The organism is Sporosarcina sp. FSL W7-1283, assembly GCF_038003105.1.
GTDB classification, from domain to species: domain Bacteria; phylum Bacillota; class Bacilli; order Bacillales_A; family Planococcaceae; genus Sporosarcina; species Sporosarcina newyorkensis.
The window spans coordinates 2,733,678-2,847,366 of the sequence record NZ_JBBOOL010000001.1; the positions used below are offsets into that span (position 1 = coordinate 2,733,678).

A 113,689-nucleotide genomic window follows, 5' to 3' on the forward strand; every position below is an offset into this window, starting at 1 on the left:
ATTTTTCCTTTTGAGGTAATGAAGTATTTCCTAGTCGATAATTGACCAACAAGGTCTTCATCATCCGGAATTTGAATCTCATCGTCATGGAGAAGATCCCGAATGGTCGCCCAGGATTCCGACCCCCAGCTGTCGTAACGCTCTGGATTCAAAGCGCGACCGCCATTATGACAATCAATCACGTCAATATAGAGATTTTCTTCTGCGACAACCTCTCGTAATCTATCAGTCACACCACCGCCGACTCCGTCGTCATCGACTTTCACAATACACGAAGGCTTTCCGTACTCGAGCATCAGGTCCATTGCAATGTTAATTACCCAGCCCGCCGTGGTCATCGTGTCTTGTTTAGAATAAGTGCGCAAAAATGGTACTAATTTTCCGATTCGAGGGACGATGGTCGTTTCATCATTACCGTAACGCGCTACATCGACTCCTATTTCAAGCGGTGCACCTTCTGGAAGAACTTCAAATAGTTCCTTGCCTTCTTCCATTGGATAAACTTCTCGCATGACCGCTCCTTCGACTTTTTCCAAATGAATGAATGTATCCGGTTCAGACTTTGGAAAGTCCCCGTAGACACGAACTCGGACAACATCACTGTCCTCTCCATACTTTCGGATTAAGCGTTCAATATTGTCTTTGCTTGCCCTAGAACTGTCCCAACTGCTGACCTTGTGTGTTTTGTAATCCCCTCTATCCCGATGGTGGGAATCATAAAAAACCCCACTGGTCCGAGTGGGGTTACCGCACATCAACAATTTGTTTTCAGCACCGGACAACGTACCAAGAATGGCTTCCATGATGTTGTCTGCTACACCTGACGCTTCATCAACCACAAATAACATGTAGTCCTCGTGAAACCCCTGCATGTTCTCTGGTTTGGTGGCAGTGCGCGCAGTGGCGAACCATCGCTCTTCACTACCGACCATATAAACCTTTGTTTTTGTCCATTTAAGAAAGTTCTTGACCAACGATGATTCCAACCACTTGGAGATCTCTGCCCATAAGACATCGTTCAATTGTTGTCTCGTAGGCGCTGTACAAATGACTTTTGGGTTTGGTCTGCAGCACAAGTACCAAATGACCGTTATCGCTTCAAGTCCCGTCTTTCCAACACCTTGTCCAGAACGCACTGAAACGAATGGGTGGGATGCCAAATCATTCAACACATTTCTCTGCCACGAATCGGGGTAGAAATTTAATATGTCTTCAGCGAAAGCCACCGGATCATCCCAGTACACATCGATGAGGTCGATCAGGACGTTATAGGGCTGTTCATGTTTCTTCATTTTGCTTCATCCTTTTCCTGCGTTCCGCAACTTCGAGCAACGAATCTTTCCAATCCTCTTGGTTCTTTTCATTGTCTTGGTCGTTGGCAAGACGAGCTTTATCGATTGCAAGACGCTCCTCTTCAATACGTCGTTTAAAGCGGTCAGGAACCATATCAAAATGTTTTGCAAGAAAGTCCATAGCTTTCATCTTGTCAGCTAGTTTGACAGATACACCCTCACGCCCCATCTTTACTTCCGTTATGATAGTGCCGTCCACTACATCGTGATTCTTCAAATCGACATAGCTTTCACGGTAGGTAATTGGCTTGAAGTTGTCATCCAGTTTAGGTCTGCCCTGCTCATCTACTGCCTGTCGTTCCGCGCTGCCAAACATGACATAATCTGTTATGTCTGCGAATGCTATCTGGATATACTTGTTGAGTACGTCCATAGCGTCAATAAACACACCTTGTTGCATTTCACCTTTTAGTCTGCGTATCTCATCAGCCACCTTAGCATTTCTTAGCAGTCGACTACCTTCCACATGAGCACTATTCGTTGCATACCCCGCCTTAATAGCGGACATCGTCGCATTGAAACTCTTAATGTAGTAAATACAAAAAAGCCGTTGCTTATCGGTCAAATCATCCGACTCTACAACAGGCTCAAATTGCTCTTTTTTTGGTTGCATCCTTTTTTCGGGGGTTGCAACCTTTTGCGTTTTGGTTGCATCCTTTTTAGGAGCACCCCTCGACCATCCATCACGGCTCTTTCTGCTTTTCAAAGTGCCCAGCTTCACGCCATGCTTTTCAGCCAATGCAGCAAGGGTTATCTTTGTTGTTTCCCACTCTCTCTGAATCTCTTCCCAATTCGGCATCTACATCACTTCCGCCTCCAATATTTTCTGACGTCGAAATCCTGTTTATTCCTCAGCTATAAGCTCTACCAGTTCCGCTTTTACGAATTCGCACAAGCCGGCCAACTCGACATTGTTATCACCTGAATAGCCAGTAGCAATATTGTTATTATCATACTTCGCAACTATCACGATGCTGTCCAATTGATCCACATCATTCAAAGCGCTTTCGATAACTTGCCTGACAGATAAACCACGCTTCTTTTTCTGTTTATATGACTTGATATCCATGTGACTACTCCTTTATTTTTAGGCATAGAAAAAGCCACTCATATAGAGCGGCTTGTTTTTAAGTTTCTTATTTAATTAGCGAACGCAACTTCTCCAACTGCCCATCTAAAACTGTAGACGGATTTCCAGGTATAAACTTTATTCCATCTTTCAGAGATTGTTGAATCTCCTTGTTGATTTCTGCGTTTTCACAAAAATAAACAACGTCATCAATGAAATTCATTACTTCTTCATTGTTTCTTTTCGTGATATCGGTATTCAACATATCTAGTTTTTCGGTGTGAGATTCCTTTATTCTTAATCCCTCAATCAATAATTCAGCTGCATTTTTCATTGCTTACACCTCCCGCTTACATACTACTTCATGGAAGGTGAAAATTCACTCGTTATGTATGGGGCTTGCAGGAGGCATTCTGTCGTACGAACGCACCCCCTCCTTTAATGGTTCCCCTCGTATATGCAAGTTCTGCATGACATCTGCATGACATAGATAGTCAAACGACTTCCGGAGATTTTTGTTTAACCTTATTTTTAGCCCGTGTTATATGGGTTTGTACAGTACTTCGGCTTATGCCAAGCTCATTAGCGATTTCAGCAAAACTCTTTTTATGACCTACATGCAACAAGTAACAAATTCTTTCCCGTTCTGAAAATGATGCTAGTATTTCTGACATGATTATTTTTTCTTCACTTGTCATGAATAGGTGCTTTTTATTGATATCGTTCTCTTCCCTCAATTCCCTCTCTATATCCGGAATTAGGTCCACATTTTCATATGATCGAACATGATAAACAGAGTCGACGTGAATACCTTTCATAACTTTAGGATCCTTCCCAGTACGCAACCAATCAATACTCTCACTCATATCACGAATCATACTGTTAATCATTGCCTCGTCCTCCGCATCTTTTGGATTCTCTGGATTCAATCCACGTTTCAATTCAGCTAAAGCCCGCCTGTTCTCTGTGTAAGAAACTATCATTTCACCCACCCAGCTTGTCATAGCCATCCCTCCTATCGTTGTCTAAAAGCGCCGCCTTTTTTCCGTTCGTACGTAGGTCTGTTAGTTCCCATCAATTCCGCTAAATCCCGCTCGCTCAACCGCTCGTTTCGCTTCTTGCTTGTAATAGTATCTTTTTCCGCATTCACCTGTTTGACGGACCGCACTAGCCCCGCTTCAACGAGTTGTTCTTTTAAGCTTTTATTCATTCACTATCCCTCCGAGCATGGATAAACGCGTACATAGTTGCGATTGTTGCTACCGCAATATGCACTGAGATTATCATGTATTTAGTTCCAAATTCCGTGTAAACTTTAATCGCCAAGTTGAAATGAATAACCACTTTTGCGATCCAGTAGCCAGGAACGTTGTAAAGCATCGCCAGCGCTACCGTTCGAAAAATATTTATGAATAGACTCATAACGGACCCACCTCATCCCAAGTGCCTGAAATTAATTTTCCCGTATACCTGCAGATTGTGATAATGCCCTCATAACGTTTCGTCTTGCCCTGGTTGCTCAAACGGTAACCGGCGTAAATCCTTCCATGGTTCATCTCTTTCTTTGGAATCACTTCAAAATCAACCATTGTCAAGGCAAGTCGTTCTGTAAGCAGCTCGCCGGTTTCCACGTCATACACCGGTTCCATGTTTTGCAGTTTCAAAGCTGCGTTTTTTATCGCTATCATCAATTCGTTCCCACTTGTAGTAAATTGTTTTTCCACGTTTCCCATCTCCCTTTTTCAAAATAAAAAGGACACCAAACAACAGCAAATAAGCTGTTATTCAGCGCCCAGTCGGTTCTTCCGTAAGGACTAATCTATTCAGTTATTACTTCCGCGAACGCGTATTCTTTCACTCTTCACGATATCCAGTAGGCGCCCATGCTTCCACACTAAACAATCCTCTCCGTGATCTTTTGCATAAAGCGGAATGCGCTCTCCGTTCACCTCTAAAAACACGATATCCTTTTCTTGCTCCGCTGTTTTCCCCACAGGACCCCTCCTTGTGTGTTACAATAATGTCAGCTACGACGGGAGAGATCCTGTCTTTTTTTTACTTCTCTTCGGATACCTCCTCAATATTGATCACCAGGTAATAATTCGGTTCATACTTGTGCGCTTTCATCCAATCGCTCAGCACAGCATTCATCTTTTCTTCCAATTCGGAATGGTCTTTCTCCCGAACGTCATCCAAGTAGTCTCCTGCCGCCTCACCAACTTCGTCATATACGTTTTCTGAAATGTCTTCCAGAATGCGACCGACATCCACACTAGGGGTGTAACTTATTTTTTCTTGTCGCCCCACGAAGAAATGTGTTCGCTCACCTTTGTACTCTTCTCTTCCTGCTTCTATCGCCTCCTGCTTTGTGTTGAAAGTTTCGCAGTTCATCCATAAATCTTCTATTTCGTTATGCATCCACTGTTCTTTTCGCATATAAATCACTCCTCATTTTCATTTCCCAAACAACCCAAGCCGCCGCGGTCGAATATTACTTTCTTCCGCCTGATCCATAACCAACAACGCAATACTGATTGAATTGCTACCCAATTCCTCTGCTATCTCCTCAACCGAAGCACCCTCACGCCATAACTCACGAAACCTGATGATCTGATTGCCATCCCAATACCACTGCACATCTGCGCTTTCCAGTAGGATGTGAGTGTCTTCATGCTTTAAAGCGTTAACCATTCTTCTCCATCCTCCTAACCACATTTTCCGCATACCTCAACTGCTCGAACATATACGGATCATCATAATTGCCCCCACTCGCCAGCCAATCGGCCATCCGAGCATGCATATCTTGCAATACTTCCAGCGGCAGCTCGTCCGCTAGCCTGCTTATTTCATAAATCGGATTTGTTTTCATGTGTTACTCCTGTTGTCCAAAATTTACAAGGTTTATTTACAGCTCCACTCGCTGAGACTGTTATCACACCGAATGGTGAGTGTAGACCGCGCTTTGCGGTCTGTTTTAATGGGTTTCATCTTCGAACTATGCAGGGATAAGCCACTTCTTATAAAATCTTAATTTCCTTCCTTTTTGGTTAATCGTAATTGCGTACGCTTCATCTTCTTCGATTATTTGGACGCGCATACCATTCCACTTGCACGAACGGTAACGTTTGGGTACTCGCACGATATATTCACTCGGCATTCGATCACTCCTTCTCATCATCTTCGAAGTGTGCATCAATCTCCTTCGGCAGTGATGGCACAATCAGTCCACTCAGCACCGCAACCACCGCAAACGACATCGCCTTCATAATTTGTCGGGAAACCCATATCACAATATTTACATTCCATTATTTCACCTTCTTTTTTTAGAAATGTGCATCAACTTCCCCAAATCCGTTCACGATAACAAGTCCCACAAACTTCAAGCCCAGGATTTCTCTTCTCTTTTCTGCAATCCAAACAAAGAGTTTTTAAATCAATCCATGCCAGCATATCTCTCAGTGTTTTTTCCGGGATTTTCATTTCACAATCACCAATGCCTTTAACCTTGAAGGCGACCACTATCTCATTGTCTTCTGTCGGCGTAGTGTCGTATTCGAAAAAATCGACTTTTTCAATCATCTGGTTCACTCCTTTTGTTGCACTTAATCCGTCTACCGCGCCATACCTTCTAAATATCCCAACGCGTAGGCAACCAAGAAAACCAAGGCTGCCGATAAATAAAACATCATTCCCTCACCCACTCTTTATGCTTTAACCTAACGACGACCAACTCTTGACCGGTCGCTTGCTCAAATAACTTTCTTCTTAACGGAAAATCCCTAGTAACGGGTCCTCCCTTTACATCGATGTACTCTACAAATCCATCAATATACGTAACTTTGAAATCAGCTGTATACACCGCGCCTGACTTCTGTCGCTCGCCCTTGCCGCGACATAACGAACAATTGATAGGATTGCCTGTCTTTATGCTTGCCTGCCTTCCAGAGCCTGCACAACGCTTGCAAGTAACCGTGTAATTCTCGATGATTTTGAATTGCGGTTGCGTCACAATATCTTTGACTAATGGATCACGCTTTAGATGCTCGTAATAGGTGGCTTCCGTCAATGAGTCGAATGAAATACCATCAATCTCGGTTTTCTTTTTGTGGAATTGCCTCTGGGGCCGGGGTGCCCGCGGTCGGCTGTATGGTTTTCGCAATACGCTGCTCCTTTCGACTAGTGTACTTCGAGTTTCAATTTCTTTTTTCGATCATGTATGAACTTGGCTTTTGCCTTTTTGCGATTGACTGGATAAACTCTTCTAGCAGTTATCGAAACATAAAGATCAGTGCCCTTAAGACTGATTTCTGTATACTCAATAAACCTATAGACATTTCCGTCTTTTGCTGTTGTGGTTGATCCGGGTTTTATCAAATCCCATTGTTCGTGATTGAATTTCAGTTGCGCTTCTAGCTCGACTTCGTGCGAACCTCCGGTATTCATTTGTCCGTTCACGACATAGTCGCTAATACTTAAATTCTGGCAGGTGTACCATACGAAAAGAGTTTGACTGGTCAACTTAAACCCCTCGATGCCGATTATCAACCAAGGCTCTTTATTCACCTCGATGACGTCACCTATTTGATCCGGTTGTTTGAAGAACTTGTAATGGCATTTGATCGTACTGATCAGCTTGCTCATACGCTCACCTTTTCCTGATATTCAATTTCTTCATCGATCGTAATTTGACGTTTAAGGAACTCCGCCTCGGCTTGTTCGTGCTTCCGTTTGCACACCGGCCCGTACCCGATTTCAATGCTTTTCGATGTTTTCAATGGCTTATTGCACCGTTTGCAGATTGCCATCAGACCACTCCTTTCATACGCCGAATTGGAATGCCGTGTCTGTTGACTTGCGGATTGTTTTCCTCACGCCAGTGAACCCGGTAGCCCTCACTCCGTAGCTGTTTGATTTCCTGATTAGACAAATGCCCGAATGCCACTAACGGCTGTTTATAGTCGTCTTTGATAAGCATGGAGAGCATGGTGATCGCCTCCTATTTAGTAGCCTGAAGCTTGGCGTTCGTGATTTATTTTGTTTTTGTCGTAGTAGGCATCCTCTACCTGTTCCCAGGTGAAGCCGAGCATTTCTCCTAAAGTTACAAATCCTACAACGATTTCGCTATATACCGTTTGACGCTTTTCTTTTTCGTATTTATCACTAACCAACTTAATGGGATTGGATAGCAAACCTATCAGCAATTTTTCTATACCAAGATCCTTTATGATTTCTACAAATGCATCGTTCGGTGTATAGCTCCTGTTGTTAAAACCAAATTCATTCCCAATCGACAAAATGAAATGCAAGCAGTCCACGTATTCTTCGAGAAGAGGATTTTCTGAACCGGAACCCTGACATACCTCGCATACTTCTTCAATATGGCTGTGTTCAGTTCCGATAAACGGATGACACACTGCTGACCCGTCGCAATTCTTACATGGCGCTTCAGTCCTTAGCTCCCGATCCTCACTCCAAAACTTCCAAGAACGTTGCTCGTTCGCAAGCTCGCCCAATTCCACTTGCAAGGCGAGAATCTTTTCAGGTAGTAAATCCTGCCCTTCCAACCTTTTTTCCCTCACAATCCGATCATCTAGTTTTCTTTGCGTTTCAAATAATTTGGTTAAATTCATTCCGTCTCCCCCAATACTTTTCTAGCACGCGCACCTTTATCGGTCTCGATCAACGTCATTTTCCTCACGCCCGAATACTTGCCGCGCTGTCCTTCATATGTTTTCTTGTCTGCGTAAAATGTCATTTCGGATCGCAAGAGTGCGTTTTCTTGTTGTAAGGCCCAAATTAATTCTGCGTCACTTAAAACTGGATTTGAATAAACTCTGACCATTTCAATACAACCTCACTTTCAAAAAATACCTCTTTGCTTGAGTATCTTCACCCGCGTGTAGATAGAGCCTCTAGTCCGGTTTAGCAACTTCGCAATTTGACTTCCGCTCAATTCGGGGTAGTGCTTCAAAATCATCCGATCGTCTTTTTCCGTAAATGGACGCGTTTTAACTTTTTCCAAGCCTCCTAATTTCAATCCAAGTTTTCGCAATTCCAAGGATGCGGGACAGTCGCATTCGTAACGACTGGCCAGATCCGCATTCATGGTCTGCTGACACTCTTCGCATGTTTGTGTCAGCAACTCGTCAATCCTTACAAAAATATTAAGACGTTGCTGCCTCTTCCGCATACGCTCTTTTGTGCTCACGATGTACACCTCGCTTCCGCATGACTACACAAAACCTACTTGTAATCGCTGTCGACTTTACGCGCTGTTGTTTACCGTCTTTGTCCACGTAACGCCCTTCGGTAACGCCGACGTATTCCGTCTGACGCTCGAAAAACTTAATTGGCATGTAGCCCCGACTGAGCAATTCACGCACTCTCATGTTTCGCTCTTGCAAAGATCCAGCCGATATTGTAATTGTGTGATCTTGCATTTTGGTCATCCCCTTAACTCAAAATGGTAAATCGTCATCCGTGACTTCTATCGGTCCGCTCGGATTGTTAAACGGATCGCCTTGCGCTTGTCCACCGTAGCCGCCTTGGCCTGTCTGGTAGTTTGATTGAGTATTTGTCTGTCCGTAGTTTTGCGTCTGCTGTGGAGCTTGCTGTGCGTTATTCGGCTGTTCCGAACGGTTGGATTTTGGTTCAAGGAACTGAGTGCTATCCGTAACGACTTCCACTGTGAAAACACGCTTGCCGTCCTGCCCCTCAAAACTGCCAGTCTGAATCCGTCCATCCACTCCGGCTAGACTACCTTTGTGCAAATAGTTCGCTACGTTCTCGGCTTGTTTGCGCCATGCAACACAGTTGATGAAATCGGCTTGCTGTTCTCCGCCTTCGTTTTTAAACGGACGGTTGCAGGCAAGAGTGAATCTGCAGACCGCGATACCTGATTGCGTGTATTTTAATTCAGGATCTTTCGTTAGTCGGCCAACTAATACGACGCGATTGATCATGATTTCACCTTCTCTAAATCGTACTGCTTTTTCATTAATTTCCGTCGGCAGGATTTGCATAATTTAGTTGCATTTGTGTTTTCAGGGAACGGAAACATCCGACCCTTCTCGTTAATATCTCTCACGCTTTCGCCGCACAAATCGCAGTCCTTATATTCAATTTTCGAACCTGAATAATCTGGGCTAAATTCAACCTCTACTTCGAATTCTTTTTCACAAATTTCACATTCAGTATCAAATCTATTGTCGCTTGGTAAATCAGTTAAGCCATCCGACATATCGTTTTCATGCTCACAATAAGGACATTCAACTGTATTCCAACTCACACCCTCACCGCCCTAGCCGCAGCCAACATACTCCGCAAATTGTAGTACCCGACATCCCGCAGATCCTCGACTTTCACAGTTTCATAGATTCCGAGACGGTTTAATTGATCGATCATGTATTGCTTTTCGGTCTCTCTACTCATTTCAACGCGTGCTCTGATCATGACTTTTCGCCCTTTCTTCTGCCAACCGTTTACGCAAAGCGTGATCTTGTATCGCATGCAGGCTGTATCCGTTTATTGATTTGATCCCATACCAACTCAAAGCATCCACAAGTGTTTGAGTGCGGCGTTTTCGTTCCGCCTTGTTCACGCCGTCATCCCCTCTCGCGCAGCAATAGCCGCCTCTGCAATTTGCAACTTCGCTTCCAGTGCATCCATCTCCCGCTTAATCTGCTGCTTGTCCACTTTGTTTGGGCGGGGAAGCATGTAGATGCCGCCGTTGTTGATCCAGTTAGGCATTGGATTCACCATCCTCAACCCTGTAACCAATTAGCAACGCTCTTGCCATGTCGCACTGACAAAGACCGTTCAAAGACTCGTAGGTTTTCATTTTCCAGCCGCCGCTGTTTCTTTTGCGAGCATGAAGTTCGAGTATTTCCTCGATGTCGTTGGAAGACGCGGTTATCAATTTTTTTAACGCCTCATTTTGTAACGAATTCAACTTGATAAGCCCGGTTCTTTTTCTGGCTTCGTTAGTTCTGTTGCACATTCAACATTCCCCCTGTTTTAAAAAAATGTATATAAGCATCCCGATTGCCATAAATAAACACCCCGGCAACCTCTTCGTCTCCTAACATTCGTGCAATCCCCTGTATAAATTCCGGATGGCTATCATTCGACAACTTCACTTCCAGTCCGTTATTCAGCAGGAGAACATCGCCGTCATCCAGTTCAAAAAGATCTCGACCGTGCGCATGCCACTCCGCAGCGTAGTGATACACCATTTCGTTTGTTAGTTTCATAGCAAAGCCTCCTAAAATTCAATATTCTTAATCCGTTTATCTGTTGATTCGTCAAATTTTATAAGATACGTGTCTCTTAGCAGCCTTGAAACCGTCTTTGGATCGTACATTCGCTCAAGACCGGCACGCCCTAGGTTTGTCGTGAAAATCGTCGACTTACTTTGCCTAGCATCTGCGATACCTTTGAGAATACGCATTGTGTAGTCTGATGCCGTCTTTTCAGTGTTCGTGGAACCTGTTTCGGCACCAAGATCATCCAGTACCAAATAGTCGACCTCTGACAGCAGACGAATGAAATACTGCTCTGTATATTTGCTTTCACGATTTGAAAAGCTGTCACGCACTCTGGAAAGCATTTCGTCCAAGTCGATGAATAAGCAGCTCCGTTGCTTGTCATCCGTTTCATTCAGGTTACGAATAATGCTCATTGCCAGGTGACTCTTTCCAGATCCTGGATTGCCTACCAACAATGTGTTGAATGTGTTTCCTGATCGGTATTGCTGAACAGCTTTGACTGCTCGCTTCTTGTTGGTTTCCTCTTCGGATCCTTCAGTCACCTGAAAGTTTTTGAGCGTAGCGTCCAGCAGGGTCATATCCTTCAGCAAACTTTGCTTCTGCAAGACGATGTATTTCTCGTTGTGGAAAGCTGCATTTGCTCGGTCGCTTTCCGCACGTTGCAAATCTTCCGTAAGCCGTTCACTTTCACATCGAGGGCATTGCAACACTCCTTCGTAACGGATCTTCTGGAACTGCTGAACGACTTCTCGTCCACTTACATACGTCTTGTGCTCACAGTATTCAGAAGTTAACTCCATCGGCATATTCTTGCTGGCCCTTTGCATGATCACGTCCATGACCTCTGATATTGGTTGCATTGTTAGTCCTCCCTTCGTTCAGGTAAGATTCGAACTTAGTTCCAAAAAGCGTAAGCGGACGGAGGAAGGCGTTCATTTTCTCGTCTGTCAGCCATTGGTTTGACTTGATGTCTATCACCAACTTGAAATCATCAAGCGTGAAGCCTTCCTTCCAGCGTGCTTTGATCATGTCTTTTGTTTTTTGTGTACTCGCTTTAAAATCACGATTACATTTCTCGTTCAGGTAATCGACAATGTCCCGGTACGGGACTATATCTTTTATATCTTTATCTAGTTCTAGTTCTAGTTCTAAATCTAGTTCTTTGTCTGTTACATCACCGTTACACGGTAACGTTACATCCGCGTTACCACTTTCAATCTTCTTTTTCTCGCGGTGACGGGCCACCCTTTCACGATTTTGCTGGCGTATTTTATCAAGTCCTTGGACACTCTGATGCTTGTCCCAGTTTGATATATTTATAAAACTTTCGTCATCAATTTCTATCATGTCGAATTGTTTAAAAACCTCCAAAGCCATCCGAACAGTTCCCAGTGGACGATTAAAAATAGTCGCTAGCATTTCGTCTGTGTAAGGGATGTTCTCGCTTAGATAGATGTAGCCGTTCGCGTTCGTTTTCCCTGCTTGAGATAGCAACTTGACCCAGATAATGAGAATGGTATCCGCCTCCGGCATCTGCTCGATCAGCCTTATTTTTTCATCCTCAAACATCTGCGTGCTCAGCTTGATCCACTTCACATTACTCATGGTTAAATCACCTTTCCCTTTAGGGCACAAATACGAGCTTTCCTGTCGCTGCCTGTACCTCTTTTTTGAATAATTTTTCGTCGCTGTTTGAATCTGATAGATGTAGTAAATGAATCTCCTGAACCTTCGATAGATCGTTAGCTTTCAGAAATGTAATTACATTCTCCAAGCTAAAATGTGACTTCATGACTCGATTTTTTAGAAACTCCGGTATCCGTCCTGAATTAATGTTTTCAGAAAGAATTTTATATGAATAATTACACTCAACCATCAAGTGAGTCAGTCCAGAAAACTTGTATTTGATGTAGTAGGTATCTGTCGCAAATAACAGCTTGTCCCCTGCGTCATTGGCTATCAGAAAGCCAAACGGCTCTGCTGCATCGTGCTGGACATCGAACGGCAATATGGTCCATGTGCCAAGTCTGAAAGTCTTCTTACATTCAATGGGGCGTATGCGGTGGTGCATAATGCTGATTGCGTCTGCTGTGCCTTGTGACATGTAAATATCAAGCCCTCTGTCTGCAACGTCTTTGACGGCCTTACAGTGGTCTTTGTGCTCGTGCGAGACTAATACACCTGCTATATTGCTAGTCTTGAAATCGAGCGCCTTCTGAATGTTTCTGAACGATATGCCGCACTCGATTAAGAGCTGAGTGCGACCATCGTCAATCATGTAACAGTTACCCGTGCTGCCTGTTGCCAATGTTTGGATTTCGATCATTAGAAGCCTGGTCCGCCTGATGAAGCGGGTTCAGGTTGTCTGACTGGCTCCCTTACTAATTCTGGTTCCGGCTCCTGTACTGGTTCCGGCGCTTGTTCAGGTTCAGTGAAATCTAACACTTCTTTGTTAGCGTTCTGATCAATCTCATGCTGCGGATTGATTTCTTTGATTGGGCGGTCATCTTCAAATTCGTTTTCGGTTGTACGATTGACAGCGCCAATAAACAGGTCACTATCATCAGAAGTATTGATGAACGCCTTAGAAGCACGGTTAATCACAGTACGCTTTGCCATTTCTTGTGGGTACTTATCTTGCACAGCCGTCATTGAAGATTGGGACCACGATGTTTGAATCTCTGCCATCGTCATAACTGTCAAGAATTGCACGCCATCTTCACGCTCGATGATGCAATAAGCGCCTTGGATATCTTCTTTCTTTCCGGTAGCCGCTTGCCAATCTACTGTGTGAGACTTGAAAGCCAATTGTCCTCTATCGTTGTACTCCACATCGAACGTCTCACCTTTCCAGATAACGTTAGCCCATACATCTTTCACGCCGTTCAGCCGCTTAAGAACCGCCTGTGTACCATGATACGAACGGACGAACTGCATTTTATCTCCGTAAACGATGAAGTAACCTTGATTCTTGGCGACGCTCAATGCTTGGATTGCCATGTCTTGCAATGAAAACGCAACGCTGTCCGGTGTAGCTGTATCCATCAGTGAAGTTTTCTTTTTGAAATCTACTTCGGTTAGTTTGAAATAGGCGGCTTGGACCGCGTTCACAATAGAATAGTTATTCGGGATGTTGATTTGATTGTTTTCAACCATCGTTTGCACCTTGGTAGCCACTTTAGTAACTAGCTCGTTCTTTTTTTCTGCCGGTGTGTTGTTTTGGGGTTGTAACTGATTATTCATTTAGATTGCCTCCTTCATATCATTCGACTGGCTTTCGATCCGCAACTGCTTGTCCTTTTCTGATACAACCAAACTAATCAGCTGGGAATCCGTGTCTGCTATCCGTGTAACCGCCTCTGCGTTATCGACAAAGATAGGTGCGCGGATGCCGAAGTGTTCTGTCAGCGTGTTGATGATGTCGATGCCTATATTGATTCGAGCAGCGTTATTCAACCCACTGGAATAAGGAACTCCCTCATACGTAGTCTCACAAACTTCTTTCAAGCCACCATTGATCTGCGTTTCGAATAATTTAAAGCGAGCGTACTTGAATTTGCCGTTGATCTTACTTTCCAGAAGCTCTACTTTGGATCGGATAAACGACTCAGTGAGATACAGTTCTCTCTCAATGTTCTCGAATTCCTGAGCGAGTTCTGCCTGTTGCTCTTCTAGTTCAGCAATCCGTTTTTTGCTCGCTTCTGCCTGCGAATGTTGGGCAATGCTGGCATTCAATTCAGAGCGCTTTAATTTCAGTTCAGACACCTCTTTTTCAATAGCTGCTACGGCTTCGTCAGCGCTTGATTTCAAGCTTTCAATTTCATCTATGACCTTCTGTATCTTTTGCTGCTTGTCGGTATATTTCTGATTCTGTCGCGCGTACTGGATTGATGCGCGGAGCTGATTCAATTCGGCGTCCAACTTTTCGATGAGAGGCTTTTTGGCATCGATTTCTGCTTTCAAATTGCTCTTCTGCCCTTTCAGCTTCTCGACCTTTTCAAGTTTTTCGTCTTTATCCGCTTTGATTGATTTACCAAGCGCGCTAATTCGTTCTTTTTCATTAGATTGCTTTAAATTAAAAGTAGCTTCCGCCTTTTCCCTTGCTACTTGAAGTTCAGCACCAGGAAGAGTTTGTCCGCACGTAGGACACTCGCATTCTTCCTGGTGTTCAAAAGAACGTGCATCTTCTTTATCCCACTGATCTCGAAGCTCCGACATTTCTTCATCGTAACGAACAATATCCTTTTCGCTTAATTCAATTTGATGAGTCAGATCATCCGCTTTACGTTGCATAATTGATATATTCGACTGTTCTTCTTGGATACGCGCTTGCACCTTGTAGCCCTGCTCTGTTGCATCAGATTCTAGCTCACGCTTGATTGATTCAAGATCCATTTCTAATTGGCGCAAATCGTTTTGCTTCGCCGTGATAGCTGATCCATTTCTGATGTTGTTGATTTGCGCAGAGGACGCGTCAATCTCTTTTTCTACCTTTGCGATTTCTACTTCTATAGAAGATGCATCGATAGTAACTTTTGGCATGGAGTTGTTCAGTTCATCAATTCGGACCGGAATCCGTTCTAGTTCTTTGTTGATCTCTGTTTTCCTAGCTGCAATCATTTTTCGATGATCCTCGATAGCTCGTCCTTTCAGGATGGCTGGTAGGTCCGTCAGCTCGCTGTTGAATGCCAGAACGTCTTCTAGTTCTACATCGCCGCACACTTCGAGCAATGTCGCTCTGCGGTCCTGCCATTTAACCTGTTCGTTAAAGTAGAGCGGATTGGTTAGTAACTTGAACACCTCTTCTTTTACGATGGAGCCAACCTTTTCTTCGTACTCTTTTTTCTTAACCGGAACCGCATCGATGTAGTAATCCGTTTTATGTCCCGTGAATTCAGCCATCGGAGCACCGCGCTTTTTCTTCCATTCTTCTTGGTAGACTTTCCGAAGTGACAGCGGTACACCGTCTACAGTGAATGAAGCGGACACCTCGTGTTCTAGGTTGTTAATTTCTTTGCCGCCGTCCAACGTCTTAATGGAGAAGTCCGATCGATTGTTGCTATCCTTGTTAAAAAGCAACCATAGGAAACCGTCGAAGATTGAAGTCTTTCCAGTAGCATTGTCGCCGTATACTTTCAGGTCATCGCCTGCTGCGTCCAACTCCAAGGACTTGATACCCTTGAAGTTTTTGAGTGTGAGATTGATCAATTTAATGTTTTTCAAAATGATTCCTCCTTGTCATTTGAGGGGCTCTGTATTAAAATGTGAGTAATAGAATTAATCAGAACCCCGAACTCGCTGTTGTCGCAGCGGGTTTATTTTTGCTTACTAAGCTGATCCATCATCTTTTCGTATTCACTTTTCCCTAACAGAACGTAATCATCTAATTGGATTATCAGTTGCTCAAAGGGAATGTCTTTCCACACTTTCTCTTGCAGTTTCAATCCAAATGTATCGCCATCCGCTTCTGACTCAATGGGTATTTCAATTTCGGAGTCCATGTCAAGATCCAGAAGATGAACAATCAGCTCTTTTACCTTCATGTCAGATCGCCTCCTCAAACTCAATGATTTCAGCAGCCTTACGAATGGCGTAAATACTGATGTGGTTGCCGTAATTCTCTTCGAAAGTTTGAGCCGCTACCAACACACTGTCTGCAGAAGTCAAAACGAATGTCGACTCACCTTCCATCGGAATGATCTCCCATCGATACGTTTTCATTCCACATCACGCTCCCTCTTTAATTGATGACCAGCCTCATTCCAGAGGATTCCTAAACCAAATGCAACGATTGGCAACAAGATTGTTACCAGCAACCAATTTCCGTAGTCTGTCATCTTGTCATCTCCTTTCTGATGGTGTGAATCCCATCGAGTAATCCGGGAACTAGAGTGGTATTTACCGTTAATTTTGGGGGCAAAATTTTGGCATGATCCCGGACTACTCGACAGGAGCCAAAGCTCCGTCTTTGTGTTATAATGAAATTAATCAAATATCATATTTCCTTAACACAGCTGATTGACGTTCCCGCGTCGATCGGCTTTTTTATTGTCATAATGTCGATGCCTTCTAGCTGCATTTTCGCTACGAATTGAGCTAGTTCTTTTCTGAGTTTGTCCGACTGTTTTTCTTTTCTCATGATTGCCTCCTAGAATAAGAAACTGATAATTCCGCCTACTACTTTCGTTAGCATGTCTACCAATAGATTGATATCCACTCCATTGATTACATATAAACTCGTCTCTAGTGTTGTTGTATTAGCTGCCAGTTTTGCTCGGATCGTCTGCAGCCATCGGATAAAATCCTCCGTTGCCAGTGTCATTTCGTTGCGTTCGACTTTAGATATGGTGCTTCTTGAAATATTGACTAACGGGGACATGTCCTCTTGTGTTAAACCCGCTCTTTTTCGTGTGGAGCGCAAGAGTTGTCCAACGTTCATCTACTCACCCCCTCAACCCTAAATGTTCAAAATCTGAACATGTTCAAACAATGAACAGTAATTATCTATGAATCTGCTAATATTATTAATGAAGGTAAGTACAGATAACCCCTCCTACTCACCTCGAAATTACAACCTCACCTGCCTTTCCAACTAGCCGGGTTATCGCCTGGCCCTCTCGTTACACCGCTTTAAAATAACCGGTGTTATCTTCCACCCAATCCAAGTTACGATCGATCCACTCAAACAACTTGTCCCTCGGAATTAATACTCCCGCTTCTCTCAATACCGGAAAGTCTGATCTGCCCAACAACTCGGAAGCTTTCCACCGTTTAATGTGTAGAAACTTCATTAGTTGATCAATAGTTAACATGTACGGTATTTCTTGATTTTCAAGTTGCCTATCAACTATTTCTTGCAGTCCCCCAAGTAATTTTGGCGCAAGCGCATCTGCCAACTTCTCGTAATCAATCTCCATAGTTAACATGTATTACACTCCTTTCATTCCACAAGCCGTAATTGTTGTTGATTATTCAACTTCTTGATTTCTAACCTTAGCGCCGTATCCGGCGACCATTCTTGAATGAATTGCAAAGCTTCTTCAAAATTAACTTTCGGCAACTCGCCATAACGCGGGACTTCGAAGTAGTTCTTGAATTCATTCCAGAAATGGGAGAACACCTTTCTACTAATCTCTTGGTAGGCTTTAGATTCCTTGCCACCTAAACATTCAACAATTCTTCCGCGAGCATTCTTTCCAATACGTTGTTCTTGTGGTCCGTTGATCCGCATACTGTTCTCTAGATAATTAATTCGCTTGTCGTGCGTTTCGAGCTTCTTTTCGTGCTCAAGCGCAGTTTCTAATAGTAGCGTTCTGTTACTTGGCTGTTTCAGTTGTTCTTCCATTTGGTTGAACGCTTGGATATATTTAAGTTTGAAATCGAGTGCCCTCTTTCCGGTAAAGCCCATTGCTAAAAGCGTGAAACCATCACGGTTCATGTAAAACATTCTGTATTCCTGTTTGTTCTGTTCGTGCATGTAAGTTGTCTCATGAAATAGGTCTGCGAAGTTTTGCGCAACCCCTTCTTTTAGTTCGTCGATTGACTTTAATACATCTCGGTGATTCCTTTCGAAGTCCTCTGCGACCCGAAGTGAAGACGTTACAGCTTTTCGATCTTGCATGATGACTAATTGATTCATTACCATCTCTCCTATCTAATGTTCTTTTTGTTCCTCTCCATCTGGTAAACTTGTAATAGATGGGAGGATAAGTTATGAATATTTGGATGGATCAACTGAAGGTGTTGCAAATTGAAAACATGCTGACGATTGCTTCAGTTGTCATCTCAGCAATCGCTTTAATCGTGTCTATTGCAGTAGCTTGGAGCAACCGCAAAACGCTAAATGTAAATATCTCAAAAGACTTAACTGTCGTTGAAGCTGGTACTGCCTTTTTTGCCGACAACAATAGTGAACCTGCATCTTATGACGATGCTCTTCTGTTGACTATGGAAGTTGTAAATCCTTCACCGAAAGATATTGCGTTTTTCGATCTTAGGGCTTTTAATCCAACTACCAACATTAACGTGAGTTTCTTGACAAGGCGTTCAACGGCCCTTCAGCACAGAACACTTCCTCTATGGATGGCAGTAGACCCAGACAACGAAAAGGATCCTAAACTAACTGAGTTAAATATCCCGGATGCTAACCACGGAATATTCAAAGCTAACTCTTTCACGCGATTCAGCATTTTAATTTTTCCTGGTGAATCTAGCGAAAAATTAGGATTCTCTTTCAAAGTGGCTATGCATGCAAAGTTCAGAAAAGATCCGTTCGCAATAACGAGTCGTAAAAGGTTTAAATTCCACGGGGTAATATACGACATTAGTTCTTGGAAGCAATCGCTACCACAATCGAAGCCATCAGAACAAAAATCGACATAATGAAAACCAACCAATCTGACCAGTGGACATCCATTGGTCTCACCTCCTATCCGACTTCTTCTTCCTTCGATTGTAAACCTTGTATAACAACATTTTCAAAAAAAATCTCCCTCGGATCAGTTTTTAATGCTTCAGCTATAGACAACGCTAAATACACGCCTGGTTCTTGACCATGTAGTTCAATGTTAGTAAGAGTCTGCCGTGAAGTCTTTGCCCTTTTCGCTAGTTCTGACAACGACATTCCGACTTCCTTACGAAACTGTCGAAGTTTGTTAGACATGTATAACACCTCCTTGCATATAATGTAACACATGTATAACAAACATGTCAACAAAGATTTACAATGTTTTTATTTTATTTATGAAGATAATAATGTAAAGTATGTATTACAGGTGATGATATGAAAAACTTAGGTGAATTTATAAAAGAATTAAGAGGGAAAGAGTCTTTAAGAGATGCGGCGAAACGAATAGGTATCAGCCATACCTATTTAGACACTGTAGAAAAAGGTTTCGATAAGAGGTCCGGCAAACCTATTAACCCTACTCCTGAAACTTTGAAAATGATATCGCGAGCTTATAATTGTGATTATGGCGAATTAATGAAGCTGGCTGATTACTGGAACGAAGAGGACATTACTGAAGAAAAAGAGTTCCAAGCATTCGCCAATGACCCAGAGCTAGAACGCTGGTACCGTAAGCTACCCGAGTCCGATGAAGAAGATGTCCGGAAACTTCGAGAGATGTGGGAAATTATTCGGAGGGATAAGAGGTGACTAATATTAAATCGGAGAATACTTCCATAGAAGATTTAGTTGACCGTATGATAGATTGGGTCCATAATCCTGAGTCCGATCCAGAACTAAATTGTTGGTATGCAAATGACTATCCAGACGGAAAATCCCCCATAACTTTTCCCTCAGAAAACGATAATTTCGAAGACTATTATTCTCTTTATCAAAACGGGTTGAAATTGGAGGAGAGTGGCAATCGCATCGGAGCCTTTAAGCAATACATAAAAGTACTGGATAGCTACACGCCACTCGGAAGTGTATATTATACAGCTCCCTTCTACATCGCAGAGGAATACGGCTTTTATTCAATAGCATCGGAAATATGTGATATGGCTATCTCTGTGATGAACGAAAAGTTGTTTAATGGAGATCTAAAAGAATTCACTCGTTTAAAAAAGAGAGTAGGGAATAAGTTGCTTGCATTAGGCCCTGACATATTTGAAGGTCGTATCAATCGGATTAAGTCACTCATTCGTACCAATCCAGATCTTAATAAAACGAAACTATTTTCCGCTCTACAGGAAGAGCAATGGAGCGAATTGGAAGTAAAAAATGTTTTGGATTATTGTGCAGCAACAAAACAGATATCCATAGAGAAAAAAGGCCGTTCATATAAATATACTGTACTCAAACTATGAGAAAGTAGAGGTGCGAATAATGAGTGAGCAGGATCTGGAATATAAAAAAATGGCTAAGGCACAACAGGATTACAAGGATTCCGAAAAAGCTTCAAACCTTTATTGGGGAATGTTGATTGTGATGCCTCTCATATTGATCGGAGCCAACGAAGCAACCTTTCTTGTCATATTGGCTCTTTTCATACTCAGTGTTCCTATGATATTCCGAAAAGTTATGTATTTCGCGCTTTCACTTTCTCCTTTTGTGTTTTTCTCTCTGAATTACGGATGGGTGGGTTTGGCAGTTGCTATCATCCCTGCTTCGATAGGCGCCTTAGCAAGTGCAGCTAATTATAAGTTTGTGTGCGAGAAAAAAGAATTAGAAAGTATGGATTAATTCAGCCCTTCACTGGGCTTTTCTTTCAATCTCAAAAAGAACATACGTTTGTTAGGTGGTTAAATTATGTACCAAAACAGTCACTTGGAAGATTATATTCAACAGAAATATGAAGAGTTATCTATAAACCTCCCTTCACAGTTGAACAAATACGTTATAGGGAGCCGCTTGAATATCGGGGTTTATTTAACAAGCCATGAAAGTGAAGCTTTCTACTGGGATAAACGTTATTACATTTTTATTAACAGACGACTCAATAGTCGGCAGCGTTGGCAAGAGTTCGGGCATGAGCTATGCCACATCTTGCGACACAGCGGTCATCAGAGCCGCATGCCATCTCCCCTTCGCGAACTACAGGAATGGCAGGCCGACAACTTTATGTATCACTTCTGCGTGCCGACATTCATGCTACGCCGCATTCGACTGCCACCCAATCGGCAAGCTGCCGCTTATGTGATTGCAGAAATGTTTAACGTCGAATTGGAGTTTGCTGCAGAACGACTGGAACGCTATGTAAGAAAACAATACACAGGAGGTTTTCAAGTTGCCGAAAAACAAGATAGTATCTATTAACCAAAGTCGGGAAGATGGCTTGCCTTCAAATCTTATACCTCTTGACTCTAAAAAAATGGTGCGAATTCCTGTTGTGGATCGATTTTATGAAATAGACGGCGAAATTTACTATCAAATTTCCGGAGACAATACACCACGCAAATGGGCGGACTATGACCTCAAGGATTTTAATTAATTCACATAACTAAAGGTGGTGATGCGATGAGAACTGTTGATTAAAACACTTAAAGTACAGGGAGGTTTATTTATGAAGTGCGATCAGCTAAAAAACGGAACTTGGGAGTGTGTAGCAGATGGTCCGCGTGATCCAGTAACCAATAAACGGAACCAAGTCAGGAGACGAGGGAAGTCTAAAACCATTGCGAAGAAGAAAGTTGAAGACGAAATTGAACGCCAGAAAAATCATGGAGTGAACAGCAAGAAAAATAAAAACGTGACGTTTGAATCGGTTGCATGGGAATGGCTTGGTGTATATGCACTGACTGGCGTAAAGGATAGTACCATCCGTAACCGTACATCATCCGTCAAAGTCTTACTGCGTTATATTGCGCAGTCTAACATAGCGAAAATTGATACGCGGCAAATGCAAAAGATTTTTGTAGACCTTTTCGAACAAGACCTATCTAGGTCATTGTTGGAAAATGCAAAAGTGACAGCTAATTCGATTTTTAAGTATGCAATGGAACACAAATTGCGTATTGATAATCCAGTAGTTGCTGTTGTGATACCCAAAAAGCGACTCACGGTTGAAGAAATTGAAAATACGACCATCACAGAAAAGTTTTTCGAGCGTCATGAATTGGAAGAGTTTTTAGAGAAGACGTTAACGGATGGATTGCCTCTTGATAAAGAGTGGTTTTACTTGCTGGCATTTACGGGAATGCGTGTAGGAGAATTGTGCGCATTGAAATGGACTGACGTGAATTTCGAGACAAATGAGATTCGTATTACCAAGACAATGGACATGCCCGATCACAATATGCGAAAATTCAAAGTAACTCCACCTAAAACTAAAGCGTCCATACGGACAATAGATGTGGATGAAGATATTATTTCCATGTTGAAATCTTATAAGGTGAATCAATCTAAAATTAAACTGGGAGTTAGAAAAGGTATTGAGGATTATCACGAAGGTAATTTTGTTTTTGCTCGCCAAAATGGTTATCCATATGCCAGCCGCTTCATTTACGATCGGATCATACGTCTGTTAAAGAAGACAAGTATCAAAAAAATAGAGGGACCGCATATTTTACGTCACACTCATATTACGATGCTGACAGAAGCCGGCGTCGATTTAAAAACTATTATGGATCGAGTGGGTCATGATGATTCGAAAACCACGATGGACATCTATACGCACGTCACCGAAAAAATGAAAGAAGATGCCACCGAAAAGATTAAAAATCGATACGGCGACATCTTGAAAATGACGATACCAAAAGGAAAAGTGATAGAAATGTGATATTTGTTGATTTTTAATCAATCAGATAGCGCTTGAACATTGATATGACAGCGTTCTTGCGCTTGATCATCCATTATGCCACTTATACATCCACAGTAAACCTGATTTCATCAGACGAGCAATTCGACCCGTGACTGTACGATCGGCCAAGTATGCAAATCCTTGTTTCTTTCCTAATGAACCCATGAACCCTTTTAATTTCAACTCCGGCATTTCCTCCATGAGCGGCTCATTTTTCCAGAGTAGACGCAACACTTGTACTATCTGCTCTGCTTGAACCTCGGCCAACTGTGCACTTGGTGCATGAGGAAGAGCAGCAACATCACCAACGACATAAACGTTCGTGTGGTTTGGTATCTGGTGATATTGGTTGAGTACAACTCGTCCTGAACGATCCTTTTGAACGTCCATTGCTTCAATTATTTGACTCGGTTTAATACCTGCAGTCCAAACGACCGCATCCACGTCAATCGTCTCTTCATGATTATAAAGGACGGTTTGATCTACCTTCGTGATATTCGAATTGGCGACCACTTCTACTTCGTGCTTGTCAAACCAATCCTTTACATATTTACTCAAACGTTCTGGAAAATCGCGCAGAATCCGAGGGCTGCGGTCAAATAGTTTAATCTTCAGATCAGGACGACTCTCACGCAATTCGCTCGCCAGCTCGATTCCGCTTAAACCTGCCCCTACAATACCTACAGTTGCTCCACCACTTAAACCTAGAAGCGTTTGATACGTTGTTCTTGACTTGCCGATTGTCTGAATGCTCAGCGTATTTTCTTCCGCGCCAGGGACGTTGTGGAAGTTATCTACGCAACCTAAGCCGATCACTAAATCGTCATACGTAAGTGTTTGGCCGTCAACTAGCAACACTTCTTTTTCACCAGGCTTAATTTCTTTAATCTCGCCCTCTACTACTTTCAATTGTTCATGGTTAGGAATAGCTACCCGAATTTCAGAATCAGGCACTGTTCCTGCAGCCAACGCATAAAATTCCGTTTTCAAACTATGAAATGGTGTCCTGTCGACAAGTGTGATTTCTATATCTTTCGGCAAATCCTTATTTAGGAGACGAAGTAGAATTCGCATATTTCCATAACCGGCACCTAGTAACAATAATTTCCTCATAATGTTCTCCTTCTATGTCTATTTTCCGCTCAAAGCTCATTTGTTATTATAGCAGTTTGTGATACTTTTCACAATATGCCATGTTCATTGACGCCTCTCTAAAAAAAGAGTACCATTTCTAGTAGCGAGGTGAGAATGATGAACCCTATCGTAGAGTTTTGCATCAGTAATTTGGCGAGTGGTTCTTATCCGGTATTTGAGACATTAGAAAGAGACCCGAACATTGATGTACTAGAATACGGATGCTTGAGCTACTGTACAAAATGTACAGATACTTTATACGCAATCGTCAACGGCGAACTTGTCGAAGCGGATACTGCTGACGAATTGACAGCACGCATTTATCAATTCATTGAAGAAAATCCGCTTTTTTAATCATATAGCAAATAGCATAGTTCTCTACGGGCACTATGCTTATTTTTTTGGCCAATCCCCTAGTGAAGACAGTACATAGGTCGGCAGCAACTCTTTTATCAGCACCTCATCCAGCGGAGTCACACCTGTCGCTACATACGCCGTGTCTATTCCATACCGTATCCCTGCTAAAATGTCCGTATCGTAATTATCCCCGATCATTACCATTTCTTCCTTTTCATATGCACCTTGCTGCTGAATAAACTGCAGCATATGCGGCTCTGGTTTTCCTACAACGATAGGTTTTTCGCCGCTAGCGACCTCCATCAAATGAAGAAACGAACCATTTCCTGGTACGAGACCTTTTTCAGTCGGAAATTTCACGTCTTGATTGGTCCCTAAAAAGCGAGCGCCATTTCGAATCGCAAGACAAGCTTCCGCTAATTTGCTGTACGTAATTTGACGGTCAAGCCCCATCATTACAACGTCTGGGTTTTTCGTTGTAAGCGTAATTTGTTCCGCCTCTAATGCCTCTTCCAGCCCTTCCTCGCCTATCATCATGACACTTGCCCCTGCATAATATTGTTTACAATATCTAGCAAGTGCTATGGCTGAATTCATAATATGATCAATATCTGTCAGCACACCAAATTCAGCTAATTTCTTTTGCTGTGCGGCCCGTGTCAAAGCCGCATTATTCGTAATGAAATATGTTTCTGCGCCTTCTGCCTGACAGTCAGTTACGAAATCGACCGCCTCAACAATAGGTTCTTTACCACGATACATTGTGCCATCCAAATCGAGACAATATGCCTTATACTCTCCCATACCCATTACTCCGTCGGCAGAAACGCAGAAACTGGTCCTAGTTCATTCGTCAAATAATCCCGTACTTGCTTCGGAAATTGTTTTAGTTCGTTTGACGTTTCTCGGATAGCCGTTTCTACTTCTGCTGTTTCTACTTCAACAAATTGACGTACAATCATAGGTCGTAAGGAAATTAATGCTTTCAAAGGATCCGCTTGTTCCGGCTTAATCACTTTTTCATCCTCTAAAATATCGATGATGTCATCGTAACTTCCCGGATCTCTCATAATGAATCCATCAATCATCGAGTTCCCTACATCGATAATTCCTTCTATTAAACCGTGCGCAATACGCTCAAGTGCAAGTTTATTTATTTCGCTTTGTTGCCAGCTGTTTTCCTTTTCGAAAAGTTGAATTAATTGTTCCATATAAGCAAGTGTCTTTCTGATTTGTTTTTGATCGACAAAATACATGATCTGTATTCCTCCTCATCATTTTTCTCTTTCTATCTTATCATATTTTCATCCAAACAAATAAAAGCTGCGGGCAATTGCTCGCAGCTCTCACTTTATTTTACTCAGTTTCTTGTGGTTCGGTTTTTACTTTACCAATCTTCTTCAAAATGAAATACGCACAGCCAAAATTGCAGTATTCATAAATATAATCCTGAACGGTGCTGATCTTTGTTTCATAAGTCGATTTTGCATTGCGGTCTTCAAAAAAACCTTTCAATCGCAATTGACCGTATCCCCAATCGCCAAGGATGTAATCATACTTCAACAATACTTCACTGAATCGTTCGTTCAGTGCCTCTTCATCAAAGCCGTCCCGAAACTCTTCTGCTAGCTCATATTGTACATTCTCTAAAATAACCATTCGATTCTTCACTTCCATATTAACTGCTCGCTTGCTGTTCTAACTCAAGCTGCTTGTCACCTTGACGTTGCTTTTCTTTAGCAGCAGCATTGACCTGCTCATCCGCATGATAGCTTGAGCGCACAAGTGGTCCTGCCTCACAATGGGAGAACCCTTTTTCCATTGCAATTTTGCGTAATTCACCAAACTCGTCTGGTGAATAGTATTTTACCACTTTCGCATGCTTTTTGGTCGGCTGCAAATATTGACCGATTGTCATGATATCCACATCATGTGCGCGGAGATCATCCATTGTTTCAATAATCTCTTCAACAGTCTCACCGAGTCCCACCATTAATGACGACTTAGTTGGAATTACTGGGTACATCTCTTTAGCACGAGCCAATAGTTCCAATGAGCGATCATACGTGGCACGCGCTCGGATTCTAGGCGTTAACCGGCGCACGGTTTCAATATTGTGATTTAATATATCTGGCTTCGCATCCATCAGACGCTGTAAATTATCACGATCTCCTCCCATATCAGATGGCAGGACTTCGATTGTTGTGAATGGATTTTTACGGCGAATGGCACGGATCGTCTCTGCAAAAATAGCAGAACCGCCATCTTTCAAATCATCACGTGCAACTGCAGTCACGACAACATGTTTCAAATTCATCAACTCAACTGAATCTGCCACGCGCTCTGGCTCGGCAGTGTCCAATTCATTTGGCAAGCCTGTTTTAACTGCACAGAAACGACAAGCCCTTGTACATACAGCGCCCAAAATCATAAATGTAGCAGTTCGACGCTCGCCCCAACACTCATGAATATTCGGACAACGAGCTTCTTCGCAAACTGTATGTAGATTTTTCTCGCGCATTAACTTCTTTAAACCTGTATAGTTCTCATTGGTGTTCAGCTTAATCTTCAGCCAATCGGGCTTCTTAATATGCTCTGATTTTCTTCCGGTTTCAGGTCTACAGGACAACGCTACCGACTCCATTCTGATCATAGATTCTACTCATGCCAATGTAACATAAATTCTGAAAATCTTCAATTGGGATTGCCCTCCTGACAGTTTGGCAAGAAGCGCGCCAGACCAAAAAACGTCTGCAGCAATTTTGGCTGCAGACGTTTCGTATTTTTTATTCAACCTTAAACTTTTTCTTGAATTTAGTCAGAACAGAGGCATAGAAGATGCTTAAAAACAGACCACCCCAGATGATGATCACACCGACTAACATCATAAGAATAGCAGAGCCGCTCATTCCTGTATCCATTTAAAGCCCTCCTTTGTCTTCTTCGTAATCAGTAGCAACACGCGTGTTGTTTTTCCATTTCAGTGAAGTGAAAACAATCGACATCACGAATGCACCGATAGCAACCGGCCAACCCATTGTCCATAAGAATGAAGTAGGATAGCCTTCATAGTTTTCAGCGATATTGTCTTTAATCAGGAAGAACAGCATCGTTCCAAGTACAACCGGTGTAATGAATGTCAATGAAACTTTCCACCACCAGCCCAAACGAATATCAGACACCGCATTGGCATGTTGTTCGAAAACACCGAGTTTTCTGAAAACCCAAGCCAGCAAGATGACTTCTACAAGTCCGATGACTGCAATTCCGAATTGGTTGATAAAGTAGTCTGCTACATCGAGGAAGTATAAACCGCCTTTCGTCGCATATAGCATAGAGATTAATCCCGAAAGTCCGACACCAATGAACACAGAACGTCTTCTCGAAATATTGAATTTATCCGCCATTCCTGCGATATATGTTTCACATATCGAAATGAGAGAGGTCAGACCGGCGAGCACAAGTGACAGGAAGAAGAATGCACCGAATATCCCGTTCATTCCTGGCATTTGATTGATGATTTCCGGGAACACGACGAAGGCGAGACCTACTCCAGCCGTAGCAACGTCTCCCACATCCACACCCTGTGAAGTCGCCATGAATCCCAGCACTGCGAAGACCCCGATTCCTGCAAGCAATTCAACTGAAGAGTTTGCAAACCCCGTGATGAATGCGTTATTTGTAATATCCGATTTCTTCGGCAAATAACTGGAGTACGTTATCATGATGGCGAACGCAATCGATAAACTAAAGAAAATATGTCCATATGCCGCGACCCACACACGCGGACTTAATAACTTATCAATATCCGGTTTGAAGAAAGCATCCAAACCTACCATCGCTCCGTCAAGAGTAATCGCACGAATGACGACGAATAAAAAGAGTATAAATAGGACAGGAATAAATATCCGATTCGCCAACTCGATCCCTTTCTTGACTCCGCCCAGCAAGATGATAAAACAAATCGCCCAGACGAGCAACAGCGGCAATGCTACTCCTCCAACCAAACCTCCAACTTCTCCCGGGTTATCCGCTATTTTTAAGACGTCCCCAAAGAAGAAAGCCTCAGGGTCTTTTCCCCAAGATAAACTAAACGAATAAATCGTATACTTCATGGCCCATGCAATAATCACGGCGTAATAAGTGGATATGACAAAGGATACAAATATCCCCCACCAACCTAGAAATTCTGTCTTTTTTCCATTCAAACGGAAAAAAGATAATGGTGCCGATCCACGATATTTATGACCGATCGTGAATTCCAAGATTAAAATCGGAATACCAGCGGTCAATAGCGCGAACAAATAGGGGATAAAAAATGCCCCGCCGCCATTTTCATATGCGACATAAGGAAAGCGCCAAATATTACCAAGCCCGACTGCCGAACCCACTGCCGCTAATATAAAACCAGCTCTCGTTCCCCACTGCGAACGATTTTCCATACTACTTCCTCCTTTTAGTGTATTGTTGTTCAAAACTTACCACCATTCACTATTTTCCGATAATTTAAGTTTTGTATATTTAGTATAAACAGGACAGTAAAAGATGTCAAAACAATTTTAGACTAAGAGTGTGAATCTTGCTGACACTCTTAGTCTAAAGTTTTTAAGCCACTTGCGCTTGACGCTTTTTACCTTTAGCCGTCCAGTACGTGAATAATACTATCAATGCTATAATAACAGCTACTAAACCAATCCAAACGGAACCAGTCATGCCTAGAACAAAATAACCAAGTGCTGACACGCCAGCAGCCACCAATGCGTACGGCAATTGTGTTGCTACGTGATCCATATGATTACAGCCTGCACCCGTTGAAGAAAGGATTGTCGTATCGGAAATCGGCGAACAGTGATCTCCGAAAACCGCCCCAGCAAGAACTGCAGATAACGCTGGCAATAATAATTCGGGTTCTGCATTGACCATAATTGTGCCGGCAATCGGCAATAGAATACCAAACGATCCCCATGAAGTTCCCGTTGAAAATGCCATCAGTCCCGCCAGTATGAATATCAATACCGGCAAGAAAGCTACTGGAATATTCAATTGATCTACCATTGTTGACAGGAAAAGACCTGTATCAAGTGTAGCAATTAACTCAGTTAAGCCCCAAGCGAAAATCAAAATCAGAATCGCTGGCATCATCGCTTTCAAACCGCTGATGAATGCACGGCCCATCCAAGAAACACTTGCTGTTTTATTCACTTTCATTTGCAGAACATATAAGAACATAGCCAACAGTGTAGCTGTAACGCCACCAACTACTAATGATTTCGGCACATCTGTATTTTCGAATATAGCCCAAATATCGAAGACACCCGCTTCTTGATAGCCAGTATAGACCATCATTCCAAGCGTCACGACAATTAACGTCACGATAGGTGCAACCAGATCGCGAACTTTCCCATAAGAGTGTTCAGGAAACTCTTCTTTCAGCTCACCTGGTATCTCTTTTTTCGGATCATACAGCAAACCTTCATTTACTGCCCGATCTTCATGTTTCTTCATTTCAAAGAAATCATTATTCGTCCAAGCGAAGAAAAAGACCATGGACAATGTGGCGATTACATAGAAATTCATCGGCGCCATCAGAATAAAGGCAGTTAACGGCGAATAGCTAACAGCGGCTGTCGTCCCAAGTATAAGAGCAAGCTGCCCGATCAAGAATGCCCCCCAACTTGAAATTGGAGATACTACGCAAATCGGTGCAGACGTAGAATCAATGAAATAAGCTAGTTTTGCACGAGATATTTTATGCTGATCCGTAATCGGTCTTGCAATTTGTCCAACCGCTAAAGAGTTAAAGTAGTCATCTACAAAAATTGCGATTCCCAAAATCATCGTCAACAGTTTCGCTCCACGCTGCGTACGAATTCGTGTGACCGCCCATCTCGCAAAGGCCGCACTGCCGCCGGACAGGCTGACAAATGCCGTAATGACACCAAGCAATAATAAAAATAACATAATAAATATATTATACGTATTCAATCCGTCATCCCAAAATGAAATCGTCATAGCTGTCCAAACATTTTTCAATGTTTCCATTGGGGAAAATTCCGCGATGAGTAAAGCGGCTGTGACAATCCCAGCTCCTAACGATAGTAATACTCTCCTCGTCACCAATACCATCACGATAGCGATAACAGGAGGCAAAATGGATACCCATGTTCCAATCATATTAATTCCTCCTCTTTCTAGTCGGTAGATTGTATCGAAAAGTAGATGGTCAGTCGAAGAAGGGAAAGCCTATTACAGAGAAAAAGCCGACTCCAACATGTTACAAACGTGTAGGAGTCGGCTTAACAGTTCATCTGCGAATCAATCATCATGTACAAGATAAATGGATACGGATCATTCGGCTGTTGTAGCGCTCCATACATTACCGCTGTATGACAAGATCATTCCTCTTCGAAATGACCCCAACCTGAGAAGTTGACCCTTCTCAAACTTCGGCATTGTCTCCTTTCAATTGCGGTCATCGACGTCACTCTCTCGCAAAATACTTATAAACAATGCAACCTCTACGTAAGTCTCGATATTCTTCTTTTAACAGTGTAGCAATAATCGACATTGTTCACAATAGCCTTTTATTCCGGTTCTTGCAACGGGACCTCTATTTGTGCCGGCGTCTGCTCTCCTTTCGAATAAATTTGCGGAACTTTTCCTCTGATCAAGCCCATCGCGACAGGCATTCTCTGCGTTACTACGCTCTTACTCGTTGCAAGCGGAACGATAATCTGAACATTCACGTTCACCAGCAGGGTCACTTCTACATAGGCATTATTTATCCCGAATTCCTGTATATCCGTTTCCACATCGGTGTGGACGTTTCCCATGACATGAAAACGGATCGGAATTTTCGGACCCAAGTTGCCGAGCAACGGAATATTGGTCGCTTGCCCGAGCGGGACAAAGAAAACGACGCCTTGCTCTTTCGCCATCATTTCAGGATTATACTCCAAATCACCTAACGGCGGCAGCATGTCTAGATCGCCACCTTCTGCACGTTCGAGGTGATCTTCAACCAATTGATGAACTTCCGCCATAACCTGACTGATGATTTCCGTATTAAATTTCGTCGTGACGGTATCTCGTGTCTCATCCGGCACATTTTCAATTATTTCATTGATATCATACACGCTCGTAGATCGTGCATTGATCGCTTGGCTGATTACATGGCTGGCTATTTTCTGCGTTTGTTTTTCAGCATATTGCGTATAGATTGGGGTCAGCTGTTTATTGACTGAGTAAAAAAATAAGGCGACTGCTATGAAAATCGTCGGAATGATCAACCTCAGCCAATTTCTCGCATAACTTCTTTTTCTCGGTCTTTTTTGATTCGTATAAAACCGCAAAACGACGCCTCCTGCTTCACATTATGCGAATCAGGAGGCGGACATACTAGCTCTCATTAAAATATTTTTTTCCATACCAGCCTAGGACATCGCGAATCATCTCAGGCATGATATATTCTTTAGGAACATCCTTTAATAGAGGAAAGAAAAATCCGAATGTAAACATATCCAATGTAGCGAGCCTATACGTTTCGCCAGGCTCCACTGCCCGGTTGCCCGCAAATAATTGTCCGTCCTGATTGCGGAATAATCTTTCATGAACCATGCTTCCCATGAATGTTCCTCGGAATCCCAAACCTTTGATTTCCAATTCCGTCCACTTCGGATCAAGTGATTGTTCATAAACCTGAAGTAATTCCGAACCGTCCAAGTGTACGATGCAAGGATTGATCGGATGCGGCAACAACGAATGTAAATCACCTCTTGTCACCCAGCCCTCGTCTAGACTTCCAAGGAATATCCCGGCGTTAAAAAGTGCACATTCCGCATGTGTATAAGCTAAAAGCGCACGTCCGAAAAAGGATGAAAGCGGGCTATCTGCTGTCAGCTTCTGAGCCAACGGGGAAGGGTTATAAAAGACAGGCACTTGCAAAGCTTCCTCTCCTTCAGAAAGATAGGCATTCACCTGTTCAACATCTTCTGCTGTTTGCTCCATCGTATTGGTAGGAAACACACCGGCCTCCATATGGACAACCTGATTCGTCATACGATCGATCTCGACTCGGATATGGCCGATGTAATGACCAAACTTCTCTGCCGCACCAAGCAATGTATCCTCAATCCATTCTCCGTCCTTCAATAAATGGTGGGTATGTCCTCCTAAAATAATATCTAATGCCGGATATTCCGCCGCCAGAAGGCGATCTTCATTGATGCCTAAATGTGATAAGCAAACCACGAGATCTGCTTGTTGTCGAATACGAACTAACTGTTCCCGGATTTCTTTACGCGGCTCTGTCACTTTCCAGCCAAGCTGTCGATAAAAAGCATAGTACGGTGCAGTGGCTCCGATCACTCCAACCCTCACGCCATCTGTCGTTTCAAATATTTCAGAAGACTTTGCCCAAACTGGCTGCTCTCCATTTAGCTCTTTCAAATTACAGATCAATACATCAAACAGAGCATCTTCATATAACGTTTCAAGCGTCTGTTTAGACATGGTGATCCCTTCATTATTGCCGATTGTCACGGCATCATATCCTACTTCATTCAATAACTTCACGTTGCCCTTGCCGTCCGTTCCTTCTGTAAAAGGATGGGATCGGTCAACATGATCACCAATATCAAAAATGAAACAAGCCTCGCCTGCCTCTTCCGCCTGCTCTTTACGTTGCTTCAGAAAACGTCTGATCTGCGGCCAATTTTCGAAATGGCTATGTATGTCGTTGGTATGATAAATGTGAATCGTAGCTACCGTTTCTTTCATATAGGTCATCCCCAAATCCCCTCATAGATTGAATGCAATCCAAAGACGAGTAAAATGATACGTATGACTAAAACCAATGTATCTGATTTCATTTTGCCATTTAAATAAGCGCCTAGCATTCCACCGAGATATGCTCCCGGGACAACTGGTATGGTGTAAAGCCACGGCACATTTCCAAGTGAAATATGCGAAATCGAATTGACGACTGCCGACAAGAACACCATCAGCATCGACGTTGCTACCGCTACATGCGGCGGGAATAAGAACAATAATATCATTGCAGGTACGATCATCGTACCTCCGCCGATTCCGAATAAACCAGATGTCAGACCGATGAACAGCGACAATAAGACAGCAAACCAAATTGGATAGCCATACAGATGTGTCTCACCTTGCGGATCGGTAAATGAAATCTTTTTGCCGTTATCGACAAACCAACGAATTGGCTTCAAGTACTTCCTAGTCAGTAGCAGGGTGGACAATACGATCAGTAAAATACCGAAATATAAATTAAATGATTGAATGCTTAAGCTCTTGTTGATCCAAGCCCCTACTACGATGCCGGGTATACTCGCTATGAAAAATAAAAAGGCACTGCGATAGTCAATCGTTTTCACTTTCATATAAGAAAGCGTCGAACCAAGCCCGTTCGCGATCATCATAATGACGGACAAACCAACTACGCTTTGCGGTGTGATGTCTGGAATCATTCCGAGATTCAGACCGACGAACAATGTGATAGGCACAAGAATCGTACCGCCGCCTAGACCCGCTATGGAGCCGATGACACCTGAAGCCAAGCCGATTAATGCCAGGATTGCATATTCCATTAGTGATCCTCCTCAAACAAATCCAACTGCTTGGTGAGCGGCTGACCATACTCTATGTTGAAAAGGTTTGCGAACTGTTTCGCGTTCTTTGCTGCATGCTGACCCGAGTTGTTATTAAAAATGATATATACATCTTGCGCTTGCTGCTCCAATGTCTGGACAACTTTTCGCAACCCCTCTAGCTCTGCTTCATTATAGTCGTATAAATAACGAACCTTCCTCCACGCCTTGCTGTCTCCCGTTGTATTGACCCATCCTTTGTCGTTACGTCCGTGAAGACGCAATAATACCTTGGAGTCCGTCGCAACCGGAACGAGCGGCACACTGCCATCACCTACTTGCGGCTCATCGCAGACGCCATGGATAATATTCAGACCACGCAGAAATTCTAGAGTCTTCTCGCGATAGGCTGGTGAATACCAAGATTGATGGCGAAACTCCACCGCTATCGGTAAAGGTTGCAACTGCTCATGCACGAAGCGAATCCGCTCTACATTTTCTTTTTGACAATCAAACCAAGGTGGAAATTGTACGAGCACCATTGCGAGCTTCCCTGCTTCCACAAACGCACTCATCGATAGTTTGAATAACGAGAACATCTCTTCCTCTGAATCATAAGGAATCTTACCACGCTGATGACCTGTGATCCCTTGATAGGCTTTGACGATAAACTGAAAATCAGCGGGCGTTTCATCCGTCCACTTTCGCATCATCTTTTCAGACTGGATTGCATAAAACGTCGAATCCAACTCCACAATCGGAAAATGTTGACTATAATCAAGGAGCTTTTTATTTGCTGCCGTCTTTTCATTATATAGGCTCGGGTGATCTCCCCATCCCGTCAAGCCGATGTGTATCATGGAAAGTCCCCTCCTTCAATCTTTAGAATAGTGTATCATACCTTATGTATTTTCGGAAAAAACGTTACTTTGAATCTATCGGTCTTCACATGCAGCAAGCGCTCATATGCAATTTTCTAACCATAAAAAAACGTTCCGGGTTTTATGCCCGAAACGTTTGTTATAGTTAGCCACGCCATGCGCTCATTCCGCCACGTACGTTGGTGACAGTGAATCCTGCCTTTTTCAATTGACTGGCTGCTTTTGAGCTGCGCATTCCGCTTTGACAAATGACTACAACTTCCTGTTCTTTTTTCAAACTGGCGACCTTACTATTTAATACGTGCAGTGGAATATTTTGAAATTCCTTAATATGTTTACCTTTATATTCTGCCGGTGTGCGCACGTCAATGAACTGAATTTTTTTATCTCCCAAGATTACTTTCAATTCATCTGTCGAAATGGTGCTGATATCTTTAGCGGGCTTCATTCGCCAAATGAAAAATACGACAATTGCGACGGCGATGATCCATCCCAATATAATTTCCTCCCCCCACTGCTTAGTTGGTCAATTCCACAATGACTAGAATTACACCCATCACGACGAACGCTACATGACCAATGCAAAATCGAGGAAAAAATTTCTTTTCCATTTCTTCCGCTGTTTGAACCGTACATGTTTTGCATGTGAAGAGTTGCTTCATTCGTTTCATGCGTCTAATGCAGCATGAACACTTGCCGGATCATACCCTAATATCCATTTACCGTTTAACTGCGTTTGCGGCACACCCATTTGCCCTGTCATTTCCACCAGGCGCTGACCAGCTGCCGGATCTATCATCACATTGATCGTTTCATAAGGCACATGAATTTCATCTAAATAATTTGTCATCATCGTACAGTAAGGACAAGTCGACGAAACATAAACCGTTGCTTTTGCAGTCATAATTAAAAACCCCTTTTCATTTGTTAATATCTATAGTATATACCCCTAGCCGTATACGGTCAACTAATCGGTTTTCATATTTTTAGGGCTGCCGGTGTAGAATGTACGTATCAAAGAACTGCGCTGTAAGAGAAAGTCTGTTTTTGTTTATGCACGTTTCACCTCTCCCACTTCCCTTCAGGTCCTGCCATAGAATTTATCAGTCACCAATTTGATAAAATTGAAACCTTTCATTTACCTATCCGTAGAATAAGAAACGAAAGAATATAGAAATGGAGGGATGGATATGGAGCTGTTCGGAATCGAAGTTCAACAGCTATATTTATATATCTTAATCATCGCAGGTATCATAAGCCTTGTGTATGTATTGATCAGTGATTTAGCTGATGGAGTTGGTGAACTAAGCCCATTTCTCGATCCAGCTGTCATTCTTGCGTTCATAACATTTACTTCGGCTACCGCATATCTATTAGAACTTATGACATCATTAAATAGTGGGAGCATCTTACTCATTGCGGCAGTCGTTGCTATTGTTTTAGACTTCTTACTCTATTTCTTCGTTTTAGTTCCGCTCAGATCCGCCGAAGTTTCGCTTGCCTACACAGATCAATCACTTACAGGTCTTGTTGGCAAAGTCATTGTTCCGATCCCAGTAGACGGATATGGCGAGATCATTATCGAAACGGTGAATGGCAATTTAGCGAAACGTGCTGCCGGTTATGAGAATGAAGCCATTGAGTATGGAAAAGAAGTATTATTAATCGAAGTGGAAAATGGAACATTTTTCGTAAAAGAGTATGAGCCATTCCGCTTCAAATAAGTAAAGGGGGAAATCAGAATGGGTTTTGGATTAATTGCAATAGGAATCGTAGCGTTTGTGTTACTAGCTGTTATTGGTGTATATGTTCTGAAATACCGTACAGTTGGACCAGACGAAGCATTGATTGTGACAGGAAGTTATTTAGGTTCGAAAAATGTGCATACAGATGAATCAGGAAATCGAATTAAGATTATTCGGGGTGGAGGTACATTTGTCTTCCCGGTTTTCCAACAAGCCGAACCGCTTAGTTTATTATCAAGCAAGCTGGAAGTCACCACACCTGAAGTCTATACCGAACAAGGCGTTCCGGTTATGGCGGACGGAACGGCAATCATTAAAATCGGTGGTTCCATATCTGAAATTGCGACGGCTGCAGAGCAGTTTTTAGGAAAATCAAAAGCCGATCGTGAGAATGAAGCAAAGGAAGTATTGGAAGGTCATCTTCGTTCCATCTTAGGTTCTATGACAGTAGAGGAAATTTACAAGAATCGCGATAAGTTCTCACAAGAAGTTCAACGTGTCGCTTCTCAAGACCTTGCCAAGATGGGCCTTGTTATTGTTTCCTTCACCATTAAAGACGTGCGTGATAAAAACGGCTATCTTGATTCACTCGGTAAGCCGCGTATTGCGCAAGTCAGACGTGATGCAGACATTGCAACGGTTGAAGCAGAAAAGGAAACACGCATTAAAAACGCTGAAGCATCTAAAGAAGCACAAAAAGCGGAAATTGAACGTGCGACGGAAATTGCCGAAGCTGAAAAAGAAAACCAATTAAAAGTTGCAGAATACCGCCGTGAGCAAGACGTCGCAAAAGCACGTGCTGACCAAGCGTATGAATTGCAAACCGCTCGCTCCAAACAAGAAGTAACGGAGCAAGAAATGCAAATTCAAATTATTGAACGTCAGAAACAAATCGAATTGGAAGAAAAAGAAATTTTACGTCGTGAGAAGCAATATGACTCCGAAGTGAAGAAAAAAGCGGACGCGGACCGCTACGCAATCGAGCAAAATGCCGAAGCTGAAAAATCAAGACAATTAGCGGAGGCAGATGCAGAAAAGTACCGTATTGAAGCACGTGCCAAAGCCGATGCCGAAAAAGTTCGACTCGATGGTATGGCTAAAGCAGATTCCCAACGTGCGCAAGGTGAATCAGAAGCCGACATCATCCGACTGAAAGGTCTTGCAGAGGCCGAAGCAAAACGCAAAATTGCAGAAGCCTTTGAACAGTACGGGCAAGCTGCTGTGCTTGATATGATTGTCAGAATGCTGCCTGAATACGCAAGAGAAGTCGCAAGTCCACTAGGCAATATCGACAAAATCACTGTTGTGGATACAGGTGGCGGTGAAGGCGGCGGTGCCAATAAAGTCACTTCCTATGCGACAGATCTAATGTCTACGTTGCAAGAGACACTTAAAGCTTCTTCTGGTATCGACGTGAAAGAGATGCTGGAAAATTATTCAGGCAAAGGAAATATTCGTTCAAGTATTGAGGAGCTGACGAATGAAGTGATTCGTACAAAGCCAGACCCTATTGAATCGAAAACGAGTGAAATTGCGGCGACTGATGAAACTGAAAGATAATGTAAGGAAGAAAATCCGAAGTGCTTTTATCAAGCGCTTCGGATTTTTTGTGTTCTTAATATGTTCCTTCAGATGGAGATGTAAAATTGATTGAAAAACTACTTAACTAAATTCGTGGACCTTATTTTCTTTTTGATCGATTTTGTCTTCCTAACCTATTTAATTAACTCAACTTTCACAGACTTTTTATATGATTAGGACATACTTCATACAGAGGATCACTCTGCAATTGTAACCGAGAAATTCACTTTAAACAGTTTGACAGGTAAGCCGATTTTTTTTGAGTTTGTCGATTTATATAAATGTGGCAGTCGCAACACTTAAGAATACGTGGACAAGTTCATTTAAATCTAAATGAATGGCCACCGATAAAAATGCCCATCCTATTCATAGGAAAGAATGGGGGGATCTTATTGCATATTACAAACGTATTCTGGTATGCCGTTGTCATATGTATTGCAATTGTACTTTGGGGATCTCTTGCCCCTGACCATTTAAATGAATTAACCGCGTCTGTTACTGGTTTTATTTACAATCAATTTGGTTGGTTTTATATGGTTGTCATCATTGCAATGATTAGTTTTTGTATTTATATGATGTTCTCACGTTTTGGTAATATTAAGCTGGGGAAAGATGATGATGAACCCGATTTCAGTTTGCCCGCTTGGTTTGCGATGTTATTTAGTGCTGGCATGGGAATTGGGCTTATGTTCTTTTCGACAGCCGAAACTATCTCGCATGCTTTCATTAAATCACCAAATGTGGTGCCAGGTTCAGAGCAAGCAATTTTAGAATCTCTTCAATATACTTCCCTACATTGGGGATTCCACGGTTGGGGATTATATGCTGTAGTCGCACTTGTCTTCGCTTATTTTAAATTTCGTGTCGGTGCTCCGGGGTTAATTAGCGCAACACTAGAACCGTTATTCGGAAAGAAAGTGATGCGTGGTTCAACGGGACAATTAGTCGATACACTTGCTATTTTTGCAACAGTTGTGGGTGTTGCATCCACGCTTGGTTTTGGCTCGGCTCAAATCAACAGTGGGTTAACATTTTTATTCAACGCGCCAAAAGCTTTTTGGTTTCAACTCATTATATTAGTTGTAGCCACTGTCATTTTCATCATATCTGCATGGTCAGGTATTGGCAACGGCATCAAATACTTAAGTTCGATTAATATGTGGCTCGCGATCATACTATTGTGCGCATTATTTATCGTAGGACCAACAATGTATATTATAAACATGTTTGTAACGACAATTGGAAATTATATAAATAACTTTATTCAAATGAGTTTCGAATTAAAACCGATAAACGAAGGTCAGAGGGAATGGATTAACGACTGGACTATCTTCTATTGGGCATGGTGGATATCATGGGCACCATTTGTCGGGATGTTTATTGCTCGTGTATCAAAAGGGCGTACAATCAAACAATTTATTATTGGTGTATTAATCGCCCCTACACTCGTGACATTTATTTTTTTCGCTGTTTTTGGTGGGTCCGCATTGAATTTAGAACAACACGGCATTGCTAAACTCTCCAAATTGGCTACGGAAACCGTGACATTCGGAATGTTTGAATATTATCCAATAGGCATGATACTATCTTTTTTGACGATAATTGTAATTGCGATATTTTTTATTACATCTGCCGATTCAGCTACATTTGTACTCGGTATGTTTAGTACAGGTGGACAACTTAACCCATCAAATTTTGTGAAAATTATTTGGGGACTGATACTTTCAGCGATGGCTGCAATTGTCATGTACTCTGGCGGACTTGACGGTTTTCAAAACATGCTCATTATTGCAGCACTCCCTTTTTCCATTATTCTCATTCTAATGGTCATATCGTTTTACAAAACAATCAAACGTACCGAGTGATTGGGAACGGCTTAACAATACTTTTAGTAAGGCGGGATTATAAATGAAGTTAGTAAACGTTCGTAAAGGCCAATTTGTTTATTATCAAAATCAATTGCATAAAGTGTATTCTGTAAAGACATTTTTCAAACGGTCCATTCACCTCATTCGCCTGCAAGATTTTGAACAACAACTTTCTACAGCGAAAGATATTGATTTTTATAAACCTAAACACTTAGATAGTTTCGTTTACACTCATAAACGTTATACACTAGATAAAAATGTCAAAGCGAAAGTGGGTGATTATATTTTAGTGATCAATCCAAAACCTGATTCGATGGATCATCACTATCTCAACGCCATCGAAATCGTATCGTCAGTTGAAAGAAATGGCGTGATTAGTAATCAGTCAAATGGAATCAGACATGATGAATACTGGGTAATGGTGCCTGGACTTGAGGAGGGCGCGACGATTATCGACTTTCAAAATCCAGATAGCGAAATGATTGAGAACCAGGAATCACAACAGGCAGAAACCGATTTACCGGAAACATATATACCTAAAATCGGCGATGTATATCAAAGAAATGATAGTGATCCTGTCATGCAAGCAATGGTTGTTTCCATAAAAGGGCAGAATGTTTATTTAGGTGGCAATCTAGAAGTGAAAATGAACATATTAACCGACAATGAAAAGTGGAGTTATGTGAAAAACATGAAGGACTAATGCGGGACACATAGCAATCTGATGTGGGCGCGACCTATTGTTATGGCAGATGGAAACCGAAGAACCTCGACGTTTTCAGCCAAAGAAAAGGCGTTTGTTTTACAAGACTTGTTCCAAATACGCTGTTAAGTTCAGATGTAACTTTAAAAGAGCAAACCAATTCATATTGGTTTGCTCTTTTATCGTATTCTCTTGTGGAGTCACTGGAAGGAATACATGCGAAGGTTATTCAGTTCCATGGTAACTTGTTTGATTCGCTTTACCATTTCAACTGTAATCATTTGTATGTCGCTCGTATTTAGATTGAAATAATTCCGGTAAGAAAATAAGCTTTGTTCCATACTTACTCTTTTACCAAATTTTACACTAAGCATTATTTTCGCACAGCAATCGTTTATTAATTTTCAAGAAAAACATACTAGCCAGACCGCATCATTCGCGTTGGTCACTCAATTGTTTTCATCATAATAAAGTCTGTTTGTTGTTCATCTCCCATATAGAAAGAGTGAGCGCCTGTTTTAACAAACCCCATCTTTTGATAAAACTGAATTGCCCCTAGATTGTTTTCCCACACACCTAACCATACATTCTTTTTACCTTGGTCCTTCGCAAGTTCAATTCCCTTATTTAAAAGAAATTTTCCAAGTCCCTTTTTTTGAAATTCTTTATTAATATAAATCCGTTCAATTTCCAACGCTTCTTTACCCATTTCTTCTGTTTGAGCTTCATTGACATTTATTTTCAAATAACCTGCGAGCTTCTCATCCCAATATAGAAAATAAAATTTTGAAAAGGGAGTTAAAACTTCTTTTTCTAACCTCTTTGTATTAAAGGCTTTTTCCAAATAGGTTTTCATGTTTTTTTCCGAGTTCATATGAGAAAAAGTCTCATAAAAGGTGTTATAACTGATTTCTTGAAGAGTATGTATATCCTCAATTGTACATTCATTGATAACTACAGACATCTGATTCCTCTCCTTCTATGATAAGATAGTGCCAATTAATCCCGAAATGGACCCATCTTTAATTCAATACAAGATGAAAACACTTTGAATTAACGAATTGAGCCGAGGATAATATTCTAATCACCGACCACTACCATTTACCGTCCTGTTCTATTAACATCATATCATTATTTCATTATTCAGTAATACGATTCTATCTTTTTCTTTATAAAAAATCCCCAAAATTCTCCCTTCATGAGCACAGGCATATAAATACCATCTATTATATCTCGAAGAATGGCTTCTCTAATAAAAAACTGAGTTTGCACATTATCGGCAAACTCAGTTTTTTCACTTTATTTAGACCTTTAAAAAACCAGTTAAGACGTATGAAAACCAGAGTACGAAATAGCACTTCTTTTTGTTTGTATACTTCTGTATGAGTGGCTCTGTTTCACTCATACTTTTTCCGTATTTGGAACTTTAATAATTTCCCTTGCAAACTTCGCGGTAATTCCTCTACAAAATCAATGTGATACGGTATTTTAAACTTCGCTAATCTGCCATTACAAAATTCAATAATTTCTTCTTTCTCGGCTTGTTCACCCTTGCGCAGCACAATTGCTGCCAATGGTACTTCTCCCCATTTTTCATCCGGAATCCCGATCACTGCAGCGTCTTCCACTTTAGGATGTTCATGCAGTACACCTTCAATCTCCGCGGGATAGACATTGATTGCACCGGATAAGATCATATCTTGTTTTCGGTCCACGATATAGTAATATCCATCTTCGTCTTGAAGCCCTACATCGCCTAAACTGAGCCACTCACCCTTAAACGACTCTTTGTTCGCTTCTGGTCTTTGATAGTATTCATCGCATAAAGTAATTCCTTTGACAAAGAATTCCCCTGCTTCATTCACTTGCATCTGTTCGCCCTCGTCATTAAGTAATTCAATTTCCATCCCCAACATCGGCACTCCAACCGATCGATCCTTTTCCATCTGCATTTCCGGGAATAAATTAGCGGCACCGCCTAACTCGGTTGCTCCATAAAATTCATTCAATTCAACTGTACGAAAATACTCAAACACCTTTTCCTTCGTGCTCGTATGTAAAGGTGCGCCAACTGAAATTAATGATTTTAATGAAGTGACGTCAAATTGATGCAATATCTCTTCAGGCAATGAAAAGATTGCTTCTAACATAGGTGGTGCTAAAAATGTAGTAGTCGTCTTCTCTTGCTCAATAGCCTTCAATACTTCCACCGGATGGAATTTCTCCAAAATGTGAACGCTGTTTCCTACGAATAGATTAGGTAGCGAAATACTTAAAGCGGCCGCGCCATATAAAGGGCCAGTTGCTAACCCTTTTCCAAGTCTGCCTATGTTAAATTCAATACTGAACAATAAACTGACTAAGTACATGCTGCGATGAGAACGCACTGCTCCCTTCGGATAACCGGTTGTCCCGCCCGTATACATGATGGAGAGAGTATCTAATTCATTAAGGGGTGACGAAGGTACAGGTTCCTCCTTCGAGAATGCAGAGATCCAATTTTCATAGTTGAAAAACTCAGCTTGTTCATCTATTCCTACCGTGATAAATTGTTTTGCTGTTCTATACTTTTCAATGAAAGGAACTACTTCATTAATAAAGCGTGAGTCTAATACTAGGATGACAGATTCAGAGTCATCCAGGACATGTTGAATTTCTGGACCGACAAATCGAGAGTTGATTGGTACATAAACGGCGCCTATTTTCCCGCAAGCAAATATCACTTCAAATAATTGGTGGCAATTCATCAGCATGAATGCCACTTTATCTCCTTTATCAACTCCGATATCTTGCAGTGCATGAGCCAGTTGATTAATTCTCTCGTTGAATTCCCGGTAAGTAAATTGCAGTCCTTTAAATGTTATAGCTTCTCTGTCTTGGTACCGCGCTGCATTTAATTTAATTGGATCACTAAATAACATAGGTTGCATTGTTTCACTCCTCTATGATTTTAGTACTTTCTTTTTAATCTATTGTCTTACTAGCCTTTCTTTGGCTTCGTTATATTGTTCTTCTAATTGTGCAACATAATCCTTTGTCGACTGCACTTGGTCAATCACACCGATTCCTTGTCCGCAGCCCCAAATATCTTTCCATGCTTTTTGTCCAGCGTCTCCTCCAAAATTCATCTTGGTCGGGTCACTTTCAGGCAAGTTATCTGGATCCAATCCTGAAGCTCGAATGGACGGTGCTAAATAATTCCCGTGCACTCCTGTGAAATAGTTGCTGTAAACAATGTCATCGGAATTCGCCTTTACAATCGCTTGCTTATATTCTTCAACAGCTCTCGCTTCTTCAGTAGCAATAAATGGTGAGCCGATGTATGCAAAATCAGCACCTATCGCTTCTGCCGCTAAAATGCTGCCTCCGGTTGCAATTGAACCTGCAAGTGCCAGCGGACCATCGAACCAATCACGAATTTCTTGAATAAGTGCAAATGGACTTTTTGGTCCCGCATGCCCTCCTGCGCCTGCCGCTACTGCAATTAAACCATCTGCCCCTTTTTCAATCGCTTTTTTCGCAAACATATTATTGATCACATCATGTAACACGACACCACCGTAACTATGTGCTGCCTGGTATACATCTTCTCTTGCACCGAGCGATGTAATAATGATCGGCACTTTATACTTTTTACAAGTTTCCATATCCTCTTCCAGTCTCTCATTGGACCGATGAACAATTTGGTTGATTGCAAAAGGTGCTGCCGGACGATCAGGATTTTTCGTATTATATTCTGCTAATTCTTCCGTGATTTCTGCAAGCCACTCATCAAATTGAGAGGATGGCCTTGCATTTAGAGCCGGCATAGAGCCGATAATTCCAGCTTTACATTGCTCAATCACAAGCTTTGGATTACTAATAATAAACATAGGCGATCCAATTACGGGGATTCTCATACTTTTCTTCAATTCTTGTAAATTCATCATATTAACTCTCCTTTTCACGTAAGCGCTTTCAAACAACTTTATAGTAGCTGTTTTCAAGATGACAGGAGTTCTTCACAATTTACTCTGACTCTTATCAGCGTATGTACATTTCCTTGAAAACAACTACGTTGTATAAGCAATCTTACAATACATGTATATACATGTATTGTAACTGTTTATCACGAATTGTCAATCAATTTATAAAATAACTCTTACGATGTTCCCTTCTATTCTCGCTGTTTCAGCTTTCATACTGATCTATTACTTGCTGCAATTCCTCTAGTTTGCTTAATAAATCCCTATACTCATCTTTACCGATAGAGTCTTCAATTTCACCTTGTACTTGTGACCATATGGGAGTAGCATTATTTAATTTTTCATAACCTAATTCTGTTATCGCAACAACTTTTGTTCTGGAATCATGCTCGGCCCTCTTGATGTCCACATAAGCAGACTCCTTTAAAATATTCAAGTTGCGAGTCACTGTAGTTTGATCCAGCAACATGATTTCCCCCAACTTACTTATTGAAATATATGGATAACGATAAATATTTCCAAGCATGTAGTATTGAGTGATTTTTAATCCCGTAGGCTTCAACAGCTTATTGTACAGCTGCGTAAGAGATCCCGAAACCATTCGAAGGTTCGCACAGGCACAAACTTGGATGATATGATCTGCTTTAGTTTGATCGAGGTTATGTTTCATGAGGTGTACTCCTTCCTTACAAATCAATTTATCTATATAATCGGTTTAAGAGCGTTACACGTGTGTCATACAGTTCAGACATATTTCCTCCTTATAATGAAGCTCAGATACCGCCGATCTTATGATGCCTTAATTGTATCATCATTCTATAAATCAAACATATTACTTACCACTTTTCTTTTTGATTACAATTACTGTTATCACTTATTATTACGACATACTTCCTATTCAGCGTTTATTTTTAGTTTACTTTGCTCCTTTAACAGCCGGATAAAAACTTCGACGCTTTATTGATATTGATTTGTCTATCCACTACCACCTTGCTAGACGTTTTATAAACATATCAAAAGAGGTGGGACAAATCTAATTTGTTCATAATGAAAGACGAACGATCACAAAAAACACAAAAAGGTTCGGGTTACTTAGTGTGCGGTTAGGGATTTGCCCTCCAGGCCGGGACAGGGCGTGGCTTGAGCCAATCGAACAGCGAAGGGTTCGATTTGTATAATTTCTGCGCTTCTTTGCAGAAATTATACAGCACGTGCTCCTAACGATTCGCTTTTACTCGCAAAAGCCGTCCTTCACTACGGCTTTCGCTCAGTCCAGGGTCTCAAGACACACGCTAATCCTCCCGGAGTCGCCCTACCTTCCGGGCAAATCCTACATTTTGTTCGGTAGGACAGTTGTCTTGGCCCTGGATACAGAAAGTTTACCTATGTTCAATTTTGAAGCATAGAAACTCGGTGCTTACTCCGTATTTTTGGGTTTTCAATTATGTAAGATTGCCATCAAACTGCCTTGTAAACAATAAATTGGGATTGGAGCGGAGGGCAGGGCGAGAGGCGAAGATTTGCTCCCAACGCTTCGCTTATGCTCGCAAAAGCCGTTCTTCGTCACGGCTTTTCCTGCGGGATGTAGCGCAAATGGTAAGACCCCGCGGGAAGCGAAGCGGACGAGGAGGCTCACCTGCGCCCCGCGGAAACATACTAACATTAGTAGTACAGACCAAGGCCATGGTTTGTGCTACTATTTTTTATGGTAGAAGTGAAGGAAAGTCGCAGGGACGCTGGGATCTTAGAATCCGTACAAGGAAACCGACTCACTTCACATCCTTATTTGAATCAGTTTAGTATGTTGGATCTTCGAGATCGTGTATAAGAAAGTGGAATCGATGAGGCACTGTGAAGACTTCTATGAATGGTCAAAAGGAGGAAACAAGATGAGTTATGTAATGGCGTTTGATGTCAGTATGCGAAAAAGCGCGGTGGTGATCTATGACGACAATCAGCAGTGTCATTACGAAGGTGAAGTGGAACATACAACAGTGGGGTTCCGTTCACTAAAAGAACAGATTAATTTAGTTAGGAAACTAGACGGTCAACTACCAGAAATCGTATTCGAGGCAACCGGTGTTTATTCGCAGGGCCTAGAGCGCTTCCTACAGAACGAGCAATATCCTTATAGCCGGATAAATCCTCTACAAGCTAAACTACAAATGGCTACAGGTAGTATGCGGCGACACAAAACGGATATCAGCGATGCACATGAACTAGCTAAATCGCATTTCAAGACAGAGCGGAATAAAACCTATGTACACGAAGAATATTTTGAACAAATGCGGGCATTGGGAAGGTACTACGACGATTTAGAACATGAAAGTCGACAATATGCGAACCGATTACATGCATTTCTGCAGTTAAGCTTTCCCTTATTGGAAGACGTGTTCTCTAGGAGTTCTCTTCACTTCTTACAAATCGTACAACATTACCCTCATCCAGATTTGATAAAGGGTTTATCGTTGGAAGAGATACAGAGCCGAGTGAAAGAGACTTCGCTCAAAAATATATCACTTCAACAAGCGGAGAAAAAGGCAGCACTTCTACTGGCAGCTGCTGAAAATTCCTATCCAGCCATTCAGGCGACAGATGTGCGGTGTCAGCACCTAAAGGAGTGTGCCCAACGAGTCAAAGAACTGAAACGCCAGAAAAAAGAGATCATCAAACAGATGGTCCAACTTTCAAAGGAACGTAGCGATTTTCAAGTGCTCATATCTTTTCCAGGCATTGGAGAAGCTACCGCTGTTCGGATTATTGGAGAGTTGGGAGACATTCGCCGTTTTCAAAATAACAAACAGGTGAATGCGTACGCCGGTATTGATATTCAACGGTATCAGTCAGGGAAGCTCCACTATCAAGATCGAATCAATAAACGTGGGAACCGTAGGTTAAGGAAGATTCTGTACTTCATGGTTATTTCCATGATTTCTTTACGAAAACGAACACAAAATACCATTGTTGATTACTATGACCAATTAAAAAAGCAACCCCAGAGTAAGCCTCATGAGGTTGCGGTGATCGCTTGTGTGAATAAGTTCCTGAAAGTCGCATTTCACCTTATTCAACACAGCATCCCCTATAACTATGCATTCGCCATGGCTAGTGCGTAAAAGGACAGCTTTACTATAGCACATTTCTCCTTTCGAAAAACAGCAATTCGTTAGGTCTATTTAGCATATGCAAAAATAAAGCTCAGATTTTACTAATTTTTTCAGTTTAAGCAATTAGATCATGACGGGGGATGGCTTCTTTCGCTCGCTATATAGGATTGGAGCGGAAGACGGTCGACTCCTGGGGGATCAGCGTGCGTCTTGAGACCCCGCAGGAAGCGAAGCGAACGAGGAGGCTCAAGGCCACGCCCCCCGGAAAGCGTACCGTCTGGAGCGGAAATCCCGGGGTGCTCACTAGCTGTGGTTTCAAACGCCTATTCGGATAGTAAATCATAGTACGTATCTTTTATTCTAACAAAACCCTTGACTAGAGGTAAGAAAGCGTCCCTGTCCGCAGCGGAAATCCCTTAAGCAGCTCCAAGTTTGCAGTTTCTTTGCATAGAAAAAACCGAACTATTTTACAAAACTATGATTGAATGTTTTGTAAACGTTCGGCTTTTTATCGTTTTGAATCCTTTTGTCCCAGTCTCTTTTTTGAAACATTTCCTTAATCCAGCTCCAGGGATTTTCTATATCCCTGAAGGTACGTTATTTCAGACGGTGAACTGTTAGCAATTGAATTCATTGCACGGTGCCATAACGGATAGTACGGTTCCGGACGTGCAACCGATTCAATTTTATCATGCTCATCCTTTGATAGTTCAATTTCGTACGAATCAATATTTTCGCGAAGCTGCTCCTCATTTCGGGCAGCAATAACGACCGGGCCGACATTTGGACGATCTTTCACCCAGGCAAGCGCAATCTGCGGAACCGTCAAGCCACGGTTATCCGCTACTTCCTGAAGTGCATCAATGACTCTATAAAGCCTTTCTTCATTCTTCACCCAAGGCTCTGACCAACCTCCGCCCTGACGAGTATTTTTTGGCGCGCGTTTATCGCGGCTGATTTTTCCGTTAAACAAGCCCTCACCGAGCGGACTCCAGATCATCGAACCAATCCCTAATTCACTCCCGGCAGGCAGCAGTTCATATTCTGCTTCCCGGGCCTCCGGTGTATAATAGATCTGTTGGCAAATCGGCGGTATGTAGCCGGGTTGCTCTGCAATCGTAAAGGTTCTGGCAAGCGCCCATCCGCTGTAATTGGAAACGCCCCAATAACGGATCTTTCCTGATTTAACCAAATCCGTCATCGCTGCAACCGTTTCCTCTACCGGCGTACGCCCGTCCCACAGATGGACAAAGTATAGATCCAGATAATCGGTTCCTAAGCGCTTGAGCGTCTGGTCAATGGATTGCTCGATATTAATGCGAGACGCACCAACGGAATTCGGATTATCCCCTAATGGGAAACCGGTTTTTGATGTTAAAAGCACTTGATCCCTGCGGCCTGCTATAGCTTCGCCAAGAACTTTTTCTGCATCTCCTTTTGAATACAGGTTTGCGGTATCAAACATATTGATTCCAGCTTCCAAGCAAATATCCACCATTTTTCTGGCTTGCTCGCCCTGAACGTTTCCCGCAGCTTCAAATCCGTTTGTTCCACTGAAAGGAATGGTACCTAAAATATATTTAGGCACTCTCAGACCCGATTTTCCCAAATTGATATATTCCATACGATCCTCTCCTATCTCTAATGCTCTACTATCCTTTTCCCTTCAAATATGTGAATCAATCATTTATGAGGAGAATTTACAAAAGCAGATAGGAGTTGATGTTATACACTATCACCCGAAGTATTGAGTCGATAGTTCACTTTCAAATAAAAAAACTGAGTTGACACAAAACCGGCACACTCAGTTTTTTCTAGTTTCTATGCAGCTTGTAAATGCCTACTAGGAGGTACACCAAACGAATTTCTTTCATATCTATTTTCATACAAACCTAGTAACGCTTCATCTAGAAGGTCTAGCTGTCGACATCAAATATTCAACCAAACCGCCATCTTATACTTTAACCATAGCCTCTTCATCTATGCCACGAAAAAGATGTTTCATATTTTCTATTACATAATCAGGTCGTATCCCGGTGTTTTCCATATCTGCCTCCTTTGAAATCCCTGTCAGGACTAAGCATGTAGCAAATCCCTGTGCTATTCCCAACTGAATGTCCGTATCTAAACGGTCACCAATCACCAATATTTTTTGTCGCTCAACACCTAGCAGCTCAACCATCTGATCACTATAAAACTTATCAGGTTTACCAAGCACTTTATTAATTTTCTGTCCCGAAGCCACCTCTATCGCTTTCGCAAGGGATAACGTATCTGGGATGAAACCGCTCGGTACTGGACAAGAGGGATCCGGATTGGTGATAATGAAGTTTCTGCAGTTTCTGACCGCGTCCATCGCAAACTGTAAATCATCATAAGTAAATGATCTGTCCATCCCCGTAAGGACATGGGTTGCTTTCATCGGGTCCTCTGTTGTTTGAATGGAAAAGTTTCTAAGTTCCGTTCTGATTGCCTCTTCTCCAATAATAAAAACAGTTGCATCAGGCTCAAACACGGAAAAATAAGATCCTGCCAGATACGGGGCAGTAAGAATTTCTTCTAGTTCCGTAGCAATGCCCATTTGCTCTAGCCGGATTTTCCCTTCCTCACGTGTTAATGTAGGAGAGTTTGTAATAAAGAGCACTTTTTTCCCTGTCTTGCGAATGATATGTATCGTTTCCTTAACTCCAGGAAGCAATTTATCACCTAGATAAATCGTGCCATCCAAATCGAAACAATACGCATCAAAATCATTAGGTAAGATCACTCTGCTCCCCCTCATACTAGCACGCAAAGACTCTTTGATTTAAAAATTCTTTTCCTATACGCAGCTCATCCAAAGAAGTACCAGGCGCATATTCTAGAATCAATTCACAATTAATCTCATTTTCATTTAGCGTATTGATAATTTTACTCCAATCCATTTTTCCTGTTCCAATTGGTAGATGTTCATCCGCTTCTCCTAAATTATCATGGATATGAAGCGCGATTAACCTGTCTTTCACCATTCGTATTACTTCAGGTATGTCCCAACCATCCAGCTGGGCATGTCCAACATCAAGTAAATAACCGGCTGTCTCATCGATCTCGTCTAAAAAACTTGCAAATTCTCTTTCATTAAAAAGAGCATTCCCCTTGTATCCAACATTTTCAATAGCGAGCCGGACCCCTAAAGGTCGCGCAACTTCACATAATCGCTTAATATATTCAGCGGCTCGAAGTTGTGCTTGCTTTTTATTAAAACTTGGAGAAAAGCAGAACCCTGGATGAATCACCACATGGTCGGCATGAATCATCCCTGCAAATTCAATCGCTTTTTTGTATTCAGTAAATGAAGCTTCGCGAATTGCTTTATTTTCGCTTGTCAAATTTATATCCCATGCGGGAGGATGAATACTAAAAGAAACTGGAAATTTCTTCAGCTCAATGGAGAGTGTCTCAAGCAACTCCTCCATCTCATTCCATGGTCCGCCATCCATCATAATTTCAATTTTATCCGCTCCGTACTCTATTAGCTGATGAATATTTGTAAGGACATCATTGTTCAATAGTAGCAAATCCGAATAAGTTACTGATTTATTCATTATACAGTCACCTTTCCTTCTTCAAGATAATGCAGCTCTTCTACCACTTTCATCTGTTGTGGATAGCCTATATTCTTTTCTGTATTTTTAAAGAAAAAATGAAATTTCTCCATGAATGGTCGAACATAAGCATCCTGCCCATCGTGCCAGTTTCCATTTTCACTCATTGCAATCAGCTCTTGTCCATCCACGTCTAAATAGACTCCATAATTATCCCCTTGATTTTCAACATATTTTACTTGCCCACGTAATCCATTTGGCAAAGGAATGGCAGACAACTCTGTATGTTCCGGTCGGATACCGAACAATAGCTCTTCCGCTCCTATCTGTGAAATCTGCTGTTTCCATAGATCATTCAATAAAAAGCTCTGTTTCCCTATTTTCACTGAGCCGTCACCCAACTCCATCTCCAATATATTTGTCGGAGGAGAACCGATAAACTTTGCCGTAAATACATTTGCAGGTCGATGATACACATTCTCCGGTGTATCAATCATTTGTAACTCTCCGTTATACATCAAGACAATTCGATCGGCAAACGTCATCGCTTCAATTTGATCATGGGTTACATAGACGATCGTCTGACCTAACATTTCGTGAATTTTCTTCAATTCCTTTCGGGCAGAAACCCGCAGCTGGGCATCCAGATTGGATAAAGGTTCATCCAGCAGAAAGAAGTCACTTCGTTTGACCGTTGCCCGAGCCAGTGCCACGCGCTGACGTTGCCCACCAGATAGCTGTTTTGGAAGACGATCCTCGTATCCTTTTAACTGCAGCATCTCCAAAACAAACTCAAGCCGCTTTTCAATTTCTTCTTTGTCTACCTTTTTAACCTTCAAACCGTATATGATATTTTGTTTCACTGTCATATGCGGGTATAACGCATAATTTTGGAAAACCATCGAAACATTCCGTTTTCCACTCGGAATATCATTCACCTTTTGACCATTCATGAATAAGTTTCCTGCCGTAATATCTTCAAGCCCGGCAATCATCCGCAAGATCGTCGACTTACCACATCCGGACGGACCTAGCAATATCAAACGTTCTCCTTCTTTTATCGTAAAGTTAAGGTCCTTTACAACTTCAGTGTCGCCATAAGATTTCTTGACATGCTCAAATTTGATTTCTTTCATTATGCACCCTCCATTATTTAATACCTGATGAAGTGAATGTCCCTATAATATACTTTTGGAATGATAGGTATAAAATGAGTGGGATGATCATCGTAATGACCGATACAGCCATCGCAACAGTAAAATTCGTGCCGCCTTCCGAGCTGATATACATCTGAAGCGCCAAGGGCAATGTATAATTTTCAGTTGTTTTCAACACAAGCACCGGCCATACAAACTCATTCCAAGTACCAATAAAAAACCATATTCCTACAGAAGTTACCGCGGGTCGTACAAGGGGCAACACAATATCCTTCATGATTCGGCCATGCCCCATATTATCCAAACGAGCTACTTCAATCAAAGAGCCCGGAATGTTTTTCATTGCCTGATGAATCAGGAATATACCTACAGCGTCCGCCAATTGCGGCAGAATCACTCCCCACACACTATCAAGCATTCCAATTTCCGAGATAATCAGATAGTTGGGGATCATCGTGACGGTAAAAGGAATGAAAATTGTACCGATTAAAAGAAAATAGATTACTTCTTTCCCTTTAAATTTAAAATAGACAAACGCATAGGCCGCTAAAAAGGAGGTCACCAACTTAAATACTGTGGCAACAGAAGCTACAACAAATGTGTTCATAGTAATTTTCAAAACAGGCAATGAAGCAAATAATGTTCGATAATTTTCCAAACTAGCGTTAATCGGAAGGATGTTCAGTACATTATTATATGCATCCTCTAATGGCTTAAAAGACATTCCGAAAGCATAGATAATGGGAAATACCATGACTAGGACAGTAACCATGAAAATAAAATGCCAGATCGTCTCCGCATGTCTACTAATTCTCATAATAAACCCCACGCTCTACAAACTTGAATTCAAGAAATAGCAGCAATAAAAACAACGCCATCGTGATAATCGATAAGGTTGCTGAGTGTCCTGTACGGTATACAACAAATGCTTCATGATACGCATGATAGATCAGATTGGAACTAGCATAATCGGGTCCGCCTTGCGAAACTACTTTTACGGGTGTAAATACATATTGTAAACTCTGAACAATCGTGATAATAAATACATAAATCCCCGTGGCACTACTCATCGGCAAAATGATTTGGATGAAAATACGCCAAAGTGGAATATTGTCTAGCTTCGCCGCTTCAATGATTTCCCTAGAAATTCCGTTAATCGAAGCATAAAGAAGAATGAAATTATAGCCAAAAATCTTCCAGGATGTAATCAAACTTAACACGACGATAATCCATCCTTCTGCTTTTGACCAATTGGGTATCTCCAACCCTATCCATCCAAACACAATAGCCAAAGGACCCGAAACCGGATTTAACATCCAAGTAAATAAGATCGAACCGACAACCAGAGAAATAAATACTGGTAAAAACAGGGCACTTTTATAAAAGTTTTTGTACTTTTTTAACACAATATCAATAACAAAAGCAAAAATATATGGGATTGCACAATTAATAACTAGTAATAACGCGATATAAAGAAACGTATTGCCGAGTATTCTATAGGTTTTCGGATCAGAAAGTACTTCTATGTAATTTTTCAATCCAACATACTCTTTTGTCGGACTGATCATATTCCAGTCAAAAAAGCTTAAATATACTGTATATATAATGGGCCAAAATGTAAAAACCGCAAAGATGATGATCGAGGGGACGAGCAATAAGTAACCAATCGCATTCTCTCTATTAATTTGCAACATTCTTCTTGCGGCTGTTAACGAACTCATGTCACGATTCCTCCACTTAGTTCATTTTTTAGATTGACGGGAGGTGGAACAACCTCCCGAACAGATCTTGTAAATTATTATTGTAGTAGCTCATTAACCTCATCTTCTGTAGCTTTCAGCCCCTCTTTAGGAGAAACACTTCCTTTTAGCAGCTGATCACGAAGATCAAGTAACAACTGTTCAGCCTGCAATCCTGCATCCCCTGGGAAAGAAGCCCATGGAACTACTCCATCCATCTGCTCAATAGCAGCCGCCATCATCTCATTTTCTTTCAGATATTCTTTCAAGCCATTTTCCGCATCTGCAACATCATGACGCGGTGGTACATAGCCCGTTCCTTTCGTCCATTCAGCCATTGCTTCCACACTATACAAATAGCTCATAAATTCCCATGCAGCCTTCTGTTTTTCTTCCTCCTGTGCTGTGATCGCAAGCATCGCTCCTCCTGCCGGAAGCTTCGCATCTTTTCCTTCCCATATAGGGGATCTCACTGCAGCCACATCAAATTGTGCATTGTCTTGAATATTGGAGCGTTGCGCAATCGTCGTATAGGCCATCGCTACACTACCATCAATAAAGCTTTGTACTCCTTGATCCCACCCTATATGCAATGCGGTTTTATCCTTTACTATCATATCTGTTAATAATTGATAAGCTTCAATGCCTTCATCCGATGCAAATGTTGCTTTTCCATCCGTTAGGAAGGATGCTCCATTACTTTCAAGCAAGGCTTGAGTAGCCCAGTTATCAGCCGGTTCTTGGAAATAGAATCCGTATTTTCCTGTACGTTCTTTAATCTCTTTTGAAAAACTTTTTACTTCTTCCCATGTTTGCGGTCCATTTTCATCAAGACCCGCTTCTTTTAACATGTCTCTGTTAATATACAAAACTGGCGAACTTAAAGAATACGGAATGCCCACCTGATCGCCTTTCGCGTTCTTTGCCAAATCCATTACATTGGGTAGAAAATGATCTTTAAGAAATGTCTTATCTTCAGGGAAATGTTTATCAATTACCGTTTGTGGTGACACGTACTCAAAGTTCTCGGAAAAGTAGTTTAAAAATGCCCAACCGATCTGAACTACTGCAGGTGAATTACCAGCCGCAGCCTCGGCTTGCATATTCTGCATCAGCCCTTTGTACATATCGGGATTGTATTTGGCTACCACTTCAACGGTATCACTTTGTTTATTAAAATCGTCTACCAATTGGGTCACCGTCTGTCCCCCTTGGGTTTCTGCATTCACATGCCAGTATTCGATGACGGTCTTTCCATCGTCACCGCTCTCCTTACTCGACGCTTCGTTCGTACAGGCTGCCAGAAATAATGTAAACCCGATACATAATGTTGCGAGTAACCATCGTTTCATTTATTTTCCTCCTTTTCCGTCTGATTTTTTGTATTTCTTCTTGGTGGGTCATTCACCGTATGTACATCTTGAAACCGATCTTAAATTTCACCATCTCAAAACAACCTTGTATACTCTTAAACTCACCTCCCAATCCATTATCCTGTACAGCAATTGCTTATTCACTTATGAGTATAGCTTTCGATTGTTAATAGCGTTTAAAGGGCATGTAAAGAATTATTAAGATCGTAAGGATCACATTTCTCTATTTGAATCTTTTTGAACGCACGAAAAAATCCCTATCACGACCTAGTTGTGATAGGGGTAAAATGTATTAACCGATGAAACCTTTCATCGCAAATATGATTAATCTGCTTTATCATGGAGTATCATCTAGGCTCAACTACTGATGAATTATGATATTTGCATCGTCGCACAAAATTATAGAATGTCATTTCATTTAGGCACAAATTAGGCACATATATTTTTTGATAACTATACCTGTTGTTCATTTACTCAATTATTCCTGCAAAGTTGAAAACCAATACTAATAAAACGTTGAACAATTCTTTCATTCTCTAAGTCTTTATCTAAGACTACAATTAAATCTTCTTGAGCTCTTGATAATACAACATAAAATAGTTTATAAGTCATAGCCACGTTGTTTATTTTACTTTCTAATGCTTTTCCTATTAATAACTTATTGTAATTTGTTACATTTGGCTTATTTAGATAGGTTTCAAATGTATTAGGAGCCAAGACATCAATAAATTTTTCTTTTTGATATTTTTCTTTAAATAATAATATATGACTTTCCAGTTCCTTGTGATATTTATCATGCCATTCCTTATTTGCTATATTGCCTTTTTTTTCTTTTTCTAACGCCTTAATTTTTTCTTGAATAGGGCAGTTATTAAATTTGTCAAAAAGCTTTTCAAATGTGGTCAGATTTAATTTTTCATCCATACTCCAAAGTTGAAGGAAATCAGTCATATAAACTCTTGCTCGTGCATTATTCTTCAAATAAACCATAACCTTTTTATGACTTTCACCTTTTACACCATGCTGTGTAGAGCTACTTAAATACTTTTTCTTTCCATCAAGATAATTATTATAAAAAAGTTCTAAGATAGGTTGATATTTATCTGTTTTGATAAGCTCAATTTCTTTCTTCCATAAGGATAGACTTTCAAGCAAAGAAATATAATCATGAATCCTATTTTCATCTTTTTTGTTTTGAAAATCACATAGTAGGTTAAAATCTCTTAAAATTTTCCTTTTTAAAACTTTCTCTTTGACTACTTTATTTCTCATATAAATAGACATGGCTGAAACATATTCGTTATTTAAATAGTATTCTATCATCTGACTAGACTGGTTTAAAATTTCCATGAGAGGATCTACTGATTTTTCAAAGTTTATTACATCAGTCAATTTTACATTTTTAGAATTATTATGTTTATATTCAGGTAGTTTCACATACTCCTCATATAGCTCTGAAGCAGAAGATAAAACCTCTCTCACAGTAGGTACTAACAAAAGATAATCTGGATATTTACTACGAATACCGTTTATTTCATTACTAATAAATAATCTAGGATTAATCCCTAATGAACCCGTATAAGAAACTTGTTTAATTGAAGCATCATTATATATTTTATTTAATATATCTACAATTTCTGTTGGTGATCTATAATTTGTAAGCATAGTCTTATCTAGAGTGAATTCATTTAAAATTTTACGAATAATAAAATGAGAAGAACCATATATATTCTGCATTTCATCACCAATTAATTTAAAACAAGTCTCTGTATTTTTAACCGCATAGTAAAATGCTCTAATTACTGAAGGATCTGTATCTTGATATTCATCTATGATAACTTCTTCATATAAGAATGTTAAACGTTTTCGTAACTTGGGAACTTTATTAAAACAAAACTCTGCAAATTGTAATAAATCATCATGAGACAATTCCCCAAATAAATAGCTACTCCATATTCGCTCATTATATTTTATACCTTTCTCCAACCAAACTTTTTTCAATTGAATACTACTTCTTATTTCCCCGTTTGTTTCTTCTAATTCAACCCACTTTCGGTATGTAATGTTTTCCTTATTTTTATCACTTTTATCCTCTTGCATCTCTTTATATTTGATTAGTTCTGATTCAATATCATCTTTATAAAAGTTGTAATACTCTTCAATTATTTGTTTTTCTTTTTGATGATTTTTAAAAAATTGTGATAGAAAAGAATGAATAGTAAAAATATCAACCATCGGATTTTCAATCCTTCTTTGTAACTCTTCTGCTGCCCGATTTGTAAAAGTAATACATAATACTTTTTTGGAAAATTCTTGTTTCTTTGATTTTTTTATTAAATAACTTTCAATTTTTGTTGTTTTGCCACTTCCTGCTGGAGCATGAATTAAAGTCAAATTTTTTGATCTTGTAACCACTCTAATCCCTCCTTAATATAAGTAGGTAGTCCCTTTATCTGCAAATTTTTTTCAATTATTGAATACATGAAATCTGTTTTCTTGGAACTTTCTACAATATCGTGACTAGTATAAATACAATCACAAACTTTGTGCTCTGTATTATCTTGTTCCCTACATTGTGGGATAGAAAAATTTAATCCTTTGTCCTTTCTTATTTCCTCCCATTTTCTCTTATCTAATTTTAAAAAAGGTACGATTTCTAGTTTGTTAAAAATTGCCTCTTCTAATGTACGAGAATAACCATCCTTTTTTCCTTGTGTTGCAACTCTTATTTTATCCCACTCTTCCTTATTATTTTTAGAAACAATCATATCTAAAATATCTTTGACTATAGCTGGACTATTCAAATTTAAGAAATCTTTAAAGGACCCATTAGTACTTTTAGAAACTAATACATCATCAATACTTCCACACTTTTTGGGATAATCAATATCTGTTAAAATTAAACTCGGTATTTGAAGAGCCTTTAAAACACTGTTATACCTATGTGCATAGGCCCCACCAACCTGTATATAAGCGATATAAGAACGTTTTAAATCTTTAAAGCTTTCTTCATGAGATATTATCCCTTCTAGGTACATTCTTTCTGTATCACCCTCATATAAAATCGCTTTATCAGCAAATACTAAATCTGAAACATTTACCTTGTATAAAAAATGATCTAAGTTTTCAATATTATTAAGATTGGTTGCTTCAGTTTCAAACTTTTTATTTTTAAATACAATAATTTGTTTTAGTGGCGTTATATTAACAATTTCTCGTGAATGAGTAGTTGTTAAAAATTGGATACCCTTCTCATCTTTAATATTTTCAAGTTTTTGATATAAATACTTAATAAAAGCGCGTTGCATTTGTGGATGCAAATGTGCCTCAGGTTCTTCAATAATAAAAAGGTGAACTTTGTTCTTTGAAGATTCAAGTTCTTCTATTTCCTGTAAAAATTCCTGAACAATTAAGTGCATTTTCACAAGATTATTATAGCCTAGACCTTGAGAAAATTCGTCTAAAGTTTGTTCTTCCAAAGCATCATAAGTTACTTGTAATCCCTCATTTAATAATCGCTCTACATTTTCTTCCTCAAATGAAATTTCTGTAATAAGAGAAATAATTGTATCCCCTGTAGTATGCCGAACTTCTTTTAAAAATTCCGACAAATTATCCAAAGAAGCACCTTTAATTTTTTCTTTTATTTCTGCTTCTATCAATATCCTTTCAGTTTCTTTAGATATTTTCGAATATGTATTCTTCCATTCTTTCTCTTTTACTAATAAATCTATCGTGTGTTCTGTAATAGTGGAACCTCTTTTATTTTCATCATCATGCATTTCTTTGTTTGCAGAAATAATTTCCAATGCAAATAAACTCGAAAATTCTTGACCAGTTATTTTTTGAGGATTTCTATACTGTGGATCGGTATAATAATAATGAGTTTCATATCCTTCAGAAAAAATGCTTTTAAATAAATAGTCTTTTGATTCCATCGTCAATTCATTATAATATTTACGATTTAGCTTATGTTCAACAACAAAGAAAATACTTTGTCTGTTTTCATCCAAATCTACTAAATACGGCATTAATAATTGAACGTTTTCCAAATCATTATATTCTACTTCTATTTCTATACGGATACTGTTTTTACTAACAAATTTATTATATGCGTCCGTCCACTTAAAACTATCATCCTTATCCTCACTGAAAAGTTTATGAAAATCCTCCTCTAACACTTTTCTTTCCTTAATGGAGTAATCTTTATATGTAAATTTCTTATCTTTAAAGATAATCTTGAATAAACGAACTAACGAAGTCTTACCGCTATTATTTTCTCCAGCGATCAGACGACTAGTATTTTCAAGGAAATTCAAGTTCACATTTTGCAATTGTCTGTAGTTTTTTATTTTCACCTTTTTTATATACACTAAAATACCCCCTAATTGTTTACAGACCATTATACACTAAAAAATGTCTTGTTTTTGATATTAAGGAGTAATTTATAATAATCGTAATCGTCAATCCACTTTTAGAACTTTTTAGTAGCAAAATAAACTTGCCAAATCCCAACTTTCCCAATATATTTAATACGGGTGATGTTTTGAAAAATCTTAATAAGTCACCAAAAGAAACAAGTCAAACTATGTATAAATGTGTCCTTTATAAAAAAATTTTGCTTCATTTCGGCATAAATTAAGCGCAAACAAAAAATACCCTTGCCACAAACGTTATTGTGACAAGGGTTATAGTCATTAACCGATACTGCCTTCCATTTCAAACTTAATCAAGCGATTCATCTCTACCGCATATTCCATCGGCAGTTCTTTCGTGAATGGCTCGATGAAGCCCATAACGATCATTTCGGTTGCTTCCAATTCAGGAATGCCGCGGCTCATCAAGTAGAAGAGCTGCTCTTCAGATACTTTCGATACTTTTGCTTCGTGTTCCAATGAAATATTGTCATTCAAGATTTCATTGTATGGAATCGTATCGGAAGTGGATTTCTTATCCATGATCAATGTATCACACTCAATGTTCGCACGAGCGCCGTCCGCTTTGCGTCCGAAGTGGACAATTCCGCGATACGTTACTTTTCCTCCGTGTTGAGAAATTGACTTGGATACGATGGTAGACGATGTGTTTGGAGCCAAGTGCATCATTTTTGCGCCTGCATCTTGGTGCTGTCCTTTACCTGCGAGTGCAATCGATAATGTCATACCGCGTGCGCCTTCGCCTTTTAGGATGACTGCTGGATACTTCATCGTCAATTTAGAACCGATGTTGCCATCAATCCATTCCATTGTCGCATTTTCTTCACATACTGCACGCTTCGTTACCAAGTTGTAGACGTTGTTCGCCCAGTTTTGGATTGTCGTATAACGGCAATACGCATCTTTTTTGATGATGATCTCAACAACTGCACTGTGAAGTGAGTTTGTTGTGTAGACAGGTGCTGTACAACCTTCTACGTAGTGAACGCTTGCACCTTCATCTACGATGATCAATGTACGCTCGAACTGTCCCATGTTTTCCGAGTTGATTCGGAAATAGGCTTGCAGCGGTGTATCCACTTTTACGCCGGGTGGTACATAGATGAACGATCCACCAGACCATACTGCAGAGTTCAACGCTGAGAATTTATTATCCGTGTTCGGAATGATTGTTCCCCAATATTGCTTAAATAGTTCTTCGTTTTCACGAAGTGCGGAATCTGTGTCTTTAAAGACGATTCCCAGATCTTCAAGATCTTCTTTCATATTGTGGTAGACCACTTCGGATTCATACTGTGCAGAAACACCTGCCAAGTATTTTTGCTCCGCTTCAGGAATACCTAATTTATCAAACGTACGCTTGATTTCTTCAGGTACTTCATCCCACGAACGTTCCGTTGCTTCAGATGGTTTAACGTAGTACGTGATCTCATCAAAGTTCAATGAATTCAAGTCTCCGCCCCATTGTGGCATCGGTTTGCTGTAGAAAATCTCCAAAGACTTCAGGCGGTAATCCAGCATCCACTGAGGTTCTTCCTTCATGTTGGAGATCTCTTCCACTATTTCACGTGTCAATCCACGTTCTGAACGGAATACAGAAACGTCTTTGTCATGGAAACCATATTTATAATCGCCGATTTCTGGCATTTGTTTCGCCATTATTTATTCCTCCGTTCCATAATTGCTCGTACTTTGGCCAAGGTCACTGCGACTCACCGGAGACTCCCTTTTCCATCGCTTTCCAGCTCAATGTTGCACATTTAATGCGGGCAGGGAATTGTGCGACACCCGACAGTGCTTCTAAATCATCGAGTTCAATGGAATCGTCCAAATCTTTGCCTAACATCATATCAGAAAAGGTATGCGCCAATTTCGTTGCATCTTCTGTAGATTTTCCTTTAATCAACTGGGTCATCATAGAGGCTGACGCCATCGAGATAGAGCAGCCTTCTCCTTCGAATTTCACGTCTTTGACGACATCATCTTCAACATTCATCGTTAAATGAATTACATCGCCACATGTTGGATTGTTCATGTCAATCGTGACATTCCCATCTTCCAAAACGCCTTTATTCTTAGGATTTTTATAATGATCCATGATGACAGATCGGTAAAGCTGATCAAGTTTATTAGTAGACATCAGTAAAATACTCCTTTGCTGTGCGAAGTCCTTCCACGAGGCGGTCTACATCTTCCGTCGTGTTGTATAAATAAAAACTAGCACGCGCGGTCGCTGAGCATTCAAGCCATTTCATTAAAGGCTGTGCACAGTGATGACCTGCACGGACAGCAATTCCATTCATGTCGAGCACCGTCGCAAGATCGTGTGGATGAACATCATTCAAATTAAATGTCACCAAACCTGCACGCTTTCCAGGATCAGTTGGCCCATAAATAGCCAATCCGTCAACCTCGGACATCTTCTCCATCGCATAGCCAGCTAATTCATGCTCATGCTGTTCAATTGCATCCATTCCGATTTTCTCAAGAAAATCGATAGCTGCTCCCAGCCCTATTGCACCTGCGATAATCGGAGTACCGCCTTCAAACTTCCAAGGCAGCTCTTTCCAAGTAGATTCATACAGGCCGACAAAATCAATCATCTCGCCGCCGAATTCTACAGGCTCCATAGCATTAAGCAGATCTTTCTTACCGTAGAGGACTCCGATTCCAGTAGGTCCGCACATTTTATGTCCGGAAAATGCAAGGAAATCACAATCTAGTTTCTGAACATCAATTTTCAAGTGCGGAGCTGCCTGCGCAGCATCTACACACATGACCGCGCCATGTTGGTGGGCGATTTTCGTAATTTCTTCTATAGGATTCATCGTTCCGAGGACGTTGGAAACATACATGATCGACACAATTTTCGTACGATCTGTTATAGTTTCGCGTACTTTATCTATTGATAACGTGCCGTCTTCTTCCAGATCAATATATTTCAATACAGCGCCTTTTTCTTTGGCCAATTGCTGCCATGGAATGATATTGGAGTGGTGCTCCATATGCGTGATGATAATTTCATCACCTTCCGAGACATTTGCACGGCCGTAGCTTTGAGCGACTGTATTTAAGGCAGTCGTAGTACCACGCATGAAAATGATTTCTTCCGTGGATTTTGCATTGATGAACTTACGGACCTTCTCACGCGCACCTTCATAACCATCTGTTGCACGATTACCAAGTGTATGCACTCCGCGGTGAACATTGGCATTGTCAAAGCGGTAATAGTGTTCCAGCGCTTCGATGACTTGGACAGGCTTTTGCGATGTCGCAGCACTGTCCAAATAAACGAGCGGATGTCCGTTGATTTCTTGATTTAATATAGGGAAATGATTGCGGATCTCTTTATTGAGCATTAGCGCACTTTCCTTTCAATAACCTCCGTCAATTGCTTTCTAACTCCTTCGATCGGCAATTTGCTGACCACTGGAGCTAAAAATCCATGAATGATGAGGCGTTCTGCTTCTTCCTTAGAAATACCACGACTCATTAAGTAGAACATTTGCAATGGATCTACACGTCCTACAGAAGCTGCGTGGCCTGCTGTTACATCGTCTTCATCGATCAACAAAATTGGGTTCGCGTCACCGCGCCCTCTTTCGCTCAACATCAGCATACGTGACTCTTGGACGGCGTTCGCACGTGTTGCGCCTTTTGCGATCCGACCGATTCCATTGAAAATCGCAGTAGAGGATTCTTTCATGACACCGTGTTTCAAGATGAAAGCATCCGTATCAAGTCCCCAGTGAACAATTTCAGAAGTGAAGTTCTGCTTCTGGCTACCGCGTCCAACGACAACGGATTTCATATCACTTGATGAGCCGTTTCCGACTAGGTGCGTAATGTTTTCGGAAATTGTATTGCTGTCGTTCATTAAGCCAAGTGCCCATTCAATTCTTGCATCCCGACCTGTAATTCCACGGCGATTGACATACGTCGTCAATCCTTCCGCTAATACATCTACTGCACCATAGACGACTTTTGCATTATCCATCGCAAATACTTCAGAAACGATGTTTGCCTGTCCTTCTGCATGCTCCATAGTAGAGAGGTAGTTTTCCACATATGTGACCGAACTATTCGCTTCCGCCACAACCAATACGTGGTTGAACAAAGATGCCTTTTCATTGTCATGAATGAAGAGTACTTGAAGCGGATCTTCGATGACAACGTTTTTCGGTACATAGACAAATGCGCCGCCGTTGATCAGTGCCGCGTGAAGAGCTGTAAGCTTGTGCTCATCTACTTTGACACCATCCGTCATTAAATACTTTTGCATCAAATCACTGTGTTCGCGAGTAGCTGTGAAGATATCTGTCAAGATCACGCCTTGTGACTTCAGATCTTCTGACAATGAAGTGAATGCCGGAGTGTTATTGTGTTGCACGTAAATATTTTGTTGTTGCTCTCCATCGATCAATGCTTTCGCTTCAGAAGGCAATTCTTCCAATGTTGCAAAGATCGAGCTTTCAACTGTATGTGAAGGGAATTGTGTGAAATTCCAATTAGTGATTTTAGTTTTATCTGGTTTCGGCATTGCGAGCACTTCCGCTTTCGCTAGAGCGTTCGCACGAAAATCTGCCATCCAAGCAGCTTCCTCCACGTTTGCGGAATAAGAGCGGACGTCCTGTTCGGTCAATGCCAAAGTTGTTTCAACCGTCATTTTAAAGTCGTCCCCTTTCTTATGCTTCTTGTCCAACCGTCTCGTCATCAATTCCTAGTTCTTCTTTGATCCAGTCATATCCTTGGCTTTCAAGTTTAGCTGCCAATTCAGGACCACCGGATTTTACAACCTTACCTTGCATCATGACGTGTACATGATCCGGCTCGATGTAATTCAGTAGACGCTGGTAGTGTGTGATGATCAAGCAGCCGAAGCCTTCACCGCGCATTTCGTTGATTCCATTTGAAACAACTTTCAATGCGTCGATATCCAGGCCAGAGTCAATCTCATCAAGAATTGCGAATTTTGGTTTTAACATCATCAGTTGAAGAATTTCATTACGCTTTTTCTCTCCGCCTGAGAAGCCCTCGTTCAAATAACGAGTTGCCATATCTTCATCCATTTCTAGGAACTCCATTTTACTGTCAAGTTCACGGATGAATTTCATCAGGGAGATTTCATCGCCTTCTTCACGGCGAGCGTTGATTCCTGAACGAAGGAAATCTGCATTTGTTACGCCTGTGATTTCACTTGGGTATTGCATTGCTAGGAATAGACCAGCTTTTGCACGCTCGTCCACTTCCATTTCAAGAACGTCTTCACCGTCAATTGTGACGCTTCCTGATGTAACTTCATATTTTGGGTGACCCATGATCGCAGAAGCAAGTGTAGATTTCCCTGTACCATTCGGTCCCATTATTGCATGGATCTCATTTGTATTAATTGTTAAGGTAACACCTTTTAAGATTTCCTTGCCATCAATTTCGACATGAAGATCTTTAATTTCCAAAGTTGCCATTCCAATACCTCCAGTATGATCGCGTTGAATGGTTAGCCATTCTCTATTTAGTATCATTCTAATCTTACCCCATATTCGGGTGGGTTGCAAATCATTAAGAATCATTATAATTTAAAGAGCAATTCAGCGGTTTAATGCGGATGAAGACTATTTGGAATTCACCTATTTTTCAATTGACTAGTATTGAATGAGAATCAACGAGAGAATAGTCTCTAAGAATTAGACAGAAAAAAGTCGGCAAATACCGCCGACTTTTCTTGTTTTTTATACTTTTTTCGTAAAACGGTCAACAATCATAGCCAGTGCACCATCGCCTGTTACGTTGGTAGCCGTTCCGAAACTGTCCTGCGCCATATACAAAGCAATCATGAGTGCCACCATCGCATCGGAAAAACCGAGCATCGTACTGAGCAGTCCAGTTGCCGCCACTACTGCGCCTCCTGGAACACCCGGAGCCGCGATCATCGTAACACCTAACATGAAAATGAATTGTAAATAACTACCGAAACTGATATCCATTCCATTCATCAGCATAACGCCGATCGAGCAAGAAACAATTGTGATCGTACTGCCGGATAAATGGATTGTCGCAAATAACGGAACAGTGAAGTTCGCCACACGTTCAGATGTACCTGTTTCTTTTGACTGCCGCAGTGTAACCGGAATGGTTGCTGCAGAAGACTGTGTGCCGATCGCTGTCATATAGGCGGGTGCCATCGTTTTCATCAAGACGAACGGATTACGCTCAGTTAATGTACCGGCAGTCGTATACTGTAATGTCAACATGACCAAGTGAAGCAAAATAATCATCACGAAGACCAAGACAAACACAGACAAAACATTGGCGACTTCTCCGGTATATGTCATATTGAGAAAGATTCCGAAAATATGAAACGGCAATAATGGAATGATAATGACTGAAATGACTTTTTCGACAATGAGATTTAATTCATCGAAGAAAGACAGCATCGTCTTCCCATTGATGGACGCCATACCAATCCCCAATACGAACGCGATGAGAAGAGCAGACATGACTCCCATAATCGGGTCCATTTCCATTTCAAAAAAAGCTACTCCTGCAGCTCGTGCGCCTTCTGCAACGGACGTATCTGTAGACTGATGAATGAAATTCGGCAAGAGTGCCGTAGCTGTAAAATAAGCTAGCAGACCTGCGATAATCGTAGATCCATATGCAAACGCTGCGGATAAGCCCAATAATTTCCCAGAACCTTTCCCGAGCTTCGCGATACTTGGTGCAATGAACGCAATAATAATTAATGGTACGATAAAGTTCAAAAACCCACCAAATAACATATTAAACGTGGCCGCCAGACGAACGAACCAATGCGCAAACCCTTCATGAATCGCAGGCAGCAACAAGCCGAGCCCGATCGCCAGCACTATGGCAATCAAAATTCGCCATATGAGCCCTAATTTAAACTTCACAATACGTCCTCCTCAAATACACATCTGTATTACTGAAACAAAATAACTTTACCACAATTCGAATCAATAAAGAAGAGTTTGTTTGTTTTTTTTGTACAAAAAAAGCCGATAGCTACACTCGCTATCGGCTTTCACAACCTTACTTCACAGGAACAACTGAGCCTTTCCATTCTTCCAAAATAAAGTCTTGAATTTCTTGGGATGTCAGTACTTCGATCAGCGCTTTAATCGCATCGCTGTTTTCATCGCCATTTCTCGTTGCAACAATATTGACGTATGGAGATTCTTTATCTTCCAAAGCAATCGCATCTTCTAATGGATTCAAGCCAGCGTCGATCGCAAAGTTTGAGTTGATCAACAAAGCATCACCTTCATCATTATTATAAAGCTGAGGCATTAAAGCTGCTTCATAGTTTGCATCGAAGTTTAGATTTTTAGGATTTTCAACGATATCTTCCACTTCAGCTTTAACTTTTTCTACGTCTTCAGCCAGCTTGATCAAACCTTTTTCTTCAAGCATTGCAAGTACACGACCATGATCCGCTACAGAGTTACTGATCAGAATGGTTGCACCGTCAGGAAGTTCTTCCAGAGTCTTGTACTTTTTAGAGTAGACTCCAATCGGCTCAATATGAATTGCACCTGCATTGACGAAATCATAATTGAAGTCAGCAATTTGACCTTCTAAGTATGGAATGTGCTGGAAGTAGTTTGCATCCAGTACTCCTTCCTCCAAATCTTTATTTGGAAGTACATAATCTGTATAGCTTTCAATATTCAGTTCATAGCCTTTTTCCTCTAAAAGAGGCTTTGCTTTTTCTAGGATCACAGCATGCGGCGTATTGGATGCACCGACTACTAACGTCGTTTTCTCTTCTTTTTCTTTATCAGCATCCCCATCTGCTGCATTGCCGCCTGTCTTGTTATCGTCTTTTGTTCCGCATGCTGCAAGTGCTAAAACTAAAGCTGCCGCGAATAGACCGAATAAAAACTTCTTCATATTCACATTTCTCCCTTTCCATTATAAATTTTATATGGTTAACAGGGGCTCCCAAAAAGGAAGCCTCCGGCAATCCCTTTACCTCTTGTCCAAACGATTCACGATGAAGTCACCGATAAATTGGATGACAAATACTATGACGAGCACTAAGATTGTTGCCATCAACGTCACGTCTCCTCGATTACGCTGGAAACCTTCCAAATAAGCAAGTGTCCCGAGTCCACCCGCACCGATTACTCCTGCCATCGCAGTATAGCCAACAAGTGCAATGGAAGTAACCGTAATTCCTGACACGAGCGCGGGCATCGATTCAGGCAACAGAACTTTGAAGATGATCGTAGAAGTACGCGCACCCATCGAACGTGCGGCTTCAATGACTCCCTTATCGATTTCCTGTAACGCGATAAGTACCATCCGTCCGTAAAACGGTGCAGCTCCAATAATCAAAGCCGGCAGCGCAGCATCAGGACCGCGCATCGTTCCGATCAATAAATTGGTTAACGGAAGCAATAGAATAATTAAAATGATAAATGGCACGGAACGGAAGATATTAACGAAAGCACCTGTGATGACATTCGTAATTTTATTCGCCCACAACTGTCCCGGACTTGTCAGGAACAACAGCAGACCAAGACCGATGCCGAGCACAAATGTAAATAAGGTAGAGTACGCTGACATGTACAGCGTTTCTCCAGTAGCCGTCCACATTTTCTCCCAATTAACATTTGGAAACCACTGTTCAATCATTTGCCAGCACCTCCGTCTTTACTTCATTGGCATGTAAGTAGGCGATGGCTTCATCAATGACCGCCACGTCACCTACAAGCTGCAAGACGAGTGTACCGTATGCGCCGTCACGCGTTGTCGAGATATTTCCTTGAACAATATTGACATCGACCGGAAACTTTCGAATCAACTCTGCAAGCACCGGCTGTTCCGTACGTTCCCCGATAAACGCCAATTTCACGAGTTTTCCAAGAGGTGTCTCTTGTTGAAGATGTGCCACCGCTGCGTCCGTGTCTCCTGTATCCGTCACCTGAGATATAAAACGCTTCGTAATATCCGCTTGCGGGGATTGGAAGACATCCAGGACACTGCCGATTTCTACGACTTTCCCTGCTTCCATGACCGCTACACGATGGCAAATCTTACGAATAACGTGCATTTCATGTGTAATCAAGACGATCGTCAAACCGAGACGTTCATTGATATTCGTCAACAGATCCAAAATCGCGTTGGTCGTTTCAGGATCCAGTGCAGAAGTCGCTTCGTCACAAAGCAACACTTCAGGGTCATTAGCAAGCGCTCGTGCAATACCGACACGCTGCTTCTGTCCACCGGATAATTGCGCGGGATACGCCTTCTCCCGTCCTGTCAAACCGACCAGATCAATCAGTTCCTTCACTTTGCGCTGACGTTCTGGTTTCTTCACGCCTGCAATTTCCAAAGGGAACGCAATATTTTCTTCAACAGTTCTTGACCACAGCAAGTTGAAGTGCTGGAATATCATACTGATCTTCTGACGCGCATTTCGCATTTTCGCGCCCTTCAGCGTCGTCATTTCTTGCCCATTGATCACAATGCTTCCTGAAGTCGGTTGTTCCAAACCATTCAACAACCGGATCAATGTACTTTTCCCGGCACCACTATAACCAATGATGCCGAAAATTTCTCCTTCTTTAATCGTGAATGTTACATCATCCACTGCTACAATTTCTGAACCGCTCAATTGGAATGTCTTTTGAACGTTTGTTAGTTGAATCATTTCCTGCACCACCTTCAATAAATCCATTATACTCGTTTCCGTCCGTCAACGCCTGTCGAGGCTTAACGGCGCTTTCCGCTTTTGATCACATCCAGCTGCAATCGCCAGCCTCTCGGGTCACTTCAGTCTTTACGAAAAGGTGCAAAGAACTCACCTTGTCGTAAAGCCCTCCAGTGCCTGCCGAGGCTTAACGGCGCTTTCCGCTTTTGATCATAAAAAAACCCTTCTGCAGATAAGCAGAAAGGCAGAACGTATGAATCGTTATGTACGTTTCCATTCTCTCATCTGTCAAAGCAATTCGCTTTGAGTGACTTGGCACCATTTCACATATGTGACGGTTGCCGGGCTTCATAGGGCACTTCCCTCCACCACTCTTTATAAGAGTCTTGATATTCAATTGATTGTACTACTTATACCATACTTCCGTTTCCATTGTCAACTCAGCTTTTCCAGTAAATAAGGAACGGAATGAAATGCATAAATCTTTTCCATCGGTTGCCCGGAGCGATGAATAAGCAAGCAAGGTACACTTTCTATCTTATAGTCTTCCGCTAATTGCACGACGTAGTTTAAATCTGCTTTACCAATTGTCAGCTCCGGACGCAGTGTTTCAATCACCGTCAGCATTTTAGATGCAACTGCACACGTCCCGCACATCGGAGTAAATAAATAAAAAGCGGCCAATTGCTCCGCCGCCTGTTCGCGTTCCCAATCTTCAATCGTCCAATTATCCATATGCCCCACCTGCCAAATAGTTGGAATGTATCTTGAAATTAGCTGCGACTAAAATGCCCGCTAACACTTTGATCGGCGTTGTCGCCACTTCCCGGTACAGTCGATCTGTATATAAGTGTTTTGCTTCTGGATAGAGCTGCTTGAACAACTTGCGGATCGTATCACCTGAAACATCCGCATCCACAAAGATGAAAAGTTCCTGCTCTTCGTATGGCGCCAGAAGTTCTTCAATATGATAGGAACTGATCGTGCCGTTTGTACAAATGATATCTACCGGCTCCGCAAGCATTGGTCTTAGCCGGTTGCGGTCGGTACTGCCTTCCACAATAAGTACTTTCGGATTCATCCACGTTCCTCCTCATAGTGTAAAAAAGCGCTGGAATGTTCCCAGCGCTTTTACTTTTTATTCCCCAGCTGTCATTTTTTCATACTGTTCAGCTGTCATTAATTCATCAAGCTCAGCTTTGTCAGCAACTTCAACAACGATCATCCAAGCGCCTTCATACGGAGACTCGTTTACAAGCTCGGGGCTATCTTCCAGCTCTTCATTTACTGCTACGACTTTACCAGTCAATGGAGCATACAATTCAGAAACAGTTTTCACTGATTCAACACTACCGAAAGGCTCGTCTGATTTCACTTCATCGCCAACTTGCGGAAGCTCAACGAATACGATATCCCCTAGTTCAGACTGTGCGAAATGTGTGATCCCGATACGGTATTTACCGTCTTCTTCTTTTACCCATTCGTGCTCTTCTGAATAACGCAAATCTTTTGGTGTGCTCATGTCTTAACCCCCAACATTTGTAATAGTTTATCTCTATTTAGTTTGCCATAGATCCGTATGAAAGACAAGATTCTATGTTCATCCTTGCCATGTTTCTGCGAATATTGCTTCATTAAAACCTACCGTCACTCGCTGGCCATCTGTAACAATCGGACGCTTGAGCAACATGCCATCTGAAGCGAGTAAAACAACCTTTTCATCGTCTGTCATGTTAGGCAGTTTATCCTTCAATTGAAGCTCTCGGTACTTCATGCCACTCGTATTGAAGAACTTTTTCAATTCCAATCCGGAGTTTGCGATCATCATTCGCAGTTCCTCTTCACTTGGCGGTTGTTCAGCAATATTTACTTCTTCAAATGAAATCTCTTCATTCTCCAACCATTTCTTTGCTTTGCGGCACGTTCCGCATTTCGGATAGCCATAATATGTAACTGTCATTTTTGTGCCCCCTTTTTGGTCAGTATAGCAAAAAGATGTTTGAATTGCTTGGTCCTCGCCCATTGCAAAAAGGTTTTCCGATAAATCATGAACTGACAGGAGGCGTTGAGCAGAGAACAGAGTTTGATCTACCCTGGATTTAATCACTCTATGAGCGCTTTGATTAGCTTTATGATCAAGTTCAGTGATGTTATGAGCGCATGAAGGCTGTGTATGAGCGGCCGAACACTTTGTATGATAGACAGCCAGAATTTATGAGCGCCTGCGATTCGTTTATGATCGTCGGAAAACTATTTCGGCGATAAATTGAAAAAGCTGCCCGGAAGATCATTTCCGGACAGGGCTCTTTCATCGTTCAACTATCAAACGATATACTTCTCTGCCTCGATTAATCTCTCAGCAGCTTCACGTTTCTTCGCAATCAAGTTATACGGATTATTACGTGTCAGCTTACGTAATGCAGACAGCATCATACGTTGGTTGTCGCCTTCCACAGCTGCAAGTAGTGTCTCCTTCGCTGCTGCTTCGATGCGTGCGAACGCTTCCTGACAGAAGATTTGTGTGTAAAGTAATTTTTGGTTTTCTTTTTCTTCACCGTTTTTATTAATCGCTTTCTCCGTCCGTAACAGGGCAGATTCCATCCCGAAGAGATCATTCGCAATGTCCGCGATGTTCACAAGGATTTCCTGCTCTTGCTCAAGCTTTGTGCCAAAGCGCTGCGCTGCAAGTCCTGCCACTAAAATACCGATTTTCTTCGCATTTTTCACAAGCATTTTCTCTTGAGCCAACGCTTCGTCGCCCACTTCTTCAGGCATCATCATGAGCAGCTCTTCTTGCAGTCCTTGTGCTTGTTGCAATAATGGCAATTCGCCTTTCATTGCTTTCTTAATGAACGTACCCGGTACGATCATCCGGTTGATTTCATTTGTTCCTTCAAAAATACGGTTAATACGGGAGTCGCGGTAAATACGTTCTACTTCATATTCCTGCATGAAGCCGTAGCCGCCGTGCAGCTGAACTGCCTCATCCACGATATAATCAAGTACTTCAGAACCAACGACTTTGTTGATGGAACATTCAATCGCATACTCTGCAATCGAAGCCGCCACTGCTTTACCGTCCTTTTGCTCTTCCAGGCTCATTGCAGCATTGCGCTCTTCAAAGTAACCTACTGTACGGTAGATCAAGCTTTCTGTTGCATAAAGCATAGAAGCCATCGTACCAAACTTCTCTTTCGTCAAGTTAAATGAAGAAATTGGTGTGTTGAACTGTTTACGTTGGTTCGCATACTCAATAGCCAACTGAAGGGAACGTTTCGAACCTCCGATTGTTCCTACTCCCAATTTATAACGACCAATGTTCAAGATGTTGAATGCAATAATATGACCTCTGCCAATTTCACCCAGCAAGTTCTCTACAGGCACTTCTGCATCTTCCAAAATTAGCGTACGAGTTGAAGATGATTTGATACCCATTTTTTTCTCTTCCGGACCTACTGAAACACCTGGGAATTCCTTCTCTACGATGAATGCTGTGAATTTGTCGCCATCCACTTTAGCGTATACAACGAATACGTCAGCAAATGCAGAGTTCGTGATCCATTGTTTCTCACCGTTTAAGACGTAGTGCGTACCCGCTGCGTTTAATTTTGCAGTTGTTTTCGCTCCAAGGGCATCCGATCCTGAGCTTGGCTCTGTTAAGGCGTATGCGGAAATCTTAGCACCAGTTGCAGAGTTTGGTAAGTACTTCTTTTTTTGCTCTTCATTACCGAATAAAACGATTGGCAATGTACCGATTCCTACGTGAGCGCCGTGTGTGATAGAGAAACCTCCTGCTAATGACATTTTTTCAGCGATCAATGCAGATGAAATCTTATCCAAACCTAACCCTTCGTACTCTTCTGGGATGTCCGCTGCAAGCAGTCCAAGGTCTCCGGCTTTTTTCAATAGTTTCACAGAATGTTCGAACTCGTGATTTTCCAGATTATCAATTAAAGGAGCTACATCATTTTTAACGTACTCTTCCGTTGTCTTTGCAATCATCTTTTGCTCATCTGTAAAATCTTCCGGTGTAAATACGCGTTCTGCACTCAGGTCCTCTGTTAAAAACGCTCCACCTTTAACGAATTCTGTCATATTAATTCCCTCCATAGCTTTTGTCATATATATTCCCCCTGTTTCTCCCATTTTTTTGTTTATAAAACTTCAAATACCCCTGCAGCACCCATTCCGCCACCGATACACATCGTGACGACACCGTACTGTTTGCCTTGACGCTTCAATTCATTGATTAATTTCAAAGTCAACACCGTGCCCGTTGCACCTAGCGGGTGACCCGTAGCGATAGCTCCCCCATTGACATTCACTTTGTTCGTATCGAGCCCAAGATGGCGAATGACCGCGAGTGATTGGGATGCGAATGCTTCATTCAATTCCCAAAGATCGATATCTTCAACAGACAGACCCGCAATCTTCAATGCTTTCGGAACCGCTTCAATCGGCCCGATTCCCATGATTTCAGGTGGGACACCGCCTACCGCAAATGAACGGAATTTTGCTAGCGGTTTCAATCCGCGCTGCTCCGCAACTTCGGAATCCATTAACAGGACAGTCGCTGCTCCGTCAGATGTCTGAGAAGCATTCCCCGCTGTAACAGAACCTTTCGCATTAAATGCTGGACGCAACTTGCCTAGTACTTCCGTTGTCGTTCCTGGACGTACCCCTTCGTCCATTTCGAACAATACGTTCTTTTCCTGATAATTCCCTTCAGCATCAACAAAACGTTTGACCACTTCGACTGGTACAATTTCATCGACAAACTTGCCCTCTTTAATCGCTGCTTCTGCACGCTTATGTGATTCCACTGCGAACGCATCTTGATCTTCACGTGAAATACCGTATTTCTGCGCCACTTGTTCCGCTGTGTGGCCCATTCCCATATAATACTCCGGCGCTTCTTCTGCTAATTTGAAGTTCGGGCGAATCGTATTGCCCATCATCGGTACCATACTCATCGACTCTACGCCGCCTGCGAGAATCGCTTCCGAATGACCAAGCATAATTCGTTCCGCTGCATAAGCGATCGACTGCAGGCCTGATGAACAGAAACGGTTAACCGTCACAGCAGGTGTCGTATCTGGCAACCCTGCAAGTGCGCCGATATTACGCGCTATGTTCATTCCTTGTTCTGCTTCAGGCATCGCACAGCCCATGATCAAGTCATCAATCGGCCCGTCGTATCCTCCTGCACGCTTCAATGTTTCCTTTATCGTCAACGCCCCGAGATCATCCGGACGGACAGTTGCCAAAGAACCTCTTCCAGCTTTACCAATCGGTGTTCGAGCACCGGCTACAATTACTGCTTCGCGCATTCTGTTTCCTCCTTTATCCTCTTCCTCATCAGTTACGTAACGGTTTGCCCTTCACAAGCATATGCTGCATACGCTGCTGTGATTTCGGCTCTGCCACCAAACTCAAAAATGCTTCGCGCTCGAGATCCAATAAATACTGCTCATCCACACGCGTACCGAATGGAACCTTGCCGCCCGAAATAACATATGCCAGCTTCTTGGCAATCTTCAAGTCATGGTCGCTAATGAAACCCGATAGATACATTCCTTCCGCAGCTAACAGCAATGTCGCGTAGCCTGAGTCGCCCGTGACGGGAACTTGCGTCTTTTTCGGTGGCACATAGCCTGCCTCATACAATGAAAGTGCCGCTTGCTTGGCATCGTAAATCTGATGATCCGCATTGACGCTCACTCCGTCCGCAAAGTCCAAGAAGTTGTTTTCACGCGCTTCATCAGCAGACGTTGAAACTTTCGCCATCGCAATGGATTCAAATACTTTATTGGCAATATTTTGGTAATCAATTGGCACACCATTCGGCAACCCTTTCAGATGCTTCTGATATAGGTTGACGTTTCCGCCGCCGCCAGGAATCAAACCGACTCCGACTTCCACAAGCCCCATATATGTTTCCATAGAAGCTTGGATATGAGCTGCTGGTAAACAAACTTCTGCACCGCCGCCTAGCGTCATTTGGAAAGGCGCTGCCACGACCGGCTTACCGCTGTATTTAATTTTCATCATTGCGTTCTGGAATGAACGAATAACGAAATCGAGTTCAAAGATATTGTCATCTTGTGCTTCCATCAAAATCATCCCGAGGTTTGCACCGACACAGAAGTTTTTCCCCTGATTTCCGATAACAAGTCCCTTGTAGCTCTTCTCCACTTCATCCACCGCGAAGTTGATCATCTGAATGATATCCAGTCCGATTGCATTGGATTGGGAGTGAAACTCTAACAATGCCACCCCGTCCCCCAAGTCTATCAAGCTAGCGCCTGAGTTCTTCTTGATGACACCATGTTTCTTTTTATAGCGCTTCAAGTCAATCGCCTTTTCATTCATTTGAACTGGTGTGTACTCTGCGCCATCGAAATAGTAGAGATCTCCGTCTTCTTCCTTATAGAAAGTTTCATAGCCTTTGTCTAGTAATGACTGAACAAAAGTAGGAATCTCTTTCCCCTGTTCTTTCAACAGTTCTACGGATTTACGGACACCGATTGCATCCCAAATTTCAAATGGACCTTGTGACCAGCCGAAGCCCCACTTCATCGCATTATCAATCGCTACAATGTCGTCTGCGATTTCACCATGAAGTTCAGCGGCATACAGCATCGCAGGTGTCAATGTGTGCCACAAAATTTCACCTGCACGGTCTTTTGCGTAGATCAATGTCTTCACTTTATTGGCAAGCCCTTTTTGCTGTTTCGCCATTTCAATTGAAGACGCTTTCATTTTCTGCGTAGGTACATATTCGAAGGTTTTGAGATCCAGTTCTAAAATTTCGCGACCCTCTTTTACATAGAAACCTTGTTTCGCTTTTGCACCGATCCAACCATTTTCGACCATTTTCGTAACAACGTCGGGCAGTTCAAAAATTCGTTGTTCTTCACCTGTCGTTTGATCATAGACATTTTTCGCAACATGCGCGTATGTGTCTAGTCCAACTACGTCCAATGTACGGAATGTTGCCGATTTCGGGCGTCCAATCAATGCCCCCGTAACAGAATCAATCTCACCGATCGAATAACCGCGTTCCAGCATTTCATGCAATGTCACTTGCAAACCGTAGGTCCCAATGCGGTTCCCAATGAAGTTCGGAGTGTCTTTTGCAATAACTACGCCTTTACCGAGACGATTTTCACCGAATGTCGTCATGAAATCTACAACTTCAGGCGCTGTAGTTTGCGTTGGAATAATCTCTAGTAATTTTAAGTATCTTGGTGGATTAAAGAAATGTGTACCAAGGAAGTGCTTTTGGAAATCTTCCGAACGTCCTTCTGCCATTGCTTCAATGCTAATCCCCGATGTATTAGAAGAAATGATCGTGCCTGGCTTTCTTACTTTTTCGATCTTTTCATATAAACTCTTTTTAATATCCAAGTTTTCAACGACTACTTCAATAACCCAATCTACTTCTTGCAGTCGTTCCAAGTCGTCCTCAAAGTTCCCTGGAGTAATTAATGATAGATTTCTCTTTGTTGTCAGAGGAGCTGGTTTTTGTTTCAACAATTTGTCCAATGCCGTAGCTGCAAACTTATTACGGAATTTCGGATCTTCGTACGTTAAACCTTTCGCTTCGTCATCGGCACCCAATTTCGGTGGTACGATATCCAGCAAAAGAACAGGAATCCCAATATTGGCTAAATGTGCTGCAATACCAGAACCCATAACACCAGATCCCAAAACTGCCGCTTTTCTAATTTGATAAGTCACGTGCAATCCTCCCTTTATCTTTGAATGAACACTCATTCATTTATAGCGTAAAAAAAATACGCGTTGCTTATAAATACTAGTGTAAATCATTTGAAACTATTTCGCAATATTTAAATCGTATTTAATCAGACTTTTTAAAATGTATTGAAAGAAGCAATAAAATACCCAACTACTTCAAAACATTGTACACTATCATATGAATGGAGGCGAGCATACATGAAAGAAATAAAATCGACAGAAGAATTCAATAACATTATAGCTAGTGACAATCCGGTCCTTGTAAAATTTGAAGCAGATTGGTGCCCGGACTGTAAACGGATGGATATGTTCATTGATCCAATCGTAGAAAAATATGATACATACACATGGTATGAAGCAGACCGTGATGTGTTACCAGAAATCGCAGAAAAATATGAAGTGATGGGCATCCCCAGTTTATTGATTTTCAAAGACGGAGAAAAGCACGCACATTTACACAGTGCAAATGCAAAATCACCTCAACAAGTAACTGAATTTCTTGATGAAGTGAAAATTTAATGATAAACAGCGCTGACTTCTGTCAGCGCTGTTTCTGCCTATAGGAGGCGATCATTTTGTCTAAATTTATTGAAGTACAAGGTAAATCCCAACACGACATAGATATTAAACCGTCCTATCGCGCTTCCGCTTGCGGTCCTGTCACAGCCTTCGTGTTATTGCGGCATCTTTTTCCTTCCCGTCAACTTCCTGACATCAACGAATTGTATCGTCAACTCGGCGGAACAAAAATCGGGTTGCCCACATGGCGTTTCATCCGAAACCTTGATCGAATGCTTGGTCCAGACTGGCACGTAAAAGTGTGTGATGTGAAAGAAGCGATGCATCAACTTGAAGAAGGCCGTCCTGTCGCATTGAAGTTCGATAAATGGTTCCGATTAAAATGGCGAGGTCGTTTTTCATATGACTATCATTGGGTTGTACTAGTCGGCTACGACTATATAGAAGGTATCTTGCATCTGCTCGTCCATGACAACGGAGGCAGAAATCGACCGAGCATCGTTCAAACCATCCCTTATGAGCCGAATAAAAAAATCCTGACTTTTGTCAAAATCGAACCGTCAAAACGGTGAAACGGAAAGCCCTTGCCGTGCAATCAATGAATAACCTTGCTGATCCATCAACCTCGCACGGTCTTCCGTGAATTCCGGAATGATCAATTGCTCAAGTGGATCATCAAGTGTCAATTCACAATGAATCGTTGCCAACTCTCTTGAAAGCATGAGCATCTCTTCATCCGCATCGATCTTCTTTCGCACCCCTGCAGTCAATTCTTCCCGCGCGGCGAGCACCCCGTCTACAGACCCATATTGCTGAATTAACTTCAATGCAGTCTTCGGGCCAATCCCCTTCACTCCTGGATAACCATCACTCGAATCCCCAGTAAATGCTTTCATATCAATAAACTGAGCTGGAGTAATCCCATACTCTTCTATAAAACGAGCTTCATTGTATTCATCATACTGCGTATATCCCTTTTTCGTGAACGCGATGGACACATCAGGTCCCAATAACTGCAATAAATCCTTATCTCCCGAAACGATTGTCAGTTTCGCCTCATTTTTCCACGTTTTAATCATCGACCCGATTAAATCATCCGCTTCCATATTCGGAATGCCGTAATTTTTCCATCCTAACGTTTCCGATACTTCCCTTGCCATATCAAATTGGGGAACCAACTCAGGCGCCGGTGCTGGTCGATGCGCTTTATAATCCGCAAATAGTTCATTACGAAAAGTTTTTGCTCCCATATCCCAGCAAACCGCCATATGTGTCGGCTGAAATATCGAAATCGCGCTCATTGTATGGCGTGCAAATCCTTGTACTCCGTTTGTTGGAATATCATTCGCATTGCGAAAAAATTGGCCGCTATGTGCCGTCGCAAAAAACGAACGAAACAACAAAGCCATTCCGTCGATCAGTAAAATATGAGGTTTTGTTTCATTCATTCTTGTCCACTTCCTTTCCTCTAGTCTATCACAGCACGTCTGTTAATAAAGAGAAAGTCAAAAGCCCCGATTGTTGCATATGATAGAGCGAGCAGAAAAGGAGTGATGTTTTGAATCCACAAGATGAATATATGTGGTATCCGCAGCAAAATTGGTCTGGCAATAGCTTTACCGGGTTCCCGGGATGGAATTCTCCGCCTTTTGGTCCGTCATTTCCGCCTTGGCAACCTGGATTCCCAGGACAGCCAAATTTCCCGAGCTTTCCAGGGTTTCCATCTCAACCGGGATTTCCGGGACAGCCAAGTTTTCCAAATCAACCTGGACCGCCCGGACAAGGAGGCCAGGCAACGGCACCCACCACACCACCGCCAAACCAAATACCCAGTTATCCAGACGTTCAATTATTTGCAGTAGATCCAGGAGCCATCTCAGGCTGTCTGTTCCGATTCACCTATGTTTGGACTTCGAGATTTAGAGGGTTCTGGTTCTATCCAACCTTCGTCGGCAGAACATCTGTCGCAGGCTTCCGTTGGGACTCACGCAGAAGGCGCTGGGAATTCTTCGGGATCGATTTACAACGCATCGATTCATTCCGATGTACGTGAAGAAGATACAACGAAATGTTTGGCAGTGTTTTAAAAAAGAAGGAGTGATGTTTTGAATCAGTCAGATGGACATATGTGGTATCCGCAATTGCCTGAAGGGTATCCAGGTCAGCAATATGAAGCATATCATCATACGAATCGTCCCTCACAATTTCCACCTCATCAACAAGGATGGCCAGGTGGCGGTTATCCCGGTGGAGGTGTACCAGGTTATCCACCTCCCGGACAGTCGTATCCGCCTTGGCAACCTGGTTATCCCGGTCAACAACATGGATTTCCAAATCAACCCGCTTTTCCTGGATATCCATCCCAACCTAATTATCCAGGTTTTCCTGGACAGCACGGGCAACACGGTGGTCAAAATCAACAAGGTCCACCAACATCACCACCGCCGAGCCAGACACCGAACTATCCCGACGCACAATTACGTGCAGTCGACCCGGGCGGCATAGCAGGATGTCTATACCGCTACACGTACATTTGGACTTCTAGAAACAAAGGATTCTGGTATTATCCAACCTTTGTCGGCAGAACCTCGATCGCCGGCTATCGCTGGGACCCGCGTCATTATCGATGGGAATATTATGGAATGGATTTGAAACATGTAGATACTTTTCGTTGTACTTGAAGAAAACCTGGCGGAACTTCGCCAGGCTTTTTTGATTAGATGTGAGCACATCTAGTGTAAAAATAGAAGATAGGCAGTGAGTAAGCCAAACGCAATACAGACAATGACCGCACTATACATATTGGAGGAATGCTTAATAGAAGCAGGCAGAATTTCCTTCATCGTCACCATATAGATCGAGCCGACCGTTACACTTAATAAAAAAGCTGCCAGTAAATTGCTTTGCATGCCCATCCAATTGCCGATGAATGCCCCTAACGCAACAGGGGCTGCAATGAAAACAGATAGAAGAAACAACTTATAAAGTCGCACCCCTGCAACAAACAAAGGTGTAAATAATATCATACCTTCAGGAATATTATGCAAAATTAATGCCTGCAACAACGCTAGACCAAAGGGAAAATGCTCACTAGTTGCCAAAACCATACCCATCGGCAAATTATGCATTGAAAGGATCAACACCAAAAATACACCCATACGAAGACTTTGACGGTGATCATTCTTCTTTGAATGTACCCTATTCCGATAAAACGCTAGATGAATGATCTCAAACAGAAGTACACCTACTAAGAAACCAAATACAAAAACGAGAAAATTTCCTAGCGCTATGGCTTCCGGCGTGATTTCCACACTAAGTAAGGATAGCAATAATCCCACACACACAGCATAAATTGCACCCACACTTCTCTGAAATCTATTAATTAACGCTACAATAACACCGCCTACATTAACACCAGCAACTGTTGATAGAAAACCAATCAACCAGATAGGTACCAATAAACCATCCTTTTGTCGTTTGTCTTTATGTTTATATGGGAAGGCAGCCCAGATTATGCTTTAATTTCATGCGACTAAACAAAAATGAAATGTTTAATTGTCATTGATCCATTTAATCGTTCTACCGCCGTTTCATGCTGCGGATTATACTTTTTGATTCCTTGTCTACGCGATACGATTCGATGATTTTTTGCAAGGCTTTGTTATAAGTGAACTTATCTAATGAATTGTTACTCCCCAGATATTCCATTGTCGGTTCAGGAAGCTTCACGTAACACATAGAAAGCGCCCAAGCAACTGCCATTTTGACGTAATAGCCGTCATGTTCTATATGATCCAGTAAAGCGAGCACCTTCCCTATATAAAGCGGTTCAATATAATAGTTTAGAAGCATAACAACTCCAAACCGAAGCTCATAGTCTTTATCCGAAGTCAGATAAGATTGCAAAAATGTCCATACACGTTCTTTATGGTTCTTTGTAACTTTAAGTGTTGTACAAAAACTATCGCATACTGACCAATTATCGATTTTAGGAATAAAAGCCGCTACATATGAAAGTACTTCTTCAATATCAGCATTCACATAACCAATGACCAGTCCCTGCAGCATGACTTCTTCGAAATATTCGTCTTCTGCCGTTTCAAGATATGTACGCCAGTCATCTTTCACTATCCGTTTTGCGAGTTTGCGAAGTTCCGGCATTCGCACACCTAATACATTGTCGATATTCGGGATAAGTGCTGAGGCAAACTTTTGGTAATCCGTGTCGATGCACTCATGTATTTGTTTTCGGATCGTATTTTGCATTGGAACTCTCCTATACTTTGATTTCATTATTTGTAAGTACCAAAATTTGATAACGTTCTTCGATATGTACCAACTATACAAGATAAGCTAAAGAATGGGTCAATATCAACTGCGCGTTGCTTTTCGTTCCAGGCCGACGCTTTACACTCCAAGCGACTGAGAATTACAAAGTATAAAATCATTTATTCAACTTATATAATATTATTATCCGTCAAAAAAAGACAAATTGTTATGTAGACTATGCAGCAAATACGATTATTTGCTGCATCGTTCTTCCTACTGTATTTCATGAAGCTTGTTCGCAACCAACGCTACATCTTCCGCAAGCAACGGATATAGATTCGGCCGGCGTCTCACAGCGAGCGGATGGTAGGCCACGGCTGTTTGATATCCTCTTACTTCATGCCAAGTACCACGTAATCCTTTTACTTCAACTTCTGGATTTCCGAAAAAAGATTGTACGGCAACATTTCCCAAACATAATATAAGTGCTGGCTTTTGTTTGATTAATTGTTCTTCTAAATGTTGCATACAGATAGTTCGAGTTCGCTCTTTATCATACTTTCGTAGCGGTCTTCTTTTTAGAATATAGGTTACATACAGCTGATCTTGATGTAGGCCAGCTTCATAAACCGCTTTCTGTAAAGTTTGCCGTGTTCCGCAAACCATCGGGCTCCCTTCCCGACCTTCGCGAGCACCCGGATTATCGAGAACGATCATGATGGGTGCATTCGAATTCCCTTCACCCCAAACCATTCTTGATCCTTGGCAATAAAGACCGCATTCTTGGCAATCAATCTGACTCTTTGGCGTTGGTTCTTCAGGCCATATTTCGGGACAGAATGAATTCATTTGTTTCACTCTCCTATTGAAATAGAGTTCCACCTTTCGATTGAACTATACAAATAACGATAATTAGATAAAATATATTATCAGGTTTTTAATTCGGCAGCTTACCCTATTTCATTTTAATAAAATGATGTGATATGACATAACGGAAAGCTTTTTTTCATACACTATATTTGGGGTGAAAAAATGCCAAGAGTAAAATACCGAGATTCAGACATTGATTTAATGGCCAGGATGATGAGGGCAGAGGCTGAAGGTGAAGGTAAACAAGGCATGTTGTACGTTGGAAATGTAATTGTGAATCGGGCTATAGCAGATTGTTTAGACTTTAACGACGTCCGATCAATAAACGATGTCATTTTTCAAATACAAGGAGGAAATTATTCATTCGAAGCAGTTCAAAAAGGAAACTTGTTTTATCAACGAGCAAGATCTTCTGAAAAAAAATTAGCGAAGCAGAATCTAGACTATTGGAGAGAACATCCAGCGCACTTCGCCCTTTGGTACTTTAATCCATACGCTCCCTGTCCTCCAACATGGTATGGTCAACCGTTTACTGGCCAATTTAAAAGCCATTGTTTTTATGAGCCAGCACCGGGAACATGTGAGAGCGTTTATATTGGTTAATTGATTTAAACGAGGATCAGTTGAAACAAACAACAAACCTTTACTATTCCTTTGTTTTATATACTACATTCTCATAAATGAAAAGGGAATTTCCTGGTTCCAGGAGTTCCCTTTTTTATGCTCTGTTTTTGATTTTCGGACAACAAACCAAAAACCCTCCAGTCATCTATTATTCTGGAAGGTTTCTTTGTGTGTTTTATGGAGATTGTAGAAGTCATTCTGGACTAATTGCGGACTCTTATCTTTATGATGGATTTAAATATTTTCACGATATTATACTGTGTCATAGACCTTTTCAAATTCAAACCCATCATATTGATTGGCGGCCACTTCATCACAAATTTTACGGTAATTATCAAGCCCCCCAACATAGATCACAAATCCTCTTTGAGTTCCATCGATATTGGCTCCTGTATACCATGAATTCGTATGTGGGAATAATGTGCTGTTTGCTATATCATCACATTGCTTCCCCCATGTTATTTCTGCTTGTCTTTGCGCTTCAATCGTTTGTAAACCATTGGACTCAATATAGCCTATACACTGATCTATCCAATCAACATGCTGTTCAATTGCAGATGGCATGTTCGTAAGAACCGATGGACTTTGCGGCCCTGTTATCATAAAGAAGTTCGGGAAATTTTCCATCGTCAATCCAAGATATGTTTTAACTTCTCGTCCTTCTCCCCATTTTTCTTGTATCGTTTGTCCATTACGACCCTGTATATTTAATTTTAAAAGAGAGCCCGTCATCGCTTCATATCCAGTCGCAAAAACTATGACATCACATTCAATCGTTTCATTGCGAAGTTTTACGCCATTTTCTACAACACATTCTATCGGATTGTCTTTTAAAGGAACTAGATGAACATGCTCTTCGTTAAACATCTCATAAAAATTTGTTCCAATAATTAAACGCTTTGTTGTAATATAATAATCCGGATGTAACTGCTTTGCTGTATGTTCATCTTTTATAATTTCATCAATTTTATTTCGGACAAACTGCGAGACTACAAAATTTGTTTCCTTATTGACGCCAACGTCCGGATATACAGCCCCTAACGCAAGTCCTCCTGTTTTCCACACATGATCTAATGTTTCTTTTTGTTTTTCTGCTGAAAATTCTATTGCTGATTTTCCTGTCGTGGACAAGTGTATGCCACCAGGGGTTGTAAAGAAAGCATCTCGAATCTTAGGATAATTGTTAAATGCATCTTCTTGTTGTTCTTTACTTAATGGATGATTACGCGCCTCAGCCACATAATGAGGAGTGCGCATCAATAGCGTGAGCTCTTTTGCTTCCTTTGCTATTTCTTGCATGGTCTGAACTCCGCTTGAGCCATTACCAATGACTACAACTCGTTTACCGGTGAAGTCGACTTTTGAATGCGGCCAACGCCCTGTATGATACTTTTCACCGCGAAATGTATCGACACCTTTAAACGGCGGTATATTTGTCGTGGATAAACATCCAACCCCGCTGATGAAATACTTAGCTTCAAATTTTTCATCTGTGTCAGTCTTAACTTCCCAACTTTTCGTCTCGTCATTAAAGGATGCTTCCATCACGCGCGTTTTAAATTGAATATCAGGTCGTAAATCAAGCTCGTCTGTGACAAAATTCAAATACTCCAAGATTTCTGGTTGAGAGGCATACCGATCCTTCCAGCTCCATTTCTTATACAACTCTTCGGAAAATGTAAAATTATAAAAAATAGAATCAGAATCGCATTTTGCTCCAGGGTAACGGCTCCAATACCACACTCCGCCGACTCCATCTGCAGCCTCTATTACAAGGACAGATAGTCCACGTTCTCTCAGCTTGTGCAGCATATACAGCCCAGCAAAACCGGCTCCTACAACTATTGCATCATATTGTTTAGCTTCCATTCTTAAACCTCCATCCCGAATAATTTATTTCGAAGGTACTAAGCTTAAAAATTTAGCAATTGTATCTACTGTTGTTTTTGTTTCTTCTGCGAAAACCGCCATGTTACTGAAGTAGCCATGAATACTGCCATCTAATTGAAGATATTCTACTGTGACACCCGCCTCTTGTAATTTGTCACGATATTGAACCCCTTCATCTACTAACACATCATTCTCAGCCGCTATAATAATCGTTGGTGGTAAATTGCTTAAATTTTCATGTAGCAATGGGGAAATTTTCGGATGTTTAAACTCTTCTTCATTGTTTATATAGTACTCACCAAACCAAATCATTAAGTCTTTATCCAGACCAAACCCTTCTGCAAATTTTTCATATGATGGAGTTGTAAAATCTAAGTTGGTTACAGGGTAAATCAAAGCTTGCGCTGTAATGGCAGGACCATTATTTTCTTGACTGAGGATCGCCATAACCGCTGCAAGGTTCCCGCCCGCAGAATCCCCACTAACAACGATATCATCCGCGATTGCATTTAATTCAGAAGCATGATCATTTGCCCAGCATAGCGCTGCATAACTATCTTCAACCGGCACAGGAAAGCGGTATTCCGGCGCTAATCGATAATCAACCGAAACGACAACACGACCTGTTTGTTCCGCCAACAAACGACAACCTGCATCAGATGTCTCCAGGTCACCAATCACCCAGCCGCCACCATGGTAATACATGAGTAGCGGGAAAGGACCTTGTCCGACCGGTGTATAAATACGTACACCGATTTCTCCATCGTGTACTGGTATTTTTCGATTTTCAACCTTTGCTACAGGGGGTACCTCGATTCCTTGCGGAGCAGGGACTGCGCCCATTGCATCGCGAACTTGTTGAGCAGTTAAGCTTTGAAGAGTTGGACCACTATAAAATGCCTCCAAATATTGTTTTGCATTGTTTGATAATCCCATTTCGCCAACTTCCTTCCCTATATTTATTTGCATCGGTTTGTATGCAATCCTAGTATAACCAAATTACACTATTGAGAATATTCCGCCTTTTAGTTATACTACTTCATACTATCGGTTACTTTTTGGGCTGCGCTACTACTTTTCTATGATGAAACATATCTTTGGATAAGGGGGATGATACGATGCAATTCACTACTTGGACTGTTGAAGAAAAATTACAAAAAGCTTTGGTACTACCATCGCAAGAAGAGCAAATATGCCATATTCTCATGAGTTTTGGAGAGATCTTTGTCGCTGAAAGAATCTCATTCTATCGATTTAGCCCGATTGGTTATGTGGGAGAAGGCGTAGCACAGCTCGAAAATGGAGATCTTCAATCGATCTCCTATATACGAGATGATATTCGTTCATTGCCCGTCGTGAAAAAAGCAGTGACAGAGCGAAAGGCTCACTACTATTCTGGACAAGACATCATTACACTCATTTCAAGCCGCTATAATCGTGACGTACCCTTGCACGCATTGACTGTCGTCCCCATTCACGTAAACAATCTGACCATTGCTTATATCGTCAGCGAATATATGAATCGCGTTTCCCCAACGGATGGACAAACCCTAGAGTTACTGACACATTTCGGCAGTCTAGCTGGCAGAGTACTGATCCAACCTCAAAAGATTTCTCATCCCAAACTAAGCCCGCGTGAAAACGAAATTTTACGAGCCCTTGCCAATGGCTTCTCAACAAAGGAACTAACAGATCTATTATCGTTGAGTGAAGCGACGATTAAACAATATATTAAATCAGCTTTCGTTAAATTGGGTGCGAAGAATCGAGCGCACGCTGTTTCGATTTATTTGGCTCCTGAAATATGAATTCCTACGCCTGATTCATGAAACAAACAGGAATCCCCCAACATTCACGTTTGTTTGAACGATCACGATTGTCAGTGCATAGGCAACTAAATCTCTTCCTCTCCATTTTAAACAACCCGAACTGCAAATAACATGACTAAAAATTGTTTATAATATCACTTACAAATCCCATTGCAGAAAAACATAAACGTTAACTGACATTGGAAATACTGATAAGATGATTATCATAGCTCGTTGTAGGGTAAATGTGGGGAAAAGGGGAATTATTCAACATGAAAAATGAAGGAACGATAGGAAGCGGAAAGAGGTTTCCTTTTCTCTTGGCGACGATGAAAGGTATCTCACAAGTAATCCTCATCGAAAATTGGTTGACAGGTTTGCTCATATTGACTGCAATCACGATCACCTCACTGGAGCTCGGCGTGATTGCATTTCTTTCAGCAGCAATCGGCACACTTACCGGACGGATCGGGGGAGGAAATCGGGAGAGCGTAGAAAAAGGACTGTATGGATATAATCCCATGTTGACAGGAATGGCGCTCCTTCTATTCCTGGAAGGTCCCGCAAGCTGGGGGATTGCTTTATTCGGGGCCGTTATTGCAGCCGCGTTTACCGCTTCAATGATGACACTTTTGCAGCCCACCGGCATGCCGACATTAACCTTTCCTTATATCGTGACGACCTGGCTATTATTATTATCTTCGTATAGGCTGGATACGTTCAAATTGACCGATGAAACAGTGCCACAGGATTTATCGCATTGGAAGCTGGAAATCGCCGGGAAAATCCATTGGCCGAGCGCTTTCCTTGATGGAGCCGGTCAGATTTTCTTCTTGCAAGGTATGGCTGCCGGATTGCTGATTTTTATTGGAATCTTTATCGCGGGATGGAAGTTAGGGCTATACGCAGTCGCTGGTAATATAATCGGCATATGCGCTGCATACCTCCTTGGAGCAGAACATTTGCTCATCGATGCCGGGCTGTACGGCTACAATGCTATTTTGACAGCACTCGCGGTCGGCGTCGTATTCCGTGAAGGGACAAACCGGCTGGCGCCTTACACTGCTATCATTGGTTCCATTTTGACAGTGCTATTCATTGCAAGTATCGATACCGCTCTTTTACCGTTCGGATTGCCGGCTTTGACCATGCCATTCGCTCTAAGTACATCGATTTTTATCGGCGCACGAAAAATGATGCAACAACCCTGACGACCCCTTTAAACTTATTTCAATTACACAATGGTCAAACAGGTTAGCGAGCCGATAAATATGATTTAAACGCCTGCGCAACATCAAACACGAATGTTTAAATTGTAATGTTTGTTTTCTTGAGCAAACTAATCTAAACAAGATAAAAAGACCGTCGATGTCTTCACATCAGACGGTCTTTACAGGTTTCTACAACTTGCCTGTCACAGAAGAAATTATCTAACAAGCATCGTCCTCTAAAGCTCTATACGATTTTCTATCTTGCATATTGAATTTCACTTTATAGTGCAATAGCAAATGTCCTAATTCATGCGCCAAGTCGTTTCTCCTAGTAGATGATTTTTTAATGGCCTTCACATAATATAAAGCTGATCATCTTCTGTCCAAAGACTATACGCATCAATGGTTTTCCCAACTTCTTACTGTCGTCACATAAAAAACATGAAATACTGCCTGTTGCTATATCGCTTAAACATGCTTGAACGTAGTATAATAGTTCATTCAGGGTCGCCAATCGAGTAGTCACGCTGATCCTACACGATTAGAACCTTCCGGAATCCGGATTGGTCAATGAAATGAATGAATTTAGGAGGATAACAAATGAGTAACGAGGATAATTTCTGGCTTGATTTACCGAAGCCGTTTTTTATATTGGCACCAATGGAAGACGTCACGGACGTGGTGTTCCGCCACGTCGTCAGTGAAGCAGGAAAACCTGATGTATTTTTCACGGAATTTACGAATACGGAAAGTTATTGCCACCCTGACGGAAGAGACAGTGTGCGGGGCCGGTTGACCTTCACGGAAGACGAACAGCCGATTGTAGCGCATATCTGGGGAGACAAGCCAGAGTATTTTAAGCAAATGAGCATCGATATGAAAAAACTCGGTTTCCGTGGCATTGATTTAAATATGGGATGCCCGGTACAGAACGTTGCGGCAAACGGAAGAGGAGCCGGTTTAATACGGCGTCCTGAACTAGCGGCAGAAATCATTCAAGCTGCAAAAGCCGGCGGGTTACCGGTCAGTGTAAAAACAAGATTAGGTTATATCGAAGTGGACGAGTGGCGCGATTGGTTGGGACATGTATTAAAACAGGATATCGCGAACCTTTCCATTCACCTTCGTACGAGAAAAGAAATGAGTAAGGTCGATGCACATTGGGAATTGATTCCTGAAATCAAAAAAATGCGAGATGAGATTGCACCAAATACATTGTTGACGATTAATGGAGATATTCCAGACCGCGCAACAGGATTAAAATTAGTAGAACAATACGGAGTCGACGGTGTCATGATCGGCCGCGGTGTGTTCACAAATCCATTTGCTTTTGAAAAAGAACCGAGAGAACACAGCGTGAAAGAACATCTGGACTTATTGCTCCTGCAATTGGAGCTTCATGACAAATATTCAAATGAAATCGGACCGCGACCATTTAAACCGCTTCTACGCTTCTTCAAAATCTATATACGCGGATTCAAAGGAGCAGGCGAATTAAGAAACCAATTGATGGAAACCAAAACGACGGATGAGGTACGCCGTTTAGTGAGACCGTTTTTAGAAATAGAGGAAGAATGAATTAAGCAGCGAAGGTACTTGCCCCGTAAACAATCTTGAATTGTACGGGGCAAGTACCTTTTTTAATTGACTTCCCTCAAACAACCCCGTAGTATATTAACTGTTTACAACACATTTACTTTAATGATTAAACAATATAATAATTAAAGTAAATAGAAGGAGCATATATATGGAACGGCATATTCATTTTCAAGACTTTGAAAAATGGTTTTGGCAATTATCCAGGAAAATGGAGAACGTATGGAAAGACATTTATACAAAAACCTTTCCTGGCTCACAATCTCGCATAATGTACTTACTTGAACAAAACGGGCCATTGCGAATGTCCGACCTGGCAAACGAATTACATATTACTGCAGGTGCTGTCACGACCGCTTCCAATATCCTTATTAAAAATGAGTATATTATGCGGATTCGAAATGAAGAGGATCGGCGTGTCGTCCATTTAGATTTAACGGAAAATGGGAGAAGGAAATTAAATGAACTGCGGGAGACAGGAAAAGAGATGATGAAACTTGTATTCAAAGACCTGTCAGATGAAGAGCTAAAAAATATGCTTGCCGCTTTTAAACAAGCCTCCGCCAACATAGACTCTATGCAGGATCCCCAGTTTCAAAGGAAGTGATGTATATGACAAGAATCAAAATGTTGAAACCGACCATTTTATCGATCTCCATGGCTACTGTCATGGCGGGCGCAGCCATCTCCCCTGCGCTCGGCCTGATTGCTCAAGCCTTCCCTGAAGCAAGTCCAACGATGATTAAGCTCATCTTAACGGCTCCGTCAATCATGATCATCCCTTTTTCATTTCTATCGAGTTATTTAACATCCAAAATAACAAAACGGATGATTATTTTGATTGGTCTGTTGATTTATTTAATCGGCGGGATCGGCCCGCAATTTGTCTCAACTATCGAATCCATATTAATGCTGCGGTTAATTTTAGGGGCAGGTGTCGGACTCGTCATGCCGTTGTCGATGACATTGATTAATGATTATTTCATCGGCAGAGAACGAACGAAGATGATGGGGTTTAATTCCGCCTTCAGTAATTTCGGTGGGATTATCACGATGTTGCTGGCAGGATGGCTCGCTACTTTCAGCTGGCGTGTTCCATTTAATGTCTATTGGCTAGGGCTTTTCATTATCATTTTAATATTCTTCTTTTTACCGAAAGGGGAAATTCAAAAACCGCAATCACACGAAAAGAAGGTAAAACTTCCTCTTGCGGTATACGGCTATGCGCTCGCAATGGGCGGTGTGATGCTTGCTTATTATTCAATCGCCACCAATATTGCGCTCTATTTAGAGCAGAGTGATTTGGGTGATGCCGCTTTAGCGGGAACGATTGTATCATTCACAACTGTCGGCGGAATGATTACGAGTTTACTTCTCGTTCAAATTGAAGTTATTTTCAATAAATTTGTCATCCCTGTTATGCTCTTTGGGATGGCTGCCGCTTTTTTATTTCTATCTTTCACGCACAGCATCCCGCTTATCATAGTAAGCGTTTGTTTGATTGGATTCGGCCAGGGTGCTATATTTCCGACTATTATCTTACAAGCACTCAACCAGGTAAAGCCGTACCTGGCAGACCGCGTAATCGCCTGGACGTCCAGCATGACATTTTTAGGTCAGTTTTTATCGCCAGTTATCCTGGACGGCATCGGTAAAATGGCAAACCAGGGAAGCATCCGATTTCAATACGGCGTACTTTCCGCATCGGTTTTGTTTTTTGTTGTGTTAAGTATATTTTTAATCGCAAGGAACCGGAAACAAGATTTTTCTGTAGAATGAGATACATCTAAACAATTTTGTTGAATTTCTCCGCGACGAATTCCATGCAAATCAAAAAGCAGGCATGCCTGCTTTTTGATTTATCCTTATTCTGTTAACTAAATTATCAGTTATCTCTACATTGATAGATGTACCTTTTTAAATGCCTGCTCCAAAGGATCCCTCAAAGCGGGGGCCAACGACTTTGAATACTCCGCTGTAATATGGTTATTATCTCGATATACAATAATATTCCCAATGACTGGATAGCATGTCTTATCATCACAGAAGTAATCCGTCAGGTCGGCAAAAATGACATTGGAAGGTATACCTTCTGTGTTTTCCCATGGCACGACCTCTGATACGCCGTCTGACCTGTCGATTGCACAATCCAATGGACTTCTCGCACTTTCTAAACAGGCTGGTATTTTCTTTTTCATGCGGGGATTGTCGCGCACCGCAAAAATCTTCGTAATCCCTTCGAGTTCTTTCCATTGATTGATATAACCAAGCGGCACTTTGTCGCGTTTATTTAAAGTCGCTGTAGTGAATATCAAATCAGGTGGTTCCTCTTTTAACTCCTTGATCAAATTTTCATTCCACTCTAGACACGTTTTGGTTAAATGATTTTCAGGATCTTCGTCGGTAAATCGGCAACCGTCATGATTGTACAGATCGATCCGAAAATTCAGCTCTTCCGCCACTATTTCAAGCGCTGGAAACCAGTGTCCTGAATGAGAGCCGCCTACTAAGGCAAGAACATAGTCAGGTTTGTCTAAAACACCATACGAACACTTTCTCACCTCAGTACGATCTTGACCGAGACATTCCGTATCCTCATAGAAACTCGGAAGATCCGTCTTAATTGCCAACGGAGAAGGAATCAAATCAAGTCCTTCCGGTGGTTTAACATTATACAGAATCGATTTGGCTCCTGGATAATCTTTATCGTTCTGGGTCAAATTGAGCATGCTCGCCTGTGTTTTCTGTATATACATGGAAATGGAAAATATCGAGCTAGCCGCGAAGACTAGCAAGATGCCTAGCACTGTCACGAAATTCCCTTTCTTCTTATCCCATTTCATCATCAAAAAGGGGGGTTCTAGCTGCTTAGTGGAAATGATGGACAATAATAACGTGAACAACAGGATGATAATTCCATCTATGATTGGAACAGTCGTCGTTTTCATAAAAGCACGGTAGAAAATCAACAGCGGCCAATGCCATAAATAAATCCCATACGTAAGACCGCCTAAATAGGTGAAAGGCTTTGTGCTTAGCAGACGATCCACACCGAGCTTCGTGCTATTTTCAGCTGAAATCAAAATGAACAATACACCGCTTATTGGAACCAAAGCCAAATAGTCAGGAAACACAGTCGACACAGGTAATAAGATGCCTGTTAGACAAATAACCGCCAGCCCGCCCCATCCGAGGACGGTGTTGAACCTTTTATTGAAAATCAGATAAGGTGAAATTAAGGCGAAGATCCCACCTATGCTAAATTCCCACATCCTTGCGAACGTATCGAAGTATGCCCATGGTTGATTGATATGTGTTTGGTAAACAGAATAAGCCAGTGAACCAGCGAAAACGACAAGCTGCGCTGTAAGAAACGTTTTACGCACAGGTGTTATCAAGACTTTTTTCGCGATAAAAAAGACGAGACAGATAAAGAGCGGCCAAATAATATAAATTTGCCCCTGAATACCAAGTGACCAATAATGTTGAAATGGACTTGCGGAATTCTCTCGCGCCAGATAATCCACCGAATCAAATGCCAGCCGCCAATTTTCATAATAAAATGTTGAGGCCGCCATATGCGCGATGATTTCGCTCCATTCAATTTTCGGCAAAAATACGAGACACATAAATCCGATGACGATCGAGACGAACAATGCTTGAGGGAACAACCTTCTCGCAATGCCTAGTATGAAATCGAAAAATTTTACGGATCCGGTTTTCTCGATCCTGGTCAAAAGGGATAAAGTGATGAGATAACCCGAAATGATGATAAATATATCGACTCCACCGGATACTCTGCCTAGTCATATATGATAAACAGCGATGAGCAGAGTTGCGATGGTCCGTACGCCTTCAATCTCTGGTCGAAATCTTTTTTTGGTCAATTTTAAATCTGTCATACGCTTTCTCCATCCTATTAACTCTGATACCTAGCCCCTGCGCTAGTCAAACACTATTCTAAAATGCATACACTCTTAAATGAACCTGTTTCATTTGCTTGAAAAAAGAATGTGACGCTTGGCATTTCATAGACCAACATAGATTTTACGCAATTGTGCAGACTAGATACTATTTTGTTTCCCCTTCTATTACATATGTGTGTCCATCAATTCATAGATCTCGACTTGAATAATGGGACCCATTTCTTGAACGCGAACATGGAGTCCCATCAGATCAAGTTTTTTATGATCGGGCAGCTTAATTTCAACCGCTCCTGCTTTCTTCCCTACAACATGGAACATATTAGTGCCCTCGTCTCTAGTGATTTCAGCGATCTGCTCGGAGCCTTTCGGCAGTATATGCTTTCCTATATCGTAGTTTGCTCCCAAATCCAATGACGCGTTCGGTCTTTCCTCCAATACTTTAAAACTGAATTTAAAACTTGGAGCTGAACTTACCGCTTCTAATCCGTACCGTACTTCCTTTCCGTCTTCAAAACGGATAGTAGCGATGTATCGACCCGGCTGATCAATCACAATATGGACGTTGCGATACTTCCCTTCACTATCGTCATCGTTGTCGACGCAATCTGAGGGACTGAACGAAAGACATTTCGTGAACTTCATATTATCGGTAATCTTCTTTCCGTCCATCGTGGAAAGGGAAATGTTTTGGACAGGTCCTTTATTCTCCACACCGATCGCAACCGGCGAAGGAAGAAAATCTTCTGTTCGCTCTAACGTCAGCTTCAGTTTTCCGTTTACTTCTTTGACATGTACATAATATTTCCGATAAAATTTCTTATCCGGATTTCCTGAATACACCAATGCGGCCTTGAATGTACCGTCCCCTTCTTTAAGTGGGACTAAATGGATTCTATCTGTTACACCACCGGTTGGTTTGTTTTTTCCTTCCACGGCTTGGTAGATACCGGTATCCTTATGATTGGAATCATACATTTTAAATTGATCCCAACCGAAGTCGCTAGCCTTCACCGTAACAATCTGTGACTTCGCTTCTTCCGTTGCTTTCATCATTTTGGCCGCTTGTCCTCTTGTGATAGATGTGTTCGGGCTGAATCTGTCAGGAGATGTTCCTGTAGTGATACCAAGTCTATAGATCGTCAGAATGTTCGGGTCGTGGCCTACTCCTCGGTGTACATCTTCGAATGGACTTTTATATGAATTGAAGTTATAGCGCGGCAAATCGAACGCTTTGACAAGAATCGAAGCCATCTGCGCCCGTGTGATGGGATCGTTCGGACCAAAACGTCCATCTCCATAGCCGCTGATGATGCTTTTTTCTGCCATGGCTGCAATTGCTTTGTAGTAGCCATTCGCTTTCGGAACGTCTTTAAATCCTGGATCCTTCAATTTCGAAGTATCTAATTTAATAAGCTTTGCAATAATGGCAGCTGCCTGTCCTCGCGTGATAGAGTTTCCGGGTTTGAATGTACCATCCGGATAACCTCCGATTATATTACGTTCTGCCAGGTCATAAACTGCTTCCGCAAAGTGTTTTGACGGCGGTACATCTGAAAATTGTTTTGTACTTGTTGCGAATGTGCCCGATAAAGGCAAGCTGCATAGGAGCAATAACGCTCCGATTATCATAAGTAGTTTCTTTCTCATTCGAACTCTTCCTTTCGTTGGTGCCTGGCTCCCGCTAAAGTCCGCATGCTTTCCTCGAATTATAGCGAGACCTGGCATTCGAAGTTATTTCTTCAGCGTATGTGTCTTTCCTTTCGTGTCTGTCACGATCAGCTGCATTTCCGTAACCCGCATGTCTTTCCCAATGACATTCGAAAGTTTGCTAGTCTTTTTATCAAGCAGACTATACTTATAGACTCCTTTTTTATTGAAGTAGTACATTGTTGAATGATCGAACAGCACAGATTTATTGTTTTGGTTTACCTGTACATGATTAGGTGTAAATGCCACATTATCAAAGATTACACGCGCATCAAAGCCATATTCTTTCTTCTTGCCGCTGCCGTCCATCGCTGTCGAATAAAGGACGAGCGGATCATCTATAACGGGTTTATCGGGGTTAAATGTATAATCAAAATAGCGCTCTTTATTCTTCTCATTTGTATAATAAATCCGGTCATTCCAAATGAACATATTGCGGAATGTATAGCCATACGGCTGATTCATCAACACTAGATTCTGACCGTCTGTTTTCACTTTCATCAACCCGTACGCGATAGGTAGTTCGCTCATCTCTCCGACCGCTGACCAATAAGGAATGAAGATTTCGTCATTGTATACGATGAGTTGGAAACCTTTCAGCAAGTGCACTTGGAATGTATCATCGCTTGGGATATTTTCTGGAATTACAATGGCTTCGCGTTTGCCTGTCTTTAAATTCTCCTTAAACAACTTGGAATTATACCCTTCTTTAGCAATAGTGTACGAGAATCCATTCTGTTCAACCGTCTTGCCTTTTACGCCGACATATGAATGATAGGCGCTGAGTTTCTGCGAATCATCGAGCGCTCGTACGAGAAATGCTGAGAATTGGGCGCGTGTAACGTAATCTGCCGGCATATATTTACCTTTCGAACCACCAGCAACCCGCTGTTTCGCGATTCCATTAATATCCTGATAAGCCCAGTGAGCCGGAGTTACGTCAATAAATGTTGCCTGTTTATCGAGCGGCATATTAAATGACCGACGCAGAATCGCGGCCATCTGTGCACGTGAAGTTTTCTCTCCGGGACGTATATAGCCGTTATCGCCGCGTAAAATTCCTAGCTCATTCATTGTCGCTAAGACCTGATAGTGAGGAGATGTTTTCGCCACATCCTTAAATTCAGTAGACGTATCCTCCGACAGCGAAAGCTTCAGTGCTTTGGCAAGCATGGAGGCTGCCTGTACCCGCGTGATCGGCTGATTTGGTTTGAACGTGCCGTCCGGATAGCCGCCAATAATATTGCGGTCGGATAAATATAGGATTTCTTTCTTTGCCCAATGCGTATCTACATCTGAAAATTGAGCAGCTGCACGCGCTTGGATTGGAGCAGCTGAGGTAACGAGTAACAAAGTCATCAATGCAGCAATAAATTTACTTTTCATTTGATAGTCTCCTTTTAAAGTTATTTGCACAAAAACGTATAAAGATTGAATTTCGCACGGATATCTCCATTTAATCACGGTGAATGTGTGGAAAACCAAGTTGGCGTGCCAAAATGGCGAGCGGTTGGTTGACGGCTTCTATTTTTGAACAATTGCCAACCTGATTTTCCTCAGCAAACATCGTTTTAGTTAATCTGCTATCAGCCAGCGTCCCGAATCCGCATCACGCTTCATCGTAAACACATGCTCTGCGACGCCTTCGCGTCCATATTGATAGCGAATTTCTACTTCATTTTCGGAAACAGGGTACACTTTCCGATAGGAGGCTTCCAAAAATAGCTCACCTAATCGGTTGATTTGAGTAAATGCCGGTGTTTTCGACAAATTATCCAAGCCTAAAAGCGAGTCGTATAAATACAAATCGAAATATTGTTCCGGTGTATATTCCTCGCTAAGCTCTCCGGCCAAATAATCCAAATACATCGAATTTGTGCGCTCCTCTGTCGCAATGCCTACCACTTGCCCGTAAATTTTGTGCACCGGCGTAATCGTCCCACCTTGAACCGTTTCCCTTGCCGGAAAATGGTTCAATAAAAAATACTCCCGCGCATTCAACAGCTGATCGTAACCCCCTGCAATCGTGATCTCTTGGTCTTGATAACGCTCCATAATTTCAGATCGCAGCGGTTTCCCATTTACTTTCAGCTGTCCTTTTTCAAGCACGACACGATCACCCGGGACCGCAATGACCTCGTAATAGACATCATCATAGGTTGGTAAATGGCTTGTCGTATTTGTCATCGTGCGCACAATATCACCGGCCTGATACACAATATCATCAAACAGATTTGTTTTACGCTCCATCACTGTATGAAAAGTATCTGTACTCCCGTCTAATAAAAATGTCTCTTTATTTATATAATGCAGATCGTCGACTTGATCAAAATGGGGCAGTTCGGCAAATTCTTCATAATCAATCACTGACAGTTGCTGTTTTTTCTGCAATGCAGAAATTTGTGCCAAGTCATTTAACGGATCATACGGAATACCGGGCCCCTCATCAGAAGAAAGCAAATCAGAAGGGTTCAAAGTGACCATAAGGAGTATTGCAACTATAGGAAGCGCTGCTGTGACAAACAGCACTTGCCATGAAAACCTCTTAGCCGACGGCCGTAGTTTCTCATGTACACGCTGTTTTACCCGCCTTTCCTGCTCCGACGTATCGCCCATCATTTGATCTAGCTTCTCTTTGAAATCGCTCAATTCTTCACTACCTCCCCGTCCTCTTCATCAAAAAATTCCTTTAGTTGCTGCTTTGCCCTTCGCAGTCGTGTTTTCACCGTATTTTCATTCAGTTGCAAATAAGTTGCGATTTCCGTTATGGATTGCTCATCATAATAAAATAATATTAAGGGCTCGCGGTATTTTAATGGAAGTTGGAAAAGATTTTTTTCAAGTGAGGCCAGTCGCTCTTGCTCAAGCACTACCTCTTCTGCACCTTTTACCGAAGTACTAATCGTTTCGAACAGCACATCTTTTTTATGCTTCCAAGAACGCAAATAATCTTTCGCACGATTGGCTGTCATTTTAGTCAAATATGTTTTCAGTGAAGCTTCATTGCGAAACTGGTCACTCTTTTGAAAATACGTTACAAATACTTCTTGTACAATATCCTCAGCTGTCGACCAATTTTTAACGTACAAATAAGCGATGCGTATTAAATAACGCGAATGCTCATTGATTAATTGATCAATTTCATTCATTTACGAAACCTCACCCTTTTCTATTGCCACGTCATGTCCCCATCCACATACGCCGCAAACTGCTCAAATGACCTTTTTTCTGTCATTCCAAATCGACTTACTTCATAATTCGAAACGTCTATAGTTGCATAGCCTTCGGTGGTTGTAAAGCCAATTAATAGCCCTGCCTCTTTAGCCGCCGCGATAAATTCTTCATTATAATGTCCATATGGATAGGCTAATGATACGGCCGCCGGCACTTGTTCCATATTCCGCTGCAAGTCCGCAAAAATCTCTTCTTTTACATGTTCTAGCGCAATTCCAGTACCCAATTCTTTATTAAGATTATGCAGTCCATATGTATGCGCTTCGAGTTGGAAAACATCTGTTATCTCTTTCATTTCTTCAGCTGTCAAAAACTGTATCGGACCTTCCGCGTCATAACGTTGTATGCCTTGCGCTCTGTATGTACGAGAAGAGATAATGTGCTGAAGCGCGGTAAACCCATATTGCTTCAAAATCGGATACGCATATTCTTTTGATGATAATAAGCCATCATCGAAAGTAATGAGCACCGCCTTGCCAGGGACAACGAGACGTCCTTCCAAATAATCATAAAGCTGCTGTGCCGTCAGCGTCTCAAATTGACGCTCCGCCAAATACCCCATCTGCTGCTCAAAATTTTCTAAAGAAACGGTACTTGCCATTGTTTTCATCCAATCACGGGGCACGATATGATGGTAGACAAGAACCGGCAACCCTTCGTCCAACACAACGGAGCGCTTGTCAATATATCCCGGCCGTTCACCGATTTTTACGATATACCAATCTTCTTCCTCCTGTACGATTGGATAGCGATAACCTTCTTCCAACTGGGCCAAGACGGTACTCTGTAAGTCCTTATCATTATAAACCGCCGTCTTTCGAAGCGTTTTTACCGCAGCCAACCGCTCCGTTTGTACAAATACCGGCAGCTTCTTTTTTTCAATCGTCCCCTGACCCTTACGAACAAATACCGGCATTTTTCCTAACCGAAGCTCATAATACTCCTCATCTTCACCTGTAATGGCAACCGGCTGATTCGCCTCCAACTCGCCAATTCGAATGAAAGTCGCTCCCTTCATATATATCGGCTGGCGCTCTACAAGTGTCAGTACCCGCTCAAATTCTATCTCTTCAACTGTCTCTTCTTTTTGAATAAGTTGCGCAAACACTCTTCCAGACTGCTCATCAACAAATGAAGCCACAGCCATATTCCATTTTGCGCCACCCCCCATTATAAATAAAATCAAGCCAATAAGTAACAGCCCAATAAAAACCATTTTCTTCATACCTATACCTCCACTGTCATCTAAGCAACCTACAGACGGAGATTTTCAGAAAAAGTTTCAAATGTTTTTAAAAAGATTTTGGAGAATGGTTGGATTTCATAAAAAGTTGTTTGATTGCGCTCTCCCGTTCCATTCAAACTCCTCAACCGAAACTGTATACTCCTGATAAATATCACTAAAAAACGTCTCATCAATCAACTCACGCAAAACACCGCTGAAATAACCCGGTAAATTGCGGATACGCTTTGTTTTTGTCGCCATTACACTGATCCGCATTGCACGATAAGCCAAATCCTCGAATACTTCCTCCTTGCCTTTATAAATTCCGAACTTCAACATGCGTCCCGAGAGCGCCCTATAAATCCCAAAGAACTCACGTGTTTTGGCACTATCTCCAGTCAACGACAATATATCTTTCATCTTCGTAAAAAGAGTTGTGGATAACTTTTCACCAGCAGAGTGAGACGTCTTTATAAAGTCTTTAGTGTTTTGAGATTTATAGAAAGAAGGTTCTTTTTCCAAAACCGCCTCAGAAACCACGTCCTGATTAGGCTCGGTCACCTCAACGCCCCTGTCCAAATTCCCCTGGTCATTGATGGGCAAAATAACATAAATATTTGCTCCCAAGCCGCTCATAACAGGCCTGACATAATGAATCCGCTCGATAATCTGCAGTTTCTCCAGTTTGCGGAGAGTCCGTCTGACCGTGGAATTCGACAAGCTGAGTTTCGTTTCAATTGTCTGGTGTTTCAAGTGGGCAGCCAAGTAAATCACTGAATAACATCGAATCATTTCAAGGACAGCGCGGTCGGTCTTGTTTATCGCATTCCAATGAAGGTCTATATGCTGGCGTGCCGCAGCGTCCATTTCGATTTTGTTCTGGAATTTCGCGTACTGAGAAAGATAATGTGTCATGAGAAAAACCCCTTTTTCTTTCTATATAGAAAGGAGGGGCCAAAAGAGATACACATACATGAAACTATTTTTCAAATTGTTCTAGCGGCAATTGGCGGAGCTGTTTAGGAAAGGGGCTCAGTAACGGGCAGTCCCCTGTCACTTTGCTTGTATGATTCACTACTCAGTTATGTTAAAGTTATCCTAATATTCTATTAAAAACTAAGGAGTGAATAGGATGGGGAAATTATTAAATAAAGTGGCGGTCGTAACTGGAGGAGCTCAAGGGATTGGTGCTAAAATCGCAGAAAGACTATTGGAAGAGGGGGCTACTGTAGCGATGTTGGATACCAACTTCAATACTCTCGAACAGACAGCCAACAAGCTGGATGCTTCAGGAGAACGTGTTCTTACGCTGAAATGCAATGTAGCGGATCAAACAGATGTAAAAGATACATTCACAACCATTTACGAGAAGCTTGGCAAGATTGATATTCTGATCAACAATGCAGGTATCACAAGAGACGCATTCTTTCATAAAATGACGCCAGAGCAATGGCAGTCCGTCATGGATATCAACCTAAATAGCATGTTTTATACATGCCAAGCCGTCATTCCAAGCATGCGGGCACAGCAGTACGGAAAAATCGTCAATGTTTCTTCCACCTCCAGCTGGGGCAATTTGGGACAGGCGAATTACAGCGCGTCTAAAGCTGGAGTGATTGGCTTGACGCGGACATTGGCTAAAGAAAACGGCAGCAAGCGAATTACTGTAAATGCGGTCGCACCCGGACAGATAAATACCGACATGACAAAAAATCTACCGGAAGATGTTAAGAGGATGGCTACGTTATTAACACCGGTGGGCCGGATGGGAGATCCATCTGAAGTGGCATCGGTTGTCTCCTTCTTGTCATCGGATGATTCGAGTTTTGTTACCGGGGAATGCATTAGCGTCAGTGGTGGATTTTTGATGGTTTGATCTTATAAATACCGGTCGAAATGAATGCTGGATCGTTATTTGACCTGCAAGCAATTAATGTGAAAGCTACAGATTACTAGAGGTGTGATTTATGTTAAAAAAATGGAGTTTTTGGATTGGCGGGGGTGTGCTAATTATTGCAATGGTAAGCTTGTTCTTTGTTAATAGAGCGAGTGAAGATCCGGTGCTTGCTATGAAGATTGTAGAACAAGCAAAAAGTAGTACAACAGAAATCCCCCTGTCCACTTTAACTGATTTCGACTGGGATCGGGCATTGGTCTATGGGCCCTATACGACCGGAGATGTCATAGAGGATTCTTTGAATGTTAAGTTTAAGGGCAACATCAATGGTCTAGATATTAGGGAGGATATGTTTCTGCTTGTATTTGCTAAAGGGGATCATGCGGTTAAAACAGCAGTGCTTTCAAGAACAGGGGTTAGTTATTATGAACAGAATGGGCTGCTGACACCGGAGAAGGATGTGTTGATTGTTAAGTGATAGCGGAAGTAACAATGACGCCCTCCAACCGATTTCCAGGTTATCCTCACTTCTTCAATTCTTCTCGTAAAGATGTAGTTCTTATGTAACCTAATAAGTTTCAGTCACAAACAATAGAAAGTTGCTTTTCTATAAAATTTATATGGTATAATTAGATGATTTTAGCAAGGTAAAGTTAGTTATTAGTAGTAGATTTGTTTTCTGCTTTACAGAATGAAAATTCCTGAAAATGAAGAAGTGAGTACTAGGTCTCCACCCAATTGAGTGAATAATCACAAAACAGGTGGCGGTTTGGCCCCAAATATACAATTAATCCTTCCGATTACGTATCTCGTCGGAAGGATTGTTTTGTGGTGTGTTCATTTCCAACTTGTGTGCAGACCTGGTACTTTGATATGGAGAGGTTAACGTGAAGACAAAATGGATGTTCGCTATCATGGTTTCAGTCTGGATAATATGCGGCTATATTTTATGGGAAGATTGGAAGGAAAGAGATCAGGCGCTCCCTGTTACAGTGCATGAAGAAGAAACTGAAGAAAAACTAGAACAAATAGCAGTAAACATTGCAACGATCGGCATGATTGGAGATGTGCTGTTGCATTACCCAATCAACACGTATCCAAGTTACGATTTTGCATTTCAAGAAGTGAAAGAGAAGATGATGGGTATTGATTTCTTAATCGCCAATCAAGAATCCATGCCGGGGGGTGTTGAGCTGGGTCTGTCCACCTATCCGAAGTTCAACAGCCCAAAACATATCATTCAAGATCTTCAAAGCGCAGGCGTTGATATGATTTCATTAGCCAATAATCATACATTGGACAAAGGAGAAATCGGCGTCCTGAAATCCATTCAACATGCGAAAGAGTATGCGATGCCATATGTCGGTGCCTATCAGTCTATCGAGGACCAAGAGAATCAAAGGATTGTTGAAGTGAATGGGATCCGAATCGGCGTGTTGGCGTATACATACGGAACGAACGTCGGATTGGCTCCCTATGGAAAAGAGTATTTGGTCAACATGGTGGAGCGTGTGAAGATTGCAGAAGATATACAAAGGCTTAAACCTTCTGTGGATGTCACTGTAGTCTCTCTGCACTGGGGACCGGAATATGTGTTGAACACCTCGGACACACAAGAAGAACTTGCGGAGTTTGTAGCGAAAAACGGAGCTGATATTATTTTCGGTCATCACCCGCATGTTTTACAACGATACGGAGAAGTCGGAAATGCGAAAGTCTTTTTCTCGCTCGGCAACTTCTATTCCGCACAGCCTTTTGAATACACAAACTTTGGAGGCATTGCCCGGCTTACGGTAAAAAAGGAGAAGACAGGCGATACAACAACAGTTTCGATTGATGATCCCCGTTTATTCCCCACTGCAGTCATCAAGGATGAACAGAATCGTTTTAAAGTGGTGCCGCTGCGAAATGCCAACCATGTGATTAGGTATACCGATGAGTGGGTGGAAGATCATGTTGGTGTGCCAGATTGGTGAGTGGGTGGAAATGCTACACATGTATTAAAAGTATATTAAAAAGGCACTATATCCAGAGGCCAGTGTTTTGAAATGGAAAATGAGTGATTCGTTAGTTATGTACCTTAAACCGGCTAAGTATTTCTTTGATTAATGAAAGGCCTTTAACACCTAGCCTATTTAACGATTTGGGCACCAATATGTGAAAGTGAGGAGCAAGCAGATGAAACGAATCTTTTTATTACTTGCAATTATTTCAGTATTGACCGGCTGCAGTTCTGCATATAAACAGTCTTTTGAAGAAGCAGAGGCTGCATTGGAAAGCGGAGAATATGAAAACGCACTTAAATTATATAACACTGCTCTAGAAGAAAAGCCGGATAGTTCCGAAGCAAAAGACCGGGTTGTTTTATTACATGAATATGAAGAAGTGAAGGAAAAAATTGAGCTCTTTAATTGGACAGAAGCGGCTGATTTAGCGAACACTTTGCTGAAAAATGAAGACATTGTACCGTCGTTGCAAAACGAAGTGAAGACACTACTTGTAACGATTGAAGAGGAAGAGGAAAAGGAAAAGCAGAACGCAAACGATCTGAAAGTTATCGAAAAGCTGATCAGTAGCGATGAGGTTGAAGAAGCTGCCTCTAAGTTGAGTGAATTAAAAAGCGATATAAAGTCCGATGCGTTGAATAGTGAAATAGATAATTTATATATTGAATTAGGCGCAGCGGAAAACCGTTTCGCCGAGAAAGAACGGTGGGAAAAGAAAGCAAAGCAACGAACAGCGGAAAAGAAAAATTTAAAGAATAAATATATGCAAAAGGCGCAGGAGCTTGAGCACAGAATAGCAAAAGAAGCGAGCCACCTATACGCAAATAATCCACCGCCCGGTTTCTTTGGTCAATATTATAATGAATGGGATGATTTGCTGAACGAAGTGTGGGGCGTGTTGAAAAACACTGTATCAAAAGAGGAGTTTAAAGAGATTAAGGCAGATCAAATATGGTGGGTGAACAATAAAGAAAAAGGCTTTGCCGAATTGCCAGATGAAACAGCTTCCACCAGAGCTGCCGGAATGGATTATCTTGCCAATCTGACGGAAGATCGGACTTTTTATTTGATTGGGAATCATATGAAGTGATGGTATTGATAGTTTGGAAGCTGCCGTGCCCGCGCACAACTTCATAGCAACCCTAGACTCAACCAAATGGCGCCCGTTTGGTGCGGTTCTAACCAACTTTCGCTCGTTACCAGCTTAGTTTGGTGCGTTCCGAAACGGCATTCGTTCGCTCCTTTGCAATTTTAGTGCGGACCGACCAGACTTTCGCTCGGTCCGCACTGTTTTTTGAGCGCTTTCCCCGCTAGGGTGCCTGGCTCCCGCCCCCATCCGCATGCATCTTGCGGATTGTGACAGGACCCGGCATCTATAGAAGTAACTTTGAATTATTTTAAATTTGTATGAAGATCAGGTACTTAGGATGAAAAGGATTTACTTATCAAATAACGCTTCAATCAGGTCTTCAATATACTCTGCAGCTTGTACCTCCGACGCTTGAATAGCTTCCAGTTCCCCATTTGCCATCGTTTCTATACTGAACTTTCGGGTCTTTTCCTCTACACAGCTGACATAGTTCTCATAGACATATTTGAGTTCGTTACCTTCTTTTTCAAACGCATTTGGGATTTCCAGATTGTCCATGTCAGCCAAAATCCGCTTGAAGTCTTTCACTTTCAACAGCCATTGTTCTTTCATGGATGAAATGTCTGGATTTTGCTTGAGAATGAATTCTTCAGATATCCCTTCATATTCCTCGGACGCTATAATTAACCGTTCGTGTAATTTAATGATTTGTTGTAGATAATCTTTTCTGCTGATTGACATCGTATCATCTCCTATCACGATTATACATAATTGTGTCTTCATCGTGAACCTTTAAATTATGCGCTCAAACACAATATTCATTATTATAAATCATGCTTGCTCTTATGATTTAAACTTCGAGGAATCCCCATTTCGTTTTCGGAATACCTTTATTCCTACTGCACGAGCTATCATCTACTTCCGCGCTTAACAACATATCGAGTCGATATGATAGCGAATTGTGTTCCGTACTCTTTCTGAATCCAATCGATCTGGCTCAAGCAAGGCGTGGAGTGTGAACCCCCTCCCGAACTCCAACGTCGAGGATAGGCAGCTCATCTTTCCGGTAGTCCACATGTACAATGAACGCGAACTAGACTTCCATCTGGGCTCGGGTTTTTTCATTCAACGGGACAATCTCATAAAATGGCGACAACATCTTTCTTGTAACTGCTTCAATCCGGCCTGTAGCCCTTTCCTGCACGGGCGTCACTGCATAGACAAGCAAGTCGTCTTGGCGAATAATAATGGCGGAGCGCTCCAAGCGAGAGCCCCGCCACTTCCGCGATATTCCGTATTGTCACCGTTTCACTCTCCTACTTCATCTGACCGCAATTGGATAAGGCAAAAAGACATACGTAAAAAGGCTATCTACTGCGGATCGGCTTTTTACTAACTAATTTGTGATGAGTTTCGGACTATCTGTGCAGGCAACTATTCCGCTTGTTTGTACATTCACGTTCAATCAAGCAATCATGTTTTTTTACTCAGGTACTTCAATCCATACACAGACATCTTCAATTATCAACCTTCCACCTCCACCCTACTGTCATCGCTTATTTCCAGTATCCATACCTTGCGATTCCCATCATACTGCACTTCGGTAATTACATTAAAATTAAAAAATTCCTTCTTTTTCTCTTTAATTGCTTTCGCCACGGCTTGCGATTCGGAAAGTGTTGCGTCGGCAGGTTTATAATCAGGCAGGATTTCTACAAACTTCGCTGTTCCCTGTGCCGGATACGACTCCGCAATTCCGCCTGTTGCCTCCACTTTCACACGTTGGCCGACCGTCAGCAGATCAGCTTCAGGAAATGAATAGTTGGTGGCACCTTCCATACCGCCTGAGACGAAAATACTGCCTTCCGACACGCCCATGATGAATCCGCCATCTTTGACAGGAGTTTCAGTCATTATCTGATTCGGCTTAATAATAGCTGATTCTCCGGGTTCCGCGACCATGTTCCCCTCTTGCTTGAAGTGGAACGTATAATCCAAAAACTGCTCCTCTAGCTCTTTTTGTTGCTCGGGCTTTAAGAAATCATGTCCTATTTCAACAACTCCTGTTATCGTATTGACCGATAATGCGAATGATCCGCGCTCTTGCTTCATCTCTTTCAGCACTTCTGCCACTTCATCCTGCATCGTATACAGTTCATGCTGGGTATGCGAGCTCCTGAAAATATAAATCGGTTTAGCCAAAATTTTGCCCTCGTCCACTATCGGCTGCAAGAGATCAATGACTTGCTGTACACGCTCATCGGGATCCTTCACGCCGATCCAAATGCCTGATTGAGCAGCACCGTCTGCTTGATTTTCAATAAAGAGAACGCCCTCTTTTTCAAAACCTTCATTGCCCCCATACACTTCTTCCACAACTTCGATTGCAATCGGCACTTCAATCGCCTGCACGGCCATATCTTCTTCCAATTCCTTCGATGGTTCGCCAAAAAATCCAGCTTTATAGTCCGGATTATCAATTTGTTCGGCCACCGCCTTCTCCCGGAGCGGAAAATCCTTTACGCTCTGCTCTAATTCTGCGATGATTTCACGCCCATCTACTTTCTTCACCGTCTGCCATCCTTCTTGATTAGCAGAGCTGTTTTGCTCAGTACTATCCAATCCTGCCGTCCCGCATCCGCCTATCAAAAAAGCGGCACCTATAAGGACAGAAAAGATTCTCTTTTTCATACCACTCCCTCCAATCTATTCCAGTAGACGGATAAGCTGGTGAATGGTTACAACAGACAGGACCGCTATTGAGTTCCAGACCCTCACTGTACTGATTTCATTTCTGTGACCCGCATCTCAAAAAGGTGCCAAAAGTAATTTACCACACTACATTTGTAATATTACGCGCAGTCTAAAAATATACTACTATCGATATACGTTTTCACTTAATTTGCAAAATATATGTTTAGGGGAGCTGAGAGAATGAAGAAGTTCATTTTAATAATGGTTTTATCGATCATCTCAATTTTATTAGTAGCATGTGGAGGAAGTGACGATAAAACTTCTTCGGAAAAAGAAAATGCAGAAGACAAAACGTATGTTGTAGGTGTTGATAACACATACCCTCCCTTTGAATTTGAAGCAGATGGAGAATTAGTCGGTATTGACATTGACTTGATTAATGCCATTGCAGAAGATCAGGGTTTCAAAATCAAAATCGAGCAAATGGACTTTTCAGGAATAATACCATCGATGCAAGCCGGTGAATTGGACATTGGTATGGGCGGGATGAGTATCACGGATGAACGTAAAGAAACAGTCGATTTTTCCGATCCTTATTTCGAGGCCGGAATTTCTCTTGTAATCGCTGATAATAATACAGAAATCAATAGTCTCGAAGATTTAGCCGGAAAAAAAGTAGTTATAAAAAATGGCACAGTCAGCGCAAAGTTTGCTGAAGAGAATAAAGACAAATATAACTATGAAATTGTCCAAGTGAATGATAGCACGTCAATGTTCCAGGAAGTGACGAATGGAACAGTTGATGCTTTAATGGAGGATTATCCTGTAATTAGTTATGCGATTGCAGTGAGTGATCTGAAATTTAAAATTGTAGGTGACCGCTTAACTGGAGACAACTATGGCATCTCCGTCTTAAAAGGCAAAAACGATGAGTTATTGGAAATGATTGATAAGGGATTAACAAACTTAAAAGAGAACGGTAAGTATGATGAAATTTTAAATGAATATTTAGATTAATTCTCATGAAAATTAAGTGCGATATGTTTCGCACTTAATTTTTTTCAAAGGAGGCAGATGTGAGTGGAAGTTATAATGAAATCACTTCCGTATTTATTTGATGGGCTTCAAGTGACACTCAAGGTATTTGTCATTGCGATTATAATTGGATTTTTTCTCGGTTTAATTGTTGCATTGCTGAGATTATCCCCGTTTTTCATACTACGTTGGATTGCTAAATTCTTTGTAGATGCGATAAGAGGAACGCCAATCTTAGTGCAACTATTTTTTATTTATTTTGGATTAAACACGTTAGAATTCATTTCCTTAGATCGAATGACTGCAGGTATATTAACAATTGCCATCAATGCGGGTGCTTATTATGCCGAAATCATGAGAGCCGGCATCCAGTCCATTGATCGCGGGCAAGACGAAGCGGCACGATCCCTTGGATTAACCAACGTACAAAGCATGAAATTCGTCATTTTACCACAAGCTTTCAGAAGAATGTTACCTACTTTCACCAATCAGGCCATCATTAGTTTGAAAGATACATCTTTATTGTCCGTTATAGGGATTGCCGATTTAACTCAACGCGGACAAGTGCAAATTGCGGCTACCTTCAAGGCGTTTGAAATCTGGATTGTTGTCGGCGTTCTATACTTTATCATTATTTATTTATTGTCCTTACTTTCGAGCTTTTTGGAAAGGAGATTTAAACTTTCATGACGATGATTCAAGTAAGAAAATTAATGAAGAGTTTTGGAGAGAATCATGTGCTTAAAGATATTTCGATCGACATCGCTGAAAAAGAGGTAGTGTGTATCATTGGGGCTTCGGGTTCAGGAAAGAGTACCTTTCTAAGATGTTTAAATCGTTTAGAGGATATTACATCTGGCCATGTGCTCATTGAAAATGTAGATATTACTAGTAAAAAAACAAATATTAATAAAGTGCGGCAAGAAGTTGGAATGGTGTTCCAGCATTTCAACCTATTTCCCTATAAGTCAGTAATTGAAAACATCATTCTCGGTCCAATGAAAGCAAGAGGAGTTCCCAAAATTGAAGCAGAGCAACAGGCACGTGAACTACTTGGAAAAGTCGGATTGAGTGAGAAAGAAAAGGCCTATCCCGCTTCCCTTTCGGGCGGACAAAAACAACGAGTCGCCATCGCCCGGTCGCTAGCAATGAATCCAAAGATTATGCTATTTGACGAACCAACTTCAGCACTCGACCCAGAAATGGTTGGAGAAGTATTGCAAGTCATGAAGCAATTAGCGAAAGAAGGAATGACGATGGTCGTCGTTACTCACGAAATGGGGTTCGCCAAGGAAGTTGCAGATCGTGTAATCTATATTGACGAGGGGTTAATTGTAGAAGAAAATGAACCCTTACAATTATTTAACAATCCGCAAAATGAACGGACAAAAGCATTTTTAAGTAAGGTTTTGGTATAACAACAGAACGGATGACATTTGAAATGCATGCCTAGGCATGAAACAACTCTGTTTGTTTATAAATTCACTTTTCCCCAAACAATCATGAAGGCTTTTCCCGAAGGCTAACGGCCGAAGTGACATAGTTAACTACTTATAAAAACAAATTTAAGGACATAAAAAAAAGACCCTACATGTAGGGCCTTTTTAAAGCTATTATTAAGCTTTTTGAACGTTTGTAGCTTGTAGGCCACGTTGTCCTTGTTCAATTTCAAATGTTACACTTTGACCTTCGTCTAAAGATTTGAAACCTTCGCTTTGGATAGCTGAGAAATGTACGAATACGTCCTCTCCTGCTTCACGCTCGATAAATCCAAAACCTTTTTCTGCATTAAACCACTTAACGTTACCTTGTTCCATTGTTGTTGCCTCCTAGTGCGGATATCCACACAATATGTTACTATCCTTGCTCAAATGTCTTAGACGAAAAACAAAATATATTCTCGGTTGAAAGAAGAACAAAAATAATTCTTCTTAAGAATAACATGTATGTGATAAAATAGCAAATAGTATGTTTTTTTTCTAATGTACCTATTACACCTTCCTTGTAACTTGGATAAAGTAACTGGTCCCCCATCTCCAATTCAAAGTCTATCCCTTGATGTAAACGAACCTGTTTCATTTCCACTGAATTAGACAAATTTCCAGCCTGAACTTCCGCTTCAAAATCATTGACCGTACCAGCTTTTGAACATGCTCATGAAGATGTCCAAATTTTAAATTCAAACCAAATGTCACTGTGAGATTATGATGATAAAGAGCAATGTGCCCACATACACTTAGGTAAGTTTTATCTAATACGGAAGGGGTTCATAATGTGATCGAAACATCTCTCCTTATGATTATTTTGCTGCGAATTTTCTCAGGAAGCATAGATATTACGGCTGCCTTTTTTATGTACAAGTTCAATGATTTAGAGAAAGCCTTTTACATCAACACGTTACTGGCGCTCGTCGGTCCTACCGTACTGATCATCACAACGGGAATCGCCTTATTCGGCCTGACGGAGAAAATTTCATTGACCCGGATGGTTTGCCTGTTTTCCGGAATTGTTCTCATTCTAATCAGCTTGAAATCTGAATAAACCATGTTAATGTGTGAGACATAATTCAATATCAGATCCGAGTTGATGTTGAAGTTGAAGTGCATGGCGTACAGAATTTATTTTTAGCAGGTTTGCAGAAAAAGCAATCTGTCGTTTGAGCAATCCTTGCTTCACCCCAACAGTTGTAAAGTTTATTCAAACGAACATGAGTGTTTTTGCACTTCATCCTTACCTGAAGAAGCGTTGCAGGGAGTTTTATGCGCAGATAACTCCAGCCAAAAAGAGAACCGGCTGCATGCGGTTCCCTGCTCATTCTTATTTTATTCCCATTGCGTCCGGTGCCTCTGTAATCCTTCCTCACCATAGAGGGCACGCACAAAGTCATCTTCTGCACGTTTTGTCCGGATATTCATGGCAAATTTTTGCTCACATACAGCGCAATTAAAGAAATCCGGATCTCCTATCGCTTTTAATGTAAAAAATTCTTCTTTGATTTTTGAAAAATCCCCTTGCAGCCATCCGTCCAAAATCGCTTCCAGCTCAGAGCCATTCTTTACAAAACGCTTGAGATAAAGAATATTTTCTTTCGCCATTTGTCCAAGTGAATGGCCTGCCATGTACATCTGAACTGTCGCCCACCCATCTTTCGTAGGTTCTGTAATCAGATAATCGGATGGGTCGTGTGTAATTTTCTGCTCAAGCATACCAAGCATCGTTAAAGCCATTAAATTGGGCTCTCTCAGTTCCTGCTCAGTAATCCTCGCAAACTGTCCGCGGATTTTCTGCGCCGGTTCATTCGGATCAACAGGATCGTTCATATGCAGCAGACGATGCAGAAATACGGCATAATGTACTCTGGTAACCGGTCGGTCAGGACTGAACGTTCCGAAATCACCTGTTGTGATGCCATTCGAATAAAGCGCCTTAATATACTTGCTCGCAGGATGGGTTCTCGGCACATCCACGAAATCCAAATCCACTTTCACTTTTAGATCAAACGCCGCGGTCAACACCTTCGCCATCTCTGCACGGGTGATTGGTTGATTCGGATAAAAATTGCCTTTTGCGTCCGGTTCAAAAATCCCTGCTTGCTGCAATTTTTTTATATCATAAAAAAAAGTATTCTTTGTAGATACATCCTTAAATGGAACAAACTTTTCGACGACAGGCAAGTTCACTGTACGGTTAACGAGCGCAGCCGCATGTTTTCGGGAGATAACCTCACTCGGCCTGAATTCCCCATTAGCATAACCACTGATAATTTGCTGATCGCGCATTTCATGAATGATCTCAAGATACGGACTGTTTTTGGATACATCCTTAAACGGACTAACCACTTCTGCTTCTGCCTGTATCGGTACCAAGATGGTAGGAACAGCAACTGTTGCGGCTAATATAAGATGGAATAGCTTGTTTTTATTCATTGGGATCCCTCCTACTTTTACTATGTAAGTATCGTATAGACGGAGTTTTTCAGTAATAGTTTCATGTTGTGAAAACTTTTTTGACACAACAAAAGATCTGCGAAAACCAAACATGTTTTTATGGATAAATGATACTTACAGAAAAAGATAACTCCCTTTTTGATTAGTTCAGAATTTATGTTAACAGACATTCATATACTTTCTTAATCGGTACCTTGCTATGAACAATACCATATGATATATTACTGTTACCAAGTACTTAGCAAAAGACAGTACTATTCATTGATCACTAGCGGAAGGAGATTAATTGGAATGAATGTACAATTCAAAAAAGGTGTCCTAAATTTATGTGTGCTTGTCTTACTTGATAAGCAGGATCGCTATGGTTATGAGCTTGTGCAGAAGATTTCGGATCAAATTTCCATTTCGGAAGGATCGGTTTACCCCCTGCTCCGTCGTTTAATGAAGGAAGGCTATTTTACGACGTATTTGCAAGAATCGTCAGAAGGCCCTCCTCGCAAATATTACAAATTGACAGATGCAGGTCGTGCGTA

135 protein-coding genes and 2 riboswitches (2 of these 137 only partly in view) are annotated in these 113,689 nt (G+C 41.6%); of the genes, 32 read left to right on the plus strand and 103 right to left on the minus strand.

Annotation, left to right across the window (positions count from 1 at the left end):
* From MKY93_RS14265 to MKY93_RS14460, 40 genes are all read right to left on the minus strand, one after another.
* Window positions 1–1,292, minus strand: partial view of a terminase B gene (locus MKY93_RS14265; RefSeq protein WP_340759701.1) — the 5' portion only. Its footprint begins 151 nt before the window's first position; the window shows 1,292 of its 1,443 coding nt (coding positions 1–1,292); it begins with the start codon at window positions 1,290–1,292; its stop codon lies off the left edge, out of view.
* Complete coding sequence (locus MKY93_RS14270) at window positions 1,279–2,151, minus strand: terminase small subunit (protein ID WP_340759703.1); 873 nt, start codon at window positions 2,149–2,151, stop codon at window positions 1,279–1,281. The genes MKY93_RS14265 and MKY93_RS14270 overlap by 14 nt, the downstream gene beginning before the upstream one ends.
* A gap of 45 nt (window positions 2,152–2,196) precedes the next feature.
* Complete coding sequence (locus tag MKY93_RS14275; RefSeq protein WP_340759705.1) at window positions 2,197–2,421, minus strand: hypothetical protein; 225 nt, start codon at window positions 2,419–2,421, stop codon at window positions 2,197–2,199.
* Window positions 2,422–2,488: 67 nt separating this feature from the next.
* The gene (locus tag MKY93_RS14280; RefSeq protein WP_340759707.1) at window positions 2,489–2,755 is read right to left on the minus strand and encodes a hypothetical protein; all 267 of its coding nucleotides are present in this window, start codon (window positions 2,753–2,755) and stop codon (window positions 2,489–2,491) included.
* Window positions 2,756–2,915: 160 nt separating this feature from the next.
* Window positions 2,916–3,425, minus strand: coding sequence for a sigma-70 family RNA polymerase sigma factor (locus tag MKY93_RS14285; RefSeq protein WP_340759709.1), 510 nt, complete (start codon window positions 3,423–3,425; stop codon window positions 2,916–2,918).
* An 11-nt stretch (window positions 3,426–3,436) separates the two neighbouring features.
* Window positions 3,437–3,631 carry a hypothetical protein gene (locus MKY93_RS14290; protein WP_340759711.1) on the minus strand — a complete coding sequence of 65 codons (195 nt, stop codon included), beginning with the start codon at window positions 3,629–3,631 and terminating at the stop codon, window positions 3,437–3,439.
* Complete coding sequence (locus MKY93_RS14295) at window positions 3,628–3,843, minus strand: hypothetical protein (protein WP_340759713.1); 216 nt, start codon at window positions 3,841–3,843, stop codon at window positions 3,628–3,630. The genes MKY93_RS14290 and MKY93_RS14295 overlap by 4 nt, the downstream gene beginning before the upstream one ends.
* On the minus strand, window positions 3,840–4,145 hold the full coding sequence (locus tag MKY93_RS14300) for a hypothetical protein (protein ID WP_340759715.1): 306 nt from the start codon (window positions 4,143–4,145) through the stop codon (window positions 3,840–3,842). Before MKY93_RS14300 ends, MKY93_RS14295 begins: the two co-directional genes overlap by 4 nt.
* A 99-nt stretch (window positions 4,146–4,244) precedes the next feature.
* Window positions 4,245–4,415 carry a hypothetical protein gene (locus MKY93_RS14305; protein ID WP_340759717.1) on the minus strand — a complete coding sequence of 57 codons (171 nt, stop codon included), beginning with the start codon at window positions 4,413–4,415 and terminating at the stop codon, window positions 4,245–4,247.
* Window positions 4,416–4,476: 61 nt separating this feature from the next.
* Window positions 4,477–4,857 (minus strand): hypothetical protein, encoded by a 381-nt coding sequence (locus tag MKY93_RS14310; RefSeq protein ID WP_340759718.1) that lies wholly within the window; start codon window positions 4,855–4,857, stop codon window positions 4,477–4,479.
* A gap of 18 nt (window positions 4,858–4,875) precedes the next feature.
* On the minus strand, window positions 4,876–5,112 hold the full coding sequence (locus MKY93_RS14315) for a helix-turn-helix domain containing protein (protein WP_340759719.1): 237 nt from the start codon (window positions 5,110–5,112) through the stop codon (window positions 4,876–4,878).
* The gene (locus MKY93_RS14320; RefSeq protein WP_340759720.1) at window positions 5,105–5,290 is read right to left on the minus strand and encodes a DUF6877 family protein; all 186 of its coding nucleotides are present in this window, start codon (window positions 5,288–5,290) and stop codon (window positions 5,105–5,107) included. The genes MKY93_RS14315 and MKY93_RS14320 overlap by 8 nt, the downstream gene beginning before the upstream one ends.
* Window positions 5,291–5,416: 126 nt before the next feature.
* Complete coding sequence (locus MKY93_RS14325) at window positions 5,417–5,578, minus strand: hypothetical protein (protein WP_340759721.1); 162 nt, start codon at window positions 5,576–5,578, stop codon at window positions 5,417–5,419.
* Between the two features lie 179 nt (window positions 5,579–5,757).
* Window positions 5,758–6,000: a hypothetical protein gene (locus tag MKY93_RS14330; RefSeq protein ID WP_340759722.1), complete on the minus strand. Its 243-nt coding sequence runs from the start codon at window positions 5,998–6,000 to the stop codon at window positions 5,758–5,760.
* Between the two features lie 106 nt (window positions 6,001–6,106).
* A complete protein-coding gene (locus MKY93_RS14335; protein ID WP_340759724.1) occupies window positions 6,107–6,580 on the minus strand; it encodes a DUF1064 domain-containing protein in 474 nt (157 codons plus the stop codon).
* A 17-nt stretch (window positions 6,581–6,597) separates the two neighbouring features.
* A complete protein-coding gene (locus MKY93_RS14340) occupies window positions 6,598–7,062 on the minus strand; it encodes a hypothetical protein (protein ID WP_340759726.1) in 465 nt (154 codons plus the stop codon).
* Window positions 7,059–7,226, minus strand: coding sequence for a DUF6011 domain-containing protein (locus MKY93_RS14345; RefSeq protein WP_340759727.1), 168 nt, complete (start codon window positions 7,224–7,226; stop codon window positions 7,059–7,061). Before MKY93_RS14345 ends, MKY93_RS14340 begins: the two co-directional genes overlap by 4 nt.
* Entirely contained in the window at window positions 7,226–7,405 is a 180-nt protein-coding gene (locus tag MKY93_RS14350) for a hypothetical protein (protein ID WP_340759730.1), read from the minus strand. Before MKY93_RS14350 ends, MKY93_RS14345 begins: the two co-directional genes overlap by 1 nt.
* A 16-nt stretch (window positions 7,406–7,421) precedes the next feature.
* Complete coding sequence (locus tag MKY93_RS14355; protein ID WP_340759732.1) at window positions 7,422–8,051, minus strand: dUTP diphosphatase; 630 nt, start codon at window positions 8,049–8,051, stop codon at window positions 7,422–7,424.
* Complete coding sequence (locus MKY93_RS14360) at window positions 8,048–8,263, minus strand: hypothetical protein (protein ID WP_340759734.1); 216 nt, start codon at window positions 8,261–8,263, stop codon at window positions 8,048–8,050. The genes MKY93_RS14355 and MKY93_RS14360 overlap by 4 nt, the downstream gene beginning before the upstream one ends.
* Before the next feature lie 18 nt (window positions 8,264–8,281).
* Window positions 8,282–8,611 carry an HTH domain-containing protein gene (locus tag MKY93_RS14365; RefSeq protein WP_340759736.1) on the minus strand — a complete coding sequence of 110 codons (330 nt, stop codon included), beginning with the start codon at window positions 8,609–8,611 and terminating at the stop codon, window positions 8,282–8,284.
* Complete coding sequence (locus MKY93_RS14370; protein WP_340759738.1) at window positions 8,586–8,861, minus strand: hypothetical protein; 276 nt, start codon at window positions 8,859–8,861, stop codon at window positions 8,586–8,588. Before MKY93_RS14370 ends, MKY93_RS14365 begins: the two co-directional genes overlap by 26 nt.
* Window positions 8,862–8,879: 18 nt before the next feature.
* Complete coding sequence (gene ssb / locus MKY93_RS14375) at window positions 8,880–9,383, minus strand: single-stranded DNA-binding protein (protein ID WP_340759740.1); 504 nt, start codon at window positions 9,381–9,383, stop codon at window positions 8,880–8,882.
* Window positions 9,380–9,709 (minus strand): hypothetical protein, encoded by a 330-nt coding sequence (locus tag MKY93_RS14380; protein ID WP_340759741.1) that lies wholly within the window; start codon window positions 9,707–9,709, stop codon window positions 9,380–9,382. Before MKY93_RS14380 ends, ssb begins: the two co-directional genes overlap by 4 nt.
* On the minus strand, window positions 9,706–9,852 hold the full coding sequence (locus MKY93_RS14385) for a hypothetical protein (RefSeq protein ID WP_340759743.1): 147 nt from the start codon (window positions 9,850–9,852) through the stop codon (window positions 9,706–9,708). The genes MKY93_RS14380 and MKY93_RS14385 overlap by 4 nt, the downstream gene beginning before the upstream one ends.
* Window position 9,853: 1 nt before the next feature.
* Entirely contained in the window at window positions 9,854–10,021 is a 168-nt protein-coding gene (locus tag MKY93_RS14390) for a hypothetical protein (protein ID WP_340759745.1), read from the minus strand.
* Window positions 10,018–10,170 (minus strand): pilus assembly protein PilO, encoded by a 153-nt coding sequence (locus tag MKY93_RS14395; RefSeq protein WP_340759747.1) that lies wholly within the window; start codon window positions 10,168–10,170, stop codon window positions 10,018–10,020. Before MKY93_RS14395 ends, MKY93_RS14390 begins: the two co-directional genes overlap by 4 nt.
* The gene (locus tag MKY93_RS14400; RefSeq protein WP_340759748.1) at window positions 10,163–10,420 is read right to left on the minus strand and encodes a hypothetical protein; all 258 of its coding nucleotides are present in this window, start codon (window positions 10,418–10,420) and stop codon (window positions 10,163–10,165) included. The genes MKY93_RS14395 and MKY93_RS14400 overlap by 8 nt, the downstream gene beginning before the upstream one ends.
* Window positions 10,404–10,673, minus strand: coding sequence for a hypothetical protein (locus MKY93_RS14405; RefSeq protein ID WP_340759750.1), 270 nt, complete (start codon window positions 10,671–10,673; stop codon window positions 10,404–10,406). The genes MKY93_RS14400 and MKY93_RS14405 overlap by 17 nt, the downstream gene beginning before the upstream one ends.
* Window positions 10,674–10,684: 11 nt before the next feature.
* Window positions 10,685–11,548, minus strand: coding sequence for a DEAD/DEAH box helicase family protein (locus MKY93_RS14410; protein WP_340759752.1), 864 nt, complete (start codon window positions 11,546–11,548; stop codon window positions 10,685–10,687).
* Window positions 11,472–12,293 (minus strand): phage replisome organizer N-terminal domain-containing protein, encoded by an 822-nt coding sequence (locus MKY93_RS14415; RefSeq protein WP_340759754.1) that lies wholly within the window; start codon window positions 12,291–12,293, stop codon window positions 11,472–11,474. The genes MKY93_RS14410 and MKY93_RS14415 overlap by 77 nt, the downstream gene beginning before the upstream one ends.
* Before the next feature lie 19 nt (window positions 12,294–12,312).
* Window positions 12,313–13,014 carry an MBL fold metallo-hydrolase gene (locus MKY93_RS14420; protein ID WP_340759756.1) on the minus strand — a complete coding sequence of 234 codons (702 nt, stop codon included), beginning with the start codon at window positions 13,012–13,014 and terminating at the stop codon, window positions 12,313–12,315.
* Window positions 13,014–13,931 (minus strand): RecT family recombinase, encoded by a 918-nt coding sequence (locus MKY93_RS14425; RefSeq protein WP_340759758.1) that lies wholly within the window; start codon window positions 13,929–13,931, stop codon window positions 13,014–13,016. Before MKY93_RS14425 ends, MKY93_RS14420 begins: the two co-directional genes overlap by 1 nt.
* A complete protein-coding gene (locus MKY93_RS14430; protein ID WP_340759760.1) occupies window positions 13,932–15,911 on the minus strand; it encodes an AAA family ATPase in 1,980 nt (659 codons plus the stop codon).
* Between the two features lie 92 nt (window positions 15,912–16,003).
* Window positions 16,004–16,231, minus strand: coding sequence for a hypothetical protein (locus tag MKY93_RS14435; RefSeq protein ID WP_340759762.1), 228 nt, complete (start codon window positions 16,229–16,231; stop codon window positions 16,004–16,006).
* Between the two features lies 1 nt (window position 16,232).
* Window positions 16,233–16,409, minus strand: a complete 177-nt coding sequence (locus MKY93_RS14440) for a hypothetical protein (protein ID WP_340759764.1) — start codon at window positions 16,407–16,409, stop codon at window positions 16,233–16,235.
* A 274-nt stretch (window positions 16,410–16,683) separates the two neighbouring features.
* A complete protein-coding gene (locus MKY93_RS14445; protein ID WP_340759766.1) occupies window positions 16,684–16,827 on the minus strand; it encodes a hypothetical protein in 144 nt (47 codons plus the stop codon).
* 9 nt (window positions 16,828–16,836) lie between these two features.
* Window positions 16,837–17,127, minus strand: coding sequence for a helix-turn-helix domain-containing protein (locus tag MKY93_RS14450; RefSeq protein ID WP_340759768.1), 291 nt, complete (start codon window positions 17,125–17,127; stop codon window positions 16,837–16,839).
* Between the two features lie 181 nt (window positions 17,128–17,308).
* Entirely contained in the window at window positions 17,309–17,605 is a 297-nt protein-coding gene (locus MKY93_RS14455) for a DNA-binding protein (protein WP_445683510.1), read from the minus strand.
* A 23-nt stretch (window positions 17,606–17,628) separates the two neighbouring features.
* Window positions 17,629–18,327 carry a Rha family transcriptional regulator gene (locus tag MKY93_RS14460; RefSeq protein ID WP_340759771.1) on the minus strand — a complete coding sequence of 233 codons (699 nt, stop codon included), beginning with the start codon at window positions 18,325–18,327 and terminating at the stop codon, window positions 17,629–17,631.
* Between the two features lie 74 nt (window positions 18,328–18,401).
* Here MKY93_RS14460 and MKY93_RS14465 point away from each other — a divergent pair, with 74 nt between their 5' ends.
* Window positions 18,402–19,070 (plus strand): hypothetical protein, encoded by a 669-nt coding sequence (locus tag MKY93_RS14465; RefSeq protein WP_340759773.1) that lies wholly within the window; start codon window positions 18,402–18,404, stop codon window positions 19,068–19,070.
* Window positions 19,071–19,116: 46 nt separating this feature from the next.
* Here the strand turns inward: MKY93_RS14465 and MKY93_RS14470 are convergent, their stop codons facing one another.
* Window positions 19,117–19,350, minus strand: coding sequence for a helix-turn-helix transcriptional regulator (locus MKY93_RS14470; protein ID WP_040759432.1), 234 nt, complete (start codon window positions 19,348–19,350; stop codon window positions 19,117–19,119).
* Between the two features lie 120 nt (window positions 19,351–19,470).
* On the opposite strand from MKY93_RS14470, the gene MKY93_RS14475 reads away from it, so the two are divergent.
* The 6 genes from MKY93_RS14475 (at window position 19,471) to MKY93_RS14500 (ending at window position 22,912) form a co-directional block, all read left to right on the plus strand.
* Window positions 19,471–19,845 (plus strand): helix-turn-helix domain-containing protein, encoded by a 375-nt coding sequence (locus MKY93_RS14475; protein ID WP_009498097.1) that lies wholly within the window; start codon window positions 19,471–19,473, stop codon window positions 19,843–19,845.
* The gene (locus MKY93_RS14480) at window positions 19,842–20,501 is read left to right on the plus strand and encodes a hypothetical protein (RefSeq protein WP_009498098.1); all 660 of its coding nucleotides are present in this window, start codon (window positions 19,842–19,844) and stop codon (window positions 20,499–20,501) included. Before MKY93_RS14475 ends, MKY93_RS14480 begins: the two co-directional genes overlap by 4 nt.
* Window positions 20,502–20,520: 19 nt before the next feature.
* Window positions 20,521–20,877, plus strand: coding sequence for a hypothetical protein (locus tag MKY93_RS14485; protein WP_009498099.1), 357 nt, complete (start codon window positions 20,521–20,523; stop codon window positions 20,875–20,877).
* Window positions 20,878–20,943: 66 nt separating this feature from the next.
* Window positions 20,944–21,450 carry an ImmA/IrrE family metallo-endopeptidase gene (locus MKY93_RS14490; protein WP_009498100.1) on the plus strand — a complete coding sequence of 169 codons (507 nt, stop codon included), beginning with the start codon at window positions 20,944–20,946 and terminating at the stop codon, window positions 21,448–21,450.
* Window positions 21,422–21,625 (plus strand): hypothetical protein, encoded by a 204-nt coding sequence (locus MKY93_RS14495; RefSeq protein ID WP_340759780.1) that lies wholly within the window; start codon window positions 21,422–21,424, stop codon window positions 21,623–21,625. The genes MKY93_RS14490 and MKY93_RS14495 overlap by 29 nt, the downstream gene beginning before the upstream one ends.
* Before the next feature lie 72 nt (window positions 21,626–21,697).
* Window positions 21,698–22,912 carry a tyrosine-type recombinase/integrase gene (locus MKY93_RS14500; RefSeq protein WP_009498102.1) on the plus strand — a complete coding sequence of 405 codons (1,215 nt, stop codon included), beginning with the start codon at window positions 21,698–21,700 and terminating at the stop codon, window positions 22,910–22,912.
* Between the two features lie 66 nt (window positions 22,913–22,978).
* Here the strand turns inward: MKY93_RS14500 and MKY93_RS14505 are convergent, their stop codons facing one another.
* Window positions 22,979–24,046, minus strand: a complete 1,068-nt coding sequence (locus tag MKY93_RS14505; RefSeq protein WP_009498103.1) for an NAD(P)/FAD-dependent oxidoreductase — start codon at window positions 24,044–24,046, stop codon at window positions 22,979–22,981.
* A 138-nt stretch (window positions 24,047–24,184) separates the two neighbouring features.
* On the opposite strand from MKY93_RS14505, the gene MKY93_RS14510 reads away from it, so the two are divergent.
* The gene (locus MKY93_RS14510) at window positions 24,185–24,421 is read left to right on the plus strand and encodes a YuzB family protein (protein ID WP_040759434.1); all 237 of its coding nucleotides are present in this window, start codon (window positions 24,185–24,187) and stop codon (window positions 24,419–24,421) included.
* A gap of 39 nt (window positions 24,422–24,460) precedes the next feature.
* Here the strand turns inward: MKY93_RS14510 and MKY93_RS14515 are convergent, their stop codons facing one another.
* The 13 genes from MKY93_RS14515 to MKY93_RS14575 form a co-directional block, all read right to left on the minus strand.
* Window positions 24,461–25,228, minus strand: a complete 768-nt coding sequence (locus MKY93_RS14515) for a TIGR01457 family HAD-type hydrolase (RefSeq protein ID WP_340759783.1) — start codon at window positions 25,226–25,228, stop codon at window positions 24,461–24,463.
* Between the two features lie 5 nt (window positions 25,229–25,233).
* Entirely contained in the window at window positions 25,234–25,680 is a 447-nt protein-coding gene (locus tag MKY93_RS14520) for a DUF86 domain-containing protein (protein ID WP_009498106.1), read from the minus strand.
* Window positions 25,681–25,780: 100 nt separating this feature from the next.
* Window positions 25,781–26,083 (minus strand): YutD family protein, encoded by a 303-nt coding sequence (locus tag MKY93_RS14525; protein WP_040759712.1) that lies wholly within the window; start codon window positions 26,081–26,083, stop codon window positions 25,781–25,783.
* Between the two features lie 19 nt (window positions 26,084–26,102).
* Window positions 26,103–27,068 (minus strand): lipoyl synthase, encoded by a 966-nt coding sequence (gene lipA, locus MKY93_RS14530; protein WP_050804709.1) that lies wholly within the window; start codon window positions 27,066–27,068, stop codon window positions 26,103–26,105.
* Between the two features lie 142 nt (window positions 27,069–27,210).
* The gene (locus tag MKY93_RS14535) at window positions 27,211–27,345 is read right to left on the minus strand and encodes a methionine/alanine import family NSS transporter small subunit (protein ID WP_246602399.1); all 135 of its coding nucleotides are present in this window, start codon (window positions 27,343–27,345) and stop codon (window positions 27,211–27,213) included.
* Window positions 27,346–28,866, minus strand: a complete 1,521-nt coding sequence (locus MKY93_RS14540; RefSeq protein ID WP_340759787.1) for a sodium-dependent transporter — start codon at window positions 28,864–28,866, stop codon at window positions 27,346–27,348. It abuts the gene before it with no gap.
* Between the two features lie 163 nt (window positions 28,867–29,029).
* Entirely contained in the window at window positions 29,030–30,598 is a 1,569-nt protein-coding gene (locus MKY93_RS14545; protein WP_340759789.1) for a Na+/H+ antiporter NhaC family protein, read from the minus strand.
* A gap of 180 nt (window positions 30,599–30,778) precedes the next feature.
* Window positions 30,779–30,953, minus strand: a riboswitch (Lysine riboswitch).
* A 55-nt stretch (window positions 30,954–31,008) separates the two neighbouring features.
* A complete protein-coding gene (yunB, locus tag MKY93_RS14550; RefSeq protein ID WP_009498115.1) occupies window positions 31,009–31,776 on the minus strand; it encodes a sporulation protein YunB in 768 nt (255 codons plus the stop codon).
* Window positions 31,777–31,822: 46 nt separating this feature from the next.
* A complete protein-coding gene (locus tag MKY93_RS14555) occupies window positions 31,823–33,211 on the minus strand; it encodes a bifunctional metallophosphatase/5'-nucleotidase (protein ID WP_078818046.1) in 1,389 nt (462 codons plus the stop codon).
* On the minus strand, window positions 33,208–34,032 hold the full coding sequence (locus tag MKY93_RS14560) for a sulfite exporter TauE/SafE family protein (RefSeq protein ID WP_009498117.1): 825 nt from the start codon (window positions 34,030–34,032) through the stop codon (window positions 33,208–33,210). Before MKY93_RS14560 ends, MKY93_RS14555 begins: the two co-directional genes overlap by 4 nt.
* Window positions 34,032–34,892: a DUF72 domain-containing protein gene (locus MKY93_RS14565; protein ID WP_340759793.1), complete on the minus strand. Its 861-nt coding sequence runs from the start codon at window positions 34,890–34,892 to the stop codon at window positions 34,032–34,034. Before MKY93_RS14565 ends, MKY93_RS14560 begins: the two co-directional genes overlap by 1 nt.
* Window positions 34,893–35,058: 166 nt before the next feature.
* Window positions 35,059–35,361, minus strand: a complete 303-nt coding sequence (locus tag MKY93_RS14570) for a rhodanese-like domain-containing protein (RefSeq protein ID WP_078818079.1) — start codon at window positions 35,359–35,361, stop codon at window positions 35,059–35,061.
* Window positions 35,362–35,580: 219 nt separating this feature from the next.
* Window positions 35,581–35,817, minus strand: a complete 237-nt coding sequence (locus tag MKY93_RS14575; RefSeq protein WP_340759795.1) for a glutaredoxin family protein — start codon at window positions 35,815–35,817, stop codon at window positions 35,581–35,583.
* A 286-nt stretch (window positions 35,818–36,103) separates the two neighbouring features.
* On the opposite strand from MKY93_RS14575, the gene MKY93_RS14580 reads away from it, so the two are divergent.
* The 4 genes from MKY93_RS14580 (at window position 36,104) to MKY93_RS14595 (ending at window position 40,810) form a co-directional block, all read left to right on the plus strand.
* Complete coding sequence (locus MKY93_RS14580) at window positions 36,104–36,637, plus strand: hypothetical protein (RefSeq protein WP_221835108.1); 534 nt, start codon at window positions 36,104–36,106, stop codon at window positions 36,635–36,637.
* Between the two features lie 18 nt (window positions 36,638–36,655).
* Entirely contained in the window at window positions 36,656–38,218 is a 1,563-nt protein-coding gene (locus MKY93_RS14585) for a flotillin family protein (protein WP_078818043.1), read from the plus strand.
* A 413-nt stretch (window positions 38,219–38,631) separates the two neighbouring features.
* Window positions 38,632–40,104: a BCCT family transporter gene (locus MKY93_RS14590; protein WP_425516834.1), complete on the plus strand. Its 1,473-nt coding sequence runs from the start codon at window positions 38,632–38,634 to the stop codon at window positions 40,102–40,104.
* Between the two features lie 43 nt (window positions 40,105–40,147).
* Entirely contained in the window at window positions 40,148–40,810 is a 663-nt protein-coding gene (locus MKY93_RS14595; protein ID WP_340759800.1) for a hypothetical protein, read from the plus strand.
* Between the two features lie 445 nt (window positions 40,811–41,255).
* Here MKY93_RS14595 and MKY93_RS14600 read toward each other — a convergent pair whose 3' ends face one another.
* The 4 genes from MKY93_RS14600 to MKY93_RS14615 form a co-directional block, all read right to left on the minus strand.
* On the minus strand, window positions 41,256–41,774 hold the full coding sequence (locus MKY93_RS14600) for a GNAT family N-acetyltransferase (protein WP_078818040.1): 519 nt from the start codon (window positions 41,772–41,774) through the stop codon (window positions 41,256–41,258).
* 433 nt (window positions 41,775–42,207) lie between these two features.
* On the minus strand, window positions 42,208–43,740 hold the full coding sequence (locus tag MKY93_RS14605; protein WP_340759803.1) for an AMP-binding protein: 1,533 nt from the start codon (window positions 43,738–43,740) through the stop codon (window positions 42,208–42,210).
* 39 nt (window positions 43,741–43,779) lie between these two features.
* Window positions 43,780–44,739 (minus strand): NAD(P)H-dependent flavin oxidoreductase, encoded by a 960-nt coding sequence (locus tag MKY93_RS14610; RefSeq protein WP_078818038.1) that lies wholly within the window; start codon window positions 44,737–44,739, stop codon window positions 43,780–43,782.
* A gap of 241 nt (window positions 44,740–44,980) precedes the next feature.
* Window positions 44,981–45,445 carry a MarR family winged helix-turn-helix transcriptional regulator gene (locus MKY93_RS14615; protein ID WP_340759806.1) on the minus strand — a complete coding sequence of 155 codons (465 nt, stop codon included), beginning with the start codon at window positions 45,443–45,445 and terminating at the stop codon, window positions 44,981–44,983.
* Between the two features lie 1,219 nt (window positions 45,446–46,664).
* Here MKY93_RS14615 and MKY93_RS14620 point away from each other — a divergent pair.
* Complete coding sequence (locus MKY93_RS14620) at window positions 46,665–47,891, plus strand: IS110 family transposase (RefSeq protein ID WP_340759808.1); 1,227 nt, start codon at window positions 46,665–46,667, stop codon at window positions 47,889–47,891.
* 547 nt (window positions 47,892–48,438) lie between these two features.
* Here MKY93_RS14620 and MKY93_RS14625 read toward each other — a convergent pair.
* The 25 genes from MKY93_RS14625 to MKY93_RS14745 form a co-directional block, all read right to left on the minus strand.
* Window positions 48,439–49,506: an aldo/keto reductase gene (locus MKY93_RS14625; protein WP_078818036.1), complete on the minus strand. Its 1,068-nt coding sequence runs from the start codon at window positions 49,504–49,506 to the stop codon at window positions 48,439–48,441.
* A 330-nt stretch (window positions 49,507–49,836) separates the two neighbouring features.
* Window positions 49,837–50,649 carry an HAD-IIA family hydrolase gene (locus MKY93_RS14630; RefSeq protein ID WP_340759812.1) on the minus strand — a complete coding sequence of 271 codons (813 nt, stop codon included), beginning with the start codon at window positions 50,647–50,649 and terminating at the stop codon, window positions 49,837–49,839.
* Between the two features lie 16 nt (window positions 50,650–50,665).
* Window positions 50,666–51,466, minus strand: a complete 801-nt coding sequence (locus tag MKY93_RS14635; RefSeq protein WP_340759814.1) for a sugar phosphate isomerase/epimerase family protein — start codon at window positions 51,464–51,466, stop codon at window positions 50,666–50,668.
* Window positions 51,466–52,602 (minus strand): ABC transporter ATP-binding protein, encoded by a 1,137-nt coding sequence (locus tag MKY93_RS14640; protein ID WP_078818033.1) that lies wholly within the window; start codon window positions 52,600–52,602, stop codon window positions 51,466–51,468. The genes MKY93_RS14635 and MKY93_RS14640 overlap by 1 nt, the downstream gene beginning before the upstream one ends.
* Window positions 52,603–52,615: 13 nt before the next feature.
* Complete coding sequence (locus tag MKY93_RS14645; protein WP_078818032.1) at window positions 52,616–53,440, minus strand: carbohydrate ABC transporter permease; 825 nt, start codon at window positions 53,438–53,440, stop codon at window positions 52,616–52,618.
* Window positions 53,430–54,344, minus strand: a complete 915-nt coding sequence (locus MKY93_RS14650) for a carbohydrate ABC transporter permease (protein WP_340759820.1) — start codon at window positions 54,342–54,344, stop codon at window positions 53,430–53,432. The genes MKY93_RS14645 and MKY93_RS14650 overlap by 11 nt, the downstream gene beginning before the upstream one ends.
* 77 nt (window positions 54,345–54,421) lie before the next feature.
* Complete coding sequence (locus tag MKY93_RS14655; RefSeq protein WP_340759822.1) at window positions 54,422–55,714, minus strand: ABC transporter substrate-binding protein; 1,293 nt, start codon at window positions 55,712–55,714, stop codon at window positions 54,422–54,424.
* Window positions 55,715–56,209: 495 nt separating this feature from the next.
* The gene (locus tag MKY93_RS14660; RefSeq protein WP_340759824.1) at window positions 56,210–58,150 is read right to left on the minus strand and encodes a UvrD-helicase domain-containing protein; all 1,941 of its coding nucleotides are present in this window, start codon (window positions 58,148–58,150) and stop codon (window positions 56,210–56,212) included.
* Window positions 58,126–60,108: an ATP-dependent nuclease gene (locus MKY93_RS14665; RefSeq protein ID WP_340759826.1), complete on the minus strand. Its 1,983-nt coding sequence runs from the start codon at window positions 60,106–60,108 to the stop codon at window positions 58,126–58,128. The genes MKY93_RS14660 and MKY93_RS14665 overlap by 25 nt, the downstream gene beginning before the upstream one ends.
* Before the next feature lie 324 nt (window positions 60,109–60,432).
* Window positions 60,433–61,830 (minus strand): Fe-S cluster assembly protein SufB, encoded by a 1,398-nt coding sequence (gene sufB / locus MKY93_RS14670; protein WP_078818029.1) that lies wholly within the window; start codon window positions 61,828–61,830, stop codon window positions 60,433–60,435.
* A 43-nt stretch (window positions 61,831–61,873) separates the two neighbouring features.
* Complete coding sequence (gene sufU, locus MKY93_RS14675; protein ID WP_221835827.1) at window positions 61,874–62,311, minus strand: Fe-S cluster assembly sulfur transfer protein SufU; 438 nt, start codon at window positions 62,309–62,311, stop codon at window positions 61,874–61,876.
* On the minus strand, window positions 62,301–63,530 hold the full coding sequence (locus MKY93_RS14680) for a cysteine desulfurase (protein ID WP_340759831.1): 1,230 nt from the start codon (window positions 63,528–63,530) through the stop codon (window positions 62,301–62,303). Before MKY93_RS14680 ends, sufU begins: the two co-directional genes overlap by 11 nt.
* Window positions 63,530–64,837 carry a Fe-S cluster assembly protein SufD gene (gene sufD / locus MKY93_RS14685; RefSeq protein WP_078818026.1) on the minus strand — a complete coding sequence of 436 codons (1,308 nt, stop codon included), beginning with the start codon at window positions 64,835–64,837 and terminating at the stop codon, window positions 63,530–63,532. The genes MKY93_RS14680 and sufD overlap by 1 nt, the downstream gene beginning before the upstream one ends.
* Window positions 64,838–64,856: 19 nt before the next feature.
* Entirely contained in the window at window positions 64,857–65,636 is a 780-nt protein-coding gene (gene sufC / locus MKY93_RS14690; protein WP_078818025.1) for a Fe-S cluster assembly ATPase SufC, read from the minus strand.
* A 264-nt stretch (window positions 65,637–65,900) separates the two neighbouring features.
* A complete protein-coding gene (locus MKY93_RS14695) occupies window positions 65,901–67,082 on the minus strand; it encodes a dicarboxylate/amino acid:cation symporter (RefSeq protein ID WP_340759833.1) in 1,182 nt (393 codons plus the stop codon).
* A gap of 139 nt (window positions 67,083–67,221) precedes the next feature.
* Window positions 67,222–68,082: a MetQ/NlpA family ABC transporter substrate-binding protein gene (locus tag MKY93_RS14700; RefSeq protein ID WP_340759835.1), complete on the minus strand. Its 861-nt coding sequence runs from the start codon at window positions 68,080–68,082 to the stop codon at window positions 67,222–67,224.
* 78 nt (window positions 68,083–68,160) lie between these two features.
* Window positions 68,161–68,829 (minus strand): methionine ABC transporter permease, encoded by a 669-nt coding sequence (locus MKY93_RS14705; RefSeq protein WP_078818022.1) that lies wholly within the window; start codon window positions 68,827–68,829, stop codon window positions 68,161–68,163.
* A complete protein-coding gene (locus MKY93_RS14710; RefSeq protein ID WP_078818021.1) occupies window positions 68,822–69,847 on the minus strand; it encodes a methionine ABC transporter ATP-binding protein in 1,026 nt (341 codons plus the stop codon). The genes MKY93_RS14705 and MKY93_RS14710 overlap by 8 nt, the downstream gene beginning before the upstream one ends.
* Before the next feature lie 278 nt (window positions 69,848–70,125).
* Window positions 70,126–70,231: riboswitch (SAM riboswitch) on the minus strand.
* A gap of 51 nt (window positions 70,232–70,282) precedes the next feature.
* Window positions 70,283–70,582, minus strand: a complete 300-nt coding sequence (locus MKY93_RS14715; protein ID WP_078818020.1) for a thioredoxin family protein — start codon at window positions 70,580–70,582, stop codon at window positions 70,283–70,285.
* Complete coding sequence (locus MKY93_RS14720) at window positions 70,575–70,928, minus strand: hypothetical protein (RefSeq protein ID WP_009498147.1); 354 nt, start codon at window positions 70,926–70,928, stop codon at window positions 70,575–70,577. Before MKY93_RS14720 ends, MKY93_RS14715 begins: the two co-directional genes overlap by 8 nt.
* 57 nt (window positions 70,929–70,985) lie before the next feature.
* Window positions 70,986–71,369 (minus strand): glycine cleavage system protein GcvH, encoded by a 384-nt coding sequence (gene gcvH, locus MKY93_RS14725; RefSeq protein WP_009498148.1) that lies wholly within the window; start codon window positions 71,367–71,369, stop codon window positions 70,986–70,988.
* 78 nt (window positions 71,370–71,447) lie between these two features.
* Complete coding sequence (locus MKY93_RS14730; protein WP_040759452.1) at window positions 71,448–71,807, minus strand: arsenate reductase family protein; 360 nt, start codon at window positions 71,805–71,807, stop codon at window positions 71,448–71,450.
* A gap of 362 nt (window positions 71,808–72,169) precedes the next feature.
* The gene (locus MKY93_RS14735; RefSeq protein ID WP_281250668.1) at window positions 72,170–73,969 is read right to left on the minus strand and encodes an acyl-CoA dehydrogenase family protein; all 1,800 of its coding nucleotides are present in this window, start codon (window positions 73,967–73,969) and stop codon (window positions 72,170–72,172) included.
* A gap of 32 nt (window positions 73,970–74,001) precedes the next feature.
* The gene (locus MKY93_RS14740) at window positions 74,002–75,177 is read right to left on the minus strand and encodes an acetyl-CoA C-acetyltransferase (RefSeq protein ID WP_340759844.1); all 1,176 of its coding nucleotides are present in this window, start codon (window positions 75,175–75,177) and stop codon (window positions 74,002–74,004) included.
* Window positions 75,178–75,205: 28 nt separating this feature from the next.
* Entirely contained in the window at window positions 75,206–77,590 is a 2,385-nt protein-coding gene (locus MKY93_RS14745) for a 3-hydroxyacyl-CoA dehydrogenase/enoyl-CoA hydratase family protein (RefSeq protein ID WP_221835812.1), read from the minus strand.
* Window positions 77,591–77,806: 216 nt separating this feature from the next.
* Between MKY93_RS14745 and MKY93_RS14750 the strand changes: the two genes are divergently transcribed.
* Window positions 77,807–78,127 (plus strand): thioredoxin family protein, encoded by a 321-nt coding sequence (locus tag MKY93_RS14750; RefSeq protein WP_009498153.1) that lies wholly within the window; start codon window positions 77,807–77,809, stop codon window positions 78,125–78,127.
* Window positions 78,128–78,183: 56 nt separating this feature from the next.
* Window positions 78,184–78,699, plus strand: coding sequence for a C39 family peptidase (locus MKY93_RS14755; protein ID WP_340759849.1), 516 nt, complete (start codon window positions 78,184–78,186; stop codon window positions 78,697–78,699).
* Here the strand turns inward: MKY93_RS14755 and MKY93_RS14760 are convergent.
* Entirely contained in the window at window positions 78,688–79,575 is an 888-nt protein-coding gene (locus MKY93_RS14760) for a 5'-3' exonuclease (RefSeq protein WP_340759850.1), read from the minus strand. The two genes, MKY93_RS14755 and MKY93_RS14760, sit on opposite strands and share 12 nt — an antisense overlap.
* Window positions 79,576–79,685: 110 nt before the next feature.
* Here MKY93_RS14760 and MKY93_RS20455 point away from each other — a divergent pair, with 110 nt between their 5' ends.
* Together MKY93_RS20455 and MKY93_RS14775 are read left to right on the plus strand one after the other, a co-directional pair.
* Entirely contained in the window at window positions 79,686–80,180 is a 495-nt protein-coding gene (locus MKY93_RS20455) for a hypothetical protein (RefSeq protein ID WP_009498156.1), read from the plus strand.
* Window positions 80,181–80,232: 52 nt separating this feature from the next.
* Window positions 80,233–80,808, plus strand: coding sequence for a hypothetical protein (locus tag MKY93_RS14775; RefSeq protein WP_221835810.1), 576 nt, complete (start codon window positions 80,233–80,235; stop codon window positions 80,806–80,808).
* 51 nt (window positions 80,809–80,859) lie between these two features.
* Here the strand turns inward: MKY93_RS14775 and MKY93_RS14780 are convergent, their stop codons facing one another.
* From MKY93_RS14780 to MKY93_RS14790, 3 genes are all read right to left on the minus strand, one after another.
* Window positions 80,860–81,585: a ZIP family metal transporter gene (locus tag MKY93_RS14780; RefSeq protein ID WP_340759857.1), complete on the minus strand. Its 726-nt coding sequence runs from the start codon at window positions 81,583–81,585 to the stop codon at window positions 80,860–80,862.
* Window positions 81,586–81,706: 121 nt separating this feature from the next.
* Window positions 81,707–82,393 carry a DNA alkylation repair protein gene (locus MKY93_RS14785; RefSeq protein WP_078818016.1) on the minus strand — a complete coding sequence of 229 codons (687 nt, stop codon included), beginning with the start codon at window positions 82,391–82,393 and terminating at the stop codon, window positions 81,707–81,709.
* Window positions 82,394–82,669: 276 nt separating this feature from the next.
* On the minus strand, window positions 82,670–83,245 hold the full coding sequence (locus tag MKY93_RS14790) for a uracil-DNA glycosylase (protein ID WP_078818015.1): 576 nt from the start codon (window positions 83,243–83,245) through the stop codon (window positions 82,670–82,672).
* Window positions 83,246–83,428: 183 nt separating this feature from the next.
* Between MKY93_RS14790 and MKY93_RS14795 the strand changes: the two genes are divergently transcribed.
* On the plus strand, window positions 83,429–83,869 hold the full coding sequence (locus MKY93_RS14795) for a cell wall hydrolase (RefSeq protein ID WP_078818014.1): 441 nt from the start codon (window positions 83,429–83,431) through the stop codon (window positions 83,867–83,869).
* 273 nt (window positions 83,870–84,142) lie between these two features.
* On the opposite strand, the gene MKY93_RS14800 is transcribed toward MKY93_RS14795, so the two are convergent.
* On the minus strand, window positions 84,143–85,759 hold the full coding sequence (locus MKY93_RS14800) for a flavin-containing monooxygenase (protein WP_340759859.1): 1,617 nt from the start codon (window positions 85,757–85,759) through the stop codon (window positions 84,143–84,145).
* 24 nt (window positions 85,760–85,783) lie between these two features.
* A complete protein-coding gene (locus MKY93_RS14805) occupies window positions 85,784–86,716 on the minus strand; it encodes an alpha/beta hydrolase (RefSeq protein WP_078818012.1) in 933 nt (310 codons plus the stop codon).
* Between the two features lie 182 nt (window positions 86,717–86,898).
* Here MKY93_RS14805 and MKY93_RS14810 point away from each other — a divergent pair, with 182 nt between their 5' ends.
* A complete protein-coding gene (locus MKY93_RS14810; RefSeq protein WP_340759860.1) occupies window positions 86,899–87,588 on the plus strand; it encodes a helix-turn-helix domain-containing protein in 690 nt (229 codons plus the stop codon).
* A gap of 272 nt (window positions 87,589–87,860) precedes the next feature.
* On the plus strand, window positions 87,861–88,799 hold the full coding sequence (locus MKY93_RS14815; protein WP_340759861.1) for an urea transporter: 939 nt from the start codon (window positions 87,861–87,863) through the stop codon (window positions 88,797–88,799).
* A gap of 219 nt (window positions 88,800–89,018) precedes the next feature.
* Here the strand turns inward: MKY93_RS14815 and MKY93_RS14820 are convergent, their stop codons facing one another.
* Window positions 89,019–89,156, minus strand: a complete 138-nt coding sequence (locus tag MKY93_RS14820) for an ImmA/IrrE family metallo-endopeptidase (RefSeq protein WP_340759862.1) — start codon at window positions 89,154–89,156, stop codon at window positions 89,019–89,021.
* A 243-nt stretch (window positions 89,157–89,399) separates the two neighbouring features.
* Here MKY93_RS14820 and MKY93_RS14825 point away from each other — a divergent pair, with 243 nt between their 5' ends.
* The 3 genes from MKY93_RS14825 (at window position 89,400) to MKY93_RS14835 (ending at window position 92,174) form a co-directional block, all read left to right on the plus strand.
* Window positions 89,400–90,377: a tRNA dihydrouridine synthase gene (locus MKY93_RS14825; RefSeq protein ID WP_340759863.1), complete on the plus strand. Its 978-nt coding sequence runs from the start codon at window positions 89,400–89,402 to the stop codon at window positions 90,375–90,377.
* Between the two features lie 169 nt (window positions 90,378–90,546).
* Window positions 90,547–91,002, plus strand: a complete 456-nt coding sequence (locus tag MKY93_RS14830; protein WP_078818008.1) for a MarR family winged helix-turn-helix transcriptional regulator — start codon at window positions 90,547–90,549, stop codon at window positions 91,000–91,002.
* 5 nt (window positions 91,003–91,007) lie between these two features.
* Window positions 91,008–92,174, plus strand: coding sequence for an MFS transporter (locus tag MKY93_RS14835; protein WP_340759864.1), 1,167 nt, complete (start codon window positions 91,008–91,010; stop codon window positions 92,172–92,174).
* Between the two features lie 116 nt (window positions 92,175–92,290).
* Here MKY93_RS14835 and MKY93_RS14840 read toward each other — a convergent pair whose 3' ends face one another.
* The 7 genes from MKY93_RS14840 to MKY93_RS14870 all read right to left on the minus strand — a co-directional run bounded on the left by MKY93_RS14840 (window position 92,291) and on the right by MKY93_RS14870 (window position 101,402).
* Entirely contained in the window at window positions 92,291–94,174 is a 1,884-nt protein-coding gene (locus tag MKY93_RS14840; RefSeq protein WP_340760937.1) for an acyltransferase family protein, read from the minus strand.
* Between the two features lie 312 nt (window positions 94,175–94,486).
* The gene (locus MKY93_RS14845) at window positions 94,487–95,968 is read right to left on the minus strand and encodes an S-layer homology domain-containing protein (protein ID WP_340759865.1); all 1,482 of its coding nucleotides are present in this window, start codon (window positions 95,966–95,968) and stop codon (window positions 94,487–94,489) included.
* An 84-nt stretch (window positions 95,969–96,052) separates the two neighbouring features.
* Window positions 96,053–97,414 carry an S-layer homology domain-containing protein gene (locus tag MKY93_RS14850; RefSeq protein WP_340759866.1) on the minus strand — a complete coding sequence of 454 codons (1,362 nt, stop codon included), beginning with the start codon at window positions 97,412–97,414 and terminating at the stop codon, window positions 96,053–96,055.
* A 189-nt stretch (window positions 97,415–97,603) separates the two neighbouring features.
* Entirely contained in the window at window positions 97,604–98,677 is a 1,074-nt protein-coding gene (locus MKY93_RS14855; protein WP_340759867.1) for a S26 family signal peptidase, read from the minus strand.
* The gene (locus MKY93_RS14860) at window positions 98,674–99,177 is read right to left on the minus strand and encodes a sigma-70 family RNA polymerase sigma factor (protein WP_340759868.1); all 504 of its coding nucleotides are present in this window, start codon (window positions 99,175–99,177) and stop codon (window positions 98,674–98,676) included. Before MKY93_RS14860 ends, MKY93_RS14855 begins: the two co-directional genes overlap by 4 nt.
* A 20-nt stretch (window positions 99,178–99,197) precedes the next feature.
* On the minus strand, window positions 99,198–100,487 hold the full coding sequence (locus MKY93_RS14865) for a polysaccharide deacetylase family protein (RefSeq protein ID WP_221835794.1): 1,290 nt from the start codon (window positions 100,485–100,487) through the stop codon (window positions 99,198–99,200).
* Between the two features lie 96 nt (window positions 100,488–100,583).
* The gene (locus MKY93_RS14870; RefSeq protein ID WP_340759869.1) at window positions 100,584–101,402 is read right to left on the minus strand and encodes a hypothetical protein; all 819 of its coding nucleotides are present in this window, start codon (window positions 101,400–101,402) and stop codon (window positions 100,584–100,586) included.
* 217 nt (window positions 101,403–101,619) lie between these two features.
* On the opposite strand from MKY93_RS14870, the gene fabG reads away from it, so the two are divergent.
* From fabG to MKY93_RS14890, 4 genes are all read left to right on the plus strand, one after another.
* Window positions 101,620–102,363 (plus strand): 3-oxoacyl-ACP reductase FabG, encoded by a 744-nt coding sequence (gene fabG, locus MKY93_RS14875; protein WP_078818001.1) that lies wholly within the window; start codon window positions 101,620–101,622, stop codon window positions 102,361–102,363.
* A 91-nt stretch (window positions 102,364–102,454) separates the two neighbouring features.
* A complete protein-coding gene (locus MKY93_RS14880) occupies window positions 102,455–102,862 on the plus strand; it encodes a hypothetical protein (RefSeq protein WP_340759870.1) in 408 nt (135 codons plus the stop codon).
* A gap of 409 nt (window positions 102,863–103,271) precedes the next feature.
* A complete protein-coding gene (locus MKY93_RS14885) occupies window positions 103,272–104,360 on the plus strand; it encodes a CapA family protein (protein WP_340759871.1) in 1,089 nt (362 codons plus the stop codon).
* A gap of 202 nt (window positions 104,361–104,562) precedes the next feature.
* Window positions 104,563–105,480 (plus strand): hypothetical protein, encoded by a 918-nt coding sequence (locus tag MKY93_RS14890; protein ID WP_340759872.1) that lies wholly within the window; start codon window positions 104,563–104,565, stop codon window positions 105,478–105,480.
* A 348-nt stretch (window positions 105,481–105,828) separates the two neighbouring features.
* Here MKY93_RS14890 and MKY93_RS14895 read toward each other — a convergent pair whose 3' ends face one another.
* The 3 genes from MKY93_RS14895 to MKY93_RS14905 form a co-directional block, all read right to left on the minus strand.
* Window positions 105,829–106,221 carry a hypothetical protein gene (locus MKY93_RS14895; protein WP_340759873.1) on the minus strand — a complete coding sequence of 131 codons (393 nt, stop codon included), beginning with the start codon at window positions 106,219–106,221 and terminating at the stop codon, window positions 105,829–105,831.
* Between the two features lie 352 nt (window positions 106,222–106,573).
* Window positions 106,574–106,744, minus strand: coding sequence for a hypothetical protein (locus MKY93_RS14900; protein WP_176132562.1), 171 nt, complete (start codon window positions 106,742–106,744; stop codon window positions 106,574–106,576).
* Window positions 106,745–107,004: 260 nt separating this feature from the next.
* Complete coding sequence (locus MKY93_RS14905) at window positions 107,005–108,171, minus strand: DUF3221 domain-containing protein (RefSeq protein WP_340759874.1); 1,167 nt, start codon at window positions 108,169–108,171, stop codon at window positions 107,005–107,007.
* 243 nt (window positions 108,172–108,414) lie between these two features.
* On the opposite strand from MKY93_RS14905, the gene MKY93_RS14910 reads away from it, so the two are divergent.
* The 3 genes from MKY93_RS14910 (at window position 108,415) to MKY93_RS14920 (ending at window position 110,627) form a co-directional block, all read left to right on the plus strand.
* The gene (locus tag MKY93_RS14910; protein WP_340759875.1) at window positions 108,415–109,191 is read left to right on the plus strand and encodes a transporter substrate-binding domain-containing protein; all 777 of its coding nucleotides are present in this window, start codon (window positions 108,415–108,417) and stop codon (window positions 109,189–109,191) included.
* 75 nt (window positions 109,192–109,266) lie between these two features.
* Window positions 109,267–109,899 (plus strand): amino acid ABC transporter permease, encoded by a 633-nt coding sequence (locus tag MKY93_RS14915; RefSeq protein WP_246602577.1) that lies wholly within the window; start codon window positions 109,267–109,269, stop codon window positions 109,897–109,899.
* Window positions 109,896–110,627, plus strand: a complete 732-nt coding sequence (locus MKY93_RS14920) for an amino acid ABC transporter ATP-binding protein (RefSeq protein WP_340759876.1) — start codon at window positions 109,896–109,898, stop codon at window positions 110,625–110,627. The genes MKY93_RS14915 and MKY93_RS14920 overlap by 4 nt, the downstream gene beginning before the upstream one ends.
* A 198-nt stretch (window positions 110,628–110,825) precedes the next feature.
* Here the strand turns inward: MKY93_RS14920 and MKY93_RS14925 are convergent, their stop codons facing one another.
* Window positions 110,826–111,026 (minus strand): cold-shock protein, encoded by a 201-nt coding sequence (locus MKY93_RS14925; protein ID WP_078817992.1) that lies wholly within the window; start codon window positions 111,024–111,026, stop codon window positions 110,826–110,828.
* 457 nt (window positions 111,027–111,483) lie between these two features.
* Between MKY93_RS14925 and MKY93_RS14930 the strand changes: the two genes are divergently transcribed.
* Window positions 111,484–111,750 (plus strand): YqhV family protein, encoded by a 267-nt coding sequence (locus MKY93_RS14930; RefSeq protein WP_342746529.1) that lies wholly within the window; start codon window positions 111,484–111,486, stop codon window positions 111,748–111,750.
* Between the two features lie 281 nt (window positions 111,751–112,031).
* Here MKY93_RS14930 and MKY93_RS14935 read toward each other — a convergent pair whose 3' ends face one another.
* On the minus strand, window positions 112,032–113,135 hold the full coding sequence (locus MKY93_RS14935; RefSeq protein WP_340759877.1) for an S-layer homology domain-containing protein: 1,104 nt from the start codon (window positions 113,133–113,135) through the stop codon (window positions 112,032–112,034).
* A 312-nt stretch (window positions 113,136–113,447) separates the two neighbouring features.
* Here MKY93_RS14935 and MKY93_RS14940 point away from each other — a divergent pair, with 312 nt between their 5' ends.
* Window positions 113,448–113,689, plus strand: the 5' portion of a protein-coding gene (locus tag MKY93_RS14940; RefSeq protein WP_340759878.1) for a PadR family transcriptional regulator. It continues 79 nt past the right edge of the window; 242 of the gene's 321 nt are visible here — the first part of the coding sequence; the start codon lies at window positions 113,448–113,450; the stop codon falls past the right edge of the window.

Excerpts from the sequence above, each read along its gene's own strand:
- MKY93_RS14270 (WP_340759703.1), bottom strand. The coding sequence starts at position 2,151 with ATGCCGAATTGGGAAGAGATTCAGAGAGAGTGGGAAACAACAAAGATA.
- MKY93_RS14275 (WP_340759705.1), bottom strand. The coding sequence starts at position 2,421 with ATGGATATCAAGTCATATAAACAGAAAAAGAAGCGTGGTTTATCTGTC.
- MKY93_RS14280 (WP_340759707.1), bottom strand. The coding sequence starts at position 2,755 with ATGAAAAATGCAGCTGAATTATTGATTGAGGGATTAAGAATAAAGGAA.
- MKY93_RS14285 (WP_340759709.1), bottom strand. The coding sequence starts at position 3,425 with ATGACAAGCTGGGTGGGTGAAATGATAGTTTCTTACACAGAGAACAGG.
- MKY93_RS14290 (WP_340759711.1), bottom strand. The coding sequence starts at position 3,631 with ATGAATAAAAGCTTAAAAGAACAACTCGTTGAAGCGGGGCTAGTGCGG.
- MKY93_RS14295 (WP_340759713.1), bottom strand. The coding sequence starts at position 3,843 with ATGAGTCTATTCATAAATATTTTTCGAACGGTAGCGCTGGCGATGCTT.
- MKY93_RS14310 (WP_340759718.1), bottom strand. The coding sequence starts at position 4,857 with ATGCGAAAAGAACAGTGGATGCATAACGAAATAGAAGATTTATGGATG.
- MKY93_RS14315 (WP_340759719.1), bottom strand. The coding sequence starts at position 5,112 with ATGGTTAACGCTTTAAAGCATGAAGACACTCACATCCTACTGGAAAGC.
- MKY93_RS14320 (WP_340759720.1), bottom strand. The coding sequence starts at position 5,290 with ATGAAAACAAATCCGATTTATGAAATAAGCAGGCTAGCGGACGAGCTG.
- MKY93_RS14325 (WP_340759721.1), bottom strand. The coding sequence starts at position 5,578 with ATGCCGAGTGAATATATCGTGCGAGTACCCAAACGTTACCGTTCGTGC.
- MKY93_RS14330 (WP_340759722.1), bottom strand. The coding sequence starts at position 6,000 with ATGATTGAAAAAGTCGATTTTTTCGAATACGACACTACGCCGACAGAA.
- MKY93_RS14340 (WP_340759726.1), bottom strand. The coding sequence starts at position 7,062 with ATGAGCAAGCTGATCAGTACGATCAAATGCCATTACAAGTTCTTCAAA.
- MKY93_RS14345 (WP_340759727.1), bottom strand. The coding sequence starts at position 7,226 with ATGGCAATCTGCAAACGGTGCAATAAGCCATTGAAAACATCGAAAAGC.
- MKY93_RS14350 (WP_340759730.1), bottom strand. The coding sequence starts at position 7,405 with ATGCTCTCCATGCTTATCAAAGACGACTATAAACAGCCGTTAGTGGCA.
- MKY93_RS14355 (WP_340759732.1), bottom strand. The coding sequence starts at position 8,051 with ATGAATTTAACCAAATTATTTGAAACGCAAAGAAAACTAGATGATCGG.
- MKY93_RS14360 (WP_340759734.1), bottom strand. The coding sequence starts at position 8,263 with ATGGTCAGAGTTTATTCAAATCCAGTTTTAAGTGACGCAGAATTAATT.
- MKY93_RS14365 (WP_340759736.1), bottom strand. The coding sequence starts at position 8,611 with ATGCGGAAGAGGCAGCAACGTCTTAATATTTTTGTAAGGATTGACGAG.
- MKY93_RS14370 (WP_340759738.1), bottom strand. The coding sequence starts at position 8,861 with ATGCAAGATCACACAATTACAATATCGGCTGGATCTTTGCAAGAGCGA.
- ssb (WP_340759740.1), bottom strand. The coding sequence starts at position 9,383 with ATGATCAATCGCGTCGTATTAGTTGGCCGACTAACGAAAGATCCTGAA.
- MKY93_RS14385 (WP_340759743.1), bottom strand. The coding sequence starts at position 9,852 with ATGAGTAGAGAGACCGAAAAGCAATACATGATCGATCAATTAAACCGT.
- MKY93_RS14395 (WP_340759747.1), bottom strand. The coding sequence starts at position 10,170 with ATGCCTAACTGGATCAACAACGGCGGCATCTACATGCTTCCCCGCCCA.
- MKY93_RS14400 (WP_340759748.1), bottom strand. The coding sequence starts at position 10,420 with ATGTGCAACAGAACTAACGAAGCCAGAAAAAGAACCGGGCTTATCAAG.
- MKY93_RS14405 (WP_340759750.1), bottom strand. The coding sequence starts at position 10,673 with ATGAAACTAACAAACGAAATGGTGTATCACTACGCTGCGGAGTGGCAT.
- MKY93_RS14410 (WP_340759752.1), bottom strand. The coding sequence starts at position 11,548 with ATGCAACCAATATCAGAGGTCATGGACGTGATCATGCAAAGGGCCAGC.
- MKY93_RS14415 (WP_340759754.1), bottom strand. The coding sequence starts at position 12,293 with ATGAGTAATGTGAAGTGGATCAAGCTGAGCACGCAGATGTTTGAGGAT.
- MKY93_RS14420 (WP_340759756.1), bottom strand. The coding sequence starts at position 13,014 with ATGATCGAAATCCAAACATTGGCAACAGGCAGCACGGGTAACTGTTAC.
- MKY93_RS14425 (WP_340759758.1), bottom strand. The coding sequence starts at position 13,931 with ATGAATAATCAGTTACAACCCCAAAACAACACACCGGCAGAAAAAAAG.
- MKY93_RS14435 (WP_340759762.1), bottom strand. The coding sequence starts at position 16,231 with ATGAAGGTAAAAGAGCTGATTGTTCATCTTCTGGATCTTGACATGGAC.
- MKY93_RS14440 (WP_340759764.1), bottom strand. The coding sequence starts at position 16,409 with ATGAAAACGTATCGATGGGAGATCATTCCGATGGAAGGTGAGTCGACA.
- MKY93_RS14445 (WP_340759766.1), bottom strand. The coding sequence starts at position 16,827 with ATGAGAAAAGAAAAACAGTCGGACAAACTCAGAAAAGAACTAGCTCAA.
- MKY93_RS14450 (WP_340759768.1), bottom strand. The coding sequence starts at position 17,127 with ATGAACGTTGGACAACTCTTGCGCTCCACACGAAAAAGAGCGGGTTTA.
- MKY93_RS14455 (WP_445683510.1), bottom strand. The coding sequence starts at position 17,605 with ATGGAGATTGATTACGAGAAGTTGGCAGATGCGCTTGCGCCAAAATTA.
- MKY93_RS14460 (WP_340759771.1), bottom strand. The coding sequence starts at position 18,327 with ATGAATCAATTAGTCATCATGCAAGATCGAAAAGCTGTAACGTCTTCA.
- MKY93_RS14465 (WP_340759773.1), top strand. The coding sequence starts at position 18,402 with ATGAATATTTGGATGGATCAACTGAAGGTGTTGCAAATTGAAAACATG.
- MKY93_RS14470 (WP_040759432.1), bottom strand. The coding sequence starts at position 19,350 with ATGTCTAACAAACTTCGACAGTTTCGTAAGGAAGTCGGAATGTCGTTG.
- MKY93_RS14475 (WP_009498097.1), top strand. The coding sequence starts at position 19,471 with ATGAAAAACTTAGGTGAATTTATAAAAGAATTAAGAGGGAAAGAGTCT.
- MKY93_RS14485 (WP_009498099.1), top strand. The coding sequence starts at position 20,521 with ATGAGTGAGCAGGATCTGGAATATAAAAAAATGGCTAAGGCACAACAG.
- MKY93_RS14490 (WP_009498100.1), top strand. The coding sequence starts at position 20,944 with ATGTACCAAAACAGTCACTTGGAAGATTATATTCAACAGAAATATGAA.
- MKY93_RS14500 (WP_009498102.1), top strand. The coding sequence starts at position 21,698 with ATGAAGTGCGATCAGCTAAAAAACGGAACTTGGGAGTGTGTAGCAGAT.
- MKY93_RS14505 (WP_009498103.1), bottom strand. The coding sequence starts at position 24,046 with ATGAGGAAATTATTGTTACTAGGTGCCGGTTATGGAAATATGCGAATT.
- MKY93_RS14510 (WP_040759434.1), top strand. The coding sequence starts at position 24,185 with ATGAACCCTATCGTAGAGTTTTGCATCAGTAATTTGGCGAGTGGTTCT.
- MKY93_RS14515 (WP_340759783.1), bottom strand. The coding sequence starts at position 25,228 with ATGGGAGAGTATAAGGCATATTGTCTCGATTTGGATGGCACAATGTAT.
- MKY93_RS14520 (WP_009498106.1), bottom strand. The coding sequence starts at position 25,680 with ATGTATTTTGTCGATCAAAAACAAATCAGAAAGACACTTGCTTATATG.
- MKY93_RS14525 (WP_040759712.1), bottom strand. The coding sequence starts at position 26,083 with ATGGTTATTTTAGAGAATGTACAATATGAGCTAGCAGAAGAGTTTCGG.
- lipA (WP_050804709.1), bottom strand. The coding sequence starts at position 27,068 with ATGGAGTCGGTAGCGTTGTCCTGTAGACCTGAAACCGGAAGAAAATCA.
- MKY93_RS14535 (WP_246602399.1), bottom strand. The coding sequence starts at position 27,345 with ATGGATACAGGAATGAGCGGCTCTGCTATTCTTATGATGTTAGTCGGT.
- MKY93_RS14540 (WP_340759787.1), bottom strand. The coding sequence starts at position 28,866 with ATGGAAAATCGTTCGCAGTGGGGAACGAGAGCTGGTTTTATATTAGCG.
- MKY93_RS14545 (WP_340759789.1), bottom strand. The coding sequence starts at position 30,598 with ATGATTGGAACATGGGTATCCATTTTGCCTCCTGTTATCGCTATCGTG.
- MKY93_RS14555 (WP_078818046.1), bottom strand. The coding sequence starts at position 33,211 with ATGACCTATATGAAAGAAACGGTAGCTACGATTCACATTTATCATACC.
- MKY93_RS14560 (WP_009498117.1), bottom strand. The coding sequence starts at position 34,032 with ATGGAATATGCAATCCTGGCATTAATCGGCTTGGCTTCAGGTGTCATC.
- MKY93_RS14565 (WP_340759793.1), bottom strand. The coding sequence starts at position 34,892 with ATGATACACATCGGCTTGACGGGATGGGGAGATCACCCGAGCCTATAT.
- MKY93_RS14570 (WP_078818079.1), bottom strand. The coding sequence starts at position 35,361 with ATGAAGCCCGCTAAAGATATCAGCACCATTTCGACAGATGAATTGAAA.
- MKY93_RS14575 (WP_340759795.1), bottom strand. The coding sequence starts at position 35,817 with ATGACTGCAAAAGCAACGGTTTATGTTTCGTCGACTTGTCCTTACTGT.
- MKY93_RS14580 (WP_221835108.1), top strand. The coding sequence starts at position 36,104 with ATGGAGCTGTTCGGAATCGAAGTTCAACAGCTATATTTATATATCTTA.
- MKY93_RS14585 (WP_078818043.1), top strand. The coding sequence starts at position 36,656 with ATGGGTTTTGGATTAATTGCAATAGGAATCGTAGCGTTTGTGTTACTA.
- MKY93_RS14595 (WP_340759800.1), top strand. The coding sequence starts at position 40,148 with ATGAAGTTAGTAAACGTTCGTAAAGGCCAATTTGTTTATTATCAAAAT.
- MKY93_RS14600 (WP_078818040.1), bottom strand. The coding sequence starts at position 41,774 with ATGTCTGTAGTTATCAATGAATGTACAATTGAGGATATACATACTCTT.
- MKY93_RS14605 (WP_340759803.1), bottom strand. The coding sequence starts at position 43,740 with ATGCAACCTATGTTATTTAGTGATCCAATTAAATTAAATGCAGCGCGG.
- MKY93_RS14610 (WP_078818038.1), bottom strand. The coding sequence starts at position 44,739 with ATGATGAATTTACAAGAATTGAAGAAAAGTATGAGAATCCCCGTAATT.
- MKY93_RS14615 (WP_340759806.1), bottom strand. The coding sequence starts at position 45,445 with ATGAAACATAACCTCGATCAAACTAAAGCAGATCATATCATCCAAGTT.
- MKY93_RS14620 (WP_340759808.1), top strand. The coding sequence starts at position 46,665 with ATGAGTTATGTAATGGCGTTTGATGTCAGTATGCGAAAAAGCGCGGTG.
- MKY93_RS14625 (WP_078818036.1), bottom strand. The coding sequence starts at position 49,506 with ATGGAATATATCAATTTGGGAAAATCGGGTCTGAGAGTGCCTAAATAT.
- MKY93_RS14635 (WP_340759814.1), bottom strand. The coding sequence starts at position 51,466 with ATGAATAAATCAGTAACTTATTCGGATTTGCTACTATTGAACAATGAT.
- MKY93_RS14640 (WP_078818033.1), bottom strand. The coding sequence starts at position 52,602 with ATGAAAGAAATCAAATTTGAGCATGTCAAGAAATCTTATGGCGACACT.
- MKY93_RS14645 (WP_078818032.1), bottom strand. The coding sequence starts at position 53,440 with ATGAGAATTAGTAGACATGCGGAGACGATCTGGCATTTTATTTTCATG.
- MKY93_RS14650 (WP_340759820.1), bottom strand. The coding sequence starts at position 54,344 with ATGAGTTCGTTAACAGCCGCAAGAAGAATGTTGCAAATTAATAGAGAG.
- MKY93_RS14655 (WP_340759822.1), bottom strand. The coding sequence starts at position 55,714 with ATGAAACGATGGTTACTCGCAACATTATGTATCGGGTTTACATTATTT.
- sufB (WP_078818029.1), bottom strand. The coding sequence starts at position 61,830 with ATGGCGAAACAAATGCCAGAAATCGGCGATTATAAATATGGTTTCCAT.
- sufU (WP_221835827.1), bottom strand. The coding sequence starts at position 62,311 with ATGTCTACTAATAAACTTGATCAGCTTTACCGATCTGTCATCATGGAT.
- MKY93_RS14680 (WP_340759831.1), bottom strand. The coding sequence starts at position 63,530 with ATGCTCAATAAAGAGATCCGCAATCATTTCCCTATATTAAATCAAGAA.
- sufD (WP_078818026.1), bottom strand. The coding sequence starts at position 64,837 with ATGACGGTTGAAACAACTTTGGCATTGACCGAACAGGACGTCCGCTCT.
- sufC (WP_078818025.1), bottom strand. The coding sequence starts at position 65,636 with ATGGCAACTTTGGAAATTAAAGATCTTCATGTCGAAATTGATGGCAAG.
- MKY93_RS14700 (WP_340759835.1), bottom strand. The coding sequence starts at position 68,082 with ATGAAGAAGTTTTTATTCGGTCTATTCGCGGCAGCTTTAGTTTTAGCA.
- MKY93_RS14705 (WP_078818022.1), bottom strand. The coding sequence starts at position 68,829 with ATGATTGAACAGTGGTTTCCAAATGTTAATTGGGAGAAAATGTGGACG.
- MKY93_RS14710 (WP_078818021.1), bottom strand. The coding sequence starts at position 69,847 with ATGATTCAACTAACAAACGTTCAAAAGACATTCCAATTGAGCGGTTCA.
- MKY93_RS14715 (WP_078818020.1), bottom strand. The coding sequence starts at position 70,582 with ATGGATAATTGGACGATTGAAGATTGGGAACGCGAACAGGCGGCGGAG.
- MKY93_RS14720 (WP_009498147.1), bottom strand. The coding sequence starts at position 70,928 with ATGAATCCGAAAGTACTTATTGTGGAAGGCAGTACCGACCGCAACCGG.
- gcvH (WP_009498148.1), bottom strand. The coding sequence starts at position 71,369 with ATGAGCACACCAAAAGATTTGCGTTATTCAGAAGAGCACGAATGGGTA.
- MKY93_RS14730 (WP_040759452.1), bottom strand. The coding sequence starts at position 71,807 with ATGACAGTTACATATTATGGCTATCCGAAATGCGGAACGTGCCGCAAA.
- MKY93_RS14735 (WP_281250668.1), bottom strand. The coding sequence starts at position 73,969 with ATGACAAAAGCTATGGAGGGAATTAATATGACAGAATTCGTTAAAGGT.
- MKY93_RS14740 (WP_340759844.1), bottom strand. The coding sequence starts at position 75,177 with ATGCGCGAAGCAGTAATTGTAGCCGGTGCTCGAACACCGATTGGTAAA.
- MKY93_RS14750 (WP_009498153.1), top strand. The coding sequence starts at position 77,807 with ATGAAAGAAATAAAATCGACAGAAGAATTCAATAACATTATAGCTAGT.
- MKY93_RS14760 (WP_340759850.1), bottom strand. The coding sequence starts at position 79,575 with ATGAATGAAACAAAACCTCATATTTTACTGATCGACGGAATGGCTTTG.
- MKY93_RS14785 (WP_078818016.1), bottom strand. The coding sequence starts at position 82,393 with ATGCAAAATACGATCCGAAAACAAATACATGAGTGCATCGACACGGAT.
- MKY93_RS14790 (WP_078818015.1), bottom strand. The coding sequence starts at position 83,245 with ATGAATTCATTCTGTCCCGAAATATGGCCTGAAGAACCAACGCCAAAG.
- MKY93_RS14795 (WP_078818014.1), top strand. The coding sequence starts at position 83,429 with ATGCCAAGAGTAAAATACCGAGATTCAGACATTGATTTAATGGCCAGG.
- MKY93_RS14800 (WP_340759859.1), bottom strand. The coding sequence starts at position 85,759 with ATGGAAGCTAAACAATATGATGCAATAGTTGTAGGAGCCGGTTTTGCT.
- MKY93_RS14805 (WP_078818012.1), bottom strand. The coding sequence starts at position 86,716 with ATGGGATTATCAAACAATGCAAAACAATATTTGGAGGCATTTTATAGT.
- MKY93_RS14810 (WP_340759860.1), top strand. The coding sequence starts at position 86,899 with ATGCAATTCACTACTTGGACTGTTGAAGAAAAATTACAAAAAGCTTTG.
- MKY93_RS14815 (WP_340759861.1), top strand. The coding sequence starts at position 87,861 with ATGAAAAATGAAGGAACGATAGGAAGCGGAAAGAGGTTTCCTTTTCTC.
- MKY93_RS14825 (WP_340759863.1), top strand. The coding sequence starts at position 89,400 with ATGAGTAACGAGGATAATTTCTGGCTTGATTTACCGAAGCCGTTTTTT.
- MKY93_RS14830 (WP_078818008.1), top strand. The coding sequence starts at position 90,547 with ATGGAACGGCATATTCATTTTCAAGACTTTGAAAAATGGTTTTGGCAA.
- MKY93_RS14835 (WP_340759864.1), top strand. The coding sequence starts at position 91,008 with ATGACAAGAATCAAAATGTTGAAACCGACCATTTTATCGATCTCCATG.
- MKY93_RS14845 (WP_340759865.1), bottom strand. The coding sequence starts at position 95,968 with ATGAGAAAGAAACTACTTATGATAATCGGAGCGTTATTGCTCCTATGC.
- MKY93_RS14850 (WP_340759866.1), bottom strand. The coding sequence starts at position 97,414 with ATGAAAAGTAAATTTATTGCTGCATTGATGACTTTGTTACTCGTTACC.
- MKY93_RS14860 (WP_340759868.1), bottom strand. The coding sequence starts at position 99,177 with ATGAATGAAATTGATCAATTAATCAATGAGCATTCGCGTTATTTAATA.
- MKY93_RS14865 (WP_221835794.1), bottom strand. The coding sequence starts at position 100,487 with ATGAAGAAAATGGTTTTTATTGGGCTGTTACTTATTGGCTTGATTTTA.
- MKY93_RS14870 (WP_340759869.1), bottom strand. The coding sequence starts at position 101,402 with ATGACACATTATCTTTCTCAGTACGCGAAATTCCAGAACAAAATCGAA.
- fabG (WP_078818001.1), top strand. The coding sequence starts at position 101,620 with ATGGGGAAATTATTAAATAAAGTGGCGGTCGTAACTGGAGGAGCTCAA.
- MKY93_RS14880 (WP_340759870.1), top strand. The coding sequence starts at position 102,455 with ATGTTAAAAAAATGGAGTTTTTGGATTGGCGGGGGTGTGCTAATTATT.
- MKY93_RS14890 (WP_340759872.1), top strand. The coding sequence starts at position 104,563 with ATGAAACGAATCTTTTTATTACTTGCAATTATTTCAGTATTGACCGGC.
- MKY93_RS14895 (WP_340759873.1), bottom strand. The coding sequence starts at position 106,221 with ATGTCAATCAGCAGAAAAGATTATCTACAACAAATCATTAAATTACAC.
- MKY93_RS14905 (WP_340759874.1), bottom strand. The coding sequence starts at position 108,171 with ATGAAAAAGAGAATCTTTTCTGTCCTTATAGGTGCCGCTTTTTTGATA.
- MKY93_RS14910 (WP_340759875.1), top strand. The coding sequence starts at position 108,415 with ATGAAGAAGTTCATTTTAATAATGGTTTTATCGATCATCTCAATTTTA.
- MKY93_RS14915 (WP_246602577.1), top strand. The coding sequence starts at position 109,267 with ATGAAATCACTTCCGTATTTATTTGATGGGCTTCAAGTGACACTCAAG.
- MKY93_RS14920 (WP_340759876.1), top strand. The coding sequence starts at position 109,896 with ATGACGATGATTCAAGTAAGAAAATTAATGAAGAGTTTTGGAGAGAAT.
- MKY93_RS14925 (WP_078817992.1), bottom strand. The coding sequence starts at position 111,026 with ATGGAACAAGGTAACGTTAAGTGGTTTAATGCAGAAAAAGGTTTTGGA.
- MKY93_RS14935 (WP_340759877.1), bottom strand. The coding sequence starts at position 113,135 with ATGAATAAAAACAAGCTATTCCATCTTATATTAGCCGCAACAGTTGCT.